This window comes from uncultured Clostridium sp. (genome assembly GCF_947039605.1).
Classification (GTDB): Bacteria; Bacillota; Clostridia; order Clostridiales; family Clostridiaceae; genus Sarcina.
Genome location: NZ_CAMQZG010000001.1, coordinates 115,343 through 230,685 on the forward strand (window position 1 = coordinate 115,343; position 115,343 = coordinate 230,685).

117 protein-coding genes, 1 other RNA gene and 1 riboswitch (1 of these 119 cut by a window edge) are annotated in these 115,343 nt (G+C 30.3%); of the genes, 6 read left to right on the forward strand and 112 right to left on the reverse strand.

Features of this window, described 5'->3' with window-relative positions:
• Positions 1–99: 99 nt before the first annotated feature.
• From rnpB to dnaG, 11 genes are all read right to left on the reverse strand, one after another.
• Positions 100–438: RNase P RNA component class A (rnpB, locus tag Q0V24_RS00540), an RNA gene on the reverse strand.
• A gap of 52 nt (positions 439–490) precedes the next feature.
• Positions 491–829: a hypothetical protein gene (locus tag Q0V24_RS00545; RefSeq protein WP_297517473.1), complete on the reverse strand. Its 339-nt coding sequence runs from the start codon at positions 827–829 to the stop codon at positions 491–493.
• 219 nt (positions 830–1,048) lie between these two features.
• Positions 1,049–1,909: an NAD(P)/FAD-dependent oxidoreductase gene (locus Q0V24_RS00550; RefSeq protein ID WP_297517475.1), complete on the reverse strand. Its 861-nt coding sequence runs from the start codon at positions 1,907–1,909 to the stop codon at positions 1,049–1,051.
• Positions 1,910–1,938: 29 nt separating this feature from the next.
• Complete coding sequence (gene trxA / locus Q0V24_RS00555; RefSeq protein WP_297517477.1) at positions 1,939–2,253, reverse strand: thioredoxin; 315 nt, start codon at positions 2,251–2,253, stop codon at positions 1,939–1,941.
• A 398-nt stretch (positions 2,254–2,651) separates the two neighbouring features.
• Positions 2,652–3,344 carry a radical SAM protein gene (locus tag Q0V24_RS00560; protein WP_297517479.1) on the reverse strand — a complete coding sequence of 231 codons (693 nt, stop codon included), beginning with the start codon at positions 3,342–3,344 and terminating at the stop codon, positions 2,652–2,654.
• Positions 3,345–3,358: 14 nt separating this feature from the next.
• Positions 3,359–3,913 carry an ECF transporter S component gene (locus Q0V24_RS00565; protein ID WP_297517481.1) on the reverse strand — a complete coding sequence of 185 codons (555 nt, stop codon included), beginning with the start codon at positions 3,911–3,913 and terminating at the stop codon, positions 3,359–3,361.
• 195 nt (positions 3,914–4,108) lie between these two features.
• Positions 4,109–4,153: riboswitch (PreQ1 riboswitch) on the reverse strand.
• A gap of 149 nt (positions 4,154–4,302) precedes the next feature.
• On the reverse strand, positions 4,303–5,103 hold the full coding sequence (locus Q0V24_RS00570; RefSeq protein ID WP_297517482.1) for a Nif3-like dinuclear metal center hexameric protein: 801 nt from the start codon (positions 5,101–5,103) through the stop codon (positions 4,303–4,305).
• A 30-nt stretch (positions 5,104–5,133) separates the two neighbouring features.
• Positions 5,134–5,829, reverse strand: a complete 696-nt coding sequence (locus Q0V24_RS00575) for a class I SAM-dependent methyltransferase (protein ID WP_297517484.1) — start codon at positions 5,827–5,829, stop codon at positions 5,134–5,136.
• A 14-nt stretch (positions 5,830–5,843) separates the two neighbouring features.
• Positions 5,844–6,728: a PH domain-containing protein gene (locus Q0V24_RS00580; RefSeq protein ID WP_297517486.1), complete on the reverse strand. Its 885-nt coding sequence runs from the start codon at positions 6,726–6,728 to the stop codon at positions 5,844–5,846.
• A 110-nt stretch (positions 6,729–6,838) separates the two neighbouring features.
• On the reverse strand, positions 6,839–7,942 hold the full coding sequence (gene rpoD, locus Q0V24_RS00585; protein ID WP_297517487.1) for an RNA polymerase sigma factor RpoD: 1,104 nt from the start codon (positions 7,940–7,942) through the stop codon (positions 6,839–6,841).
• Between the two features lie 30 nt (positions 7,943–7,972).
• Positions 7,973–9,760 (reverse strand): DNA primase, encoded by a 1,788-nt coding sequence (gene dnaG, locus Q0V24_RS00590; RefSeq protein ID WP_297517489.1) that lies wholly within the window; start codon positions 9,758–9,760, stop codon positions 7,973–7,975.
• A 429-nt stretch (positions 9,761–10,189) separates the two neighbouring features.
• Here dnaG and Q0V24_RS00595 point away from each other — a divergent pair, with 429 nt between their 5' ends.
• Positions 10,190–11,251 (forward strand): CotS family spore coat protein, encoded by a 1,062-nt coding sequence (locus Q0V24_RS00595; RefSeq protein ID WP_297517491.1) that lies wholly within the window; start codon positions 10,190–10,192, stop codon positions 11,249–11,251.
• Positions 11,252–11,288: 37 nt separating this feature from the next.
• On the opposite strand, the gene ppdK is transcribed toward Q0V24_RS00595, so the two are convergent.
• From ppdK to gpr, 27 genes are all read right to left on the reverse strand, one after another.
• Positions 11,289–13,919, reverse strand: a complete 2,631-nt coding sequence (gene ppdK / locus Q0V24_RS00600) for a pyruvate, phosphate dikinase (RefSeq protein WP_297517493.1) — start codon at positions 13,917–13,919, stop codon at positions 11,289–11,291.
• A 105-nt stretch (positions 13,920–14,024) separates the two neighbouring features.
• A complete protein-coding gene (locus Q0V24_RS00605; protein WP_297517495.1) occupies positions 14,025–14,657 on the reverse strand; it encodes a helix-turn-helix transcriptional regulator in 633 nt (210 codons plus the stop codon).
• A 116-nt stretch (positions 14,658–14,773) separates the two neighbouring features.
• A complete protein-coding gene (locus tag Q0V24_RS00610; protein ID WP_297517497.1) occupies positions 14,774–15,433 on the reverse strand; it encodes a DUF4342 domain-containing protein in 660 nt (219 codons plus the stop codon).
• 5 nt (positions 15,434–15,438) lie between these two features.
• Positions 15,439–16,179: a DNA repair protein RecO gene (recO, locus tag Q0V24_RS00615; protein WP_297517499.1), complete on the reverse strand. Its 741-nt coding sequence runs from the start codon at positions 16,177–16,179 to the stop codon at positions 15,439–15,441.
• 15 nt (positions 16,180–16,194) lie between these two features.
• A complete protein-coding gene (era, locus tag Q0V24_RS00620; protein WP_297517501.1) occupies positions 16,195–17,079 on the reverse strand; it encodes a GTPase Era in 885 nt (294 codons plus the stop codon).
• An 11-nt stretch (positions 17,080–17,090) separates the two neighbouring features.
• Positions 17,091–17,489 carry a cytidine deaminase gene (locus Q0V24_RS00625; RefSeq protein ID WP_297517503.1) on the reverse strand — a complete coding sequence of 133 codons (399 nt, stop codon included), beginning with the start codon at positions 17,487–17,489 and terminating at the stop codon, positions 17,091–17,093.
• Between the two features lie 98 nt (positions 17,490–17,587).
• Positions 17,588–18,280: a diacylglycerol kinase gene (locus tag Q0V24_RS00630; protein WP_297517504.1), complete on the reverse strand. Its 693-nt coding sequence runs from the start codon at positions 18,278–18,280 to the stop codon at positions 17,588–17,590.
• A 17-nt stretch (positions 18,281–18,297) separates the two neighbouring features.
• Positions 18,298–18,804, reverse strand: a complete 507-nt coding sequence (ybeY, locus tag Q0V24_RS00635; RefSeq protein WP_297517505.1) for an rRNA maturation RNase YbeY — start codon at positions 18,802–18,804, stop codon at positions 18,298–18,300.
• Positions 18,805–18,806: 2 nt separating this feature from the next.
• Positions 18,807–20,927 (reverse strand): HDIG domain-containing metalloprotein, encoded by a 2,121-nt coding sequence (locus tag Q0V24_RS00640; RefSeq protein ID WP_297517506.1) that lies wholly within the window; start codon positions 20,925–20,927, stop codon positions 18,807–18,809.
• Positions 20,928–20,984: 57 nt separating this feature from the next.
• A complete protein-coding gene (yqfD, locus tag Q0V24_RS00645) occupies positions 20,985–22,139 on the reverse strand; it encodes a sporulation protein YqfD (RefSeq protein WP_297517508.1) in 1,155 nt (384 codons plus the stop codon).
• 1 nt (position 22,140) lies between these two features.
• The gene (locus tag Q0V24_RS00650) at positions 22,141–22,401 is read right to left on the reverse strand and encodes a YabP/YqfC family sporulation protein (protein WP_297517510.1); all 261 of its coding nucleotides are present in this window, start codon (positions 22,399–22,401) and stop codon (positions 22,141–22,143) included.
• Between the two features lie 144 nt (positions 22,402–22,545).
• Positions 22,546–22,995 carry a GatB/YqeY domain-containing protein gene (locus tag Q0V24_RS00655; protein ID WP_297517512.1) on the reverse strand — a complete coding sequence of 150 codons (450 nt, stop codon included), beginning with the start codon at positions 22,993–22,995 and terminating at the stop codon, positions 22,546–22,548.
• Positions 22,996–23,041: 46 nt separating this feature from the next.
• Positions 23,042–23,218 carry a 30S ribosomal protein S21 gene (rpsU, locus tag Q0V24_RS00660; RefSeq protein WP_297517514.1) on the reverse strand — a complete coding sequence of 59 codons (177 nt, stop codon included), beginning with the start codon at positions 23,216–23,218 and terminating at the stop codon, positions 23,042–23,044.
• A 139-nt stretch (positions 23,219–23,357) separates the two neighbouring features.
• Positions 23,358–23,702 carry a histidine triad nucleotide-binding protein gene (locus Q0V24_RS00665; RefSeq protein WP_297517516.1) on the reverse strand — a complete coding sequence of 115 codons (345 nt, stop codon included), beginning with the start codon at positions 23,700–23,702 and terminating at the stop codon, positions 23,358–23,360.
• 169 nt (positions 23,703–23,871) lie between these two features.
• Entirely contained in the window at positions 23,872–25,167 is a 1,296-nt protein-coding gene (mtaB, locus tag Q0V24_RS00670) for a tRNA (N(6)-L-threonylcarbamoyladenosine(37)-C(2))-methylthiotransferase MtaB (protein WP_297517518.1), read from the reverse strand.
• A 2-nt stretch (positions 25,168–25,169) separates the two neighbouring features.
• Positions 25,170–25,916: a 16S rRNA (uracil(1498)-N(3))-methyltransferase gene (locus Q0V24_RS00675; protein WP_297517520.1), complete on the reverse strand. Its 747-nt coding sequence runs from the start codon at positions 25,914–25,916 to the stop codon at positions 25,170–25,172.
• Between the two features lie 20 nt (positions 25,917–25,936).
• Positions 25,937–26,878 (reverse strand): 50S ribosomal protein L11 methyltransferase, encoded by a 942-nt coding sequence (gene prmA, locus Q0V24_RS00680; RefSeq protein WP_297517522.1) that lies wholly within the window; start codon positions 26,876–26,878, stop codon positions 25,937–25,939.
• A gap of 243 nt (positions 26,879–27,121) precedes the next feature.
• Positions 27,122–28,282 (reverse strand): molecular chaperone DnaJ, encoded by a 1,161-nt coding sequence (dnaJ, locus tag Q0V24_RS00685; protein ID WP_297517524.1) that lies wholly within the window; start codon positions 28,280–28,282, stop codon positions 27,122–27,124.
• A 115-nt stretch (positions 28,283–28,397) separates the two neighbouring features.
• Positions 28,398–30,236 carry a molecular chaperone DnaK gene (dnaK, locus tag Q0V24_RS00690; protein WP_297517526.1) on the reverse strand — a complete coding sequence of 613 codons (1,839 nt, stop codon included), beginning with the start codon at positions 30,234–30,236 and terminating at the stop codon, positions 28,398–28,400.
• A gap of 85 nt (positions 30,237–30,321) precedes the next feature.
• On the reverse strand, positions 30,322–30,930 hold the full coding sequence (gene grpE / locus Q0V24_RS00695; protein WP_297517528.1) for a nucleotide exchange factor GrpE: 609 nt from the start codon (positions 30,928–30,930) through the stop codon (positions 30,322–30,324).
• 34 nt (positions 30,931–30,964) lie between these two features.
• On the reverse strand, positions 30,965–31,990 hold the full coding sequence (gene hrcA / locus Q0V24_RS00700) for a heat-inducible transcriptional repressor HrcA (RefSeq protein WP_297517529.1): 1,026 nt from the start codon (positions 31,988–31,990) through the stop codon (positions 30,965–30,967).
• A 183-nt stretch (positions 31,991–32,173) separates the two neighbouring features.
• Positions 32,174–33,298 carry a radical SAM family heme chaperone HemW gene (gene hemW / locus Q0V24_RS00705; RefSeq protein ID WP_297517532.1) on the reverse strand — a complete coding sequence of 375 codons (1,125 nt, stop codon included), beginning with the start codon at positions 33,296–33,298 and terminating at the stop codon, positions 32,174–32,176.
• Between the two features lie 184 nt (positions 33,299–33,482).
• Positions 33,483–33,749, reverse strand: a complete 267-nt coding sequence (locus Q0V24_RS00710; RefSeq protein WP_297517534.1) for a hypothetical protein — start codon at positions 33,747–33,749, stop codon at positions 33,483–33,485.
• A gap of 142 nt (positions 33,750–33,891) precedes the next feature.
• Complete coding sequence (lepA, locus tag Q0V24_RS00715; RefSeq protein WP_297517885.1) at positions 33,892–35,691, reverse strand: translation elongation factor 4; 1,800 nt, start codon at positions 35,689–35,691, stop codon at positions 33,892–33,894.
• 110 nt (positions 35,692–35,801) lie between these two features.
• Positions 35,802–36,155 (reverse strand): hypothetical protein, encoded by a 354-nt coding sequence (locus Q0V24_RS00720; RefSeq protein WP_297517536.1) that lies wholly within the window; start codon positions 36,153–36,155, stop codon positions 35,802–35,804.
• A 67-nt stretch (positions 36,156–36,222) separates the two neighbouring features.
• The gene (gene spoIIP, locus Q0V24_RS00725) at positions 36,223–37,308 is read right to left on the reverse strand and encodes a stage II sporulation protein P (RefSeq protein WP_297517538.1); all 1,086 of its coding nucleotides are present in this window, start codon (positions 37,306–37,308) and stop codon (positions 36,223–36,225) included.
• A gap of 57 nt (positions 37,309–37,365) precedes the next feature.
• Complete coding sequence (gpr, locus tag Q0V24_RS00730) at positions 37,366–38,337, reverse strand: GPR endopeptidase (protein ID WP_297517540.1); 972 nt, start codon at positions 38,335–38,337, stop codon at positions 37,366–37,368.
• A 198-nt stretch (positions 38,338–38,535) separates the two neighbouring features.
• Between gpr and rpsT the strand changes: the two genes are divergently transcribed.
• Complete coding sequence (gene rpsT / locus Q0V24_RS00735) at positions 38,536–38,799, forward strand: 30S ribosomal protein S20 (RefSeq protein ID WP_297517542.1); 264 nt, start codon at positions 38,536–38,538, stop codon at positions 38,797–38,799.
• A gap of 125 nt (positions 38,800–38,924) precedes the next feature.
• Here the strand turns inward: rpsT and holA are convergent, their stop codons facing one another.
• The 11 genes from holA to deoC form a co-directional block, all read right to left on the reverse strand.
• Positions 38,925–39,956 (reverse strand): DNA polymerase III subunit delta, encoded by a 1,032-nt coding sequence (gene holA / locus Q0V24_RS00740; protein WP_297517544.1) that lies wholly within the window; start codon positions 39,954–39,956, stop codon positions 38,925–38,927.
• A 1-nt stretch (position 39,957) separates the two neighbouring features.
• Positions 39,958–41,661, reverse strand: a complete 1,704-nt coding sequence (locus Q0V24_RS00745; protein WP_297517546.1) for a ComEC/Rec2 family competence protein — start codon at positions 41,659–41,661, stop codon at positions 39,958–39,960.
• A 9-nt stretch (positions 41,662–41,670) separates the two neighbouring features.
• On the reverse strand, positions 41,671–44,175 hold the full coding sequence (locus Q0V24_RS00750; protein ID WP_297517547.1) for a cation-transporting P-type ATPase: 2,505 nt from the start codon (positions 44,173–44,175) through the stop codon (positions 41,671–41,673).
• Positions 44,176–44,262: 87 nt separating this feature from the next.
• Complete coding sequence (gene spoVAE / locus Q0V24_RS00755; RefSeq protein ID WP_297517549.1) at positions 44,263–44,619, reverse strand: stage V sporulation protein AE; 357 nt, start codon at positions 44,617–44,619, stop codon at positions 44,263–44,265.
• Positions 44,619–45,647 (reverse strand): stage V sporulation protein AD, encoded by a 1,029-nt coding sequence (spoVAD, locus tag Q0V24_RS00760; RefSeq protein ID WP_297517551.1) that lies wholly within the window; start codon positions 45,645–45,647, stop codon positions 44,619–44,621. Before spoVAD ends, spoVAE begins: the two co-directional genes overlap by 1 nt.
• Positions 45,647–46,120 carry a stage V sporulation protein AC gene (spoVAC, locus tag Q0V24_RS00765; RefSeq protein ID WP_297517553.1) on the reverse strand — a complete coding sequence of 158 codons (474 nt, stop codon included), beginning with the start codon at positions 46,118–46,120 and terminating at the stop codon, positions 45,647–45,649. Before spoVAC ends, spoVAD begins: the two co-directional genes overlap by 1 nt.
• Positions 46,121–46,261: 141 nt before the next feature.
• The gene (gene sigF / locus Q0V24_RS00770; protein ID WP_297517554.1) at positions 46,262–47,035 is read right to left on the reverse strand and encodes an RNA polymerase sporulation sigma factor SigF; all 774 of its coding nucleotides are present in this window, start codon (positions 47,033–47,035) and stop codon (positions 46,262–46,264) included.
• 9 nt (positions 47,036–47,044) lie between these two features.
• Positions 47,045–47,473 carry an anti-sigma F factor gene (gene spoIIAB / locus Q0V24_RS00775; RefSeq protein WP_297517556.1) on the reverse strand — a complete coding sequence of 143 codons (429 nt, stop codon included), beginning with the start codon at positions 47,471–47,473 and terminating at the stop codon, positions 47,045–47,047.
• An 18-nt stretch (positions 47,474–47,491) separates the two neighbouring features.
• Positions 47,492–47,827 (reverse strand): anti-sigma F factor antagonist, encoded by a 336-nt coding sequence (spoIIAA, locus tag Q0V24_RS00780; protein ID WP_297517558.1) that lies wholly within the window; start codon positions 47,825–47,827, stop codon positions 47,492–47,494.
• Between the two features lie 161 nt (positions 47,828–47,988).
• Entirely contained in the window at positions 47,989–50,274 is a 2,286-nt protein-coding gene (locus Q0V24_RS00785) for an AAA family ATPase (protein WP_297517559.1), read from the reverse strand.
• 210 nt (positions 50,275–50,484) lie between these two features.
• Complete coding sequence (deoC, locus tag Q0V24_RS00790) at positions 50,485–51,159, reverse strand: deoxyribose-phosphate aldolase (protein WP_297517561.1); 675 nt, start codon at positions 51,157–51,159, stop codon at positions 50,485–50,487.
• Positions 51,160–51,423: 264 nt separating this feature from the next.
• On the opposite strand from deoC, the gene Q0V24_RS00795 reads away from it, so the two are divergent.
• Entirely contained in the window at positions 51,424–51,828 is a 405-nt protein-coding gene (locus tag Q0V24_RS00795) for a hypothetical protein (RefSeq protein WP_297517563.1), read from the forward strand.
• Between the two features lie 48 nt (positions 51,829–51,876).
• Here Q0V24_RS00795 and Q0V24_RS00800 read toward each other — a convergent pair whose 3' ends face one another.
• Positions 51,877–54,426, reverse strand: a complete 2,550-nt coding sequence (locus tag Q0V24_RS00800) for a calcium-translocating P-type ATPase, PMCA-type (RefSeq protein ID WP_297517565.1) — start codon at positions 54,424–54,426, stop codon at positions 51,877–51,879.
• Between the two features lie 188 nt (positions 54,427–54,614).
• On the opposite strand from Q0V24_RS00800, the gene Q0V24_RS00805 reads away from it, so the two are divergent.
• Entirely contained in the window at positions 54,615–56,255 is a 1,641-nt protein-coding gene (locus tag Q0V24_RS00805) for a putative manganese-dependent inorganic diphosphatase (RefSeq protein WP_297517567.1), read from the forward strand.
• Between the two features lie 83 nt (positions 56,256–56,338).
• Here Q0V24_RS00805 and Q0V24_RS00810 read toward each other — a convergent pair whose 3' ends face one another.
• The 50 genes from Q0V24_RS00810 to Q0V24_RS01055 all read right to left on the reverse strand — a co-directional run bounded on the left by Q0V24_RS00810 (position 56,339) and on the right by Q0V24_RS01055 (position 101,785).
• Complete coding sequence (locus Q0V24_RS00810; protein ID WP_297517569.1) at positions 56,339–57,124, reverse strand: flagellar hook-basal body complex protein; 786 nt, start codon at positions 57,122–57,124, stop codon at positions 56,339–56,341.
• Between the two features lie 15 nt (positions 57,125–57,139).
• A complete protein-coding gene (locus tag Q0V24_RS00815) occupies positions 57,140–57,865 on the reverse strand; it encodes a flagellar hook-basal body complex protein (protein WP_297517570.1) in 726 nt (241 codons plus the stop codon).
• A 200-nt stretch (positions 57,866–58,065) separates the two neighbouring features.
• On the reverse strand, positions 58,066–58,593 hold the full coding sequence (locus Q0V24_RS00820) for a hypothetical protein (protein WP_297517572.1): 528 nt from the start codon (positions 58,591–58,593) through the stop codon (positions 58,066–58,068).
• Between the two features lie 12 nt (positions 58,594–58,605).
• Positions 58,606–59,331, reverse strand: a complete 726-nt coding sequence (locus Q0V24_RS00825) for a FliA/WhiG family RNA polymerase sigma factor (RefSeq protein WP_297517573.1) — start codon at positions 59,329–59,331, stop codon at positions 58,606–58,608.
• A 13-nt stretch (positions 59,332–59,344) separates the two neighbouring features.
• The gene (locus tag Q0V24_RS00830) at positions 59,345–59,953 is read right to left on the reverse strand and encodes a PilZ domain-containing protein (protein ID WP_297517575.1); all 609 of its coding nucleotides are present in this window, start codon (positions 59,951–59,953) and stop codon (positions 59,345–59,347) included.
• Between the two features lie 14 nt (positions 59,954–59,967).
• Positions 59,968–60,837: a MinD/ParA family protein gene (locus Q0V24_RS00835; protein WP_297517577.1), complete on the reverse strand. Its 870-nt coding sequence runs from the start codon at positions 60,835–60,837 to the stop codon at positions 59,968–59,970.
• Positions 60,831–61,946 (reverse strand): flagellar biosynthesis protein FlhF, encoded by a 1,116-nt coding sequence (flhF, locus tag Q0V24_RS00840; protein ID WP_297517579.1) that lies wholly within the window; start codon positions 61,944–61,946, stop codon positions 60,831–60,833. The genes Q0V24_RS00835 and flhF overlap by 7 nt, the downstream gene beginning before the upstream one ends.
• Positions 61,947–64,007 carry a flagellar biosynthesis protein FlhA gene (flhA, locus tag Q0V24_RS00845; protein ID WP_297517581.1) on the reverse strand — a complete coding sequence of 687 codons (2,061 nt, stop codon included), beginning with the start codon at positions 64,005–64,007 and terminating at the stop codon, positions 61,947–61,949. It abuts the gene before it with no gap.
• A gap of 29 nt (positions 64,008–64,036) precedes the next feature.
• The gene (locus Q0V24_RS00850) at positions 64,037–65,860 is read right to left on the reverse strand and encodes a fused FliR family export protein/FlhB family type III secretion system protein (RefSeq protein WP_297517582.1); all 1,824 of its coding nucleotides are present in this window, start codon (positions 65,858–65,860) and stop codon (positions 64,037–64,039) included.
• Positions 65,861–65,870: 10 nt separating this feature from the next.
• Positions 65,871–66,140 (reverse strand): flagellar biosynthesis protein FliQ, encoded by a 270-nt coding sequence (gene fliQ, locus Q0V24_RS00855; RefSeq protein ID WP_297517583.1) that lies wholly within the window; start codon positions 66,138–66,140, stop codon positions 65,871–65,873.
• Positions 66,141–66,155: 15 nt separating this feature from the next.
• Positions 66,156–66,908, reverse strand: a complete 753-nt coding sequence (gene fliP, locus Q0V24_RS00860; RefSeq protein WP_297517888.1) for a flagellar type III secretion system pore protein FliP — start codon at positions 66,906–66,908, stop codon at positions 66,156–66,158.
• A gap of 4 nt (positions 66,909–66,912) precedes the next feature.
• Positions 66,913–67,293 carry a hypothetical protein gene (locus Q0V24_RS00865; protein WP_297517585.1) on the reverse strand — a complete coding sequence of 127 codons (381 nt, stop codon included), beginning with the start codon at positions 67,291–67,293 and terminating at the stop codon, positions 66,913–66,915.
• Between the two features lie 22 nt (positions 67,294–67,315).
• Complete coding sequence (locus Q0V24_RS00870) at positions 67,316–67,804, reverse strand: flagellar basal body-associated protein FliL (protein WP_297517587.1); 489 nt, start codon at positions 67,802–67,804, stop codon at positions 67,316–67,318.
• Between the two features lie 21 nt (positions 67,805–67,825).
• Positions 67,826–68,551: a flagellar motor protein MotB gene (locus Q0V24_RS00875; protein ID WP_297517589.1), complete on the reverse strand. Its 726-nt coding sequence runs from the start codon at positions 68,549–68,551 to the stop codon at positions 67,826–67,828.
• Positions 68,551–69,360, reverse strand: coding sequence for a motility protein A (locus Q0V24_RS00880; RefSeq protein WP_297517591.1), 810 nt, complete (start codon positions 69,358–69,360; stop codon positions 68,551–68,553). Before Q0V24_RS00880 ends, Q0V24_RS00875 begins: the two co-directional genes overlap by 1 nt.
• A 17-nt stretch (positions 69,361–69,377) precedes the next feature.
• The gene (locus Q0V24_RS00885) at positions 69,378–69,569 is read right to left on the reverse strand and encodes a flagellar FlbD family protein (RefSeq protein WP_297517593.1); all 192 of its coding nucleotides are present in this window, start codon (positions 69,567–69,569) and stop codon (positions 69,378–69,380) included.
• Positions 69,570–69,650: 81 nt separating this feature from the next.
• Positions 69,651–72,251, reverse strand: a complete 2,601-nt coding sequence (locus Q0V24_RS00890; RefSeq protein ID WP_297517594.1) for a flagellar hook-basal body complex protein — start codon at positions 72,249–72,251, stop codon at positions 69,651–69,653.
• An 85-nt stretch (positions 72,252–72,336) separates the two neighbouring features.
• Positions 72,337–72,738, reverse strand: coding sequence for a TIGR02530 family flagellar biosynthesis protein (locus Q0V24_RS00895; RefSeq protein ID WP_297517596.1), 402 nt, complete (start codon positions 72,736–72,738; stop codon positions 72,337–72,339).
• A 15-nt stretch (positions 72,739–72,753) separates the two neighbouring features.
• Entirely contained in the window at positions 72,754–73,512 is a 759-nt protein-coding gene (locus Q0V24_RS00900; protein WP_297517598.1) for a flagellar hook capping FlgD N-terminal domain-containing protein, read from the reverse strand.
• 9 nt (positions 73,513–73,521) lie between these two features.
• Positions 73,522–75,138, reverse strand: a complete 1,617-nt coding sequence (locus Q0V24_RS00905; protein WP_297517600.1) for a hypothetical protein — start codon at positions 75,136–75,138, stop codon at positions 73,522–73,524.
• A 5-nt stretch (positions 75,139–75,143) separates the two neighbouring features.
• Positions 75,144–75,584 carry a flagellar export protein FliJ gene (gene fliJ, locus Q0V24_RS00910; RefSeq protein ID WP_297517602.1) on the reverse strand — a complete coding sequence of 147 codons (441 nt, stop codon included), beginning with the start codon at positions 75,582–75,584 and terminating at the stop codon, positions 75,144–75,146.
• A gap of 5 nt (positions 75,585–75,589) precedes the next feature.
• Positions 75,590–76,900 carry a flagellar protein export ATPase FliI gene (gene fliI / locus Q0V24_RS00915; protein ID WP_297517604.1) on the reverse strand — a complete coding sequence of 437 codons (1,311 nt, stop codon included), beginning with the start codon at positions 76,898–76,900 and terminating at the stop codon, positions 75,590–75,592.
• Between the two features lie 16 nt (positions 76,901–76,916).
• The gene (locus Q0V24_RS00920) at positions 76,917–77,654 is read right to left on the reverse strand and encodes a FliH/SctL family protein (protein ID WP_297517605.1); all 738 of its coding nucleotides are present in this window, start codon (positions 77,652–77,654) and stop codon (positions 76,917–76,919) included.
• Entirely contained in the window at positions 77,638–78,654 is a 1,017-nt protein-coding gene (fliG, locus tag Q0V24_RS00925; RefSeq protein ID WP_297517608.1) for a flagellar motor switch protein FliG, read from the reverse strand. Before fliG ends, Q0V24_RS00920 begins: the two co-directional genes overlap by 17 nt.
• 5 nt (positions 78,655–78,659) lie before the next feature.
• A complete protein-coding gene (gene fliF, locus Q0V24_RS00930; RefSeq protein ID WP_297517610.1) occupies positions 78,660–80,210 on the reverse strand; it encodes a flagellar basal-body MS-ring/collar protein FliF in 1,551 nt (516 codons plus the stop codon).
• 22 nt (positions 80,211–80,232) lie between these two features.
• Positions 80,233–80,562: a flagellar hook-basal body complex protein FliE gene (fliE, locus tag Q0V24_RS00935; protein ID WP_297517611.1), complete on the reverse strand. Its 330-nt coding sequence runs from the start codon at positions 80,560–80,562 to the stop codon at positions 80,233–80,235.
• Between the two features lie 13 nt (positions 80,563–80,575).
• Entirely contained in the window at positions 80,576–80,989 is a 414-nt protein-coding gene (flgC, locus tag Q0V24_RS00940) for a flagellar basal body rod protein FlgC (protein WP_297517613.1), read from the reverse strand.
• A gap of 2 nt (positions 80,990–80,991) precedes the next feature.
• Positions 80,992–81,384, reverse strand: coding sequence for a flagellar basal body rod protein FlgB (flgB, locus tag Q0V24_RS00945; protein ID WP_297517615.1), 393 nt, complete (start codon positions 81,382–81,384; stop codon positions 80,992–80,994).
• Between the two features lie 435 nt (positions 81,385–81,819).
• Positions 81,820–82,674, reverse strand: coding sequence for a flagellin (locus Q0V24_RS00950; protein WP_297517617.1), 855 nt, complete (start codon positions 82,672–82,674; stop codon positions 81,820–81,822).
• A 143-nt stretch (positions 82,675–82,817) separates the two neighbouring features.
• Entirely contained in the window at positions 82,818–83,984 is a 1,167-nt protein-coding gene (gene fliB / locus Q0V24_RS00955) for a flagellin lysine-N-methylase (protein WP_297517619.1), read from the reverse strand.
• 163 nt (positions 83,985–84,147) lie between these two features.
• The gene (pseC, locus tag Q0V24_RS00960) at positions 84,148–85,329 is read right to left on the reverse strand and encodes a UDP-4-amino-4,6-dideoxy-N-acetyl-beta-L-altrosamine transaminase (protein WP_297517621.1); all 1,182 of its coding nucleotides are present in this window, start codon (positions 85,327–85,329) and stop codon (positions 84,148–84,150) included.
• A 14-nt stretch (positions 85,330–85,343) separates the two neighbouring features.
• Positions 85,344–86,348, reverse strand: a complete 1,005-nt coding sequence (locus Q0V24_RS00965) for an SDR family NAD(P)-dependent oxidoreductase (RefSeq protein WP_297517623.1) — start codon at positions 86,346–86,348, stop codon at positions 85,344–85,346.
• 1 nt (position 86,349) lies between these two features.
• Entirely contained in the window at positions 86,350–87,420 is a 1,071-nt protein-coding gene (gene pseI, locus Q0V24_RS00970; protein WP_297517625.1) for a pseudaminic acid synthase, read from the reverse strand.
• A 49-nt stretch (positions 87,421–87,469) separates the two neighbouring features.
• Positions 87,470–88,429, reverse strand: coding sequence for a UDP-2,4-diacetamido-2,4,6-trideoxy-beta-L-altropyranose hydrolase (gene pseG, locus Q0V24_RS00975; RefSeq protein ID WP_297517626.1), 960 nt, complete (start codon positions 88,427–88,429; stop codon positions 87,470–87,472).
• Positions 88,430–88,472: 43 nt separating this feature from the next.
• A complete protein-coding gene (locus tag Q0V24_RS00980; RefSeq protein WP_297517628.1) occupies positions 88,473–89,633 on the reverse strand; it encodes a GNAT family N-acetyltransferase in 1,161 nt (386 codons plus the stop codon).
• Between the two features lie 8 nt (positions 89,634–89,641).
• On the reverse strand, positions 89,642–89,989 hold the full coding sequence (locus Q0V24_RS00985; protein ID WP_297517630.1) for a hypothetical protein: 348 nt from the start codon (positions 89,987–89,989) through the stop codon (positions 89,642–89,644).
• A gap of 8 nt (positions 89,990–89,997) precedes the next feature.
• Positions 89,998–91,029: an SDR family NAD(P)-dependent oxidoreductase gene (locus Q0V24_RS00990; protein WP_297517632.1), complete on the reverse strand. Its 1,032-nt coding sequence runs from the start codon at positions 91,027–91,029 to the stop codon at positions 89,998–90,000.
• Positions 91,030–91,140: 111 nt separating this feature from the next.
• Positions 91,141–92,889, reverse strand: coding sequence for a 6-hydroxymethylpterin diphosphokinase MptE-like protein (locus Q0V24_RS00995; protein ID WP_297517633.1), 1,749 nt, complete (start codon positions 92,887–92,889; stop codon positions 91,141–91,143).
• Between the two features lie 106 nt (positions 92,890–92,995).
• A complete protein-coding gene (locus tag Q0V24_RS01000; protein ID WP_297517635.1) occupies positions 92,996–93,814 on the reverse strand; it encodes a flagellin in 819 nt (272 codons plus the stop codon).
• 154 nt (positions 93,815–93,968) lie between these two features.
• Positions 93,969–94,292, reverse strand: a complete 324-nt coding sequence (locus Q0V24_RS01005) for a hypothetical protein (protein ID WP_297517637.1) — start codon at positions 94,290–94,292, stop codon at positions 93,969–93,971.
• Between the two features lie 3 nt (positions 94,293–94,295).
• Positions 94,296–95,774 carry a flagellar filament capping protein FliD gene (gene fliD, locus Q0V24_RS01010; protein ID WP_297517639.1) on the reverse strand — a complete coding sequence of 493 codons (1,479 nt, stop codon included), beginning with the start codon at positions 95,772–95,774 and terminating at the stop codon, positions 94,296–94,298.
• 122 nt (positions 95,775–95,896) lie between these two features.
• Positions 95,897–96,283, reverse strand: coding sequence for a flagellar export chaperone FliS (gene fliS / locus Q0V24_RS01015; protein ID WP_297517641.1), 387 nt, complete (start codon positions 96,281–96,283; stop codon positions 95,897–95,899).
• Between the two features lie 22 nt (positions 96,284–96,305).
• Complete coding sequence (gene csrA, locus Q0V24_RS01020) at positions 96,306–96,518, reverse strand: carbon storage regulator CsrA (protein ID WP_297517643.1); 213 nt, start codon at positions 96,516–96,518, stop codon at positions 96,306–96,308.
• Between the two features lies 1 nt (position 96,519).
• On the reverse strand, positions 96,520–96,981 hold the full coding sequence (gene fliW / locus Q0V24_RS01025; RefSeq protein ID WP_297517645.1) for a flagellar assembly protein FliW: 462 nt from the start codon (positions 96,979–96,981) through the stop codon (positions 96,520–96,522).
• A gap of 23 nt (positions 96,982–97,004) precedes the next feature.
• Positions 97,005–97,994 (reverse strand): flagellar hook-associated protein FlgL, encoded by a 990-nt coding sequence (gene flgL / locus Q0V24_RS01030; protein ID WP_297517646.1) that lies wholly within the window; start codon positions 97,992–97,994, stop codon positions 97,005–97,007.
• Between the two features lie 18 nt (positions 97,995–98,012).
• Entirely contained in the window at positions 98,013–99,824 is a 1,812-nt protein-coding gene (gene flgK / locus Q0V24_RS01035) for a flagellar hook-associated protein FlgK (RefSeq protein WP_297517648.1), read from the reverse strand.
• A gap of 25 nt (positions 99,825–99,849) precedes the next feature.
• Positions 99,850–100,260, reverse strand: a complete 411-nt coding sequence (locus Q0V24_RS01040) for a flagellar protein FlgN (protein WP_297517650.1) — start codon at positions 100,258–100,260, stop codon at positions 99,850–99,852.
• 1 nt (position 100,261) lies between these two features.
• Positions 100,262–100,540, reverse strand: coding sequence for a flagellar biosynthesis anti-sigma factor FlgM (locus tag Q0V24_RS01045; RefSeq protein ID WP_297517653.1), 279 nt, complete (start codon positions 100,538–100,540; stop codon positions 100,262–100,264).
• Between the two features lie 259 nt (positions 100,541–100,799).
• Entirely contained in the window at positions 100,800–101,588 is a 789-nt protein-coding gene (locus Q0V24_RS01050) for a hypothetical protein (RefSeq protein ID WP_297517664.1), read from the reverse strand.
• Positions 101,585–101,785: a helix-turn-helix transcriptional regulator gene (locus Q0V24_RS01055; protein ID WP_297517666.1), complete on the reverse strand. Its 201-nt coding sequence runs from the start codon at positions 101,783–101,785 to the stop codon at positions 101,585–101,587. The genes Q0V24_RS01050 and Q0V24_RS01055 overlap by 4 nt, the downstream gene beginning before the upstream one ends.
• 311 nt (positions 101,786–102,096) lie before the next feature.
• Between Q0V24_RS01055 and Q0V24_RS01060 the strand changes: the two genes are divergently transcribed.
• Both Q0V24_RS01060 and Q0V24_RS01065 read left to right on the forward strand, forming a co-directional pair.
• On the forward strand, positions 102,097–102,882 hold the full coding sequence (locus tag Q0V24_RS01060) for an ABC transporter ATP-binding protein (protein ID WP_297517890.1): 786 nt from the start codon (positions 102,097–102,099) through the stop codon (positions 102,880–102,882).
• A gap of 3 nt (positions 102,883–102,885) precedes the next feature.
• Complete coding sequence (locus Q0V24_RS01065) at positions 102,886–104,583, forward strand: hypothetical protein (protein ID WP_297517669.1); 1,698 nt, start codon at positions 102,886–102,888, stop codon at positions 104,581–104,583.
• A 55-nt stretch (positions 104,584–104,638) separates the two neighbouring features.
• On the opposite strand, the gene fliY is transcribed toward Q0V24_RS01065, so the two are convergent.
• The 12 genes from fliY to nifJ all read right to left on the reverse strand — a co-directional run.
• On the reverse strand, positions 104,639–105,745 hold the full coding sequence (gene fliY, locus Q0V24_RS01070) for a flagellar motor switch phosphatase FliY (protein ID WP_297517672.1): 1,107 nt from the start codon (positions 105,743–105,745) through the stop codon (positions 104,639–104,641).
• Positions 105,745–106,734, reverse strand: a complete 990-nt coding sequence (gene fliM / locus Q0V24_RS01075; RefSeq protein ID WP_297517675.1) for a flagellar motor switch protein FliM — start codon at positions 106,732–106,734, stop codon at positions 105,745–105,747. Before fliM ends, fliY begins: the two co-directional genes overlap by 1 nt.
• Positions 106,735–106,753: 19 nt before the next feature.
• Entirely contained in the window at positions 106,754–107,155 is a 402-nt protein-coding gene (locus Q0V24_RS01080) for a chemotaxis protein CheW (RefSeq protein ID WP_297517677.1), read from the reverse strand.
• A gap of 11 nt (positions 107,156–107,166) precedes the next feature.
• Positions 107,167–107,529 (reverse strand): response regulator, encoded by a 363-nt coding sequence (locus Q0V24_RS01085; RefSeq protein WP_297517680.1) that lies wholly within the window; start codon positions 107,527–107,529, stop codon positions 107,167–107,169.
• Between the two features lie 12 nt (positions 107,530–107,541).
• The gene (locus Q0V24_RS01090) at positions 107,542–108,144 is read right to left on the reverse strand and encodes a chemotaxis protein CheC (protein ID WP_297517682.1); all 603 of its coding nucleotides are present in this window, start codon (positions 108,142–108,144) and stop codon (positions 107,542–107,544) included.
• A 12-nt stretch (positions 108,145–108,156) separates the two neighbouring features.
• Entirely contained in the window at positions 108,157–110,202 is a 2,046-nt protein-coding gene (locus Q0V24_RS01095) for a chemotaxis protein CheA (protein ID WP_297517685.1), read from the reverse strand.
• Positions 110,203–110,216: 14 nt separating this feature from the next.
• Complete coding sequence (locus Q0V24_RS01100) at positions 110,217–110,978, reverse strand: protein-glutamate O-methyltransferase CheR (RefSeq protein ID WP_297517688.1); 762 nt, start codon at positions 110,976–110,978, stop codon at positions 110,217–110,219.
• 43 nt (positions 110,979–111,021) lie between these two features.
• Entirely contained in the window at positions 111,022–111,444 is a 423-nt protein-coding gene (locus Q0V24_RS01105) for a chemotaxis protein CheD (protein ID WP_297517893.1), read from the reverse strand.
• An 86-nt stretch (positions 111,445–111,530) separates the two neighbouring features.
• Positions 111,531–111,959, reverse strand: a complete 429-nt coding sequence (locus Q0V24_RS01110) for a chemotaxis protein CheW (protein ID WP_297517691.1) — start codon at positions 111,957–111,959, stop codon at positions 111,531–111,533.
• An 11-nt stretch (positions 111,960–111,970) separates the two neighbouring features.
• Complete coding sequence (locus tag Q0V24_RS01115) at positions 111,971–113,737, reverse strand: flagellar assembly protein A (RefSeq protein ID WP_297517694.1); 1,767 nt, start codon at positions 113,735–113,737, stop codon at positions 111,971–111,973.
• Between the two features lie 216 nt (positions 113,738–113,953).
• Positions 113,954–114,322 carry a DUF1292 domain-containing protein gene (locus Q0V24_RS01120; RefSeq protein WP_297517697.1) on the reverse strand — a complete coding sequence of 123 codons (369 nt, stop codon included), beginning with the start codon at positions 114,320–114,322 and terminating at the stop codon, positions 113,954–113,956.
• Positions 114,323–114,560: 238 nt separating this feature from the next.
• Positions 114,561–115,343, reverse strand: the end of a protein-coding gene (nifJ, locus tag Q0V24_RS01125) for a pyruvate:ferredoxin (flavodoxin) oxidoreductase (RefSeq protein ID WP_297517700.1). Its footprint extends 2,754 nt past the window's final position; only the last 783 of its 3,537 coding nucleotides appear in the window; its start codon lies off the right edge, out of view; its stop codon occupies positions 114,561–114,563.

Genomic DNA, 115,343 nt, shown 5'->3' on the forward strand with positions numbered 1-115,343 from the left:
TTAATAAGTTTAGTTTAATCTAAATTTGTTAAATGCCTTTTTTTCTTTTTTAAATTTAATTATAAAAAAACCTAGTAGATAAATCTACTAGGTTTCTATGGTGCGACCAAGGCTATAAGCCGGGTCCTGTATTAGACAATCATCTATCTACGACTGCTGTTGCCAACAGCCTCTAGCGACACACCCGAGGACTGAGCGGGTCACTCTTAAATGCCCTCTTATCGGTCTTGCTTCAAGTAGGGTTTACATAGCTATAATGTCACCACTATACTGGTGCGCTCTTACCGCACCGTTCCATCCTTACCTAGTAAACTAGGCGGTCTATTTCTGTTGCACTTTCCTTAGGGTCACCCCCACTGGCCATTAACCAGTACCACGCCCTGTGAAGCCCGGACTTTCCTCCCCTTATTTCTAAGCGGCGATTGTCTGCCTTACTCGCAAGAATTATATTATCATAAAAATATCTAGTTAGCAAGTCCAAATTTTTACATTATTTATATGGATATAATAAAGCCCCCATTAAACAGACTAAAAGAGCAGCTGGAAAAGTAATTACTGCAGACATTAATATAAAACTTATAAGTCCTATACAAACTATCTTCATAGCATGTCCATCATTATGCTTATTCTGTACTTTAAATTTAGTTCCTGAACATTTTTTCTTTGCAAATATTTTTTTCGCATCACAAGAAAGTTTATAAATATCTTCTTTAATTTCATCATATCCGCTTATATTTCTTTTTTCTACTTTATACTTTTTCTTCTTACTTCCTCTATAATTATTGTCCGCCTTATAACTATAGTAAGTATATTTTGGTCTCCCAAACATACAAATCACCTTTTATATTACTTCTTCTTATCATATGATATCTAACTATTTTAAGTTTCTTTAATGTAGTACTAATAACTAAAATTTTCACATTTTTTTATTACTTATTTCAAATTAAAAAAATCCATTTATTAAGGAGATAATCCCCCCTTATAAATGGATTTTTAATATTTGTTATTTTATATACACAAAAATAGAGACTTATTTTTTGAAATTATTTTATTCTTTTCTAGCTAGGTAAGAAGCTGCACTAAGTGCTGCAATATTCCCCTCACCAGCTGATTTGATATATTGATATGGTTTTCCAACACAATCACCCGCTGCATAGCATCCTGCGATATTAGTTTTCATATTTCTATCAACATTTATATGTCCATCAACTATATCAAGACCTGGAACTAACTGTGCTGGTGATATTGAATCTTTTAAAATAAATATACCATCTGTATCAATTTCGCTAGTTTTTAATATAAGTTTATTAGCTTTAAGATTCCCTGTTATTTCAACCGGCGCATCATTAATTATTTCAACTTTATCATTTCCAATATATTCTGTTTTGTACATTGGAATATAATAAACTTTTGAAGCAAGTTCTGAAACAAAATCTACTTCTTCTTCTGCCGCTTTGTTATGACCGATTATTGTTACAATTTTCTCCTTATATAAAGGTGCATCACAAGTTGCACAATAACCAACACCACGCCCAAGGAATTTCTCCTCCCCATTTAGAGGTTTTCCATACTCAACACCAGTTGCTAAAATTATTGACTTAGCATTAACACTTTCATTATTAACTGTTATATCAAAATAATCTCCCATTGCATAAATAGCAGTTACCTTTTTTTCAGTGATTTCAATATCCATTGCAGTTAAATGTTCTTTGAATTTTTCACCAATTTCTTTGCCATTCATACCAGCAAATCCAAGGTAATTATTTATTTTAGGCGCCTTTAAAATTTTTGAGCTTAAATTTTTATTTCCAAATAAAATAAATTTTTTATTACGTATCTTTGCATTAAGAGCAGCTGAAAGTCCAGCTGGACCACTGCCTATTATTGCTATATCATATATATTTTCCATGTTAACTAACCCCTTTAATTTTTTATTTGTTAAAGTACTTTATTTATTAGTTCAATCATCGCAACTTTAGGTTTAAATCCAACAGTTTTTTCTTGTAAAACACCATCTTTAAAGATTAAAATAGCTGGAATATTTGTTATATCATACTCATCTGATAAGTCAGAACAATTATCAACATTAGCTTTAATAAATGTTACATTTTCCATTTCTGATTCTAGTTCCTCTAGTACTGGTCCAAGTTTTTGACATGATCCACACCAATCAGCATAGAAGTCTACAACTACTAGTCCTTTTTTATCAAGTACCTCTTGTTTAAATTCATTTTCATTTAAAGATTTCATCATTTTATTATTCCTCCTCAAGAATTTTTTTTAATTATTATATTTATACTCTACTTATGTAGACTAAATCTTTTAAAATATTATTTACTCGCTGTTTTTTTTTGTGGTGTTGCATTGTTAGTACTACTTTTATCCTTAGTACCCTTCATTATTGCACACATTTTTTTAATTAATTTCATCTTCATCCCTCCTAATGTTTAATCTAAATTTTGTTATCCGTTTGCCTTAAATTAAATATACTCCCTATTAGAACTTCTCACAATTAGGTACTTTTAAGTAACCTTATAAATATTTTTAGCAAGAATAAAGATATTTATACTAAAAAAACTCTATAGATGAGCACTTTTATTTAAGTATCTCTTCTATAGAGTCCATTTTTTATATTTTTATATTAAATTTATTCAATCACCAACACCAAAATCAGTATTTTCAAATAAAACTTCTATTTTTTCATTCTCTCTTAAATATGAGTATTCTTTTTCAAACCATTTAATAAGTTCTTCATCTCTTTTAAATTTTGTTGTATTCTCTGTCCAAATATTTATTGTAGCTCTCTCAAACTGAGTTTCTACAATCTCAATATCTCTTCTTATCATTTCTTTAGTTTGACCTTTTATTCCAACCATAAGACATATAGAATCATAATATTCCTTCACTTCATCTATACTCTTATACTTTACATTCTTAATTAAAATATCATTTCTAAATTCATCATCAAATGTTTCAATTCCTGTTTTAAACAGAACCTGAACACCCTCAAACAAATCTTTCATTTCCCCAAGTCTTTTTCTATAACACCAATGTGCTTCAAAATATAATTTCTTTATATTTTTTTCTTTTACAATTCTTTTAATTTCAGCTAAATCTTCTTTTGGAATTTCAAAAACACTTCCTGAGTTTATAACCTCAAGAACTCCTTTCTCACCAGTAATTTGGGCTAAAATAGGTTTATTAACACTTCTTACTTCACACTTATCCTCTGAATTATCTGAAATATAATCACAAAAACTACACTTTCCCCATACACATGGAAAACTTTTTAGTAAAACAATTTCTCTTTCATTTTTACCATTTATAATATTATATCTATCCAATTATGTCACACCCTTTACTTTAATCTCTTTTTCATTGAAATAGTCATTCTTGCCATTATTATTAGTGAAACTCCTGTACAAAATAACTGATTACCATAATCAGTAATCCCTTGCATCACAAGTGCTGCTGGTACTGGTGCCATCCCTAAAATTCTATTTAAGAATATATAGATATAAGTTGATGCTGATGGTGTAATCCCTCCATAAACATAAACTGTGATGATTGAACTAGTTGTGCTTACAAATAGTATAACTATAAGCATAGACCAAAACATCTTTTTCATATCTATCCAACCTTTTCTATAAAGCCATGCTATTACAAGTCCATTAAATATCTGAACCGGTGCATAATAGAATGATGATGGGTCAAATATAACCCCTGATAATAATGAACCTACTACCCCAACTATAACACCCTCTACAGGTCCCATAAGCATAGCAATTAGATTTGTGCCAATTGCATCTAAGTAAATAGGTATTCTAAATGTCATTGCAATAAATGGTGCTATTACATTTACTGCAATTGCGATAGCCATAAATGCCATCTTAAAGCTAGTCAGCTTTTTCAATTGTATCTCTCCCTTGGTAATATAATTAACCACTGAAGAACTGCAAGTTACTAGAGTGTCTATTGTTTTCTAGTATAGGTTTTAATATTCTGTTTTTTATTAATAAACCATAAGTTTAATTGCTAATAAAGTGTCTTTTATTATAATTTAACCTAAAAAAATACCGCAACAAGGAATAAGCCTTTGTTACAGCTACAGTTCCTAGTTTTTTATAGAAGGATGGTTACGAACTTCTACTAGATTAATTTAACCTAGATTCTATTTAAATATTAAAATATTCTTTTATATTATATCACCGTTCTAACTATATTTAAATACTTAATCTTTTAACAAATTTAAAATAATAAAGAGCAGTTTAAATATCTCTACTTAAACTACTCTTTAATAAATTACATTCTAAATTTAAATGGATCTTTTGCTTTTTGTGAAATAACAAATTCAAGATCTTCGCCCATATCTTTTAATTCTTTTTGAAGCTTTTTATTTACTTCAATTAATACCGGCCACTCTGACTTAAAGTGTCCTATATCAAGAATTGACATCCCCATCTCAGTATAATCTGATACAAAATGATAAGTTGTATCTCCTGTTATAACAAGGTCTGCCCCTCTTTGAACTGCACTTTCAAAGTAACTTTGTCCACTACCATTTACAATAGCAATTTTCTCTATTACTTTTTCTAGGTCTCCTGAATATCTAAGTCCTTTTAAATCAAAAGCTTTATAGCAAATATCCATAATAGCATCAAGTGTTAAAGGATTTTCAAGAGTTACAACCCTACCTATCCCTGCATTATTATCAGCCTTATGTCTATCTATAATTTCTTCTGATTTAAATCCAAGCATGTCTACAATAGTATCATTAATACCCTCTCTAACTGAATCCCAGTTAGTGTGTGCTGAGTATAGATTTATATCATTTTGAATAAGTTTTATAATTTTTCTACCTTGTAGTGTATCTGTTGTTATACTGCTTGGCTTTTTAAAGATTAATGGATGGTGAGTTAAAATAAGCTCTGCTCCAACCTCTTTTGCCTCTTCTATAACTAAATCAGTACAATCAAGTGCTAATAAAACTCTTTTAATATCTTTATTTCTATCACCAACCATAAGACCTACATTATCAAAATCTTCTTTTAAATGTGGTGGTGCTATTCTCTCCATAATTTCTATAAATCTGCTTAATAACATATTAATTACATCCCCTTTATATTTAATAACTTATTTTATCTTTAGTTGTTCTAAAATATTCACCTTATTTCTAAGTTCTTGTTTTTTTGCATTAGCCATTTGTGTATCTTCTTTTATATGAGTTATTACTTTCTCACATCTTGAAATTTTACTATCTAAATAGTCATTTATAAGTGGGTGTTTCTTCTTTAAAAGCACAGGACTTACCTCATAATATATTTCATCTTCAAATTTCAAACTTTCTGCTTCTTTATTATACTTAACCTTAAATAACTCATAATAAGTTCCTTCATCTAAAATTAAATCTTCATCAATAATCTCATATTCATTACTATATAAGAATTCTCTTAAAACTTCTGGATTTTGTGCTGGTTGTAAAATCATAAACTTATAATTTTGAACTTTTTTCATATCAGCAAGAAGTATATCTCTTGTAAGATTTCCACCCATACCAGCTATTACAATACCCTCAACTTCATTTACCTTTAAAGGTTTTAGTCCACCACCAAGATAACAATCAATTTTGCTACTTAGTCCTTCAAAACTTATATTCATCTTAGCCTTACTTATAGGTCCTTTATTAATATCTGATGCTATAGCTCTCTCACATATTCCTCTTTCCACAAGATATATTGGTACATATCCATGGTCAGTTCCTATATCTGCTACACTTTCACATTTATCAACACTGTCTGCTATTGTTTTTAATCTTATGCTTAATTCCATTTTCCATCCTCTTTCTATAAATAATTAATTAATATTTGCACCTGTATATACTCAAATAAACCACTAATAACAAGCGCTAAATACATATATCTTACTGCAACTTTTTTATCATACTTAGCAACAAAATACGATGCATAATACATACAAATTAATATCATAATATTACAAATACCTGATACCATTTGCTTTATAGCAAATTCTTTTCCCGTCCCCATTAAAACAGCATTAAATGTTGTATCAAAACTAAGTGGCATTTTACTTGATAAACCACCTATTAAATATAATATAAACGGGACTAGAATCATAATGCTTATTATAATTGTTGTTATTATAAACGGTATCAAAAATTTCTTATCCTTAAATAATTCTCTATTGTTAACTTTTGTTTCAAATTCTTGTATTGGTATATTTTCATCAAATAATATAGTTAATACTTTATCTATACTATCAGGTGATATTGCATATGAGAAATTCTCTGTATGTAAATATATTACCTTGCTAGATGATGTTATAAAAGCTCTAGTAGCACCTACACCCCTTATAACCATTCTACCAAAAGCATATCTATCCTTACCTACTCCTGCAAGTTTAAACCCATCAATATACTGATCTTTTACTAAAAGACCATTTATCTCTGAAAATTTCACTTCAATTTTTTTAACTCCACTAAAAGCTGTTATTAGAAGTTTATCTTCATAAAAAACATACTTCAATGTTAAATCTAAAAATATATAGTACAAGCACCATATTGAAAAGAAAACCATAATTATAATTACAATTTTGCTCTCTGTATATCCATTAATAAGGTCTAATATTATAAGCATCAAAATATCACATAAAACTAGATACCCAAATAACTCAATACTAGCCTTTCCCCTCTTAGCTTTAAAACAATTCATTATAATATTCCCCCTCTGATATTATAACATATATTGTATATTCTAAATCCCTAAATACCCTATAAGAAAAAGTCATATTTCCCATAAAATAGGTAATATGACTTTTTATATTAATCTAAGTAATCTTTAAGTTTTTTACTTCTACTAGGGTGTCTTAGCTTTCTTAGAGCCTTAGCTTCTATTTGTCTAATTCTTTCTCTAGTTACATTAAACTCTTTACCAACTTCTTCAAGAGTTCTAGCTCTTCCATCATCAAGACCAAATCTTAATCTTAATACTTTCTCTTCTCTTGGTGTAAGAGTATCAAGTACATTAATTAATTGCTCTTTTAATAATGTAAATGCAGCAGCTTCTGCTGGTGCTAATGCATCCTCATCTGGTATAAAATCACCAAGATGTGAATCTTCCTCTTCTCCGATAGGAGTTTCTAATGATACCGGCTCTTGAGCTATTTTTAATATCTCTCTAACCTTATCAACTGGCATATCCATTTGCTTAGATAATTCTTCTGGAAGTGGATCTCTACCAAGTTCTTGTATTAACTGTCTTTGAACTCTTATAAGTTTATTGATAGTTTCAACCATATGAACTGGTATTCTTATAGTTCTAGCTTGGTCTGCAATAGCTCTTGTTATCGCCTGTCTTATCCACCAAGTAGCATATGTTGAGAATTTATAACCTTTTCTATAATCAAACTTTTCAACAGCTTTTATAAGACCTAGGTTACCCTCTTGAATAAGGTCAAGGAATAACATACCTCTTCCTACATATCTTTTAGCTATACTTACAACAAGTCTAAGGTTAGCCTCTGCAAGTTTCTTTCTAGCATAAACACTACCTGCCTCAATTTTTTGTGCAAGATCAATTTCTTCCTCTGATGTAAGAAGTGGCACCTTACCAATTTCTTTAAGGTACATTCTAACAGGATCATCTATAGCAATTCCATCTGGAACTGCTAGAGTTGCTGAATCCTCTTCTTCCTCTTTTTCACCTTCATTTATAACCTCAACACCCATTGACTCAAGAACTTCATATATCTGTTCTATTTGTTCTGGTGTTAATTCTATCTCCTCAAGCTCTTCCATTATCTCTTTATAAGTTAACGAACCACTCTTCTTACCTTTATCAATTAGCTTCTTTACTATTACCATTCTGGCATTTTTGTCTTTAACTTCTACTTTAGTATTACCCTTTGCGTTTGCTTTATCTTTCATGGGTTTGCCTCCTTCCGATTTAAGAACCATCTACTTCTTCAAACTCCTTAGTTTACCCTGTACTTCCTTCGATTGCTTTAAATATGATAAGGATGCTTCTATATCTCCTAATCGTTCACTATCCTTAAGCTTTTTCATCACGAATTCTTGTTCTTTCTTTAACTTGTGAGTTTTAATTATAAATATATAATCTTTTATTAAATTTTCCGAATCTAAGTTTTTACCTATATCAGCTAACTCTCTTATTTTCAAAAGTTCTTTTATAAGATCTGCCTGATCACATCTAAGCTCTAAATTCTTATATATGTCCTCGAATCCTTTACTAGCTATAATTTCTTCAGCTAAAGAATATAAACTTTTATAAAGTTCATCTATACAGTCATCCCTTGAAAATCTTTCTTTTATAAATTCATAATTGCTTTCACTAAGCATTAAGCAAAAAAGATTTCTAATTGATTTAACATATGCAGGTTCTATATATAATTTTGTTCCATAATATTCCGTATTATTCATATTTCTATTATTTTTATTAAAACTACTTAATTTAGCCTTAAGTAAATCATATATTGCCTGTTCCTTAATTCCTGTTTCCTCAGATATTTTTTTAATATAAACATCTTTTTCTACCGGATTAATTTTTGCTAAAACTTCCGTAATTCTGTCTCCATACTTAACAAGGTCCTCTTGTACTTTAAGATTTAAGCCTTGCTTTGAAACAGTTAACTTATACTCAATTAACTTTTGAGCATTCTTTATAAGCTTTAAAAAAGCTTCTTTTCCATTAACTCTTACAAACTCGTCTGGATCCTTCCCTTTAGGTATAGTAAGAACTCTAACATCCAATCCAACCTCTGTTAATACATCTAATCCTCTAAGTGTAGCCATTTGACCTGCTAGATCAGCATCATAAGATATAATTACTGTATCGGCATATTTCCTCAAAAGTTTACCTTGCTTAACTGTAAGCGCAGTCCCAAGTGATGCCACAGCATTCATAATCCCATACTGATGAAGTGATATACAATCCATATAACCCTCAACCATTATCATAGTCCTATCTTTTATACCATTGTTTTTTATTACAAAATTTAAACCATAAAGATTTGTACCTTTATCAAATATTAATGTTTCTGGTGAATTAAGATATTTAGGTTTAGAATCATCTAATACTCTTCCACCAAATCCTATAACATTTCCATAGACATCAAACACCGGAAAAATTACTCTATTTCTAAATCTATCATAAGAAGAATTTTTCTCCTCATTAAAAATAACAAGCCCTGTTTCTTTCATTATGTCTTTATTAAGACCTAAACCAGTTAAAAAGCCTAAAGTTTCTCTCCAGCCATCTTTAGCATACCCTATGCCAAATGACCTTAAAGTCTGTTCTGTAAGACCTCTTCTAAAGAAATACTCCTTAATTTTCGGGTCTTTCTGAAGATTTGCAAAATAATATCTTGCAGTTTCTTTATTAATTTTTCTAAGGACTTTCTTTTTTTCATCTCTTGGATCTTTTTCGCCTCTTTTAAAATCAATATTAATATTAACTCTTTCTGCTAGATATTTTAAAGCATCAACAAAATTTAAGTTTCTGACCTTCATTATAAAGCTAATTACATTCCCTGCTTCACCACAACCAAAACACTTAAAAATTTGTTTGTCCTCAGAAACACTAAAAGATGGTGATTTCTCATTATGAAAAGGACATAACCCAGAAAAGTTTTTTCCTGACTTTTTAAGCGTAACATATTCTGATATTACATCTGCAATATCATTCTCTTCTTTTACTCTTTCTATTATTTCCTCTGGAATTTTCAAAAAACTCCCACCTTACCTTTTAAACTTTTCCCTGAACTATTATTAATTCGACATTAAACTTCAAAATCCTCTTTTTATTTTAAACTTTATTTATTTTTCTTCACCTTTTATATATTTTTGTCTAATTAATAAAATTTAAATCATTTTTTTAATCATTTTTCTTTCTTTTTTTTCTTATAATCTTTATAGTTTGTAATATTAAACTTTTATATGTATCCTTTATCAGTTAATTTAACAGCAAAATGAACTATAAAATAAATTCTCCATCTATAATATTCTATAAGAATTCTCAAAATCCTCTTATTTAGGCATTTAATTAGAATTTCTTTCTAATTACTCCATTATTCTAATTAAATCTTCTTAGTTTAGTATAATATTTTACTCAATATAATATGTATATAATAGGTAATTTTATCTAGGAGGATTTACATGAATGGTAACAAAAAATCTATCAGCAGTGAGAAAGAACTTTTAAAACTTGCAACTGATTATGTTTTACCAGAGTATCAGATTAAAGATGCTACTATAGAACAAATTAAAATTAAGAATACTGAAAAGCATAGAGCCGTTTATAAAGTTTCAAATGCGACTGAAAGCTATTGTCTCAAAAAAATATATTTTGATGAAAAGAAACTTCTATTTATGTACTCAGCAATGCAATGGCTTCACAAGTATGGTTTTAATGTGCCTATACTAATGAAAACTAAAACTGGAAGTAGATTTGTAAAGACAAACAACTTTATATTTATTCTTACTCCTTGGGTTCCTGGTGGCAAATGTGACTTTGACAATCTCGAACATCTTACTCTTGCTGCTAAAAATTTAGCTTTAGTTCATAAAGCTACAGTAAATTTTATTCCTATAAAAGGATGTCATGAAAAAAAGGGGTATGACAATCTATACATATCCATAAGTAAACATTTCAACAAACTATTAGCATGTTATAATCTTGCTAATAAAAAAAAGGATCGTTTTTCAAAAATATTTCTTGAACATTTTGATGATAATATAGAACTCGCAAAATTTGCACTTGAAATTTCATCATCTATAGATTTTGATAATCTTAGCAAATCCCTTTGTCATGGTGATTATGTAAATAAAAACTTATTAGTAGATATTGATAATATTTATATGATAGACTTTGATAAATGTTCATATGACTATTCTATGAGTGATTTATCCTACTTTTTAAGACGATTATTAAAAAGAAGTGATACTAACTGGGATTTTAAAATTGCTAAGAATATAATCATGTCTTATAACAGCAAAAAAGCTCTTACAGTAGATGATTTGAAATATCTTATGGTTTATCTATCTTTTCCTCAAAAGTATTGGAGAACTTCTCGAGACTACTTTGCAAGTATCTCTAAATGTAACAAAAAATCTTCTCGTGATTCTCTACTATCAACCGTTGCTAAAACACCAAATCAAAGACTTATGGTTGAGCAATTCAAAGTTTTCTTTTCTGAAGAATTCAATATAATATTTTAAAAAAGAGCTACGCATTTTACTGCGTAGCTCTTAATTTTCATCTTTTATTTTTAACTTGTGCATGTGCTGCTGCAAGTCTTGCAACTGGCACTCTAAATGGTGAACAACTTACATAGTTTAATCCAAGATTATGACAGAACTCTATTGAAGCCGGATCTCCACCATGCTCCCCACAAATTCCAAGCTTGATATCTTCTCTTGTAAGCTTACCTTTCTCTACAGCAATTTTCATAAGCGCACCTACACCTATTTGATCAAGTTTTGCAAATGGATCTTGCTCATAAATTGAATTTATATAATAATCATTTAAGAACTTAGCAGCATCATCTCTTGAAAATCCAAATGTCATTTGTGTTAAATCATTTGTTCCAAATGAGAAGAATTCTGCTTCTTTAGCTATTTCATCTGCTGTTATAGCAGCTCTTGGAATTTCTATCATAGTTCCCACTTTATAATCAAGAACTACATTATTTTCTTCCATAACTGTTTTTGCCGTTTGCACAACAATATTTTTTACATATGCAAGTTCCTTAATTTCTCCTACAAGAGGAATCATTATTTCTGGAACTACAACAAAAGTATTTTTTTGCTGAACTATTATGGCAGCTTCAATTACAGCTCTTGTTTGCATTTCTGCTATTTCTGGATATGAAACTGATAATCTACAGCCTCTATGTCCCATCATTGGGTTAAACTCATGCAAGCTATCTATAGTAGCCTTAACTTCCTCAACGCTTATATCCATTTGAGTAGCAAGATTTACTATATCGCCCTCATCAGTTGGTAAAAATTCATGTAAAGGTGGATCTAAGAATCTTATAGTAACTGGTTTTCCTTCTAAAGCCTCATAGATACCAATAAAATCTTCTCTTTGTATTGGAAGAAGTTTTTCAAGCGCAACTTTTCTTTGAGAAACATCTTTAGATAAAATCATTTCTCTCACAGCTGCAATTCTATCTTCTGCAAAGAACATATGCTCTGTTCTACAAAGACCAATTCCTTCTGCACCAAACTCAACAGCTTGTCTTGCATCTTTTGGAGTATCAGCATTACTTCTTATTTCTAATGATCTTATTTCATCTGCCCACCCCATAAATGTTGCAAAATAACCACTAATCTCTGGAGTTTCTGTTTCTAACTTTTCTCCATATACATTCCCTGTAGCACCATCTATTGAAATGAAATCATCTTTTGTTAAAACCACTCCATTAACTGTCACAGTTTTAGCTACTTCATTAACTTTTAGCTCACCACAACCTGCAACACAGCATGTCCCCATCCCTCTGGCAACAACGGCTGCATGAGATGTCATTCCACCTCTAACAGTTAAAATACCTTGTGCTGCAATCATACCTTCAATATCTTCTGGAGATGTTTCAAGTCTTACAAGCACTACATTCTCACCAGCTTCTTTTCTCTCTTTTGCTTCATTAGCAGTAAATGCAATTTTTCCACAAGCCGCACCAGGAGATGCAGGTAGACCTTTACATAAGGCCTTAGCCTCTTTTAAATTAGCAGCTGTAAATGTTGGATGAAGTAATGTATCAAGTTGTTTTGGTTCAACTTTTAAAATTGCCTGCTCTTTTGTAAGCATTTCTTCTTCAACTAAATTAACTGCTATTTTAAGAGCTGCCTGTGCTGTTCTTTTTCCATTTCTTGTTTGTAAGAAATATAACTTTCCTTCTTCAATAGTGAATTCCATATCCTGCATATCTCTATAATGCTCTTCAAGTCTATTAACAATATCCATAAACTCATCATAGATAACTTTATTTTGCTCTTCAAGTTCTGATATTGGATTCGGTGTTCTAATACCAGCAACAACATCCTCACCTTGTGCATTCATAAGATATTCTCCATAAATTCCAGTATCACCAGTAGCTGGATTTCTTGAGAATGCAACCCCTGTTCCAGAAGTTTCTCCCTTATTTCCAAATACCATTTGCTGAATATTTACTGCAGTTCCCCAAGCTTTTGGTATATCATTAAGTCTTCTATATACTACAGCTCTTGGGTTATCCCATGATCTAAATACAGCTTTTATAGATTCTATTAACTGCACTTTTGGATCTGCTGGAAATTCTTCACCTTTTTCTTTTTTATATAAAGCTTTATATCTTAAAACCAACTCTTTTAAATCATCTGCTATTAAATCTGTGTCATACTCAACATTCTTTTCTTCTTTCAATTCATCTATTAAATCTTCAAATAATCTCTTTTCAACATTCATAACAACATCTGAGAACATTTGAATGAATCTTCTATAAGAATCATACGCAAATCTTGGATTATTAGTAAGTATTGCCATAGCCTCTGTAGCCTCATCATTCAAACCAAGGTTTAAAACAGTATCCATCATACCTGGCATAGAAACTCTAGCACCTGATCTTACTGATAAAAGTAGTGGGTCTGTCATTGATCCAAATTTCTTCCCTGTAACTTCCTCAAGTTCTGCAAGCTTTGAATCAATTTGAGCAATAACTTCATCAGAAATAACTTTTCCATCCTCGTAATATTTATTACAAGCCTCTGTAGATACAGTAAATCCCTGAGGTACTGGAATTCCTAAGTTAACCATCTCTGATAAGTTAGCCCCCTTACCACCTAGTAAGTTTTTCATACTTGTATTACCCTCACTAAAAAGGTATACATATTGATTATTTTCCATTTAACCATTCCTCCATTTAATAAGAATTTGCATTACTAAAATGTATCTTTATACTCCTATATTATTATTAAAGATATAACACTTATTCTTAAAAGCGGAAAAATTTTATTCTTTTTTTCCTAGTTTAACTAGCAATTTTGTTATGTTAGTTTTAGATACTTTACCAATTATTTTATAGCCAATACTCTCTCCATCTATGACTTCTTCAACTACTGGTATAGAATCTATTTCATGTGAAATTATTTTTTTTGCTACTTCAAAAGCTGTATCATTAATAGTAGCTGTAATTATGTTTGGCATTCTTGTCATTATCACCCCAACAGGAACTTTATAAATATCAGTACCACCTATAGCAACTTTTAAAAAGTCTTTTCTTGATACCGCACCTGTAAGTATACCTTCATTTTCTACAAATATAGTACCTACATCTTTTAAAAACAAATAAACTATTGCATCATGTACCATAGTATTTTCTTGTATAACACTTGGTTTTGACATTATATCAGCAACTGTAATCCCACTTATTTTTTCAAATATAATACTATTAGAAGGTTTATCTGAACAAATATACCCGACTTTAGGCTTTGCACTAAGTATACCTAGCATTGTTAAAACAGCAAGATCTGGTCTTAAAGCTGCTCTTGTTACTCCTAGCTTAGATGCTAATTTTTCTGATGTTATAGGAGCTCCTGCTTTTACTAAGCTAACTATTTCTTCTTGTCTATTAGTTAGTTTCAATCATACTACCCTCTTTCATAAAATTTAAAAGGAATATTTATCTATAGTTCACTTAATTAAATCTTTCAAAATTAAATAATATATAAATAAAATATTCCTCTTGGTCTCATATTAAATTAATTTACGTCTTCAAAATTCACTGTGTAAGAAAAATTAGAACTATTATCTAAATCTTTGATTTTTGTAGTCTTCATAGATTTAATAGTATCTATAACACTAATTTTTTCTTCACTATCATGCTTTGACCTCAAATCTTGTGCTTTCAACTTCATGAATGCTGTTGCAATACCTGCAACATTTTTACTTTTATCCTTTAAATCCGATGCTGTGCTTTTAACTATTTTATTTACAATTTCTACAGATCCATCAGTTTTAGTTATTTCAATAGTAAGTTTTGCACCTACTACTGCAACCGCTGCCACCACAAGAACTGGAGGTAATAAAATTGCGATAACTCCTGCTGCTATCCCTGTATTTACAGGCACATCTGCAAGAACACTATCATCTTTTTTAATTTTAATTCTAGAAACAGTTCCTTTATTTACAAGATTCATTATAAATCCTTTAAATTCATCTACGGTTTCTTCTTTCTTGCACTTACTCTCTTTTTCCTTTTCACAGTGCTCTAAATATTCACCTTGCTGACTTTCTTCAATATTAATAATTGCACTCAGAACATCTCCATTTGCAATTTCTAAAGCAGCTTTTGCTTCTTTATAAGTAACACAAGTTCTTTCAAGTATTTGATCAACTTTTTCTAGTGTAATTTTTTCCACTATAATCACTCCTTTATAAACTTTAACATTTCTAAACTTTTGGGTCTTCTTGAATAATTATTTGAAATTATAGCTTCTGTAACTCTAAATATTTCTTTTTTCATATCATCATTTAGATTTACTTTATAAACCATATCTAAAGTAGCATTATTTAAGAATCTTAAAGCACTAAAAGATGCTCTACTTATATAAATTCCATGATCTTTCTCGCAATTTTCACAAACTCCACCAAAATACGATAAACTCATATAAGTTGAACTTTGTAGCTTTTTTTTGCACATAACGCAAGTATCAAAGTTTAGTCCATATCCTGTTGCCTTTAAAAGCTTTAGCTCAAAAGCTCTTGTTAAAAGTTCATAATTTAAAGCATCTGTATCTAAAAGATATATAGCTGTTACAAACTCTTTATAAAGTGTAAAATTCTTATCCTCGTCTTCAGTTGAAATATCTATAAGTTCACACAGGTATGTTGAATAAGTTAACTTTTCAAGATCATTTAAAAGTCCCTGAAATGAATTTCTTATTTTCCCCTCTGATAACCTACACATCCCTTTTCCTTTAAATAAAAGATAATCACCAAAACAAAGAGGCAAAGTGACTGAAAATAAATCACTTTTACTTCTTTTAGACCCTTTTGCTACTGCAGAAATTTTTCCATAGTTTTCTGTATAAAGCCATATTAGTTTATCATTATCTTTATAATCTAAGGTCTTAATAACAATTCCGCTTGTTTTTAAAAGTCCCAAACGAAATCCCCCTATCTACTTTTTGTAGCCAAGTTCTTTTAAGAATGTATTATTATCTCTCCACTCTTTTCTAACCTTAACCCAAACTTTTATATTAACCTTTTCTCTTAAGAATCTTTCAAGTTCAAATCTAGCTGCTGAACCTATCTTTTTAAGAGTTTGGCCTTCTTTACCTATAATAATTCCTTTATGTGAATCTTTTTCACATATTAAATCAACTTCTATCTCATATTTCCCATTTTTAGCTTGTTTCATCTGAATAACATCCACAGCTATTCCATGAGGTACTTCTTCACTTAAACATTTTAAAGCTTTTTCTCTTACGATTTCTGAAACAACAAATTTCTCTGAAACTTCTGTTATCATATCATCTGGATAATACTTTGGACCCTCTGGCATATAACCTACCATAAGTTCTATAAGTTTATCTGTATTTTTAGCTTTAATTGCTGATATTGGGATGATTTCTGCAAAATCATACTCTTTTGCATACTGCATTAATGTAGTAGCAACTTTTTCTGGTTTTACTTGATCTGTTTTATTTAAAACAAATATAACTGGTGCTTTTTGAACTTTAAGTTGTTCTAAAATAAACTTATCACCTCTTCCAAGCTCTCCGTCTGGTGTAGTTAAAAATAATACAAGATCTACTTCTTTTATAGATGATGTAGCACTATTAACCATATACTCTCCTAATTTATGCTTAGGCTTATGTATTCCTGGAGTATCAACGAATACTACTTGATAATCATCACCAGTTAATATTGTTTGTATATTATTTCTTGTTGTTTGAGGTTTATTTGAAACTATTGAAAGTTTCTCACCCATTAATAAATTTAATAATGTTGATTTTCCAACATTTGGTCTTCCTACTATTGTTACATATCCTGATTTGAACATTCAAATCCTCCTTAGTTATCTAAATCTTTTTTTGAAAACATCCCTGGGACAATTTCCCCTATAGTTGTTTCAATATACTCTTCTTCTGATTTTACAATATAAATTTTCATATTATCATCTTTAGCAAACTCTACCATTACCTGTCTACAAATTCCACATGGATAAGTAAAGTTTTTAGTATCTCCAATTAAAGCTATAGCCTCTAATGTTCTTGCACCAGTTGCCACCCCTGTAAATATCGCAGTTCTTTCAGCACAGTTTGTTGCACCATATGAAGCGTTTTCAACATTGCAACCTGTATAAATATTCCCATCTTCAAATAGTGCAGCCGCACCTACTTTAAAATCTGAATATGGACAATAAGCTTTTTCTCTTGCTTCAATAGCCATTTTAATTAACTTTTTCTTCATAATCACTGCCTCCAAACTTCTAAATATTATAAAATGTACCCTATTGAAACAATAGGGTACGTTAATTATAGCACTAATTTATTATTTTATAAATTTTTTTAGTTAAAAATCTTAAATATAACAACAGTTACAGAAATTCCTAAAATAGCACCTACTATAACTTCGTTTACAGTATGTACCTTAGAATCTACTCTGCTTTGTGCTGTTATTAATGCCATAAAGTAACTTAGCATATATACTATCGGCTCATTAGATATCATTGATATACATGTAGCAACTGAAAATGCTATTGCACTATGACCAGATGGCATCCCACCTTGAAGTGGTGTACCCTCTCCCCAAATTGCTTTTGCAATTACAGTTAATATAGCAACAATCATTATAACTATAAAAATTAAAAAATGATCTTTATCTTTAATTTTTGTTACAAGTTCATAGGTTATCTGTGTAATCTTATCTCCAAATACTATATAACCTACTAAGATTGCATTTAGTGCTGTTAAAAAGACTGCACCTGCTGCTGTATCTTTAGCTATTTTAGCAAGTGGATGGTAATGATTAGTACTAAGGTCTATAACACTCTCTATTGCAGTATTTATAAGTTCTGCAACAACCACTAATGTAATACAAATTGACAATGCAATAAACTCAAGCTTACTTATATTATAAAAGAATGTTGCAAAAAGCACTATTAGGGCAATCCCAAAATGTATTCGCATATTCCTTTGAGTTCTAAGTGCATATATTATTCCATTTATCGCAAAATTAAAGCTATCTAAAAGTTTTTTCACTGTTTACCCATTCACCTCTAATCGTTTCTAGTCATATTAAGTTTTGACAGAATCTCTTCCTCTCTAGCTCTCATTACCTTTTTCTCTTCATCTTCCATATGATCATATCCTAAAAGATGTAATACTGAATGAACCACAAGGTATGAACACTCTCTACTAAATGAATGATTAAATTCTGCTCTTTGTTCATCAGCTCTTTCAAAAGATAATACAATATCCCCAAGAATTAATTCGTCACCATCAAAATAGGTTCTACTTAATTCTTTACCAGTATATGCATCTTTATACACTTTTCTATCTGGATAATCAATCATTGGAAAAGATAATACATCTGTAGCTTTATCTATCCCTCTTATCTCATTATTTATCTCTTTAATTGTTTCATTATCTACAAAAACAAGAGAAACCTCACAAATATTATCAACTAGTTCTTCTTTTAAAGTGAATTCTATAGTACTTTTTAAAATATTTTCAAATTCTTCATCCACTTCGAATTTATCTTGTCTGTTATCTATATAAATCAAATTTATTTCTCCTTCTCATCTTTTGGGTACTCAATTCTTTGATGATAAATACCATTTAGAGCTTTAAGGAAACAATTTCTTATATCCTCTATATCCTTTAATGTTAAATCACAATTATTAAGCTGTCCTGACTCTAATTTATCCTTAATTATAAAATTAACCATCTTCTCTATACTCTCAGGTGTATGCTCTTTGATAGACCTTACAGAAGCTTCTACTGAATCTGATAGCATAACTATCCCTTGCTCTTTAGTAGTTGGCTTTGGACCTGGATATCTAAAATCATCTTCCTTAACATCATCTGGATTCTCAGCATTATTTCTAGTGTTTATATAGAAATATTTAACTAAAGTATCACCATGATGTGTTCCTATGAAACTTTCTATATCTTTTGGTAAATTATGTTCTCTTGCCATCTCAAGTCCATCTTTCACATGAGATATTATAATTTTTGCACTAAGTTTATCTGAAATCTTATTATGCGGGTTTTCTATCCCTATTTGATTTTCTTTAAAGAAATATGGTCTTTTTGTCTTACCAACATCATGATAATACGCTCCAATCCTAACCATAAGTGCATTAGCACCAATTGCCTCTGCTGCAAGTTCTGCAAGATTAGCAACTAAAACACTATGATGATAAGTCCCTGGGGCCTCCATAAGTAATTTCTTTAAAAGAGGACTATTAGGATTTGATAATTCTAATAATTTAACAGTTGTTACTATATCAAACGCAGCTTCAAAAAATGGTAATATCCCAACAGCTAATACCCCTGATAATATCCCACCAATAACTGTATATCCAGAATTAACAATAACTTCCATAAAATTATTAGTTGTAAGAGAGCCAATTGCAAGAGTTGTTACTCCTGTAATTATTGCTATTATAAGTGATGCAATTAATATATCATTTCTTTGTTGCATCCGTCTAAGTATCACCGCCCCTATAACAGAACTTATTACAGCTATTAAAATAATAACAGGATTAAAATTAGTCGCGCCTGCTATAATTAATACATTTAATCCACTAATAACTAATGATATCTTATAATTTGTAAGAAGCGTCATTAATATCGGTGCAAAAGCAAGTGGAATTAAAAATGGTGAAAAAATTGTTGTTACTCTTGCTATTAGTATTGCTATAACATTTAAAATACTTATAAGTAAAAGTTTTGATATATTATCAAAAACCTTTTTATGATATTTATAAAGATATATATATTGCATAAGCATAACTATTAAAATTAATGCCCCAAGCGATAAATATATTGGCCAATTTGTCTTTGATGTATTTAATAAACCAAGTTCACTAAGTAAAGCTATTTGATTCTGCGTAACAGGCTCTCCATCACTAACAATAATTTGACCTTTCTTTACAACTACAGGTGCAACATCTTTTTCAACATTATTTATTGCAGCCTCTGTCATTGTTTTATCATAGAAAAAGTTTGGTTGAATAGCTACCAAATCTATTTTATAAACTATTCCAGCTAGAACATCATTAATACCCTCTGACTCTGTTTGTTCTAACGCTCTAATTCTTGCATCTTTAACTGTATATGATTTAATATCACCAGTATTTTCTGCGGTATCATTTGGATCGCTTATAGGACTTGCATAAGCAGCCGTTAATGAACTTAAAGTTATTTTTTGAAGTCCTGTAAGTTCCTCTGGTGTTAATGCTAAAATCGCCTCATATTCACTATTACTAATATTAAAAGTCTTATACGTTGTAGAAAGAGTCTTAATCTCATTTGTTAAATCACTTTGTGCTGTTGTTTGGTTATTTGTAGCACTTTCTTTATTTAAAGCATTCTGCTTAATAATTTTATTAACATCTACAAAAAAATCATTAACATTGGTTTTTGCATTAGTAAAAACTGTATCACTTAAAGAATACTGTTTATTAACTTTTGCAAGTTCAGCCTTTCGAAGTGCTTGTGTTGCATTCTCATCAACAATCTCTCTACTAGCTTTTATATTAATATTAGCTATATCTCCACTTTTCAAATCATACTTTTTATTTACTAAACTCGTAGCAAGTATTAAATATATAGCAATAAATACACCTACGAATAGTAATATTTTATTTGTGTCACTTAATATACCTTTGGCTTTTGACAAGTATTTCTTCACTTTACCTCACCTTCTCCTCTTTGATATATTAAAAATTATATTGAACTAAAAAGAAACTATATCCTGTTCTACAACAAATAAAACTTTTAGATTTATGCTTCCATCTCCTAAATCTTCTGTTTCAACTATTGTATCTACAATTATTGCCTGTTTACTTATTTCCTTCTCAGTAGCTTTTTTAAGCCTTGAAACAGCCTCATCTATTATCTCTTGTTCAGTCTTTGCTATTTCTTTTTGTTCTTTTTCATAATATATATTTCTATTAACAAAACTTCCTGTCTTTTCTATTTTATCATAAGATGCAAAATCTTTATTAGCCTTTTTCAAATAAATTTTTTTCCCAAATAAATTCAAGTAAATTTCCTCAGTATTCCCCCCCGTTCTAACTTCCTCTATGCCCTTTACCTTTAGTTCAACAATCTTTTCATAAAAAGTATCTGCAACTATAGAACCATCTGGTTTAACTGGCTTTCTAATATCCTCTCCATCAATAATTTGATCCTTTATAACCTGCTCTCCTTTTATAAGAACATCACCTTTTTTAACTATGTCCCCCTCTTTTACAATTGCAGTACCTGATGATGTATAAACCCTTTTTACAGTACCGTTCATAGTTGCAACTTTATTGCTTCCTATCTCACTTCCCTCATCATCATTAACTAAGGTTGCTTTCTTCTCCTCAAATTTAACCTTCATTGTAGCACCTTCTATTCTTATGTTAATCCACATTATCTCATCAATATTGTTTTCTATTTTCTTTTCTAATTCGTAAACATCTATTGAACTTTTACTAACACCTGGTTTAATTCCCTGTGAAAACAAGTAATTCCTTATTTCATATGGAGGTAAATAATTTTTACTCTCTATCTCTATTCTCCAAATAAAACTAGACATAATATATAATCCTAGAAAAAAAACAAATATTCCTGCAAATAAGCAAATACTATTCTTAATTGCTATAAACATTTTTATTTGACTCCCCTTAGAAAATATTTTTATTTTGCCACCAAGCTTTTTAATTATTCTCTTTACCTGTCCATAATCCTTATAAAAAATATCAAACCTAATTGTAACAGCATCAATATTTATTATGTTCCTAACTATAATATCTTTATTCCTCATAACATTTAGAAGCCCCTCCCGTTTAAAGAGTTTGACTTCAATTGTTATAATTGCTTCCCCCATAAATGCATTTTTCATCCTAATCTTCCCCCTCATATTCTAAAGATTTAAACTTACCTTCAATAACAAGGGTTGGACCATTCATAAATAATAAATTAAATTTCTCACCATAAATATTTAAAGTTCCTATTTTAGTTTTGAGTCTTACAATATCAGTATCAAACATTAATATTCCTGAATGATTTTCTACAACTATTTCATTCCTACCCCTTAATTCTACTCTTGGAATATGTTTTAATATATCCCTTGTTTTATTTAAATTCTCATTATTCCTATTCATAGCTTACTCCTTATAAATTAGTACCATAATAACTTATGAATAAGAATAGATAATTAGTACCGATTACATAACATTTCCTAATTATCACAAATTTTCTTTTAAAAAAAGCAAAAAAAAAAAAGAATCCGCTTTACAGCGAATTCTCTACTTACTTAAATAATCTTTTACAAGTTGACTAACAACCTTACCATCTGCCTTACCGACAACTAGCGGTCTTACATTAGCCATCAATTTTCCCATGTCTTTAATGTTACTTGCCCCAACTTGAAGCGCTGATTCTTTAATTATGCTTTGTATTTCTTCTTTACTTAACTGCTGAGGAAGGTATTCTAACAAAATCTTGATTTCAGCATTATTCTGTTCAACTAAGTCTTGTCTGTTTCCCTTTTCAAAATCAAGCATAGCTTCTCGTCTTTGCTTAATCTCTCTTGCTAAGATTTCTATTACTCTTTCATCTTCAAGAACAATACCTTCATTTTTTTCAATCTGAAGAACTGCAGATTTTGTCATACTTAAAACTCCAGATCTAAAACGATCTTTTGCTCTCATAGCATCTTTCCAATCTCCTTGAAGCCTTTCTTTAATAGTTGGCATATATATACCCTCTTTCAAAAAAATTTATATTAATAATTACTAAAAACTACTTGAATTTTCTCTTTCTTGCAGCTTCTGATTTTTTCTTTCTCTTAACACTTGGCTTTTCATAGTGTTCTCTTTTTCTTACTTCTGAAAGCACTCCTGATCTTGCACATTGTCTTTTAAATCTTCTAAGTGCTTGCTCTAGTGATTCATTTTCTTTTACCTTTATTTCTGACATTCTTTTTCCCTCCCTCCGCTAGCGTAAATTATAAATTAATTCACAGCTATGGGTTAAATAACACATTGTATATTATACAATAGGTCCTTTATAAGTGTCAATATTCTTCTTAGAATTTTTTTACTTAGTCTGTTAATATTTAACCAGCAGGCCAAGTTAATTCTCTTCCAGCCATTATATGAAAATGTAGATGACCAACTGTTTGGCCTCCATCTTTTCCGCAGTTTGTAACAACTCTATAGCCACTTTGAGCTATATTTAATTCCTTTACTATTTTATTAATAGTCATAAAAACATGTGCAACAACTACTGAATTTTCTTCATTTAACTCATTAACACTCTGTATGTGCTCCTTAGGTATAACTAAGAAGTGTACAGGAGCTTCTGGTTGGATATCATGAAATGCTAGAACTTTATCATCTTCATAAATCTTCTTGCTGGGAATTTTCCCTGCTGCTATTTTACAAAAAATACAATCTGACATTTTTTCACCTCCTACCTAAAAACTCTAAAAGTATTATAACACTTTTTTTCTATTATTTTAACTAATTAACAATTTATTTATCATTTTTTTTATTTTTTTACCTATTTTTCATGAAAATTCTAAATTAAGTCAAAAAAATTGGTAGATTTTTCAATCTACCAACCTTTATTTATATTAATTCACCAATTGCGATTTCATTTTCGCTACCAATTATTTTAACCTTTTGAATTTGATTTACAATATTCTCATAACCTCTTACTTCAACTTTTAAATAGTTTTCTGCATAACCTGAGAATACATTTCCATCATTTTTTGATTCAAATAAAACTTCTACTTCTCTACCAATGTTTTCTTTTGCAAAATCAGCTTCATTTTGTGCATTTAATTCAATAAGTTTTTTACTTCTTTCTTCCTTAATGTTTCCATCAATCTGATTTTCCATTGTAGCAGCTTTTGTCCCTTTTCTTGGACTATATTTAAATATGTGCATCTTAGTTAATTTAATTCTCTTTAAGAACTCATATGTTTCATTAAATTCCGCATCTGTTTCTCCTGGGAATCCAACAATAACATCAGTTGTTATTGAGATAGTTGGAAATTTTTCTCTAAGCATATTAACAGTAGCCTCATATTCTGCCGCTGTATATCTTCTATTCATTCTTTTAAGTGTTTCTGTACATCCACTTTGAAGTGATAAATGGAAGTTTGGACAAAGTTTTTTAAGGTTTATCATTCTCTCTACATTTTCTTGTGAACAGAATCCTGGCTCTATAGAACCAATTCTAACCCTCTCCATACCATTTATACCTTCTATTTGCTCTAATATGTCTACAAGTGTAATACTCTGCTCTAAATCATGCCCATATGAAGCTGTATGTATCCCTGATATAACAACTTCCTTAAATCCATCCTCAGCAAGTTTTGTTATTTCTTGAATTACTCTCTTTGGATTTTTTGATGCAAGTGACCCTCTTGTATATGGAATTATACAATAAGTACAGAATCTATTACATCCATCTTGTATCTTAAGGAAAGCTCTTATCTTACCTTGATATTCTTTAACATCAAACTCTTCAAATACTTTATTTCTAAGAACAGCGCCAACTTTAACTTGTTGTTTGCCTTCATCCTTAGCTTTATTTACATAGTATATGATGTCTCCTTTATTTCTTGTTCCAAGAACAACATCTACACCTTCTATAGCCGCAACTTCTGTTGGTGCTATTTGTGAATAACACCCAACTGCTGCTATTATAGACTCCGGATTTTGTCTTCTAGCTTTACTTATAAGTTGTCTTGACTTTTTATCTCCCATATTTGTAACTGAACATGTATTTATAACATATACATCAGCAATATCTGAATATTCAACAACCTCATATCCCTCAATCACAAATTTTTCTATCATAGCATCTGATTCATATTTATTAACTCTACATCCTAAAGTTGAAAAAGCAACTTTCATTATTAAACTCCTCCTAAATCTCCAAACTCATATTGAAGTAAACTAGCACAAGTAAACCCAGCAGTTTCTGTTCTAAGAATCCTTGGTCCTAATGTAACTATATGAGCATTTATATCTTTTAACTTTTGTATTTCATCCTCTTCAAAACCACCCTCTGGTCCTATCATAATAGCAACTTTAGTGAATTTTTTATCACCTATTTCATTTGCCATTGTTCTAATACCATAACCTGTAGCATTCTCATAAGGAACAACAATTAAATCCATTTCTTCCATCTTTATTAAAGCCTCTTCAAATTCAATCGGCGCACTTACCTTTGCAATATGACTTCTTTTGCTTTGCTTAGAAGCCTCTAATGCAATTTTATTTAATCTATCAAGTTTTTTAAAATCACCTTTAAGTTTCACATCAACTCTATCCGTAATTACAGGTATAAACTGTGTCATACCAAGTTCTACACCTTTTTGAACTATTAAGTCCATTTTAGCAGCCTTTGGCATACCTTGAAATAGATATATTTCAAGATTACTTTCATTATTTATATCAAGCTTTTCTATGATTTTAATAGTAACTTCTTCTTTAGTTACATCTTCAACTTCACCTAAAAACTCTTCTCCACAAAGGTTGTTTATAGCAACCTTCTCACCTTTAGTAACTCTTAAAACTTTATAAATATGCTTTACATCGCCACCTTGTATAAAAGCATGTGTCTGTGTAAAAAGCTCCTTTGGAGTAAAAAACTTATGCATAATATTTCTCCTTATAAAACCTATTTAAATTTAGCGATTATACAATCCCACTCGCCTTCCTCTGTAGCTTCAATTATTTCAAAGCCTTGTTCTTCAAGCTTATCTAAAACCATTTGTTTTCTTTCATGTATTATTCCTGATGAAATAAATAACCCATCTTTCTTTAATACTTTTTTAACATCATCTGTTAATAAACAAACTATTTCCGCAAGGATATTAGCAACAACTATATCAGCTTTACCTTCAACAACCTCTACAAGGTCTCCATAAACAATTTCTATATTAGTAACATCATTAAGTTCTATGTTCTTTTTAGCAGACTCAACAGCTACTGGGTCAAGGTCTACCCCTAAAGCATACTTAGCTTTAAGTTTTGATGCTATAAGTGCAAGAATTCCTGAACCTGTTCCAATATCAAACACTGTAGAATCTTCTTTAACATACTTTTCAAGTGCCATAGCACATAATCTTGTTGTTTCATGAGTTCCTGTTCCAAAAGCCATACCTGGGTCCATCTCTATAACCATTTCATTATCTTTTTTCTCATAAACTTCCCATGTTGGTTTTATAACTATGTTAGGTCCTATATTAGTTGGCTTATAATATTGTTTCCAAGTATTAGCCCAATCTTCTTCTTTTTTCTCGGTAGTGCTAACTTCACCTCTACCAATATCAAATCCCCACTCTTTTATCTCTTCTACTTTTTCTTTAACAAAAGTAACGATTTCTTCTATGTTATCTGTTTCTGCAAAGTAAGCTTTAACTACAGCACACTCTCCATTATGTTCAAATATATTAAGGTCTGCAAAATCCCAAGTTAAAGGACCTTTTTCTCTTCCTGTAACATCTTCTGGGTCTTCTATAGCTACACCCTTACAATCTAAAGTATAAAATATACCTGATACTGGTTCTAGTGCCTCACTTGTAGTAATTACTTGTATCTCAATCCAATTTCCTTGCATATGTACACATTCCTTTCTTCTTTCATCTAATGTCTATTTTAAAAGTAACTTAACTATCATTAAAATAATTAAATTTATTTATAATTCCTTTAAATATCAATATTTCTATTATAACCGTAAACAATAAAATTTCAAACTAATCTATATATTTTACTATCAATATAAATTTCCCAATATTTTAGTGAATCATAATTTATTGTGACAAGCAAAAACCTTGGTTATCTCAAACCAAGGTTTTAAAATTTATTTCTTTTTAAACATATTTCCAAGCTCATCCATTAAGCCTTTTTTCTTTGCATTTAATTCCTCTGTAGACTCTCCTAAAGTTTCCATAAATGCTTTTAAAGCTTCTGTTTGTTCTTTATTAAGTGCTTTTGGAACTTCAACAATAATATCAACGAATTGATCTCCTCTTAGCGTTGAGTTAACTCTCTTTGCACCCTTACCTTTTAATCTAAATCTAGTACCTGGCTGTGTTCCTGCTGGAACTGTATATTTAACATTTCCATCTATTGTTGGAACTGTAATTTCCTCACCAAGAGTAGCTCTAGTCATAGAGATTTTGTAAGTATAATAAATATTAGATCCATCTCTCTTAAATACTGCTGATTGTTTTACTGAAATTCTTACATATAAATCTCCAGCTGGACCGCCATTAGCGCCATGCTCTCCTTGACCCCTTAATGTAAGAATATTTGCTGTATCAACACCTGCTGGTATGTTAACAGTAATTTTTCTTTGTTTTCTAACAGTCCCTTTACCTCTACAATCTGTACAAGGTGTCTCTATAATCTCACCTTTTCCCCCACAAGCATCACATGATGCTGTAGACATGAAACTGCCTAGAGGTGTTTGTCTTTGAACTCTAACTTGACCTGCACCATTACATTTTGTACAAGTTTTCTTAGATGTCCCAGCCTTAGCACCTGACCCTTTACATGTTTCACAGTTTTCAGTTCTTGTTATGTTGAATTCTTTCTCAACACCTGTCATAGCTTCTTCAAATGTAATTGTTAAACTATATTCAAGGTCACTACCTCTTCTTGGCCCATTTTTTCTTCTAGCTGATCCGCCGCCTCCGAATCCGCCACCTCCGCCACCGAAGAATGTTTCAAATATATCTCCAAATCCATTCATGTCATTCATGTCGAATCCACCAGCTCCGCCGCCGTATCCGCCATTCATTCCTTCATGACCATATTGATCATATTTAGCTTTTTCATCTGTGTCAGAAAGCACTTGATATGCTTCATTTATTTCTTTGAATTTTTCTTCTGCTTCTGCATTACCCTTGTTTTTATCTGGGTGATACTTAACTGCTAATTTCCTAAATGCCTTTTTTATTTCATCATCCGAAGCCCCTTTTTCTATTCCTAGAACCTCGTAAAAATCTCTTTTTGCCATTTTTACACCACCTAAAATCAAAATATATTACTTAGAAAAGGGAAGACAATTTAGCCTTCCCTTTGAAATTCTTTTTTAATTATACCAAAGCTTTTACCGTTTTGATAGTTTTTAATTATTTATCTTCATCAACTTTGAAGTCTGCATCTACAACATTATCATCGTGTGGAGCTTGCTCTTGTGCTTGCTCTGCACCAGGTTGTGCACCTTCTGGGTTTTCTTGATACAACTTAGCTGATATAGCATAGAATTCTTGTTGTAATTCTTCTATAGCTTTTTTGATTGCATCTACATCTTCACCATCTTTGATAGCTTTTAATGCTTCAAGTTTAGCATCAACTTTTGCTTTATCATCAGCTTCTATTTTTTCTTTTAATTCTTCTAATGTACTCTCTGTTTGATAAACCACTTGCTCTGCTTGGTTTTTAACTTCTATTGACTCTTTTCTTTTCTTATCTTCTTCAGCAAATTTCTCTGCTTCTTTAACAGCTTTATCTATTTCATCATCTGATAAATTTGTTGAAGCTGTTATTGTGATAGTAGCTTCTTTATTAGTAGCTTTATCAACTGCTGATACTTTAACGATTCCGTTAGAATCTATATCAAATGATACTTCAATTTGAGGAACTCCTCTTCTAGCTGGTGCAATTCCACCAAGAGTAAATCTTCCTAATGAATTGTTATCTCCAGCCATTTCTCTTTCACCTTGAACAATGTTAATTTCAACTGATGATTGATTATCTGCTGCTGTTGAGAATACTTGACTTTTTCTTGTAGGTATTGTTGTATTTCTTTCTATAAGTTTTGTAGCAACTCCACCTAAAGTTTCGATTCCAAGACTAAGTGGTGTAACATCTAATAATAAGATACCCTCAACACTTGAATCTCCTGCTAATACAGCTGCTTGAATTCCAGCTCCCATAGCAACAACCTCATCAGGGTTAACGCCTTTTGATGGTTCTTTTCCTGTGAATTTCTTAACTGCATCTTGAACTGCTGGTATTCTTGTAGATCCACCAACTAAGATTATTTTATCTATTTCATTTAAGTTTACGTTTCCGCTACTTAAAGCTGTTTTCATTATGCTTATTGTTTTTTCTACTAAATCTTTAGTCATATCATCAAATTTAGCTCTTGTTAATGTCATATCAACGTGCTTTGGACCTGTTGCATCAGCTGTTATGAATGGTAAGTTTATCATTGTTTGTGAAGCTGATGATAATTCTATCTTAGCTTTCTCTGATGCTTCTTTTAATCTTTGAAGAGCCATTTTGTCTTGTCTTAAATCAATTCCATACTGAGCTTTGAAATCATCAGCGATGTAATCCATTATTCTTTCATCAAAATCATCTCCACCAAGTCTTGCATCTCCATTAGTTGAAATAACTTCGAATACTCCATCTCCTAAATCAAGTATAGATACGTCGAATGTTCCACCACCTAAATCATATACTAAAATTTTGTGTGCATCATCCATTTTATCTAAACCATATGATAAAGCTGCTGCTGTTGGTTCATTTATGATTCTTAAAACTTTAAGTCCTGCTATTCTACCAGCATCTGTTGTTGCTTGTCTTTCAGCATCATTAAAGTAAGCTGGAACTGTTATAACCGCTTCTGTTACTGTCTCACCAAGGTAAGCTTCAGCATCAGCTTTTAACTTTTGAAGGATTATAGCTGATATTTCCTGAGGTGTATAATCTTTTCCATCTATATTTGTTTTATGATCTGTACCCATTTCTCTTTTGATTGAGATTATTGTTTTATCTGGGTTTGTGATTGCTTGTCTTTTAGCAATTTGTCCTACTAATCTTTCACCATTAGCTTGGAATGATACTACTGAAGGAGTAGTTCTAGCGCCTTCTGCGTTAGTGATAACTACTGGCTCTCCACCTTCCATAACTGATACACATGAATTTGTTGTTCCTAAATCGATTCCTATTATTTTACTCATATTGTAATTTCCTCCTAAATTTCAAAATAATTTATATCTTATTTTGTTTTTTTATTTTTATTTAAATCCTACGCACTGTAAGATACTAATTAGCTACTTTTACCATTGTAAATCTTATAACTTTATCGCCTTTTCTATATCCCTTTTGGAATACTTCAGCAATTGTGTTTGCATCAAAATTTTCATCTTGAACGTGCATAACTGCTTGATGAAGACTTGGATCAAAACCATTAGCTGTATCTATTTCATCTACACCTAATTTTTGAAGAGCTTCCATGAACTGCTTAATAGTCATATCAACACCAGTTTTTAATGCTTCTACTGAAGTATCCTTAACTGCTATCGCTCTTTCTAAATTATCAAGTACTGGTAACATATTTTTAAGAACATCTTCACATGAATCTGTATAGATTCTTTCTTTTTCTTTATCAGTTCTCTTTCTATAGTTTTCATACTCTGCAGCTATTCTTGTAAGTCTTTCTTTATAAGCTTCATTTTCATTTTCAAGTCTTTGTTGCTTATCTCTTAGAACCATAGCTTCTTTTCTTAGTTCTTTTAACTCTTCACTAATAACTTCTTCTGAAGTTTCAGTTTCAGTGGCACTCACTTCTTCTGCTTCTTCTGTTTCATCTATAATTTCTTCTTTTATAACTTCTTCAATATTGTCTTTTTTATCTTTTTTATTCTTTCCCATAGCTTTCCGACACCTCAAATCCTATTTATTATATTTAATCATCTTCATTCAAAGCTTCATTAAATTCTTTCATTACTTTTTCCATGATACTTAAAACCTTTGAGTAATTAATCCTTCTTGGTCCTATAAGAGCTATTGTTCCCAAATCTCTACCACCAATCGAATAGTTAGCTGATATAACTGAACAGTCCTTAGCTTCTGGAATGAAGTTCTCATCACCAATCTTTATAGTTATTCCTTTACTTGAATCCATAAGACTTGTCATATTCTCCTTATTATGAAGAAGTTCTAACATTTCTTTAGCCTTATTTATATCATTGTATTCTGGATAATTAAATATATTAGTTGCACCCTCCATTATGATATCATTGCTACCAACGTTCTTTAATGTTTCATAAAGAGCAGGAAGTATTGCATCAAAAATATATGAATAACTTTCTAAATACATTTTAACGTTAGCAATAACTTCTAAATTAATTTGACTAATAGATAAGTTTTTCAATGTTTCTGTAAGAACTATTGATACCTTATTAAGAATATCCATTTCTGGAACCTTCTCTTTAATTTTAACTAATTTATTTTTAATAATGCTTCCGTCCATAACTATAACACAAAGAATTGTATCATCTGCTACTTTCATAAGTTGAATAGAATTTATACAACTTTTATTTACTGATGGCGGATTAACCAAACAAGTAAGGTTTGTAAGTTCTGAAAGAAGTGTACTAACTTCATGAATTAAAGCATCAATTTCATTCTTATGTTTTTCAACAAGTTGTTTTTTGATTTTTAACTCATCTGCAATACTAACACTCTCATACTTCATTATTTTATCAACATATAGTCGATATCCTTTACTTGATGGCACTCTCCCAGCTGATGTATATGGTTGCTCTAAAAGCCCCATATCCTCTAAGTCTGCCATTTCGTTTCTTATAGTAGCTGGACTTATACCAAGATCATATTTTTTAGCGATAGTCCTTGAACCCACTGGCTCACCTGTGGCAATATAATCACTTATAATAGCTTGAAGAATTTTTAACTTTCTTGCATCTACCATATAACTATCACCTCTTTTTATTAGCACTCATTAAGTTCGAGTGCTAATGACTATGTTTATAATATATAACTTTAATGATTTATAGTCAATTATCGTATTTTTTCAAATTTTGCTTTTAATAGGCTTTAAACTAAAATAAAACTCTCTTTCTTCTATTTTCTCTTTATTTCTTCTATTTCTATTTTATAAAAGCATCTCTGACATAACCATATTCGAATATTCTATTCCTTTTTCAGTTAAATAAATTCTTCTATTCTCTCTTACAAGAAGATTTTGTGATACAAACTTTTTCATTATATCCTTATACATAGAGTCAACTGTCCTTTTGAATCTTATTTCAAATTCATCCTCACTGATTCCTTCTATGAGTCTTAATCCCATAAACATAAATTCTTCGATATTTTCTTCTATAGTATTTACAGTATCTTCTTCTCTTTGAGATTCTCCATTTTCTATTTTTTCTATATATGTTTCTATTTTAGAAAAATTAGTAAATCTTTCACCATTCATATAAGAACTTGCTGCACTTCCTACGCCAAGCCAATTTTCCATTTTCCAGTATGCAACATTATGTCTACACTCAAGATCTTTTTTACTATAATTTGATATTTCATACTGAGTAAAACCATTCCCTAAAAGAGTCCTTTTAGCTAAATGATACATTTCTCTTTCATCTTCTTCATTTGGAAGTTTAAGTTTATCAGCCTCATATAATTTATTAAACCTTGTACCTTCTTCTATGATAAGACTATATGCTGAAATATGCTCAGGACTTAACGTACAAATCATCTCTAAGCTTTCTTTCCATTCTGAAACTTTTTGTTTAGGTAATCCAAACATCAAGTCCACATTTATATTATTAAAACCACATTCTCTTGCAAGTTCAAAATTTTCTTTAAAAACTTCATAGCTATGAATTCTTCCAAGGTCTTTTAACAATGTATTTTGAACCGCCTGAAGTCCCATAGATAATCTATTAACTCCATATTTCTTCATAACCTCAAGTTTTTCCCTAGTGATACTTCCTGGGTTGCATTCAACAGTAAATTCTATATCACTTGCAAAATTAAAATTCTTTACATTACTAAGTAATCGCTCTAGCTGTTCTGCTGATAATGAACTTGGAGTACCTCCACCTACAAATATAGTATTTATTATGTATCCTTCTATATTTTGATTAATTTCTTTATTTAAAGCATCTATATATCTATCCTTTAAATCGCCCTTGCCTGCAAACGAAGGAAAATCACAGTAGTGACACTTTTGATCACAAAACGGTATATGTATGTATAATGATATGTTTTTCATCTTTCCCTCCATAGTAAATATTTTCTATATATTAACTATATATTATCTATATATATTTGTCACATTTATAGAGTCTATCTCAAGTCCTACTTAATAATCCATTTTTTAATAGCATGTCCATTTTGATATATTTCTAAACAAAAAAATGTCCCTTTTAAATTAGAGACATTTTAATATTCCCAAATTAGACTATAGCTTCAAAATCTATGTTTATAATATTGTGTGCTATAGGCTCTTTTTCTACCTTTACTACTTTAACTTCGATTTGATTTCCTTCAAACTCTAAAGTTATATTTTTTTTGATACCTGATTCTTTTGCATATTTATCAATATCTGAACCTTTTATTGATATCGGTATTACTTGTCCATCCTTTTTTAATGAACCTGTTGCAAGATTACTTTTTCTTAATCTTTTGCAATTAATTTTTACATCTCTTAATTCTAATTTCATACTACACCTCATTATTAAAATAAATACTTTTGAATTCTTCTCTATAATATATTTATTAAAAACGGAATTTATAACTACTTTACATATTTTTTATTTTTAAAATACAAAAAAAAGAGCCTAGCTTTCGCTGGCTCTTTTCTTATTAATCTATTTTTAGGATTGACATGAATGCCTCTTGTGGAACTTCTACACTTCCGACTTGTCTCATTCTCTTCTTTCCTTCTTTTTGCTTGTTTAAAAGCTTTTTCTTTCTTGAAATATCTCCACCATAACACTTAGCAAGAACATCTTTTCTCATAGCTTTAACAGTTTCTCTAGCTATGATTTTATTCCCGATAGCTGCTTGAATTGGAACTTCAAACATTTGTCTTGGGATAATTCCTTTAAGTTTCTCTGTGATAGCTTTACCTTTACTATATGAACTTGATTCTGGAACTATCATTGATAGAGCATCAACTATATCTCCATTAAGAAGTATATCAAGTTTTATAAGAACTGACTCTTCATAACCTTTAAGTTCATAATCAAGCGATGCATATCCTCTAGTTTTTGATTTAAGAGTATCAAAGAAATCATATACAATCTCATTAAGAGGCATATCATATTCTATAATAACTCTTGTTTCTTCGATATACCTCATATCGATATAGTTTCCTCTTTTAAGCTGACAAAGTTCCATAATAGCCCCTGTATAATCTGATGGTGCTATTATTGAGGCTTTAACCATAGGCTCTTCCATCTTAGCAATTTCTGCTGGGTCTGGAAGGTTTGCTGGATTTGTTAAATCAAAATGCTCTCCATTTGTTTTAGTTACTTTGTATATAACTGATGGTGCAGTTGTGATTATATCTAGGTTAAATTCTCTCTCAACTCTCTCTTGCATAATTTCCATATGTAAAAGACCAAGGAATCCACATCTAAATCCAAAACCTAAAGCAAGTGATGTTTCTGGCTCAAAAATAAGCGCAGCATCATTGATTTGAAGTTTTTCAAGTGCATCTCTAAGTTCATCATATTTAGAACCATCTACCGGGTATATACCTGAAAATACCATAGGCATTGCTGGTTTATATCCTTGAAGAGGCTCAGCTGTAGGATTATCTGCATCTGTTATAGTATCACCAACTCTGGCATCTTTAACATTTTTGATAGAACCTGTTATATATCCAACTTCTCCTGCTGAAAGTTCATTTACTGGGAACATCCCTGGTGTGAATACTCCAACTTCTGTTACTTCGTATTCTTTTTCAGTACCCATAAGTTTAATTCTTGTTCCAACTTTAACTTTTCCGTCTCTAACTCTTACATAGCATACAACACCTCTGTAACTATCATAGTATGAGTCAAATATTAAAGCTTTAAGTGGCGCATTTTCATCGCCCTCTGGTGCTGGAACTTTTGCTACTATCTCTTCTAAAACATCTTCTATGTTAAGACCTGTTTTAGCTGATATAAGTGGACAATTTTCTGCATCAATTCCGATTACATCTTCAATCTCAGCTCTAACCTCTTCTGCCCTAGAACCTGGTAAGTCTATTTTATTAATTACTGGTACAATTTCAAGGTCATTATCTAACGCAAGATAGCAGTTAGCAAGTGTTTGTGCTTGTATTCCTTGAGTTGCATCAACAACAAGTATTGCTCCCTCACAAGCTGCAAGACTTCTTGAAACTTCATATGTGAAGTCTACATGTCCTGGAGTATCTATAAGGTTTAATATATATTCTTCTCCATTTTCTCTCTTGTAGATAAGTCTAGCTGCCTGAGATTTGATAGTAATACCTCTCTCTTTTTCAAGCTCCATAGTATCAAGAACCTGTTGCTCCATCTCTCGCTTAGTTAGAGTTCCTGTCTTTTCAAGAAGTCTATCTGCAAGTGTTGATTTACCATGGTCAATATGTGCTACTATTGAAAAGTTTCTAATAAATTGCTTTTTATCCATATTCAAATCCTGTCCTTTATCCATTAATTTAGAACAGTGTTCACCCCCATTGTAAAATAAGTCAAGTTAGATTATACCATAACTTATATTATAAATGTTAGTATTATATTTTAATAAATGGTGTCGTAAACAAAGTCTTTAAAGTTATCAATCCCTAAACTTATTGTATCCATAAATTTTAGAAACACACACCCAATTGCAGTTTCACTCAAATTAATTTTATAATCTCCAAAAATAACAATAAAACCTTCTTGTGTATCATATGTTTTAAAAAAACTTTCATCTTTACTTAAATTTTCTATATCAAGCCCTATATCCTCTTTTATCTCTTCATAATCAATACTACTTCGTTCATATTTATCACTATTAAAAGCTTCAGTCGCCTCTATATTTATAGTAAAAAATCCACAAACAAAAATTACTCCAATCAAGCTCACTATAATTCCAGTTAAACTTTTTTTCAAAATTAAAACACCCCCTAGATTTTCAGTTATCTATAAGGGTGTCCATATATATTAGATTTTATACAATTTATGGATTATTTTCTTGATAATGAATTTCTTCTGCTATAAGTCTTGCAATATATTTTGCTGATGCTTGTGCTTCTGCTGGTGTATTAGGTTCTGCTCCAACTTCTATAAGAGTTGTATTTTTAAAAACTTCTTGATTGTATTTAGCAAGACCATAATCAGTTTTTCTTATATACCGTCCAAGCCCTGGAAATAATTTATTACAATTCTCCATCATCCTCTGATTTATAGCTGTTGTAGTTGCATAATTTTCTGGCCCACTATTTGTAGTTTCAACAAACATAAGCCTTGCTAAACTCTCACTATTTATAGTTTCTGTAACCACATGTTTTTTATCTCTTCCAACTCCATCTCTATGAATATCAACAACCATATTAAATTGGCCTTCTCCATACTGCTCTTTGTATTTATGAAGAGTTTCTTTTGACCTATCGTATGATACTTCATAAAAAGTATCATGTTTTGTCTTATCTAAAATTGTTGCTATACCATAATATTCTTCTAGCTCTTTAGCTATAAGCTCCCCTACTCCAATAACATTTTTAGTTGGATCATCGCTTCTATCTTTAGCTTGTCCAAAAGCTTCTGCTGTATGAGTTGTATAAAGAAGAACCTGTGGATTCGTCTGATCTATATTTTTTACTATATCAGGATTTCTAATTCCACTTGGATCTGCTTCTGGTTTTTCTGGCTTTTCTTCTTTTTTAATACTTTCATCATTTAACACAAATGAATTTATATCTTCACCTTTTTCTATCTCATTTTTCGCAAACTCATTAAAATTCCCAAAGCCTGGAATCTGTACTGCAAGTATTGTACTTGGATTTATTTTATCTAACCCTAAAGTTTCTTTTACTAAACTATCTATTGTAACTATAGATTCTTCATATGCTCTTTCATCATAATATGTCCCCTCAACAAGTGGCATTCCTAAGTTTAAAATCTGTATGTAAGCATGTGTTCCACCAAAATCATTATTAAGAGTAATTTTTACGAATCTAACCATAAACATTACAGTTACACCTAAAAATAAAAGCAACCCTACCGGAAAATCTTTCTTTCTATTAGCACTTTGTCTTTGTATCACAAATTATCCCTCCTCTACACTTTCATATATATGAGGAGGGATAAATTATTATGTTACCTAATTTAAAAATTCTAAAATATCTTGCGAATCCATATTAGGTTGTAATGCTATATTAATTCCATTAGCTACAACTTTAGAAACACATTCTATAACTTCATCAATTTCTTTTGGCGTTACCATCAAATCTCCAACATAAGGACTTAGTAACCTTCTAATTAAATTTGATTTTTCTGCCTTATCTATATTTTTAAGCATTGTATAAAATTCTTTATTATCTGATTGGGCTATCATTTCATCTATAACCAAATCAATTGCATCATTTGCTATGGTCCCTGCATCCACTACCGTTGGGACTCCTACTGCAATTACTGGAATCCCTAGATTTTCTTCATTAATTTGCATTCTTTTATTTGCTACTCCACCACCGGGTGCAATTCCTGTATTGGAAATTTGAATACTTCTTGAAACTCTTGATAAACTTCTTGAAGCAAGTGCATCAACACAAATTACAACTGCTGGTTTTATTTTATCAACTATAGATTTTATAATCTCTGCTGTTTCAATTCCTGTAGTTCCAAGAACGCCTGGGCTTATTGCACAAACTGACCTTAAATCCCCCTCTATCTCTTCTGGCATAAGTGCATTTAAATGTCTTGTTATCATAATTTTTTCTACAACTTTTGGACCAAGAGCATCTGGGGTTACTCCTGCATTTCCAAGCCCTACGACAAGCGCTACATCATCATCATTTAAATTTATTATTCTTTCAAGGCTTCCCGCAAGTATATGAGATACAGACTCTCTAAGGATAGTATCATAGCTCGTACATATCGGCATCTCAATAGTAATATATCTACCAATACCTTTCCCCATTTTTTTTGCACCATCCTCATTTATTATATCTACTGTGGTAACTTTAACTTCATCTATATTTTCTTCCTCTATTACAATTCCATCAATTTCTTTTTTAAAGCGTTTTTCATATAGTTCTCTCTTTTCAACTGCTAAATCTGTTCTAACATTAAACATATAAACACCTACTTTAAAGTATTTTTATTAGTTTCATACTTATCTTGTCCAATTTGTTAATTATTTATGTTTTTTTAATTTTGAAAACCACTTGAACTTATAATCTTAAAATGCTATAATTACCTTTGTTAAATAATGAACTCGTGTGTAGTTTCCCCAAATTGCACATATGTTAAAATTTGAAGGGGGTGAAATAGAATGGCAAATATTAAATCAGCTAAAAAAAGAATCAAAGTAACTGCTACAAAAACTTTAAGAAATAAGATGCTTAAATCAGCTCTTAAAACTGCTATAAAGAAATTTGAAGTGGCTATTGATACTAAAAATACAGAAGAAGCTAAAGTTCTTTACACTTCTGCTGCTAGAACATTAGATATGTCAGTAAGCAAAGGTATAGTACATAAGAACATGGCTGCTAGAAAGAAATCAAGATTAGCAAGCAAGTTATCTGCTATGGCTTAATAGTGATGGTGTTAGATATCTAACACCTTTCTTTTTTAGATAGACTGTTTTTAACGTTCTTCTAATAGAAAAAGAAGTGCTCGTTTTTTTAAACGACACTTCTTTTTTTATAATTTCTATTAAATTTAAACTAATATATTTATAATCATAACTTCCATTTCAGTTCTTTTATTAAGATGTGATTTACTCTTTAATCTCTTTTCTGTTTCAAGAGTTAGACTAAGAGCCTTCTTTATGATAACATCACTAAATCCTCTACCTTGCTTTGAAAGCTTATCTACTATAAAGTTTGGCAATCCCATATCTCTAGAAATTTCATCAGTTCTCATCCCAGCGTTTGATGCTACCTTGATAGTATATAATTTTTGAAATTGTCCCTGAACAAGTCTTAAAACTGATAAAGGTTCATCACCTTTATTAAAAAGTTCATTCATAAGATCAATAGCTTTACTAGGCTTTTTCATAGATATTAAATCAATTAAATCAAAGATATCATCTTCACTATTTGACTGTTTCATTATATCTATATCAGCTTTTGTTATAGCTCTCCCATCTGTATAATTAACAAGTTTATCAACTTCTCTTTCAATTATATCAAAGTTGCTATGTACAAGTTCACTAAAGTATTTAAGCTCTATCTTTCCTATTTCTTTGCCTTTTACTTTAAATATTGACTCTATTCTATTATAAAGTTTTACACCTTTAAGCTTTTCTACCGCAATTACTGTGCATCCTTTTTTCTCAAGTGCTGCAAGTTTTCTTACTTTATTTGCTCTATCTCTCTTATCATTTAAAAGGAAATATGCAATAAGAAGTGTACTTTCTGGTGGATTTTCAAAATATGTCTTCGCTTTTTCATAAAAGTTTTTGGATTCATTGTCACATTTATCCTTCAAAAAGTTTGCTCTAGAAATAACTACAGCTCTTTTCTCTGCCATAAATGGTAATGTTTCACAAGCATTCATAAACATATTAAAATTCAAATCAATTGCATCATACTTAACAAAGTTTAAATCTTTGAATGTAGGGTCAATTGACTTTGCTATAATTTTATCTATAGCTTCTTTGATAAGTATTTCATCTAATCCACAAAATACATATGCATTTTTAAGCTTACCTGCTTTTAGCTCCTCTTCTAATCTATCTAACTCTATCACTTTACTTTCCTCTTTCATCTATATAAATTCTATTTTTTATCAAAACTAGATTTTCATCCTTATTTAGCAAATCAATTATACCATAATTATTCCCTCTTAACATTATAAAAGACTCATCTATCTTAGGTTTTATCAAAATCTCTCTTTTATACCCTATATCTAGTTTCATATTCTTCTCAACTTTTTTTATATTGTTCACTTTACACTCTTTCCCAAGACTATTTATAAAGTAATCAGACTTACTATTTGTATATGCTATTTTAGAAAATCCATACTCAACTATAATTGCCCTACTAAAACTTTTTTCATAAACTGAAATAACTGGTACTATATTGAAAATTGTAACAACAATTCCAATTACTAAGAGATATGATAACTTATAATATCTTTTATCTATATATCCTTTATATATAAAGTAAAAATTCATTAATATAAGTATATATACCACTGCAAATATCTCATGGCCATAATAACTAGGTGCTGCATAATACTTTAGATACTCCATCACTAAATTAAACATTCCAAATCCTACTGACATTAAATTATCTAAAATCGTAATACTAACTCCTAGCAAAAATATTATAAGTGATACAAGTCCTATTGGTAGTAATAAATATATTATCGGTGTAAGTATAAGTGAACCTAATATAAAATTAAGTGAAAATTCTCCAAAGCAAATTATCATTATTGGATATATAAAAACTTGTGCACATAAACTAAGGCTTATAGATGTTACTAGAAAATTTGGCATAAAATACAAAAGCCTTTGAATTTTATCATTAAATAAAAGTATCCCAAGCGTTGCAAAATAACTTAGATAGAATCCTACATCTACTATAAAATCAGGATTAAATATCAAAAGTAATACCGCTGAAAGTGCAAGTCCATTACGAGAATTATAATTTCTTTTCACTAAAAGACTAAATTCTAGAACAACTAACATTATATAAGCCCTCATCCCTGATGCGGTAAGTCCTGTGATTAAAACATATAAAAATGTAAGAGGTATAACTACTGACTTTGGTAAAAACTTTCTAAGTATGCTATAAATAAAAACTATATGAAACCCTGATATACAAACAAGATGCAATACGCCTGTATCCTTTAAATCTTCTTTTGCATCCATCTCTAAATAATCTTTATTTCCAAAAACAAGCGCCGTTGCAATAGCTGACTTCTCTTCTCCTATTTTCTCTTTCAAATCCTCATAATACCTACTACTCAAATTTCTAATTTTATATAGCAAATCTTTTTCAGTTTTTATTATATTTTTCACAAACAAATGACCTACATATGCTCTATCTATATCAATTTCCTTTTTAAACTTCCCTCTAAAAGTAACTTTTTCATGTAGTTCTAACTTTTTATCTGAATAAAGATAAAACTCTCTACCTTTTGAAGTAGCCATATAGTAATCTTTATATTGTTTTTCTATCCTAGCTGAAAAAATACCTTCTCTATTTTCTCCAAAGCTATAATAATAACTTGTACTAAGAAATCCTAAAACCATAAAACTTACTACTATCAAAAAACATTTTCTATCATATAGAAAAAATAAAAACACAAGGATAGGTATAGCAAATAAAACTACACCTTCTTGCGTTAATTCAAATATTATAAAAGTAATTATTCCAATTATAACTGCAATTAATATATCTAATATTGGATTTCTAAACTCTAATTTATCTTTAAATAACTCTCTCACTAAATCACCCTAGCTAGATTTTTGCCATTTTTTCAAAATAAATTCACTAATTGTATAAATAATGATTATAAATATGAAAATTAATCCTTCTCTAACCTTAAATGCATCCATGAAATATATATAAGCTGAATTTATTAATACAAATGCACCTATATTTATTCCTATAACTTTTTTAATATCATCCTTATAATCATTAATACTTACTATAGATGATACTAATAATATTGAATATAATACTATAAAGTTTGCAAACTCTATTCTAATATTTTCTTTTAAGAAAGTTACAATTAATAAATAACTTATAGCTTTTAAAAGACCTGAAAATATCACACAAGTAATACTCGTTGTTTTTTCCTCTTCTTTTTTATAAAAACAACTAAGCATTATAAGTGGTACTACTATTAAATTAAAAATTAATACCATTGAAGTTGTAAATGTATTTTGTTTTAAGAAATTTGCATTATAAAAAATCACAAGAAGCTCAACCATAAATATTGTTCTACACATATCCAAAGCTTGTCCTATTCCATTTGATAATTGCTTTCCTTCTTTTATCAATATAAGAAACTTCTCTAAAATATTATCTTTTATATTTATATTTGCCATCTTCTTTAAAAGCTTCGCCGTCTTATCACCTGTGCTAATTCCTATATCTGCAAGGATTACACTTGGAATATCCGATAAATTTTCTCCTGTAGAAACTACTGAATACTCCTCTGTTGTAAATAATGAAACTATCTTGCTTTTAATTGCTGGTGTTATTCTACAAAGAACTCTTACTCTTGATAGAACTTCTATAAACTCATCTTTTTCTAAAGACAATAACTCAACACCAGATATAACCTCTTCCATGCCTTTAGCAATTCCAAGTTCTATTGCATGTCTTGTTGCAACAATTTTATTATCATCAGTTATCATAATAGGTAAAACATTTTGTTCCTTTAGCTCTTGCACCATAATTTTTGCATTTTCTTTTTTAGGATTTTCAAAACCTACAATTCCGACAAAAACAAGATTACTCTCTATATTCTCCTCCTCACTAGGCTCATAGTTAAAACTTCTATATGCAAACCCAACAGTTTCATAAGCTTTATTAGCTATATTAAAATCTATCATTCTAATTGTCTCTATATCTTCCTCACTTATATCTCTCTCCATTCCATCTATCATTATATATTTGCACTTCTCTAAAATTTCATCTACATGACCTTTTATATTCGCCCTATAATTTCTTTTAGCTCTATTAACACTTGTACTGATACCTTTTTCTTGATCATATGGAACTAAGAATACACTTGGATTCTTAGCAAGTGCTGCACTTTTAAACATCCCTTTTTCAGTACAATATTTTGATAACCCAGCATCAATAATATTACCTGTAAATCTATTTTCTTTTCTGCTAAACACAGAATTATTATTAAGAATACCTATATCTAGAATCCTTGCAATATTAACATCTTTTGCATCAATACTATTTACATCCTCAAAAAGATTTTCTGATGTATAAATAATTTTTACATTCATCTGTTCCTCAGTTAATGCACAAAGTTTTGGTATAAAGAATATATCTGTATTCTCAAACCTTTCTAACATATGCATATCAGAAACTTCTATCCCATTCTCTTTAAGACTTTTACTTTTCTTATAACTATAAATAAACTCACTTATAAATATATTAGCTGTTCCTGCTAAAAACCAAATTGCTATTATATTATTTTGGTATCCTTCATACTTAAAACTATAAATATTTAAACTATTAAATACTGAAAATAGAAAAATGCTATTATTTATATTTCTTGAATCTGCCCCTAAAGTTTTACCTATAATCTTACTTCTTAGGTCTGAAACTTTCAAATAATTTAAAAGCCTACCAATTTGAGTATCATTACCAATTCCAACAACTACTCCTACAGCTCTGCCCCCAGTAACTCTAGTTCCTCTAAATACCATATTATTGATTTCTGATAAAGTTTTCACCCTATCAATTCTTGTATTATATTTTCTAACATCTAAGTCATTTGATGTTATATTTCTCTCATTAACAGTTAAATTATTAGATTCTATAATTCTTATATCAGCCGATATTATATTTCCTTTTTCTAAAAAAACAATATCTCCAACTGTCAAAATTTCTGCCCTAACACTATCTCTAACTCCAGCTCTTAAAATATTTACATCTGTATAATTTAACGCTGAGAGTTGTTGTGTCTTTTTCTTTTTATCTAAGTACTTTTTATAATTAAATAAAAGCACTCCTGCTATTAGACATACCAAAGCTACTGTGTAAATATAACTTTCAAAAGCTATTGATACTATCAGTCCTATTACTAAAAGATATAACTCCCTAAAATTGAAAATTTCTTTTAAAAAACCACTTTCAATTTCTATATGTATTGTATTTTCCCCATATGTATCTGTGTTCTCCTGAAGTTGTTTATATGACAACCCTTTATGCTTATCAGTATTAAGTTCTCTTATAACTTCATCAACAGTAGAACTATAAAATGTTTTCACCTTTTAAATTCCCCCTTAATTTTACACAGTTAATTATATTACTTTTTTTACCTTTTTTATGTTTTTCTATGAATTTTTACAAATTATTCACTTTGGTTTAGGATTAAATATTAATGCCATCAAATAAGCAACCACTATCGCAGCTGTAATTCCAGCTGATGTTCCTTTAATCCCACCTGTAAATATCCCAATAATCCCCTCTTCTCTAACAGCTTTCATAACCCCATTTGCAAGTGCCATTCCAAAACTAGGCAAAGGTATGCTAGCCCCTGCACCTCCAAACTCAATAATTTTTTGATATATCCCAAAAGCTCCTAAAACCAATCCTACTAGCATAAAAGTAACTAATATTTTTCCAGGGCTTATTTTAGTCATATCTTTTACAATTTGTCCTATAACGCAAATAATTCCACCAACTATAAAAGCAGAAATATAATTCCACATCACCTTACACCATCCTTTTTATACTCCACTGCAACAGCGTGTGCTATACCAGGTATACTTTCTCCCTGCATAGTACAAATGGGGCTTAAAAGAGCTCCTGTTGATACTATAAGCACCCTTTTGAACTTACCATTCAAAAGTTCTTTATAAATATAAGAACAACTCATAACAGCAGAACAACCACAACCACTTCCACCAGAAAAAACGCCTTGCTTTTCTTTATCAAATATCAAATCTCCACAATCAATATAAATACCACGAATATCATAACCATATTCTAAAAGTAATTTTTCAGTCATCTCTTTTCCAAGATGCCCTAAATCCCCCGTTGCTATAACATCATAATCTTTCGCACTTCTATTAGTATCAATAAAATGCTTATAAATAGTATCAACAGCAGCAGGTGCCATTGCAACTCCCATGTTTTCTGGGTCTTTTACCCCATAATCTTTAACCACCCCGGTAGTAATATGAGTAATATATGGGTAATCACCCTCACTACTCAAAAGCATTGCCCCTGACCCTGTAACAGTCCACTGAGATGTTTCTTTTCTTTGACCTCCATACTCTAAAGGAAATCTAAACTGCCTTTCAGCAGATGAAAAATGAGATGAAGTTGCTATAGCTACATACTTTGCATACCCAGCATTTACAGTCATAGCTCCGAGTGATAAAGATTCTGACATTGTTGAACATGCACCATAAAGCCCAAAGAATGGAATATTAAGCTCTCTTGCCGCAAAATTTGAAGCTGCTGTTTGATTAAGTAAATCGCCTGCAAATAAATAATCTATATCCTCTTCTTGTAAATTTTTCTTTTTAAGAGTTTCTTTTATCACAGTATAAATAAAACTACTCTCAGCCTTTTCATAACTTTTCTCACCATTATTTTCATCACTTAAAATAATATCAAAATAATCTTTATACGGACCTTCACCCTCTTTTGGACCAACAAGGCTAGTCGCCTCTATAATTCTAGGCTTATTTTTTAAAAATAATGTTTGCTTTCCTCTCTTTGCATCAAGCATTAAATAACAACTCCTAGCTTTAATAAAATATAATATATAATCCCTAAAATAAATGACCCTACAATCCCATACACAAGAACTGGTCCTGCAATGCTAAACATCTTTGTTCCAACTCCAATAACATAACCTTCTTTTTTAGACTCTATAGCTGGTGCAGTCATTGCATTAGAAAAGCCTGTAATAGGTACTAAAGTACCAGCACCACCAATTACAGCTATCTTGTCATAAACTCCAAGCCCTGTAAGAAGTCCCCCTAAAAATATCATTATGACTGGTAAATAAATACCTATTTCTATCTCTGAAATCCCAATATAAATCATTATATTTTTTATAACTTCTCCGATAATACAAATACTTCCCCCTACCCAAAAAGCATTAAAACAATTTTTCAGAAGTTTAGGTTTAGGTTCTATCATATTACTTAACTCATCAAACTTTTTTTTAATATTCTCATCACTTTCATATAAACTCATAAGCATCATCCTTTATATAGATCTAATTACCCTTATTATTTATCTTATTTCCACTATTATTCATTTAAATGCAAAAAAAAAGAAAAAGCATACCTATATCTACATAGATAACTTCTTCTTACTTAAATCTGTCCATCATTTCTAGTCCTCTCTGAGCTTTTCCTTTATAATAACAAGTATCTTTTTCTCTATCCTTGATACTTGTACCTGACTTATACCTAAAAGTTTTGCAACTTCGCTTTGTGTCTTATCTTTAAAGTACCTAAGTACTATAATTCTCCGAGCTTTTTCATCAAGACTTCTAATAGCTTCTTTTAAAGCTAAACGTTCTATCATGTCTGTATTTTCCTGCATATTCTCGCTAAGCTTATCTATAAATAATATTGGTGCACCTTCACTTTGATGTATTGTATCATGTAAGTAATGCATATTATTTGCTGATTCTAATGCATATAGAACATCCTCTTGATTCATCTTTGCATAATCTGCAAGTTCCGAAATAGTAGGTTCTCTCCCCATTTCTTTTGCTAATCGCTCTTTATCAAAGTATAATTTTTGTGCAGTTATCTTTACATTTCTACTTACCTTTATAATTCCATCATCTCTTATGAATCTTTTAATCTCACCAAGAATCATAGGAACAGCATAAGTAGAAAACTTAACATCATAAGATGTATCAAAATTTTGAATAGCTTTTATAAGACCCATAGCTCCAAGTTGAAAAATATCATCATATTCATAGCCTCTATTAAGAAATTTCTTACAAAGAGAAGATACAAGTGGTGTGTTAATCTCTATAAGCTGATTCATAGCTTCCTTATCACCAGTTTTAGCTAGAACAACTAACTCTCTGTTTCTTTCATAATTAGGTTTTGGATTAGTAGTGACGTTAATATTCACATTAGACGTTTCCATATTCATCACCTATACTACTTTTTTTATTTTTTTCTTCATTATTAATTTAGTACCACAATCTTTATCACTTTCAACAACTAGCGAATCCATAAAACTTTCCATAACAGTAAACCCCATACCTGAGCGTTCTAAATCTGGTCTTGATGTATATAAAGCTTCTTTAGCTTGTTCAACATCTTCAATCCCAATACCTCTATCAAATACAACTACCTCAACTTCATCATCCTGAATACTTATATCTATATAAACTGTTTTTGTTTCATCATTTTGATATCCATGAATTATAGAATTTGTTACAGCCTCTGAAACTGCTGTTTTTATATCTGCAAGTTCATCTATTGTTGGATCAAGCTGTGCTACAAGTCCTGCAACTGCTATTCTAGCAAAAGATTCATTTTCAGATTTTGCTAGAAACTCTATTTTGACTTTATTATTCATACTACATTCCTCCATAATTTATATATTCTTTAATGCCTCATCAACACTTGAATATACCTTAATAACTTTAAATATACCTGATAAATCAAATATTCTTTTAATACTACCCGAAACACCTGCAATTACAACTCTGCCTTCTCTTACAGAAAGCTTCTTATATCTACCTATTATAACTCCTATTCCTGAACTATCCATAAAAGTAACCTCTGAAAAATCAAAAATTAATTTTTTTACATTAAACCTATCAAGCCTATCATCAACCTTAACTCTTACCTCTTGCGCGCTATGATGATCAAGCTCACCACTTAGCTCAACAACTAAAAGATTTCCTTTAGATTTAAAATCTAAATACATAAGAAAACACCTCCTAAAACTAAGTAATTACTTTTACATATTTTACCATATTTATTTTTATGGGTCAACATAATATTAAATATTTCTGCATATATTATACGTGAAGATAAAAAAGACACCTAAATTTTATGTGATTAAAATTTAGGTGTCTTTTTAAATATTTACTTATACTTCTCTAGTTCTGAAGTTATAGCACCTGCCACATCCTCTAAAGTTTTATCCCCTGCTATCATAAGTGCATCAATGGCATCATTTATATTTTTCATAGTATAAATATGGAACTCACCATTTGTAATAGCAGTTTCAACCTCCTTGCTTAAAATAAGTTCATTCTTATTACTATCAGGAATTATAACTCCCTTCCCAATATGAGTGTCCATTATATCGCAAGTTTTAAAGAAACCTTCTATCTTCTCATTCACACCACCAATAGCTTGAACTTCTCCAAACTGATTTAAAGAGCCAGTTACAGCCATAGTTTGCTTTATAGGAATTTTACTAAGTGAAGAAATCATTGCAATCACCTCTGCAACTGATGCACTATCTCCATCAAGACCGCCATAAAGTTGTTCAAAGCTCAAATGAAAATCAACAGGTGTAGCTTTATAACTATCCAAATAATTATTTAAAAAGCCTTTTAAAATATTTATAGACTTGCTATGAATAGCACCACTCATATTACTTTCTCTTTGAGTATCAATTATTTTTCCCGTTCCTTTATATGCAACGCAAGTAATTCTTATAGGCTTTCCAAAACTTAAATAGCCAGCATCTATTACTGATAAAGCATTTATACTTCCAATAATCTCATCTTTTACATTTATAAGAATTTTATTATCCTTATACATTTTTTGATATTCTATCTCTAATGTTGATGGTTTATATGCAACATCAATTATATCCTGTGCTTTTATAAGTTTTCTCTTTAATCTTTTTGCATTATTATTTGCAAGTATCAATATTTTTTCGACTTCATCTATATCCCACAAAATTCTATTTCTACACCCTGATTTTCTTGCAAGATATTTTCCAAGTTCATTTATAGCTTTATCTGTAAGTTCAAAAATCTCACCTGAATATACTAAACTTTTTACATGCTTAAAAAATTCAATTTTTGCTGATTCTTCTATATCAATAATTGATTGAACCTCTGCTCTTACTCCAAAAATATTTGCAAAATCTTCATCATTATTATATAAAAGATCATAACTAGAGTAATCACCAATTAAAATAACCTTGAGATTTATAGGAATTGGCTCTGGTTTTAAACCATTTAAAGATAAAAGGTCAAGATATGCCCCTCTATCATAATCTAAGCTCACCTTGTTATTAAGAAGTGCTCTTCTTAGATAATAATATCCATTAGGGTGTAAAAGAAGTGAATTTAATCTCATTATAATGCACCCTTCATTTGCCTCTAAAAGCGAACCTGCTTTTATAAGTGAAACATTTGTTGAATATGCACCATTTACACTTTCATACTCTATCACACCAAAAAGATTACTAATTGATGGATCTTCCTCAAATAAAACTTTAGGTCTATTTACTTTACTATTATCAACTAAGACATTAACAACATATCTACCTAAGATTTCTGCAAACTTTTCCTCATCATCCTCATATGACATAGAATATATTTCAATAAAATTATCTTCAATATTCTCACAAACATCTAAAAGATATTCTTTTGCCTTTATTATTCCCTCATCGTTTTTCTTATCAAACTCTTCTATTATATCTTCTTTGATATGCTCACTTTCTTCAACTAAATAAGTTCTTAAAAGTACTCTTAACTTATCAATTGAATCCTCTTCCATATCTTTTAGTTTTTCTAATATTTCTTCTGCACTATCTCTTAGTTTTGTTATTTTCTCTGTCATTTCTGGATCTTCTAACAACTCCTCTTTCTCTTCATCTGCATCCTCTATTGGAATAAAAGTTATCCCAACTGTGGTTACCTTAAGTTCAAATCCTTCTTCTTTTGCTGCTTCGATTATCTCTTCAATATAATCATTTCTAAGCCTACCTACAGTTGTTATTATTTGTTCTTTTTCATCATTAATATCAGAATTATAAAACGCATAAATTTTTTCTGTATAAAGAGCTATTATTTTTTCTAAGTAACTTTTAATTTTTACGCCATATGAATTTTTAATCACAAGAGCTTTAGGTTCTCTATGATCATCTAAAGTAACATAGCAAATATCTTTTGGTTTTTCCTTATCCTTCATAAACTCATCTATCTGTGTAACTACTTCTTTTAATTTTTTATTTGAGAAACTATCAACTAGATAAATATGAAATCCATCTTTATCTATGCTAAGAGCCTCCTCAATAGTTTGATAAACTTTATTATTCTCAAATGAAGACTTTGTTCCCATAACAGATTCATCTACTACAAAACTATTATTATAAATTATTTCCCTTGGAGTTAACTCTCTTTTCATAAAAATTCTACTCGACAAATTAATCCTATTATTAATAAGTTAATTTATTAGAGCAGCTCCCTCCTCTAAAGTAATATATTATATTAATATTCTTATACCTGTAATTTAGCTATTCTTTTATAGAAACTTTTCTAAATTTTCTTTTCGACATTTTTTACACACAAAAAAAGAACCTCCCTAGAATTCTAAGGAAGTTCTCTATTATTTATTTTAGTAGTTTGAAGTTGAAACTCCACCCTCACATATTATTATTGATGCTGAAGCTCCTATTCTTGTAGCTCCATTAGCTATTACAGCCTCTGCATCCTTGAAACATCTAACCCCACCTGAAGCTTTAACTCCAAGATTTGGCCCTACTGTTTCTCTCATTAATTTAATATCTTCTGGTGTAGCCCCACCTGTTGAGAACCCTGTTGAAGTTTTAACAAAATCAGCTCCTGCTTCTTTTGCAAGCTCGCAAGCTTTAACTTTTTCCTCATCAGTTAATAAGCATGTTTCTATTATAACTTTTGTTAAAGCTTTATCTTTTGCTGCTTCAACAACTGCTTTTATATCATTTCTTACATATTCATAATCTTTATCTTTTAATCTTCCAATATTTATTACCATATCTACTTCATGAGCACCTTTAGCTATTGCATCTTTAGTTTCAAATGCTTTAACTTCACTTGTGCTAGCTCCTAAAGGGAATCCTATTACTGTACAAACCTTAACGTCGCTACCTTCTAATAACTTAGCTGCTAGCTCTACATTGCCTGGATTTATGCAAACTGAAGCAAATTTGTATTCTGCTGCCTCGCTACATATTTTCTCCACATCACCTCTTGTTGCGTCTGCTTTTAAGACTGTGTGGTCTATCATTGATGCTAATTGTTGTTTATCCATTGTTTATTCCTCCTACTTGGTAAAAACTCTATCTCCATTATAAAATAGATAATGTAAATCGTCTACACTTTGCGAAGTTTATGTGGATTTGTTCGTTTCTTCTTATATTTCTGTACATTTTATTAATAAAATATATACCTTTGTAGCCTGATTACTTATGTAAAAGCAGTTTTATAAATTTTCTCCTTATGTTATAATAATCTATATATAATTTATAAAAAAATGGAATCATAATTTTTATTGTATTGAAAAGGAGTATTATATATGGGATTTAAAGACAAAATATCTAAATATTACACAGATTCTTACTTAAAAAAGTATGGAGATAGATTAACTCAATTCCAAGGAAATGTTTTATCTGCTAAAGTAGAAGAAAAAACTATCTTAGGAATATTCAACAAGATAACTGTTACTCTAATGGTTAGACCTGAAAGAAGTAAAGTTGTTTCTAAATGTATTTATAAAAAGAATAGATGGTTCAAAAAACCTACATTCTTATCAATAAGACAAGGTAATAATGTTGTAGTACAAGGTTTAAAGTCAGTGAAAGATAATAAGGAATATATAGAAATAAGTAACTTACTTAACTTAACAACTAAGCAAGACTTAATTCCTGTAGATCATTCTCAAATGAAAAAGCAAAGACAACAAACACCAAGAATGAGATAATTCAAAAGCCGCTTCTATTAATTTAGAAACGGCTTTTTTCATCTTATATTATTTTTTTACTTTAATTAATAAGAACACACTATTTACTAAAGCTATTATAGATGAGAAGAATACTACAAATAACCAATGCTTTATTCCAAGAGGTACTGTATGGAATATACCCGCAAAGAATGGAATATATAAAATCCCACAAAGCATTAGCATTGAAATAGCTACTGCCCCAACTAAGTATGGATTAGTAAATAATTTTATTTCAAATATAGAATGTCTCTCAGATCTACACTCAAATACATGAATAAGCTGTGACATTACAAGCGTTGATAAAGCCATTGTTCTGCAAGTGTCTATATCAAATCCATAGTACATACCAACTAAGAATGATAAAAGTGTGCAAAGACCTATTAAAGCTCCTCTTACCATTATCTTTTCTTTAAGCCCTCTAGCAAATATACTCTCATTTTTCTCTCTAGGCTTTTGACTCATTATATCAGGGTCACCTGGGTCAACTCCAAGTGCAATAGCTGGAAGTCCATCAGTTGCAAGATTTACAAATAATATCTGTATAGGTAGCATTGGTGATGGAAGTGCAAATAAAGTTGCTAAGAACATAGTTAAAACTTCCCCAAGGTTACAAGATAAAAGATATCTTATAAACTTTCTGATATTATCATAAATAGTTCTTCCCTCTTCCACTGCTGAAACTATTGTTTCAAAGTTATCATCCATAAGAATCATAGATGATGCCTCTTTTGTAACATCAGTTCCTGAAATCCCCATAGCAATTCCAATATCAGCTTCCTTTATAGCAGGAGCATCATTAACCCCGTCCCCAGTCATGGCAACTATATTACCTTTTTTCTTAAATGCCTTAACAATTCTAAGTTTATGTGCAGGGCTAACTCTTGCAAATATTCTTACATTATCAATTTGTTTTCTAAGGTCTGAATCACTTAACCTTTCAAGTTCTTCCCCTGTTAAAACTTGATTTTCTGTATTAACAATACCAAGGCTTTTTCCTATCGCATAAGCTGTATTTCTGTGATCTCCAGTTATCATAACTGGCTTAATCCCTGCCATTTTGCATCTTAGAACTGCATCTTTAACTTCTGGTCTTGGTGGGTCTATAATCCCTACAAGTCCAACAAATATAAGATTTTCTTCTACACTTTCATCTCTTTTAACTCCATTTTCTTTATAAGCACCTGCAATGCATCTTAAAGCTCTTTTACTCATATTATCCATAGAATCAATTATTGTTTGCTTCTTTTGAGGTGTAAGTTCTCTTACTCCACCATTCTCTAAAATATGCGTACACTTATTTACAACTCTCTCAGGTGCACCTTTTACATATGCGATTTCTTTACCAGACTCTCTTATAATTACAGACATCATTTTTCTTCCTGAATCAAACGGAATATCAAAAACTCTTTGAACATTTGACATTGTTGCTTCAAGAAGAGGTACATCTTTAAAATATAATTTGATAAGTGCTGTTTCTGTTGGGTCACCATGCAATGCTTTTTCTATATCTTTTTTAGAAAAATCATAATTACAATCATTACAATATACAAAACTTTTTAAAAGCTTCCCATTCTTTGGCACTTCCATTTCATCTATTTTATAAAACTTTCCATCAACAAATACTTCTTTAACAGTCATCTTATTTTGAGTTAATGTACCAGTTTTATCACTACAAATAACCGAAGTACAACCTAAAGTTTCTACAGCTGGAAGTTTTCTAACAAGTGCTTTTCTTTTAAGCATTCTTGAAACTCCAAGTGCTAATGCTACGGTAACTATTGCTGTAAGCCCCTCTGGAATAGCTGCTACTGCAAGACTCACTCCAAGAAGAAACATATCTCCAATAGGATTTCCTCTTAAAACTCCAATAAGCGTAACTAAAGCACAAACTGCTAAACATATTACTACAAGTACTTTTCCAAGCCCTTCAAGTCTTTCCTTTAAAGGTGACTTTTCTGACTCTATGTTATCAAGCATATTTGCTATTTTACCCATCTCTGTATCCATAGCAATAGAATTAACTCTCAAAGTTGCTTTTCCTTTTAAAATAGTTGTTCCCATGAAAAGTGTGTTATTTCCTCTAGCATCACTTTTATTGACTCCAACTGACTCTCCTGTAAGCAATGACTCGTCAATCATTAAATTAGTAGCCTCAATAATTTCACCATCAGCTGGAATTCTATCACCTGACTCTAAAACAACTAAATCACCTAAAGTAATTTCACTTGTAGCAATTACTTTTACATTTCCATCTCTAATAACTTTACAAGTTGGTGCTGCCATAGCTTTTAGTGCATCTAATGATTTTTCTGTTCTAAACTCTTGTATGAATCCTAAAACTGCATTAAGAACTACTATCACACATATTGTTATAGCATCTGCTATATCCCCCATAAGCCCTGATATTATAGTAGCTCCTATAAGTACCCATGTTATAAAATCATTAAATTGTGCAAAAAATATTTTAAATGCTGATATTTTATTAGTCCTTGTTATTTCATTTAATCCATACTGTTCTTGTCTTTTTCTTGCCTCTGAACTTGATAACCCTCTTGAAACTAGTTTTTCTGCCTCCAAATCTTCCCCTCCTATATTTTTAAAACTTCATTCAAATATATGTTATGTATACTAATATTTAGAACTGCTAATATTAAGTTATTCCCCTTAAAACTTTACATTTTATGCTACAACCATTAAAATATAATTTAGAAATAAATTTGATAAAACCAAAAATTTATATAGATAGTATTAAAGGAGATTTTTTTATGAAAGATGTAATTTATATTTCAGGACATAGAAATCCTGATAGTGACTCAATCTGTTCAGCACTTTCATATGCTGAGTTTAAAAATAAAACTCAAAGCATACCTGCTGTACCAGTAAGACTTGGAAATGTAAGCCCAGAAACTCAATATGCGCTTGACTACTTTAATGTAGAAGCACCTATGTTTATAGATACTGTTAGACTTAAAGTTGAAGATTTAGATATCGATGCAATAAGCCCAATAGATCCTCAAACTTCAATAAGAAAAGCTTGGACACTAATGAAAGAAAAAAATACAAAAACAATGCCTATATCAAACGGTGATAGTAAACTTGCTGGTATTGTAGCTACATCAAATATCACAGCTACTTACATGGATATATGGGATAGCCAAATAATTGCTAAAAGTAAAACTACTCTTGCAAATATAGTTGAAACACTTTCAGCTGAAATTTTAACAGAGTCAGAAACTAAAGTATTTACTGGTAAAATAACAGTTGCTGCAATGCAAGCTGAATCACTTGCTTCATTTATTGAAGAAGGCGATATTGCTATATCAGGTGATAGAATTGATGCTGTTGAAGCTCTTATAGCTCAAAAAGCATCATTAATAATTATTGCTGGTGGTCATAAGATTTCTGAAGAACTTATTGAACTTGCTAAAAAAAGCAATATCACAGTAATTTCTACAAACTATGATTCATTCACAACAAGCAGACTTATTGTTCAAAGTATACCTGTAGAGTATGTTATGACAAAAGAAAATATAATAACAATAGCTAGTGATGAGTTAGTTGATGAAGCTAAAAATATCATGAGTCAATCAAGACACAGTAGTTACCCAGTAATCAATAATGATGGGGAACTTATTGGAATGGTTGCTAGATATCACTTAATTTCAAACAAAAAGAAAAAGCTTATCCAAGTTGACCACAATGAGAGAGGTCAGGCTGTTGATGGTATCGAAGAAGCTGATATTCTTGAGATTCTTGATCACCACAGAGTTGCTGATATACAAACAAGTTCTCCTCTATACTTTAGATCAGAACCTGTTGGATGTACTTCAACTATCGTAGCTAAAAGATTCTTTGAAAATGGAATTAAGCCTTCAAAACAAGCTGCTGGATTAATGTGTTCTGCAATACTTTCAGATACATTAATATTTAAATCACCAACTTGTACACCTGAAGATAAAGTTATAGCTTTAAGACTTGCTGAAATGGCTGGAATTGATGCTTATACTTACGGAAAAGATTTACTTAAAGCTGGTACTTCATTAAAAGGTAAATCAGTAGAAGAAATCTTTAGCCAAGATTTTAAACCATTCGTAATTCATGGTAAAAAAGTTGGAGTTGCACAGGTTAACACAATGGATATCGAAGGATTTATGAATACATTAAAAGAAGAAATGCTTGATCACATGACAGACAAAGCTAGTGATCTTGGTGCTGAAATGATGATGATTCTTCTTACAGATATAATCGAAGAAGGTTCACAAATGTTAGTTGCTGGTGTAGACCCTGCAATCGCTGAAGAAGCATTTGGAGTTAAACTTTTAGAAAATACTGCTTTCCTTCCTGGAGTATTATCAAGAAAGAAACAAGTTGTACCAAACCTTACAAACGCAATTTCAAAAAGATAATATTTAAAGGATGCACAAAATAGTGCATCCTTTTTTTATTATATAATTTTGCAATCAAGAAAAAAGAAGCACTATGCGTACTTCTACTTCGATCTAAGATTATTAACCATTCCCCACATTTCATCAGCAGTTGTTATGCTTTTTGAACCTAGTTGGAATGCTCTTTGTGTCATTATCATATCTGAAAATTCCTGTCCTATATCTACATTTGAAGCCTCTAAAAGTCCTTGATGCATAATAGTATCTCTAGTTTCCATCATTACTGCTCCAGCCTTTGGCACAAACATATTTGAACCTACTGAAATATATGGGTCTGTTCCTTCTGCTGAATATAATGGAATCTTTCCTACATTTATAGTTTTTTTATCATTTAGAAGCTGAATTTCACCATCCTGTGTTATTTGAAAATTTCCTTTTTGCAAACTTAAACTTCCATTTCTTTTTAAGTCTAAATACTCATCTGTATATTCAACTTCTAGCATATTTCCCGCTGAGTCTACTATATCACCCTCTAAATTAAGAGTAAATGAACCAGCTCTTGTATATAATTCTTGTCCATTACTTCCTACTACCTTAAACATACTTCGCCCTTCTAAAGCTAAATCTGTTGCAAGACCTGTTTCCATTAAAACACCTTGATAAAATTCTTTTGAAGTACCACCTGCAATAACTCCTGTCCCTATATGAGCTACTCTTTCCGTTTTTGGCATTCCTCTTCTATCTAAATTTTCACTCATTGCTTCATTAAATTTAATATCTACTCTTTTATACCCTGTTGTTGCCATATTAGCTATATTATTTGATATTGCATCAAGCCTTATTTGATTGGCATTCATAGCACTCTGTCCATTCCATAATATCCTATTCATAAAACTTCCTCCTTACTATCTTACTGCCCCAATTTCGTTTGCTGCTTTTCCAAGAACCTCATCCATAGTCTGAACAATTTTTTGATTAGTTTCAAAAGCTCTCATTACACCTATCATATTTGCCATTTCATCAACTAAATTTACATTTGATTTTTCTGTATTTCCCTGCGCTATATAAACTCTTTCATCAAAATTTGGCTGCTTATCCTCATCAAACTTTGCTGTTAAAATTCTATATTCCGCTGGCTTTCCATTAACGCTAATTTCATTATTAGTATTCATTCTAAAATCATCATTACCAACAAATATAGGTTCAAATTCTCCAGTTCTTATATTCTCCCCCATAACCCTTTGACCATTTGAATTAAACATATATCCATTTGTCCCAACTTTAAAGTTTCCATTTCTTGAATAATTATATTCATTCATACCTTCAAATACAAAATACCCTTCACCATCAATTGCAAAATCTGTTGTATTATCTGTTGTACTCATAATCCCTTGGTCTTTTCTTTTATAAGTCCCATCTATTTCTACACCAAGACTAATTCCACCAATATCTCTCTTTTGATTTTGCTTATTATCTTTATTTTGCAGCATAACCTCATCAAATGACTTTAATATAAGTTCTTCTGCCTTATACCCTGTAGTATTTATATTTGCAAGATTATTTGTTATAGAAGCCTGTTTTGCCTCTAAAGTTACCATCCCTGAAACAGCTGTATATAATCCTCTTATCATCTACTTCACATCCCCACTAAAAATAACTTTACACTCATCATCATAATGCATACCATAAACCTTAGCCTCTTGTTCTATCTTTCCTTTAGATATCTGACTTTCATACCCACTAAAAAGCATAGATATTGAGCCAATTAGAATTCCTATTCCAATCCCAAGAAGTAATTTTCTATCTGATAAAGCATCTATTATTTTTTTTCCTAGTTGTATAATCCTTTTATTAATAGTAATTCCCCCTTACCAATACTAAGTTTTTTGCATATATCATCATCTGATAAACCATTGCTTATTAAATTTTTTATTTCTTCAATTTTGAGTAAATTTTCATTTTCTTTCTTATTATCGGTATTATGTTTTTCTACTTCAGATTTTTCTTTATTTTCTTTATTTAAATTTTTATTATAAGCATTTTTTTCACTCTCAGATGCTTTCACATATTGATTTGTAGCTAAAGTATTTATGCTAAATTTTGCTACTTCCTCTTTATCTTCTTTCATTTTAAACTTTAAATAATTTACCTCTTCCTTTAAATCTACTATCTCTCTTTGAAGTTCTACAATTGTCTCACTTAAATCTTTTCTAATCTTTAACATTTCTACCGTTGTATCTGTAACTGTTTCTTCCTGATTCTTCAAGATAGCAGAAAAGCCATCTGGCTTTTCTTTCTGTCTTGCTCTTATATTAAAAATTATTAAAATTGCTGAAATTACAACTAAATATATAATCATATGTCCACCTACTTAAATGTATTTTTCTTCTTTCATAACTTTTCTTAAATTAACAATAGCCCTTGCATGTAACTGACAAACTCTTGATTCTGAAACAATTAAAATTTGTCCTATTGATTTTAATGTAAGCTCTTCATAATAATATAAATTTAAAACAAGTTTGTCTTTTTCATTTAACTTATCTAAACACTTAGCTAAAATATCTATTTCTTCATTTGCTTCCACAATAATCTCTGGTCTAGGGCTTGATTCATCCTCTAAAATATGTGTAATAGAAAAATCATCATCTGAATAAATCATACTATCAAGTGACATCATTGATATATAATTTATATATCTCTCTATTTCTGAAACACCTTTATTATTAATCCCAAGTTCTATTCCTATTTCTTGTGTTGTTGGTTCTCTTAGTAACCTTCTTTGCAACGCATCCATAGCCTGATTATATTTATTAAGCTTATCCATAGCACCTTTAGATATCGGACTACTTCTTCTCATCTCATCAATCATTGAACCTTTTATCCTTATAGATGCGTAAGTTGAAAACTTCATACCTTTCTCTGGCTTAAATTTTTTATATGCATCCATAAGCCCAAGCATCCCATACCCAACTAAATCCTCATACTCTATGTATTTACTTTTCCCAAGTATAACTTTTCCTGCTATATGTTTTACTAACGGAATATATTTTTCTACAATAACAACCTCATTATTTACCACTTCAACCTGTGCAATCATCTAATTTCCCCCCTTAGATAAGTTCCATCTGCTTTCTCATAATCTCAAATACTATTTTTATAATAGCTTCTCTCTCTTTATTGTGAATATCTACAAACTGTACCCCTATAACATTAAACTTAGAATTTGTACTATCCTCAATCCTAATAACTTTACCTTTTGCCTTAACTATCTTCTCATTATTTCTTATACTAACAATTATCTCATCGCCTACTTTTAGCTCTTTTGAGCTTTTAAGCCTAACTCCACCACCACTTAAATCTAAAAGAAGTGCATCAAAATTAGAATTTTCACTCTCACATTTTATAACTCTAGTAATATTTACTCTTACATAATCTCTTCTTTGTATCTTCTTAACCTCATAAGCTTCACCAAGTTCATAAACTTTTACGTTACCATCTTTTCCACGCCCAAGTACCCTAGATGATAATTCATATACAACAAGTTCTTTTGCATATGTCATTATTTTTATATCATCCCCCTCGTGTAAAACAAGGTACTCATTATTATGTAATGGTATATCTATGTATATTTTATTATCATCTAAACTTTGAATTTTACTTTTATAAATTACTCCATCTATTTCTACTTCAACCCTATCATTGACCCTTAACTTATCCACTTTATAAATCCCCCTTAAGAAAATATCTTAAATAACTTTTTGAAGAACCCTTCTGCCCCAATTGAGTTATCTATCTTTTCACCTATTATTAAATCCGAAATTTTTCTAAGACATTTAGCCGAATCAGAATTTGGATATGCTATCGCCACCGGCTTTTGCTTCCTTACAGACTCTACAAGCTTTCTGTCATCAAATATAAACCCTATATATTCTAAATCAAATGAAATAAACTTATCAGCAACATTTTTAAATTTATTATAAGTCTCCTTTGCTTCCTCTTCTGTAAAACTTCTATTTATTATCACTTTTGCTTTTTCTTTAAGATCAAAATGCTTTACCGCCTTTATTAGACTATAAGCATCAGTTAAAGATGTTGGTTCTGGTGTAGTCACTAAAAGAACTTCATCACTTGCAGCTATAAATCCTAGGACAGTTCTACTAACCCCCGCTCCTGTATCCATCAAAATATAATCATAATCTGATAACCCTGTAAGTGCATTTATAAATCTATCTCTTTTTCCCTGTGATAATTCATCAATTTTGTTAAGTCCTGAACCTGCTGATAAAAGACTAACTCCCTGCCCTGTATCAATTATCGCATCCTTTATTGTTACAGTTCCTTGAATTACATCATAAACATTATATTTTGGATAAACTCCAAGTATTATATCATCATTTCCCATCCCTATATCTGCATCAAATATAAGAACCTTTTTTCCTTGTTTCCCAAGTGTTATACCTAAATTAACAACTATATTACTTTTTCCAACTCCACCTTTTCCAGAAGTAATTGTTATTACCCTTGCTTTTCTTATCTCTGAAATATCAGATGTTTTTTCCTTTGCCCTAACTAAATTCCTAAGTGCCTGTGCCTGATCTAACATACCGATGTCTCCCCTAAAATCTCACTTATAATTTTTTTGCTTGAACAATTTTCTATATCATTTGGAACTCCTTGACCAGTAGTTATATACCTAATAGCCTTCTCACTAAGATGAGCTATATTAAGTATTGTTCCATTTGAAGCTGTTTCATCAATTTTAGTTACGATAATATCCTTGTACTTTAACTGCTTATAGGCATCTATTATTAATTTCAAATCCTTATTTTTAGTTGTAGCTGAAACAACCAAACTTATATTATCCGCATTTGCTTTTTCAACAAATGCTCGAAGCTCTGAAATTTGCATTATATTCTTACTACTTCTACCCGTTGTATCAATAAGAATTACATCACAATCTTTCATATTTTTAATAGCCACTTCCATTTCTTGAATATTAATAACAACCTCAAAAGGTATATTCATTATTTGAGCATATGTTTTAAGCTGCTCTACAGCACCTATTCTATAAGTATCTACTGTTATAAGCCCAACTTTTTTATTTTCAATAAGTGATAACCTACCTGCAAGTTTTGCTATAGTAGTAGTTTTTCCAACCCCTGTTGGTCCTACTAAAACTGTTATCCCCTCAAAACCTGAGTTTTCCTCTTTTATAATTTTAGAAATCCTCTCTTTTGCAACCTCATCACTTGATGTCCCATCAAATACTTTTTCTATAATCTCATCTAGAACATCTTCATCCCTCAAACTTTTCTTTAACCCTTCATCCTGATTCTTTGCAATCTTATTTAAAATTGCTTTCATTTCTCTAACCTCATCATGAAGTTCACTACTTACTTCCTCTCTTTTAGGAGGTTCATATATTTTACTAATTTCTTCCGACTTAGTATCAATCATATTTTTTGACATTGCAGCTTTAAGAACTGACAAAACTGCATCTTCTGATTTAGTTTCTTTAAATTTACTTACTTCTTTCTTTTTTTTATTATCCCTCGCTGCTGTAACTTCTATCATTTTTTTTCCAAAAAGCCCTTTTATGCCTACCTGTCTAACTTTTCTCTCTGATATTATTATTGCTTCTACTCCAAGGTCCTGTCTTATTCTTCTCATAGCCTCATTCATATTAGAAACTAAATATTTTTTAATAACCATCTAGACACCAACAACCCCTTCTGCCTTAATTTGAACGTCATTTGGTATTTCATTAAGTGAAATAACCATCACATGCGGGAAAATCATCTCTATAAATCTTCTAAATGAAGCTCTTATATTTGGAGAAACTAACACTACCGGTTGATTATTATGGAAGTACACTGTTTCTACCTTTTCTTTTAATGCATTATATATTTGTGTACTTGTATCTGGATCTATAGCTGGGAATGAACCCTGTGTAGATTTTTGAGTTTTAGAAGCTACTAGCTCTTCTATTTGCCCATCTAAAGTAACCACTGTTATAGCTCTTTCTTCATCAACTATCTGATTACAAATAGTTCTTGATAATGCAAACCTAACATACTCAGTTAAAACTTCTATATCTCTTGTATTTCTTGCATTATCTGCAAGAGATTCCATTATAGTAACCATATCTTTAATTGGTACTTTCTCTCTTAGAAGATTCTGTAGAACTTTTTGAAGCTCCCCTATACTCAGAAGGTCAGGTACAAGTTCTTCTACAACCGCACTATATTTCTCCCTAGTATTATCAACTATTAATTTAACTTCCTGTCTTCCTAAAAGCTCATATGAATGTGACTTAATAGTTTCTGTAAGATGAGTAACCATAACAGTCGTTGGGTCAACTACTGTAAGCCCTCTTATTTCTGCATCTTCTCTTTGACTATTATTTATCCAAAATGCTGGAAGTCCAAAAGTAGGTTCTATAGTTTTAATCCCCTCTATAGGTCCACCTTCACCTGTTGGATCCATGCATAAAATCATCCCTGGCATAATCTCTGAACTAGAAATTACAGTACCTCTCAGCTTTATAACATACTCATTAGTTTTAAGTTGAAGATTATCTCTTATTCTTATAGGTTGAACTACAATCCCCATTTCAATTGCACACTGCCGTCTAACAGATGCAATTCTTTGAAGTAAATCTCCACCTGATGAATCATCAGCTAATGGAATTAAACCATATCCTATTTCAACTTCTAATGCCTCTACTGCTATAAGATTCATAACATTCTCAGGCTCTTTTCTTTCTTCTTGCTGACTTTCTTCAACTTCTTTAACTATCTCATCTTCTTCTTTTTTAACCTCATCCTTATGAACAAAATAAGCACAAGCCCCTGTTGCAACTCCAAGAATTAAAAATGGCATTTTTGGCATCCCTGGAACAATCGCTAATGCAAACATTAAAAATGATGCTATCGCAAGTGCAATTGGAAAAGCTGTAAGTTGTTTTGTTAAAACTGTACCAAAATTTTCTGATGAACCTGACCTTGTAACTAAAATACCAGATGCTGTTGAAATTAAAAGTGCTGGTATCTGACTTACAAGACCATCCCCAACTGTTAAATTCACATATGTACTCGCTGCTTGTCCAAATTCCATTCCAAGCATCGAAACTCCAATTATTATTCCTGCAACAATATTAATTACCGTTACTATAATACCTGCAACCGCATCTCCTTTTACAAACTTCGATGCACCATCCATAGCCCCATAAAAATCTGCTTCAAGTTGTAAATCTCGTCTTCTTGTTTTTGCATCATCCTCATTAATCAGACCTGAGTTTAAATCTGCATCTATACTCATCTGCTTACCTGGCATAGCATCAAGCGTAAATCTTGCTGCAACCTCTGAAACTCTTCCCGCCCCAGCTGTAATAACCATAAACTGAATAATTACTATAATTAAAAATATAATTATTCCGACTACATAATTTCCACCTATAACAAAATCTCCAAAGGCTGCTATAATACTACCAGCTTCTCCTTCACTTAAAATAAGTCTTGTTGATGATATATTAAGACCAAGTCTAAATAATGTCGTTATAAGTAATAACGTTGGAAATACTGATAATTGTAAAACATTTGTTGTAAACATAGTAATAAGTGCTATAACCACTGAAATTGTTATGTTAAGTGCTAACATAACATCAAGCAAGGCTGGTGGTAATGGAATAATAATCATAAGAACTATTCCTATAACTCCAAACGCAATTATTACATCAAGATTAGCCTTAAAACTAAATTTTTTTAAATCCAAAGTTTTCCCTCTCCTTTCCCTTAGTGATTTTATTTATCAAGTTTATATATTACTGCAAGTATTTCTGCTACTGCCTTATACATATCTGGTGGAATCTCTTGATCTACCTCAACAGTCTCATACATAAGTCTTGCAAGTGGTCTATCTTCTATAATTGGAATTTTATTTTCTTTTGCAATTTCTTTTATTTTAAGAGCAATATTATCTGCACCCTTTGCTATAATCTTTGGTGCCTTTGCATTTTCACCTTGCTCATATTTTATTGCAAGCGCTAAATGTGTTGGGTTTGTTATAATCACAGTAGCATCTGGAACCGCTTGCATCATTCTATTCATTGCCATTTCTCTTTGCTTTTGCTTTCTTTTCCCTTTTACATGAGGGTCACCCTCTGATTGTTTTGATTCCTCTTTAACCTCTTGCTTAGACATTTTCATATCTTTATTGTGCATTTTCCACTGCATAAAATAATCAGCAGCAGCCACAACTACAAGAACCAAAAGAATCTTTGAGAAAATACCAACCAAAAGTGATTGAAACTCTACTCCAAAACTTGGAAAATATAATCCCCCAAGTTTCATTATTCGCTCATAATTTTCTGATACAAAACCAAAACCTACATATCCAAGACATCCTACAAGAACAAGATTTTTAACTAAATCAACAAGTTTCTTGCCTGAAAACATATTCTTCATTCCCTTTATAGGATTTATTTTGCTAAGTGATGGCTTTAATCCCTCTGTGCTATTTATAAATCCAGTCTGCATAATACTTGCTGCAACCCCCACAATCATTATTGGAATTGCTATTGGTAGAAATACCTCAGCAAATTTCATAGCAGATGTTACAAATATATTATTTATTTCATTTTCAGTTAAAGTTATTTGAAAATCAGTCGAAAAATAATGTATCAATACACTTTTTAAATTATTTACTATATATGATCCAAGCGATATTATAATTAATAATATTGTCCCAAGACTAAGTACTGTACCAATTTCCTTACTTCTAGGAACTTGTCCTTTTTTCTTAGAATCAGACTTTTTCTTTGGAGTTGCCTCCTCAGTCTTTTCTTCTGAAAAAATAAATAATACTGGTATAAGTGTAAATAATTTTTCTATAACCTCTGGAATTACATTAAAACCAGAAACTATAAGCTTTATGATAATCGGTAATGATATTATAAAACTTGCAAGTCCAACCATAATCTTAATTGGCATCCCAAGAATCATAATATTAAGTTGTGGTACACTTCTAGATATTAATCCCATAACAACATCAGATATTATTATAAGTAATACTAGAGGAATTGATATTCTTAAACCTAGTACAAAATAATTTATAAAAGCTTCTATCATCACACCCATAGTATCTTGGCTTAATATATTATGACCAAGTGGGATAATTTCAACACTTTTGCTAAACATTCTTATTAGCATATGATGTCCATCTACTATAAAGAAAATAATAATAGCTACCCAGTGACTTATATTTGCAAGCATTGTAGAATTACTTTTAGTATTAGGATCAAACATACTTAGCATAGCAAGACCCATTTGCATATCTAAAAAACTACCTGCCATTTTTATAAAGTAAAACCACATCCCTACTGCAAGACCTAGCATCACACCTGAAAAAGCTTCATTAAATATTGATAAAACTAAAGTTAAATCATTTGGCATTTCTGTAACTGGCACATTCTCCATATTTATAGCTAAAAATAATGCTACTATTATAGAAAAACCAGCCTTAACTTGCTTTGGCACTGATGGTGGAAAAAATATTGGTGTTACCATGATAAATGCTGATATTCTTACAAGTATAAAAATAAGAGCTATGATAATTGAAACATCCATCTTTCTCCCCCTAGTTTGCTATAGTTGATATAATTGTAAATATTTCCTGAGTAAAATTAACTACTGTATGAAGCATCCAAGTTCCAAGAAAGAGTCCTATTGCTCCCATTCCTAAAAGTTTTGGAACAAAAGTTAATGTCTGTTCTTGAATTTGTGTTGTTGCTTGGAAAATGCTTATTATAAGGCCTATAATAAGTCCTACTGCTAAAAATGGACCTGCAACTTTTAATGCAACTATCATTGCTTCTTTTATAATCCCTATAAGCATAGTATCTGTCATTTTTCCTACCTCCTATCATATAAAACTTAAAACTAAAGATTTTATTAATAAATGCCATCCATCTACCATTACAAATAAAAGCAACTTAAAAGGCAGTGATATCATAACTGGAGGTAACATCATCATCCCCATAGACATCAGAACACTTGCTACAACCATATCTATAACTAAGAATGGAAGATAAATTAAAAATCCTATTTCAAATGCTGTTTTAAGTTCACTTATAATAAAAGCTGGAACTACAACAGTTAACGGAACATTTTCTCTTGTTAAATTTGTTTTATCCATTTTTGACATATCTACAAAAAGTTCTAAATCTTTTTTTCTTGTTTCTTTAAGCATGAAACTTCTTATAGGTGCTGTCCCTTTTTCTATCGCAACTTCCTGTGTAATCTCATTATTCATATAAGGCTTTAACGCATTTTCATTTATATCTGTGACAACTGGTGCCATTACAAATATAGTTGTAAAAAGTGCAAGTCCTACTAAAACCTGACTAGGTATTGCTTGTTGTGCCCCTATTGCACTTTTAAAGAATGATAAAACAACTGCTATTCTTGTGAAACAACTCATCATTATTAAGAATGATGGAAGTAAAGTAAGCATTGTTAATACCATCATAAGTTTAAGGCTTCCAACATATTCTTTTGGGCTATCCCCTAAAGAAATATTTATACTAGCCTCCTGTGCTGATACCCTTTGGCTATTAAATAAAATAATAGCTAATAAACTAAATGCTAAAACCATAAAATACTTTTTCTTCTTCATCATTCTACCTCTTAAATTTCACTAAAAATTTTCCTGTACTCTTTTTAAGCCCATCAATTCCGTTATTACATTTTACTGTCATCTCTTCATTGAACTTTTCTTTTTGATTCTCTATCTCTAGAATTTCTTCCTTTGATAAATCTTTTACTTTTTCCATACCTTTAACAGATGAGAGAACAACACTTCCTTCTTCCCCCATTTTAAAAACATAAATAGCCTCTGTTTTGCTTATTTGTGTTTTTTCAATTATCTTTACATACTTTCCACTTGATAACTTATCCATTTTCTCTTTAGTTTTTCTTAGCAAAACTACTAATATTAATAGTAGCCCTGCTGAAAAAAATACTAACTTAAATATAAAAAAGAAGTATTCTGTAAATCCCATGCTGCCTCTCCTCTTGTGTATATTATTGAATTAAAAAGCTTTGGAAGTAAGCATCTACTATTGTAGAGTCTACCTTTAACTGTTTGTTAAGCTCTTTTACAAGCTCATTTTTTAGTCCATCTAAATCTTTTAATTGTTCTTCTGTTCTTCCTTTTAAATAAGTTATAGTTGCATCCCTTAACACAACTATATTTTTATCTAATTCTTCTATAAACTTTTCATCTTCAATATTATAAGCAACTGTTACATTTGCTTTTATATATCGCTTAGTACCAACCTCAGCAAGATTTACTATAAAATCCTCACCAAGTGGAAGATGTTCTGTTTCTATAATTTTTTCAGCTTCCTTAACTACTTTATCTCCTGCTTTATCACTATTTTTATTCATCATAAATGATACACTCATAAAAGTAATCACAAATGTTAAAATAAGAAATACACTACCTATAAGCATCATTTTTTTAGTAGTCATTCCGCTTGATTTTTTATCTCCATTTTTATCTTTAGCCAAATTAATCCCTCCCTCAAAAAATTAATCATCTGAAGATACAAATAATACCGATACTCGTCGGTTAGCACCTCTGCCCTGTGGTGTACTATTATCAGCTATTGGCTTATACTCTCCATAACCTACTGCTGATAATCTACTAGCTTCTACTTTCTTACCCTCTATAAAATATCTAACAACATTTACTGACCTCTCTACTGAAAGTTCCCAGTTACTTTGTCCATTTCTATTTAAAGGAATATTATCTGTATGACCTTCAATTTCAACATCCCCTGTTGTTTTTAATATTACTTCCGAAATTTTATCTAATATTGCTGTATTACTAAATTTTGATTCACCAGACTTAAATAAGACATTTTCTCCAAGTTGTAACATTATCCCATCTTTTGTTCTTTCAAGCGTAATACTACTCTCTAATTTATTTTCTTCTATATATCGCTTTAACTCTTCATATGTATAATCTTCTTCTGACTCATTTGGAATTGTTGGAGTTTCTAATTCAGTTTCTCCACCTACAATAGGCACTTCTCCATCATGCAAATCAAATTCATGTATAGAATCTGCACTTTGCCCTTGAAACACTTCTTGAAATGCTACTGACATTTGCTTAATCTTTTCAGAATCAACCTCTGCCATTGAATATAGAAGTACAAAAAAAGTCATAAGAAGGGTCATAGTATCTGCAAAACTTGCAAGCCACCCACCACTTGCTTGAGGCTCTTCACTTTTTTTTCTTCTCTTTCTAGCCATTAATCAATATCCCCTTCTTCCACTTTCTTACTTCTATTTAAATAAGCAAGCTTCTCTGTTGGTGTAAGATATGTAATTAATTTTTCTTCAACAACTCTTGGGTTAACTCCTGCTTGTATTGAAAGTATCCCCTCTAGCATCATTTCTCTTCCTGAAACTTCTTTTTTACTTTTTAAGTCTAGGTTATTTGCTATTGGCAAAAATACTAAGTTAGCAAAAACTGAACCATAAAATGTTGTTATAAGCGAAATAGACATCCCTTCTGCTATTGCAGATGCATCTCCACCAAGGTTTGAAAGCATTTTTATAAGACCTAAAAGGGTACCTACCATACCAAAAGCTGGTGCATACTCTCCCCAAGTTCTAAAAAGGGCAACTCCTTTTTTATGTCTTGCTTCCATTTGCTCTATTTCTAGTTCTAATATTTCTTGAATTGTTTCCCCATCAACTCCATCTACAACCATTTGAAGTCCTTTTTTCATATATAAATCTTCCAAAGAATTTACTTCTTCTTCTAATGATAAAAGTCCTTCTTTTCTAGCTTTTGTTGATATAATAGAAAACTTAGCAATAAGTTCTTCCCCTGAAGTTGTAATCTCTTTTGTACTTTGCCCAAATAATTTACCTATTGATTTAATATCATTAATTGAATAAGTAATTAAAAGTGCTGCAAATGATCCCCCTATAGTTATTGCTAGAGATTGCATGTCCCAGAATATTCCCAGACCAGACTCTCCCATCATCCCCCAAACTATCATTCCTACACCAAGTATTACACCGACAAAGGTAAGTGCATCTGATTTTTTCATCTGATACTCCTCCTAAATTAAAAATCACCCTTAAAAATTCTTTTCTTGAACCTAACAATTAAATCAATTACTTCATCAATTGATTCTGTAACTATATATTTCTTACCATTACTAAGAGTTAACACAGTTTCTGGCACCGATTCCATCTTCTCTATATGGTCTGGATTTAAATAAAATTCTTTATTATTTAAAGCTGTTAATATAATCATCCTTTTCCCTCTCTTTATACTACTAGGGAGTTTTAAACTCCCTATAGCAAAATTAAAAATTATCTGATAATAAGATATTAATTATCTTTTAAGGTTTATTATATCCTGTAGTATCTCATCACCTGTATTAATTATCTTTCCACTTGCTTGGAAAGCTCTAGTAGTTGTTATCATATCTGTGAATTGCTCTGCTAAATCAACATTTGACATCTCTACCATTCCTTGAATAGTCGATGCATATCCCTTTGAGTTATCCTCACCTGTTGTCCCAACTCCACTTCTAATAGTAGCATCACCTGAGTTAGCTGATTGTGAATAAAGATTTCCACCCATTTTTGAAAGACCCTCTGGGTTTTTAAAGTTAGCTATAGCAAGTTGACCTACTGCTGCAACTGAACCATCTTCTAAAATACAATTTATAACACCTTGTTGGTCAATATTAAATGATTTAACTCTAAGTTCTACATCACTTCCTGGCATTCTAACTGTATCTGGAATTTTTAAAGTTTTAAGACCTTCATCATAAGCTTTAACATTTTGTGTACCATCAACAAAATTAATAATTCCATCTTCTGTTAAACTTTGTACTGGTGTCCCACCTATTATGTCTTCAGTGTCCGTAACTCCCATATTTTGTGGTTCTCCTGAAACTGTAACTCCTTGATTTATACCTTTTGCCTCTAAAGCTTTGTTTATAACATTAGTTACCGATCTTGCTGCATTATTACCTACATTCGTAAAATCTCCACTTAGCACAATAGTTTTATCTGTTTCAGATATTTTTGCATCTATTGCTGTGTTCTGAGAAATATCTCCCATCACTACTTTGTATCCATTTAAAGCTGCACCTTCGTCAAAAGCAAAATCGAATCCAAATACTGATTGATTTTCTGGTGATCTAAACTCTGCTCCACCATCAATCATTTCTGACTCAGAATCCATATCAATCTTAGCTCTACCTGAGATAGTAACACCTTCAAAATTCGGATTATTTAATTCTGTTTTTAATAAATCATTTATTTTATTTTCTAATGTATCTGAGTCTAACATTCCACTATCAAGGAAGTTTCCAGATATTCTAATAGTTTCTATTTTTCCATTTTTCGAAATTATTTCTGTATCATCTACACTACCTTCAATATCTACGATCTCAAAGTTAATTCCATTTAATTCTTCACCTTTAGGGAACTTTATGCTAAATCCACCAACTTCTATTTGCTCTGGTGCAGTCTTATTAGCTCCCTCTTTTACACTGTAAGTTTTCCCACCAAAACCATCTAAATTAATTTCATTTACAGCTACATCTGGGAACCACTTTTTTATATTCTCAAGAACCTGAGCTTCATCTGTTGCTGCATCTTTATAATCAATCGTAATAGTTTTTTCATTTCTATTTATATCAGTTTCAAATTTATCACCTTTACTCACTACAAACTTATAACCATTTAATGCTCCCATATTTTCTGATAAAATATCCTTATCAAATCCTATCAAAACTTTATCATTATCATCTACAACATTAGATGGTTGCTTTCCATTTTCTCCACCATCAACTTCACTTTTAATCCCTGGAATTTGTGCTGGGTTTCCTATAACTTCTACAGTTTGATTAAAACTTTTTGGAAGTGCTGCATTTACTGCATCTAGTATCATATTTTTATCTATTGCAGATGCATCTAAGAAGTTAGCATTTATAGTAACAACTTTTTGATCTTCATCAAAATCTGCACTTGCTTTATCTGCTTGAATATCTCCTATTTTAAATGTATATCCATTAAAATCAGAACCCTCTGTGAATGTAAATGTCATTCCCATAAGTGATACTGAATTTGGTGAGGTTGCATCTGAACCCCCTTCAACTCTATCGCTTCCTAAATTATTAAACTCTGGAATTTTGCCAAAAACATTCATTCTTTGTGATATTCCAGCAGTTGAAAGTGCTTTATTTGCAGCATTTTCAATGGCATCTACTTCTATAGTAGAACCTTTTGAAAAATCACCACTAATTTTTATTACTTTGCTTTCTTTATCAACAATCGCATCCGTCACAGTCCCAGGCCCTACAGCTCCAAGCTCTACTTTATATCCATTAAGTTGTGACCCTGGGCCAAATCTTATGTCAAGTTCTCTTAGTTTTACTGCCTCTGGAGAATTCCCTGTTGGCGCCACTGCATTATCATCATTTGTTACAGGGTATCCCATTACTCTATAACCATCAGATGTTAAAAGATTTCCAGCTTGGTCTAAAATAAATGTACCAGCTCTTGTATACATCATTTCACTTCCACTATCATTTGAAGAAAGTGTATGTGAACCTGGCTTATGACTTACTTGTAAATCATCATTTTCAAAAACTTCTGGTCCTTTACTTACCATAAAGAATCCACCGCCATCTAGTGCTAAGTCAAGATTTCTCCCTGTAGGTTGAAGCATTCCTTGAGTCATAACTGTATCAATACTTGCAAGCTGAACTCCTAGACCTACTTGCTGTGAGTTTACTCCCCCTTGACTTGCAGTTGGTGCTGTGGCATCTGCCATATTCTGTGATAGCATATCTTGAAACTTAACTGTTGATGCCTTGAACCCTGTAGTTCCAAGGTTAGCAATATTATTACCTATAACATCTAATTTTGTTTGATTGACCTTCATACCTGATATTCCTGAATACATTGACCTTAACATTTAAAAATCCCCCTAAAATTGATTTGCATTAATTAACTTTATTTCAATCATTCCATAAAGTTTTAAGCCTCCATATTGGTCCAGCTTATAAAATTACTGCACTATCTATATTTGTAAATACATTATCATCTGCCCTATTCTTGTGAACTGCTGTTATTATTATATTATTTTCTATACTTGCAACAATCGCAGAATCTCTATAAACAATAACTGTATTTTTCGACCCTTTTTTCTTAGCTTTTTCCATAGCATTTTCTATATTTTTATAATCTCTATCTGTAAACCCAAGCTCTCTAAGCCTTTCACTTGCATGCTTTGAAACTTTAAAGCTATAACCATTGTTGTCAGTAAGCTTGCCATTTAATATTTCAGAAAAACTACTTTCCTCTTTATTAATCTGAATTTTATTTTGACTTAAATTATCTGAATTTAAATTATCAATATTGTATGCTCCATATGGCCTTCCATTAATAATTCTATAATTCAACTATCTCACCTATACTTATTCTTGATTTTCGTCTGGCTTTATTTCTGTCGTTTCATCTTTGTCTTCTTCTGGCTTAGTTTCTGTGTTTGCTTCTGTATTTACATCCCCAACACTCACTACTTTATCAATAGTTACTGCAATTACTTCCTCACTATCTTCAAGTTTTACATTTACTTTTATTACCCCATTATCCTTAAAAGCACCTATAACACTACCCACATAATTTTCATCACTACTATTTTTCTCACTAAGTTTTACCTCTTTTCCAATAAATGAACTTGCAAGTAAAAATGATGTATTACCATTAACATTATTTATAGCTGGCAGCGAGAAGTTTGGAACTTCTAAAATTGAAACTATTGATTCTACTGGAAACTCTTTGTATACATTTTTTCCATTCTCACTAACTTCCATAGATATGCTAGTTGAACTTCCCTCTGTATTTACAGACTTAACTATCCCTGTGTAAGGCTTTCCATTTGAATCTAGGACATCTACTGTTACCCCTTTTCCAACTAAGTTTTGCTCTGAATAATCTGTCATAGTTTTATTTAAATTTTGCATTTGCTCCATTGTTGAAAACTGTGCCATTTGTGTAACATACTGAGTAGAATCTTGATCCCCTGCCATAGGGTCTTGATTTCTAAGCTGCGCTGATAATATAGTAAGAAAAGCATCCTTATCCATATCCTCACCAGGCTTAACTATTGGTGTTCCTCTATCAGTAGTATTATAATTTGCATTATTTTTTGCTATTGCTCTACTAAAATCCATCTTATCCCCCTAAATTATGATATCAAGTGATGATAGACTAATTTCTTCCTCTACCTCATCCTCAAACTCCATAAACTCATTTTTTGATGACCCATTGTAATTTCTTTTTGACTCATCCCTACCCATAAACTCGTTTGATTCATTAAAGAATGTTGTATCATCTTTATAAAGTTCTATTTCAACATTTGAAATCTTTATGCTTTCATTTCCAAGATATTGCTTTATATCTTGTCCACTTATAAGTGCATAAGTTTCTCTTGAACTTACTTTTATAACTGCCTTCATACTGTCAGCCTCTGCAATAAGTTTTATAGATATTTCTCCAAGATTACCTGGGTTAACTTTTACAATAAGCTCTTTCATATTAACTTTTGTCATATGCACCATAGTATTTTTAATATCGGCATTTATACTTTCTTTATTTATAGTAAGTTTTGAATCAGTTTTTTGAACACTAGATAAATCTTTCACTCTTTGCAAGTTCATATCAAAGTTTGATTTATCACCTGCTAAAAGTTTTGATAAAAAATCATCTTCTTTACTTGATTCTTGTTTTCCAAGTTGACTTTCTTTAGTATTCGAATCCTGCAAATTTCCATTGCTTTGTTTGCTACTATCTACCTTTGTTTTTATATCTAAAACTGTATTCCCTTCTTCATTTGAAATTACTTTAGCTAATACTTCTGGCTTTTTTGTAGCTTTAGAAACTTCTAAGCCTTTTAAACTAATATTAAATTCTTTTATGTCCTCATTACTTAATCCTTTTTCATTTAAAGCTTTAATTATCATCTCTTTAAACTCATTATCTTTAGGATTTATACTTTTCAGACTTTCTTTTATATCTTTACTACTTAAATCCATTTTATTTAAAACTTCGATTATCTCTTCTTTAAATTCAGGATTTTTAGGATTTATATTTTCTAAACTTTCCTTTATATCCTGACTACTTAAATTCATAGTATTTAAAACTTTGATTATCTCTTCTTTAAATTCACTATTTTTAGATATTTCATTTTTAAAAGATTCCTTTATATTAGTTAAATTCATTTTGCCTAATATATTTTCTAAGAAACCTTTTACATCATTTAGTTCATCCAAATTCAAATCTATTCCTTCTAAAGAATTATTTGGAAGTTTATTTCCTAAAAAAAATTGATTCATTGTTTCTTTTACTGAATCTATTATTTCTTTATTATTCTGTAAATCTGGAACAGCAATACTTTCGTTATTACTCACTAAAAACAACATGCTTAAAAGAGATACCATATCTACATCTTCTAACTGATTATTAGCATTTTCTATTGTTTCATACTCTGGAATTCCTATGACATTATCTATCCCAAGGATATCCATTATAGAATCAACTGTTAATTCATCAGTTTCCTGTATTATCTCTTCACTTTCTATATTATTTTCTTTTTTAAGATTTTTTGAACTTACCTTTTTATCAAAATTATCTTTGCTACCTTTTGAATCTTTAATTTCTCTATCATTTTTTGATGCATTTCTTTTAGCTAACATATCTTCAAATGATGTTTCATCTACAGCCCCATCATATTTTTTATCACTGGCTTTATTATTTTTTGAAAAGTCTACTTTTATAACATTAACCGTATTAAGTCTCATATTTCTCACCTCCTTTCAAGATTTCTAAAATGTGCAAATAATGCAAACTCATCATTTGCAACATTCTCTAACCTGTTTCTTTCCTCAATAAAATTTTTGTACTGCTTCTCTTTAAGTTTTTCTACAGTCTTTCTCTCTATCTGCTTATTTAGAACATCAACTCTTTTTTCTTCTACAACCTTATGTTTTTGCTCTAACTCTTTTTTAGTAATCTCAATCGCTTTACTAACATTTTGCATATAGATTCTTTTTATCTTTTGGTAAACAACAGTATCTGAACTTGAAAGTTTATTATGCTTATTAAAATCACCTTCTAATGAATCAAGTTTATCTTTTACTACTTGCTTTGCTCTTTGTGCATTTTTAAAAACAATTGCACTTTCTTCTTCTTTCTTTAATCTCATATCAAGAATTTTTTCTAGTTTAAATTTAAATCCTGCTTCCATTTAAATTATCTCCTACCTAATACATCTAATGAATTCATTGTGTTATCAAATTCTGCTTTTTCATCTATCTTTTGTCTTAAGAAAGTTATAATATGTTGATTTAAATCAACTGCTTTATCAAGTTTTCTATTAGCTCCTCTTGCATAAGCACCTATATTTATCAAATCTTCCGATTCCTTATATGTAGCAAGCATATCTCTAAGATTTGAAGCTATATCTTTATGTTTATTTGTTGCAATACTTGGCATAAGTCTTGAAACTGAATTTAAAACATCAATAGCTGGATAGTGGTTTTTTTGAGCTAAACTTCTTGATAAAACTATATGTCCATCAAGGATACCTCTAACAGTATCAGCTATAGGCTCATTAAAATCATCTCCATCAACTAAAACTGTATAAAAAGCAGTTATCGAACCTTTTTCTGAAGTTCCTGCCCTCTCCATAAGCTTTGGAAGCATTGCAAAAACTGAAGGTGTATACCCCTTTGTAGCTGGTGGCTCACCAATAGCAAGTCCTATCTCTCTTTGAGCCATTGCAAATCTTGTAACTGAGTCCATCATAAGAATTACCTTCTTATCTTTATCTCTAAAATATTCTGCAATCGCTGTGGCAGTTAGTGCACCTTTAAGTCTTTGAAGTGGAGATTTATCTGATGTAACACATACTACAACCGATTTTTTCATACCCTCTGGTCCTAAATCTTTTTCTATAAATTCTAGAACCTCTCTACCTCTCTCTCCTATAAGTGCAATTACATTTACATCTGCTTTTGCTTCTCTTGCAATCATCCCAAGAGTTGTACTTTTACCAACTCCACTTCCCGCAAATATTCCAATCCTTTGACCCTCTCCACAAGTTAAAAAGCCATCAATAGCTCTAACACCTGTTGGAAGAATATCTTTTATTCTTTTTCTTTTCATTGGATCTGGTGGAAGTCTATCTAATGGATAATAATCTCCATTTTCAATTCCCTTACCATCAAAAGGTTCTCCAACTCCATCAAGTATTTTCCCAAGAAGTTCATCACTGCATCTTACACTAAGCGGCTTTCCCTCTGGTACAACCTTACAACCTGGGGCTATTCCTTGAAGTTCACCTATGGGCATTAATAAAAGTTCCTTCTCCCTAAAACCAACAACCTCAGCTTTTATTTCATTACCATTATCAGTGAAAATTGTGCAAAGTTCTCCCATAGCAGCCCTTATGCCCTCTACCTCGATAGTAAGTCCTATAAGTTTAGTGACTTTTCCCTCATAACTATATGCTGTTGTTTCTTTTATCTTCTTACTCATTAAAGAAAAATCAATATCTAACATACTTCCTCCTATCAAGCTAAAATACTTCTTTTTTTATACTCTCAAGTGCATTGTCTATTCCAACCTCTACACTTCCATTTCCTAGTTGAATAGATGCATTTCCCATTGTAATATTTTCATCTGCTCCAAAAAATACTTCTGTGCTAATTCCAAGTGCTAATTTTTCTTTATTAATTCTCTCCTTAACAGACTCTATCTGCTCTGGGTTACACCTTATAGCAAAACTTTTACTACTCTTAGAACTTATAAAAATTTTTGCTACAAAATCATTTATACCATCTTCCTTTTTAAGTTCTTTCTCTAAAATATGCTCTGTAACCTGATATGCAAAATCTATAACTTCTGCTTTCTTTGCTTCAAGATATTTTTCATATTCAATATTCGTATTATCTAATATTTCTTTAGCATCTTTTATAAGTTGTTCTGCAATTTTTATATTTTCTTCGTAAGCTTCCTTATATCCATCTTCCCTGCCATTAGCAAGACCTTCCTTATAAGCTTTTTGATAAGTTTCTTTCTCTATAGCCTCTGCTTTTTCATAAGCAGTTTTTACTATTTCTTCTTTTTCCCTATTAACACTACCTAGAATTAATTTTCTCATTGATTCAAGACTTTCTTTTGCTCTTACAACATCTTCATCTGTATCCATAGCTATATTCTGAGGTTTATACCCATTAGTATATGATGTCTTTATATCTATGTTTTCCTTAACCTCAACCGCTGGACTTTTTATAACACTATAAGATGATTGCATCTTCTCCACCTCTTGCTAATATAATTTCGTTTGCCTCTTCAAGTCTTCTTATAATTGAAACAATACCTTGTTGTGCTTTCTCAACATCCATAAGTCTAACCGGTCCAAGGAATTCCATATCTTCTTTAAGCGACGCAGCAGCTCTTTTGGATTGATTCTTAAATATAGTTTCTGCAACCTCACCTGATGAGCCTTTAAGTGCAAGTGCAAGTTCTTTAACATCAACCTCTCTAAGAATTCTTTGAATATAAACATCATCAATACTAATAATATCTTCAAATACAAACATGCTACTTTTAACCTTGTCAGCAAGTTCTGAATCTTCAATCTCTAGTGACTCTGTAATATTCTTTTCTGTTGTTCTATCAACTTGGTTAAGCATTCCTACAAGAGTTTCAATTCCACCAATTTCTGTGACTTCTGTACTTACAACTGATGATAATTTACTCTCTAATACTTTTTCAATTTCTTTAATAACATCTGGTGATGTATTTCTCATTGTTGCAATTCTATATGCTACATCACTTTGCAAACTCTCTGGAAGTTCTGCAAGTATTTGTGCTGCTTTATCTTGCTGCAAATAACAAAGTATTAATGCTATTGTCTGCGGATGCTCTCCTGAAATCACATTAAGTATCTGTCCTGCATCTACTTTTCTTGCAATTCCAAATGGTCTATTTTTTTGAGTTATTTCTGTTATAGTAGAAATAATTTCATTTGCTTTTTGATTTCCAAGAGCTTGAGATAAGACTGTTCTTGCATAGTCTACCCCACCCTCCTTAACATAATCTCTAGCCTGATTCATCTGTAAAAACTCACCCATAATTACTTCTCTTTGAGCTGAACTTACAGAATTTATATTCGCAATTTCATATGTTATTTTTTGAATCTCATGTTCTGGTAACTTTTTTATGATTTTAGCTGAGGCATCTGGTCCGAGTGTTATAAATAAAATTGCAGCCTTTTGTATGCCTGTTAACTTTTTACTTTCCTTAGCCAAAGCTATCACCTCTCCTCTTCATTTAGCCATGACTTAATAACATCTGCTACTTGTTCTGGCTTTTTGTTTGCATAGTTTTTAATTTCACTCTCTACATGAGTTTTCTCATCTTTTATATCAAAATCAATTGGATCAAAGTTCTTCATAGAATCATCATCTATAACAACATTAAGTCTTCTTGAATCTTCTTCCTCTTCATTTTCATCTTTCTTTCTTTTTACTCTACTAACTAAGAATGCTAATAAGATTATTGCTATAACAAGAATTACTCCTATCACAATTGCTTTTGTAATCTTTTCTGTTTTAGCTTGTCCTGCCATAAGATCAAGTTGCTCTTTTGCAGCTTCTTTTTCCTCTTGGTCAAAAGTCATACTAAGCACAGAAATCTGATCTCCTCTACCTTGCTTATAACCAATAGCAGTTCCAACTAATTCTTTTATTGCCTCAATAGTGTTTTTATCAAGTTTTCCATCAATAACTACTGATGCTGTTACTCTTTTAACTTCCCCTGGAGCACTTATATTTTTAACTTCTGTTTTACCAATTTCATACTCTGTACTTTGCTCTTCTCTATTAGAACCAGTCCCATCAGTATCTTCTATATTATTACTCATATTATCATCAACTGGCCCTGTACTTATTGCCCCTGAACCATTTGACTCTTTTATAGTAGTTTGGTTTTTTATAACCTTATTAGGGTCTACTGTAACCTCTGTTTTTTGCTTTGAATCAAAATCTAACTCAACACTTATTTGTGTTTTTATTTTACTTGAACCAATAACAGGATTTAATAAATCATAAACACTACTCTCAAGTTCTTTTTCATAATCAGCCTCAAGTTTTCTTTGATTTGAAATAGCCTCGCCTGATGCTATTGTCCCCTCACCCTCTTCACTAAATATCCCCTCTGATAGAAGCTTCATATTCTGGTCAACTACTTCTATATTCTCTTTTGGAATATTAGATACTGATGATGATATAAGTGCTACTATTGACTTAACTTGTGATGGTTCTAAACTCTCACCATATTTAAGTTCTATATAAGCAGCCGCTTTTCCATCTTCTGTTTCATCCACAAAAACGGTTTCTTTTGGAAGTGTTATATGGACTCTAGCATTTTCTATCTGAGGAAAACTTTTAATTGTTTTCTCTATTTCACCTTGAGTCATTCTAAGCTTTTTAAGTGCAAACTCTTCTGATGTTATACCAAAAGAACTACCCTCATCCATTAATTCATAACCTATACTTCCTCCACTTAGGCTTGGAGCAAGTTCTAACCTTAAACTATCCACTTCTTTTTTTGGAACAAGTATAGTATCATCTTTTACCTTTAAGTCTACTTTTAATTCCTTAAGTTTTTCTGTTACCATCTTTGCATCTTTACCTTCAAGACCTGTAAATAAAACTTGATATTTACTATTCACTGAATATGCAACTGCTAAAATAATACCTATTATTATAGAAATTAAAGCAACTATAATGGAAATCCTAGCTACTCTTCCCATTGCCTTAAACTTCTCTAGAATACTATTAAGGAATCCTTTAACCTTTTCCATTATCTCTTACCCCTTACCAAAGCTAAATTTGAGTTCTGTTTATCTCTTGGAATGCTTCAACTAATTTGTTTCTAACCTGCATAGCAAGTTGTAATGAAACCTTTGCCTCTTCTCCCGCAAGCATAACATCATGTATAGCTATGTCCTCACCTTGAATCATTTTTTGTGTAGCAATATCTGCCTCTATCTGTTTATTATTTACAACATCTAATTGTTCTTTTAAAGCCTGTGAAAAACTAATTGCTCCACTTCCATCTTGTTCTTCTACTTCATTTGTTTGTTGTAAAAACAAGTTATTATTTATATCTGAAACTTTATTATATTGATTTGCTAAAATATTATTTACTTCCATATTACTCTATCCCCTATTTCCCAATTTCTAATGCTTTCATAAACATTGATTTTGAAGCATTCATTGTATCAACATTTGCCTCATAACTCCTTGAAGCTGCTATAACATCTGCCATTTCATTTAAAACATTAACATTTGGCATTGCTACGTACCCTGTTTTGGGGTCTGCATCTGGATGACCTGGGTCATACTTAAGTTTAAGATCTGAATCATCATTTATAACTCCAACTGCCTTAACACCATTCATTCCCATAGCATTATCTAAATTTTCTTGGAAGACAGCTATTTTTCTAACATAAGGTTTCCCATCTTCACCCCTAGTAACTGTATGATTCGCCACATTAGATGCTATAACATCCATTCGAAGCTTCTCTGCTGCAAGTCCACTAGCACTAATTCGCATTGCTGCAAACATACCATTTGTCATACCTATCTACCTCCACTTATTATGTACTTCTTAGTTGAAAGCTTTGAATTAGCTTTTCCTATTAAAGCATTATATAAAAGCGTATTTGCTGCCTGATTTGTTTTTTCTACCTCAAGGTCAACATTATTACCATTAGCGCTCATTGATGTTGTTGTATCTTTCTTCATTTCTATACTTCCAATTTCTTTTTTACTAAGTTCTACTCTTCCATTCCTACGAAGTTCAGAGCTTACATCAGTTAATGTATCTTCAAAACTAATATTATATTTTTTATAGTCTTTAGTATTTGCATTAGTAATATTATTAGCTATCGCCTTTGTTCTCATATTAGCTGTATCTAGCCCTTGTTTAATTAATTCGTACGTATAAGAACCTGAATCCATATATACAGACATTTTCTCACCCCATATGTGTATTTTGTAGTTTTTTCCCTTTTTATAGACATAATTCCATTAATATTTTCTTATTGCTATTATACCCTTAAAAGGTATAGTTTTCTATACATAGACGTTTAAAAATTTGTATACTTTTTTGTCTATACTCTAAATTTATTCTCAATTTATTAATCATTTATTAATTATTAGGCTTATTTTTTACCATTTGTTTAATTCTCTTCAAGCTACTATTTAACTTTTTTTACCATTAATTTATTTGTATATACTTTTTTAAAGATATAAAAAAAATTCCGACAAATTTCTTACGAATTTTATCAGAATTTTTAATTTAATAAACTTTTCAATAATACATTTTTTTACAAAAATTACACTTTGTTCACACATAATTTCCCTAATTTCGCTAAAGATTTGTATAAATTAAATTACAATCTAATTTTATATTCTTTCTATAGCTCTTAAAGCTTCATTTGGAAGTTCATTAGTCTGTGCCATCATATAATTACTAGCCTCTATTAAAATATTAGTTCTTGAGAATTCTATCATCTCTTTTGCCACATCAGCACTTGTTATATTAGAATCTGCTCTCTCAAGCATCAAACTATTACTCTCATGCATAGCACCAAGATTTTCAAATCTATTCTCAAGTGCACCATACTTACTTCTAATATCACTAACTGTTTGCATTGCTACATCAATAGTTTCTAATGCCTTATCAGTATCTTCATTCACCACATCAACATCAGATAACTTATTTCCATTTTTATCAGTAAGCACACTACAATTTAAATTAAAACTTGGAATAAATATATCATCACCAGAATTAATACCTGCTGCCATTGAATGTGATGATGGATTCTCATTATTTGTAACACCCTCATCACCTAAAAGTTTAACTCCATTAAACTCTGTATTAGTTGCAAGGTCATTAATACCCTCTTTTAACTGTTCTATTTCATTTTGAATAACTTTCTTATCATCTAAACTTAAAGTATCATTTCCAGCCTTAACTGTAAGCTCCCTCATTCTTATAAGAGATTCTGACATACCAGATAAACCTCCATCAGCAGTCTGCATCATAGAAACTCCATCCTGAACATTCTTCTTAGCTGCCTGAAGTCCTCTAAGCTGTAATTTAAAGTTTTCACTTTGCCCAAGCTTCCCTGGGTTATCCTTTGCACTCATAATCTTACTTCCTGAAGATACCCTTTTAAGTGCTGCTGCATTATCAACTAAATTATTTTGGTAGTTCTTAAAAACATTAAGTGACATCATATTATTATGTAATCTCATAATTAACCTCCATATATATATCAAATTTTAATTTCGTATTTTCCTAATATCTATATCGTCACTTATCTACCTTATCTTTAATTTCTCCTAAAAAATGCATCAAAAAAAAGAGAGCTGAACATTCAACTCTCTCATATAAATAATTATCTTATCAAATTAACTAAAACACCAACTACATCTCCACTAATCTTAGATAAAATTTGTAGTTCTGATATAAGAACATCCACACCCATTTTATTATGGTCAAATGATCTACTACTAAGAGCTACTATATCCACAAAATTTTCATCTGTAATTATATCTTCCTTAACAGCTTTCATATAAGTTTTAAATATCATATACTTAATTACTAATAAAGTATAACTATCCATAACCTCATAACTTGTAAATGGAGTTCCTGAAGAGTAAACTGCATTTACTAAATAGTTCTGAATATAAACACTATTATTCTTTTCATACAAATCATACTTCTCTTTAAACTTACCATCTATTCCATTAGCACTCTCATCTAAAACATTTAATAAGTTTACTAAGATTTCTTCTAACTTGCCCTCTAAATTAAACTTTGAAATTTCATCTAAAACTACTGTTTTTATCTCATTATGCATACTTGTAGCTTCCATCTGTGGTATTATACTAGAATCCTCTATCATCTCTGTATAAATAGCTATAAGTCTTCTAACCTCTTCAAACTCTCTATTAGTCATAAGTGGATCAAAATTACTATAAGCAAGACCTATCACTATAAACTTTTCCTCAAAACTTATATAGTCACTTTGAAGTGCTTCTATTGTAAACCCTCTTATCTCTTTAAATAATTGTTCCTCAATCTCTGACTCAAACTCAATAGTCTTATCAATCTCTTCCTTATCATAATCATTCTCTAACATCTCAAAAGTAAGCTTATCATTATTTAATAAAAAGCCCTCAACCATAGCAGGACAAGAAGAATATAAATGCTTCTCTATAACCTTTCCAACAACATTAATTCCCCTTGGGTAAATTCTACATGTATCACATAAAAAATCCTCACCACACTTAGAATGAAGCTCGCACAGAAAATCCTTCTGTAAAAAAGTACAAAAACCATCCTTAGTAAGCTTCATAGAAATAATATCGCCCTCTTCTTCATTTCTACCCTTAATAAAATTCAAACTCATATCCTTCTTTAAATATGTAGAATCCTCATACTTCTTATAAGTCTTATCATCTATATTTATCTGCCATCCCATACAACAAGTGTGTCTGCACTTATCTGCTGTACACTTAAAATCATTATATCCTCTATACTGTATTGTTTCTTGTTTCAAATTTCTTTTCCTCCAAATAGTTACTTCTTAATATAACTTTATTAACTCTTAAAACTATAACACATACAGATTAAAACTTTGTAACTTTCAATACTTTTTAACAGATATTTTTTCAAACAAAAGATTCTTTCCACTATTGTTTGTGAAAAGAATCTATATTTTCTTATTTTAAAATTTTTCTTAATGCTGTTATAACATCTTCTATATCTTTCTTTTTCATTTTTGGATATAACGGAAGTGTTATTATTTTTTCATAAAACTCTTCTGTATTTTCACACAAACCTTTTTTATATCCTAAATCTTTATAATAAGGATGATAATAAACTGGTATATAATGAACATTAACACCTATATTTTCTGCTCTCAGTTCTTTAAATATCTGATTTCTTGATTTTTTAATCTTATCAAGTTTTAATTTAATTACATATATATGATAACCTGATTTTGAATAATCTTTTTCAATAGGTGTTTCTATACAATCAAATTCTTTTAAAAGCTCGTTATACTTTTCAACTATACTTCTTCTCTTTTTTATAAAGTAATCTATTTTTGTTAATTGACTAATTCCAAGTGCACAATTTATATCTGGAATTCTATAATTATAACCTAAAGATTGTTGCTCATAGTAAAAAGCTTCCTCTTCTTGATTTTCTAATATACCACTATCTCTAGTTATTCCATGAGTTCTATACAATGATAGTTTTTTATATAACTCTTCAGAATTGGTAACTACCATACCACCTTCACCTGTAGTTATAGGCTTTACTGGATGAAACGAAAATGTAGTCATATCTGCTTTATTACCAACTTTTATTCCATTATATTCACTACCAAGTGCATGAGCTGCATCTTCAACTACTATAAGATTATGCTTTTTTGCAATCTTCATTATTGAATCTATATCAACTGCATGCCCCGCAAAATCTACTGCTATTATAGCTTTTGTTTTACTTGTTATCTTTTCTTCTATTTTACTTACATCAATATTTCCTGTATCTTTTTCTATATCAATAAAAACTGGAGTTCCACCACAATATAAAATACAATTTACTGATGCTGCAAAAGTCATAGGCGTTACTAAAACTTCATCACCTTCTTTTATATTTGATGCAAGCATTGCTATATGAAGTGCTGCAGTCCCATTTGTAACTGCGACTGCATATTTGCAACCTACATACTTTGCAACTTCATTTTCAAACTTTGCTACCATAGGTCCTGTTGTAAGATATCCACTTTTTAATACCTTTATAACTTCCTCTATATCACAACCACTTATGCTTTGTTTCCCATAGTCTAAATATGTGTCCCTTACCGGAATCCCTCCATTTATAGCTAAATCACTCATTTAACTCACCTACTTTACATATTTGATTGTATCCAAATTTCTGTTTCCTTAATTCCCTCTTCAAGAGTATAGTTTGGTTCCCAACCAAGTATTTCTGTTGCTTTTCTTGAATCACATAAAAGTTTCATTATCTCTGCCTGAGGATGTATGTGTTTTACATGATTAACTCTAACTCTATTTTTACTAATAATATCTGCAAGTTCATTTATATTCACATCTCTACCTGTCCCTGCATTTACTATCTCTCCATCTATTTTGCTATTTAATCCTGACATTTTTATGAATTTAGCACAGTCTTTTACATATAATAAATCTCTTGTTTGTTCCCCTGTTCCATAGATATTAATATCATTATTCTTTAAAGCTGAGTTTATAAATATTGCAACAACTCCACCTTCTCCACCAGTTTTTTGATGTGGACCATAAGTGTTAAATGGTCTTATAACAACTGTTGGAAGTTTATATGATAAGTAATATGAAACAACTAAATTTTCTGCTCCTATTTTACTTGCCCCATATGGCGAAACTGGCTTTGTTGGGTGTAATTCATTTATTCCATCTGGGTTATCACACTTATCAAATACCATACATGTACTCATAAATACCACTTTACAAGGATAGGTTTTTACTTCATCTTTTATAAGCCACTCTTCTCCATCCATATGAGAATCCTTTCCAAACATTTGCCACTTAGCTCTTTCTAGTATATTAAAAGTTCCAACTGTATCATTATAGAAAGTAGTCTTTGGATCATCTATTGAATCTTGAACATTTATAGATGCTGCAAGGTGATATACTATATCAAACTTTTCTTCAAAAACTTTATCTAGTAAAACTTCATTTTGAATATCTCCCTCTACAAAGTTAAAGTTCTCATTATTTTTAAACTCTTCTATATTCTCTAAGCTTCCATTAGATAAATTATCAAAAGCTAAAACTTTGTAACCATCCTCTAAAAGATTTTTAACAAGCCATCTCCCTATAAATCCGGCTCCACCTGTAACTAAAACATTTTTCATGTTATTTATCCTCCTCAGTTATATCTACTAAATTCCATTTTACTGGAGTTCCTTTTTCTATATTCCTTGTAGATTTTTTTCCTAAAATATCATTTATATATTTTGTTGCTATTCCAAAGCCAGGTCTTATACTTTTTACATTTTCATTTGTAAAAACTTCACCTGCTTTTATATCTTTTACAACAAATAAACTTCTTGAATGTTCTCGTGAATTTTTCTGCTTTTCACTTAAATCATAAGTTACTTTTCCCATTGCCCTCTCAGTCATTCTTATAGCATCAACCATTTCTTTAAACTCTTCTGGTTCCATCGAAAACTGACTATCAGCACCACCATCTTCTCGTCTCAAAGTAAGATGCTTTTCAACTATTTTTGCTCCCATTGCTACTGAAGCAATTGAAACTGTAGTTCCCATTGTGTGATCTGACAAACCTGTTATTAAATTAAATGTTTCTTTCATATTCACCATTGTTTTTAAGTTAATCTCATCAACTGGTGCTGGATATGCTGAAGTGCATTTTAGAATAGCAATTTCTCTATTCCCCATTCTATAGCAAGCGTCTATAGCATCTTGAATATCTCCAAGTCTAGCTATTCCTGCAGACATAATAACTGGCTTTCCTTTTGCTGCTATATATTCTATGAATGGTATATCAGTAATTTCAAATGATGCTACCTTATAAGCAGGAATATCTATACTTTCTAAGAAATCTACTGATGTAAAATCAAAAGGTGATGAGAAAAATACTAATCCTTCTTCCTCTGCTATTTCTTTTAGCTTTCCTTGCCACTCCCAAGGTGTATATGCTGTTTGATATAGCTTATGTAACGTAGTTCCATCCCATATAGTTCCTTGCTTAATTTGAAAATACTCATTATCACAATCAAGTGTAATTGTATCTGGTGTGTAAGTCTGTAACTTAATAGCATCAGCACCTGCCCACTTTGCTTTTTTTATAATTTCAACTGCCCTATCAAAATTTTGCATATGATTCGCTGACATCTCTGCTATGATAAAACATTTTTCATTTCCACCTATTTTAACTCCATCAATTTCAAATAAATTACTCATATTGTCCCCCATTTCATACTATCTCTAATTGAATTATCGAAAATACTCTTTATTCCTTAATAGACTTTAGAATTTCATTTGCAACTCTATATTTTCCTTGTCCGTCAATTGATTTCTTCATATTCTCACTTAAATTTTTTCTAAGCTCATAATTCATAGATTTAATATTTTTATTTATGTCCTCAATTTTTGAAATAATAGCTATATTATTCTCTGATATATACTGCCCAAGCTTTTCTTGATTATCTACTATAACTATTCCAATTGAAGGAACTCCTAAAAATGAAAGTTCATATATAGTAGACCCACAAGCTGATATTGCTAAATCTGATTTTTTCATAAGTTCTGTCATATTAGCATTTTCATGAAATATTATATTTTGATAATCTTTAAAGTCACCCATTAAAATTTCTTTATCATTAAAAGCTGGACCAATAACTACATTAATTGTACTACTAAAGTGTTTAATTTCTTTTAATATTCTATGAGTGAAGTTTAAATTATCACTTCCACCAACAGTTAATATTATATTATTTATATCTTTTTTAATTTCTATTGGTTTGTTATCTAAAAATTCATCTCTTAAAAGTGAATACTCTCCACCTACTAGAATTTTTGTATTACTATTAGCCTTATAATTCAAATTAACTCCATGTAAATTTTGATTTAGAATTATATCTACATCATAATAAGGTAGTAAATTATTATCATCAAAAACCATAAGTAACTTAACTTTAGACTTATAAAAAACTAAATCATTTTCTGTTAAATCATATCTATCAATAATTAGAATATCTTCTTTTGATATTTCATTTAAAATATCTTCTTCATATATATAATTAAACTTTTCATCTATGACCTTTTTAATTGCTGGTTTAAACTCTTCTTTATTTGTTATTACATATATAACTGGTATTTCATTTTTAAGTTCTTTACCTAAAACTAAAGTTCTCATTATATGTCCCATCCCAATCTTAGTCCCACCATTAGCCAAAACAAATACTTTCATAAAATAGCCTTTTCTATAGAAATAAAGATATAAAATCAAAACCTCATACCTCTATTTCTTTAATATATATATTACAACCTTTTTCACTAAATTTAGTGTATCCCAGTTCTATAAAAATCTTATTTGATATATAATTTTCTTTTTTTACTTTTGCAATTATCTTTTCACTTCCCAACTCTTTTTCAGCTAAAGTAATAATTAATTTACCATACCCCATCCCTCTAAAGTCTCTATGAATTGCGTAATTTATATTGTAACCATTATCATCTTTTATTAAATAAATGCTTCCTATCACATAAACTCCATCAGTTAAAATATAATACTTATTATTCTGTAAATCTCTATCCTCAAACCATTGTTTATGACTTTCCTTAGATATAACCTCACTGTTAAATGAATTTTTTCTCACCTCTGAATCATTTCTCACCTCTAAAAGTAAATCTATATTTCTCTCCTCAACGCACCTTAATAATATTTTTTCTTGAACTTTCTTTTGTTCTATCTCATAATTACCTACATTCTCGCCTAATTCCTTCAGATATTCAATTACTTCTTCGATATTTATATCATTTAATTTATAAAATTTACTATAAATATCTTTTATCACCTCAAAGTCCTCAATAGTATCCAATGTAATTCTTATATTGCTATTATCACTATCTGATAAATAATCTCCTATCTTAAACATATTTTTTCTTTTCCAAATATATGGTGTTACATGTTCCTTCTCAAAACTTAAATTTGCTTTTTTATATGCTACTTTTAAAGCTTTAAAACTAAATACTTCAACATCCAGTCCTCGTGGAAAACTTCTTTTTATTGTATTGCTATAATAATCAAATTCATTTTCCTTATATATTTCTACCATTTTGTCTATTACTCTATAATCTATAAGAGGACAGTCACTTGTCACTCTGATAATTATATCTGCATTAAATTTTCTAGCTGCTAAATAATACCTTTCAAGTACATTTTCCTCACTTCCTCTATAATAATCTACTCCTTTTTCACTGAGTAGATTACTAATTACATCATCATGGTTTTTATTCGTTGTTGCAATAACTATCCGATTTATTGATTTAGCTTTTGATACTCTATCTATTACATGTTCTAAAACTGTTTTCCCTTTTATACATTTCATAATCTTATTAGGTAGCCTTGTTGATCCAACTCTAGCTTGAATTATACATACAACATTACTCATAAACTCTCCTAGTTTAAAACTTTTGTTTTAATAACTTCATGCAAATTTTCTAAAACAGGTAAAACTTCATAATTAAATAAGTCTGAAACTAATATATAATCCTCATTTTCTAAAGCTTCAACTATTTCCGAAAGAAAATTATCCATCTCGTCTATACCTTCAGCTTCACCAATAATGTCTGAAGTCAATCTAGCAACATCTAGTATCCATCCAATCCCCTCTGCAACTTCTGATATGATGCTACATCCTTGTTGCTCTTTTTCTTCATTCATAAGCAACACTAAATTCTCTATTCCACCTTTTAAATTAACTAAATACTCATTCGCTGTATTTAAAACTTCTATTTTTTCATTCATAATATCACCTATAATATCCCTTCACTAATAATTAAATTTCTCACTTCTTGTTTTTCTATATCTTTAATAAATTCTGCTGAATAACTTTTAAACTCACACTTATCATATTCTTTATAATAATTTTTATAATAATCATTGTTATATGATGTAGGCATAACTGCTATCATATCCCCTAAATCTTTAGCGTAGTGTGATTCATCTACTGTCATCAATTCTTCATGATACTTTTCTCCAGCTTTTGAACCAATATAATCTATTTTTACCATTTTTTTGTCTATATCATACTTTTTACTTACCTCTTCAACTATGACTTCTGACATAATACCTATATTCACAACTGGCATTTTCAAAATAAATAACTCTCCACCAATTGAAACTTCACAAGCTTTCATCATAAGATTTACTGCATTACTGAGACTCATCATAAATCTATTCATAGTTGGATCTGTTACTGTAATTCTTTTTTGCTCTAAAATCTGTTTTTTAAATAAAGGAATTACTGAACCTCTTGATCCCATCACATTTCCAAATCTAACTGCAATAAATTTAGTTTGAATTTTCCCTTTACTATAATTAGCTGCCTGTACTAATTTTTCTGCAAGCATCTTAGTTGCTCCATATGTATTAACAGGATTTATAGCTTTATCTGATGATGTAAATAAAACACATTCAATATTATGTTTTATAGCTGCCTTTATAACATTATTCATTCCATCAACATTAGTTTTTATAGCTTCTGTTGGATTATACTCACAAGATCCTACATGTTTCATAGCTGCAAGATTAAATACTATATCTATACCTTCCATAGCTCTTTCAACTCTCTCATAATCCCTAACATCACCTATTAAAAATCTAAAATCTTTATAATCACTAACAAAATCAGAATGATTCTGTATTTCAAATTGTTTATATTCATCTCTACTAAAAATTCTAATAACACTAGGATTTTGTTTTATTAATTCCTTAATAAGACCTTTCCCAATAGTACCTGTACCACCTATTATTAAAATTGCTTTTCCACTAAAGAATTTTTTCATAAAGTTACCTCTTTTTTTAATTTTCACTATAAATTTCATTTGAATTTGTATATAAAACTATACCATACTAAACCTTTTGAGCTACCAAAACTTTACAAAATTCATTTTTTTTTAACTATTATTAATATTCTGATTCGTATTTTCATCAATTAATGTTTTTTCTACTTCAGTTTTCACACAAGCTAAATTTTCTTTTATTATTGAATAGATTTTTAAATTTTTTTCATATATTTTTGTAAATTGTATTTGTTTTGATTCATCTGCTTTCAATAAGTATTTCTCTTCTCTTTCTAGCTTATAAATTTCTTCATATGTCAAGTTATCTAAAAGACTTATTTCTCTAATATTCTTTTTCATTTTCAAATCTAATAAATCTAGTCTTTCTAAATTTTTTTCAATATCTATTTTTTTAATATATTTAATTTTCATTCTTTTTAATTCTAAAATGCTTTCATTGCACAATTCATTACAATCATCAATTTTTTTTAAAATACCTTTTAACACTATACCTATTTCTTTACTAGCCTGCTTAATATCTACTTTTCTTTTTATATTCCCTTTAATATCTATCTCCCTAAACTCACTAATAACATCAACTAATTTTCTATTTTCAGCTCCTTTTATATTAGCTCCACCCTCTGTCGCATTTATAAACTTTATTTCACTATTTCTTTCTATTAGCTCTTCAAATGATAGTTTGAAAGCTTGAAATACTTTGTTAGTTCTTATCAACTCGCCATTTATATCCTCTGTATATACAGCATCTGATTTTTTAATATTTTTTATTCTTTCCAGTTCCCCTTCTAAATCACTTTCATTGTATGCAATTTCAGCATGATTTTTTTCATTTGTATAAGCCAAATCTTGACCGATAAATATAATAGGGTTACACCCTAAATATATAGCTAAAGATGTCATACTATGAGCAACAGATCCTCCTGATACCAGTCTTGGTAACTCAACGCCCCAAATATCATCCACTATTTTATTACCCGAAAATATGACTTTAGGTCCTTTATGTTCCTCAACTATTTTACAATTGGTATTTTCATTAAAAACTAACGGAATATTTATTTGAGATATTCTATTTTTAACAAGTTCATATGATGTTTCACCTGAATCAATAATACATAATAAATCTGCCTCTATATCTTTTTCTTGCAATGCCCTTAATGTTCTCCCACCCGATATAATTAAACCTTTATCAAAGCCTTTTAAATAGTCTATATTATTTGAAAGTGAGGGACCCGCCGAAACTATAATTGCTGGAACATCAGAAAATTTTTCTTTATAATGATTAAGTTCTATAGCATTTTTTCCATTCTTTATATTTTGTAAAAGTGTCTTAAACCACTCTTCTCCAAACCTTAAACTTGTATTCCTATTTACTATAATTCTTCCTACAATTTCTTTCATAAAATCAAATGTAGCCTTAACTTCACTATTATATACCTTACTATAATTTAGATAATGATGAATTTTAATATTATCTACTAAGTGACTTTTTATGCTTTCAAGGAAATTTTTAATTTTAATGAAATCACTTGTTATAAAAATTTCATTAAAATCAATTTCTTTTTCCACCTTAAAAAAATTCAACATTAAATCTTCATTGTATTCTATAATTAAAATTCTATTTTTACTTTTCTTTTTCTTTATCAATTCTCTTATATATCCACCATCTGCCAAACCAAAAATTATATAAATATCATTATTAAAATATTCTATTTCCATTAAAAACTTATCGATTTCTCTTTTCTGATTATACTTACTACCAATATAAATATTTTTATTATTTTTGGTAACCTTTAATATATTTAAACCATCTTTTGATTTTTCAAGTATCCATTCACTAGTCATATTCATATCTCCTATCTACTTTTCATTCTTTTTATTATCGTTTTCTTTTAAATAAACTAAAATAAGAGTAAGGTTTCCCCTACTCTTATAATAAAAAATTTATAAATTATCTTAATAATGATAATACTTGGTTTGGTTGTTGATTCGCTTGACCAAGCATTGATTGAGCTGCTTGAACAAGAACGTTATTCTTTGATAAATTCATCATTTCTTTAGCCATATCAACATCTCTAATTCTTGATTCTGCTGATTGTAGGTTTTCAGCTGAGTTATCTGTTTGAGCTATTGTATGCTCTAATCTATTTTGAACTGACCCTAAATCTGATCTGAATCCTGAAACATTTTCAATAGCTGAATCTAAAGCTGTTATTGCCGCCTGTGCATTTGTAGCTGTATCAACTGATATTTCTTTAGCCCCTGATAATCCTAATGCACTAGCACTCATATCTTTTAAATCAACACTTATTTGTTGACCTTCATTGGCACCAACTTGGAAGTTTACAGTTTTATCACCTGATAATAAATCTTGTTTATTAAATTGTGTTTGAGATGCAATTCTATCTATTTCTGATTTTAATTGAGTAAACTCTTTATTAATTTGACCTCTATCATCATCTGTATTTGTTCCATTTGCTGATTGAACTGATAATTCTCTCATTCTTTGCAGAATAGCTTGACTTTCATTTGCAGCTCCCTCAGCTGTTTGAATCATTGAGATACCATCTTGAGCGTTGCTTGAACCTTGCTCTAATCCTCTGATTTGTCCTCTCATTTTCTCTGAGATTGCAAGACCAGCTGCATCATCTCCCGCTCTGTTGATTCTTTGTCCTGAACTTAACTTCTCGATTGACTTACCTTGGTTACCTGTGTTGATACCCATTTGTCTATGTGCTGACATAGCGTTCATATTGTGATTAATAATCATTATAAAATCCTCCTTGATTTTGAACCTTGACATCCTTGTCTTAGTTTTCTTTTTTATTTTAAGAAGTTTCCTTCTTGTACTTATATTATCGGTTGTTTTATATTTTCTTTAGTCTTTTTTGAAAGTTTTTTTTATTTTTTTCAAAAAAGTTTTTTTATATCTTAGAATTTACAAATTGCATTCTATTTCCAACATTAGCATACGCATTATTAGTCGCTTTTCTAGCCTTTACTTCACTTATTTTAAATTTAACTTCATTTTTTTTCACACTAATTTTTTCTATAATTTTTTTATCCAAACCAATAATATCTAATTTGCATAAAACTTCTTTTACTTTATCAGTATCAAACTTCATTACTTCACTTTGAATATTCTCTTTTAATTCTAAAAGTTCCTCAAGTCTTGGAAATCCATCTTTATCTAATTCCTCTAGTATTTCTACTGATAGCTGTCTATATTCTTTTAAAAGTCTTTCCATTTGCTACATTCCACCCATACTCATAAATTGTCCCATCATTGCATTAGCTTTATTCATAGAAACCTCTAATCTTGCAAATTCTGAATAATATCTATCTTCTCTTATTTTAAGAGTTCTTATTGCTTTAGTATATTCTTTCTGTTGTAATTCTATCTTTTTACTTATTTCATTATTAAATGCACTTACTCCATCAGTTGCCCCTGCTCTTTTGGCAATTTTTGATGTAGAGCTTATAGCTGTTTCATTCAATGTATCTTTTATTTTATTAAATGTGCCTGTTAAAAGCTTTCTTGTTTCTTCTCCATTATTTTCAAATGCAGTTGCTAACTTTTCTGGATCAAGAGTTATTTTCCCCTTTTGAGTTCTATAATCTGCATTAGGCGTTATACCTATATCTCTAAGATTTAATTCTGACCCACTTCCACTTGTTATGTGTCCTAAAAGTTCATTTGCTGCCCCATAAAGAATATCATCATTTCTCAAAAGACCTTTTTTAGTTTTTTCTTCCCAAAGTTTAATTTCAGACTCTGACATATCTTTCTTCTGTTCTTCTGTAAGAGGCATAAAGCTTTTATCTCTCTTTTCTCCCATAAGCCCATTCATCTTATCTATTAACTTATTATAATCTTCTACAAATCCAGTTACATTTTCTACTATTTTACTGGCATCAGCTTTCCCTGAAAGTTTTGTTGTTTTAACTGTCCCATCAGTATTTTTTTCAGATACTCCATTAACTGAGTACTCCACATTATCTATAACAAACTTATTATTCGCAAACTCTTTTGTAGCTTTATTTCCATAAGCATCCATTATAGTAACTTTAGCATCTTGTCCTTTGTCTTCTGGTTTTTGCTCTATAATTTTATTTGTTGAATTAGTAGCTTTCATTACTAAGTCATTTTCTTTTCCTGTTTTTTTGCCTTCTATTCTTATATTTCCACCAAGCTCTGAACTTGTTACATTAACATCAATTTTAGTAGCTCCATCAACTTTATTATGGTCTTCAATTGCCTTATTAATATTTTTTACTATTGCATTTGAATCTCCATTTGTATCTTTTAATGAAACTGATACTTTTTGCCCACCAACTTCTAGTTCAAAACTATCACCTGTTAAATCTGCTTTATCTATACTAAGTGAAGCTGCTTGTGCCTTTTGTTCTACTGACACTTCATAATTTCCTGTTTTAGCTCCAGCAAGTCCTCTAGCTGAAATTACACTTTCATCACTACTAGAAAATTTAACAGTATCATAATTCCCACTCATTATAAGGTTTGTATCTTTATTAGCTGTTGATGTTATATCAAAATACTTAGTATACATACCTTTCATATCTTTCATAACATCTCTGTAAATATTCTGTTTATACTCTAAAAGCATTTTATCTTGCTTAACCCTGTCCGCCTTCATTTGATATGGCATCATAAGTTGCTTTACCATTGAATCTGTATCAAGTCCTGATGCTAGTCCACCTAATCTCATATATTTATCCCCCTTAAATTTTAAGCCTAGACTTTTTAAAATCTAGGCTCATTTTTTTGCATTTAATTATATATCAGTCATTACCCTTTTAAATTATGCTAAACAGGCAACTCCTGTTTATTTTATTTACCTTGTATTTTGCTAAGTCTGTATGCTTCATGCCACATATCTCTTACTTCTACAATAAGTTCTATAGCTTCATCCACTTTTTTAATATCTTTTTTCATATTAGCCTCTGCAAGTGTTTTATTTATAAATCTGTATATTTCTAATATCTCTGTTGTCCATGCCCCTGCATCTGGATCAAGAGTTACCATTAACTCTGTGAATATATCTTGTACTCTTACAAGACTTTCATGTGCCATCTTGATGTTTTTTTCTTCTATTCCAAGTCTTCCTCTTTTGGCAAATTTAACTGCTCCATCTACTAGCATTAATAGTAATTGCTCTTTTGACGCACAGTTAACACTGTTGTTTTTATAAATATTGTGTGCATTTTGCTGATACATTTATTTACCCCTTTAAATAACCCTACTTTAAATTTTTTAGTACATCTAAATTTAAACTTATAGCTTCTTTATTTTCTGATTTAACTTCTTCTACAAGCTCTTTTCTTATTATCGAAATATTTCTTGGTGCATTTATAGCAAGTTTGACACTTCCATCCTCAAGTTTTACAACTGTGATTTCAATATCATCCCCAATAAGTATTCCCTCATTTTTTCTTCTAGTTAAAACTAACATATTACGCCTCCATTAATGAATGTTTTATCTTGAACTCCTCTGTCTTTAAGATAACCTGTTCTGCTTTTTTATTCAATACATTTATAACGATTGGCGCTCTAAGATTTGTTGTAATCTTAGATGGGTCGTTATGAAGTGTTACTGTATTGAAAAGCATAACGTCACTTTCATTTTGTATGTTTAGTCTTTCTATTACCTCTTCTTCTATATCAATTTCATAGCTATCTTTAAACTCAAATGGGTTTATAACTACAAAAGCAATTTTACTATCTTCTACTGAATGTAAAAGTCTAAAACTTTTATTTTCTTCTATTTCTCTTATAATAAACTTTTTTAAATCTTCAAAACCTAAAAGTCCTTTTTCAAACTTTATAAGTTCACTTTTATCATAAGCTATTTTTCCATAATGATAACTTTCTAATATCAACTTATTTTCTTTAACTAAATTACTATCTAACTTCATAATTTTCTCCCCCACTTATCTATCTAAATATAATCTAATAGTGTTTGCTGTATTACCTTTGATGCTGTTTGAAGTGATGCCATGTATACAGTCTGCATTGTTGCTGACTCCATTCTTTTTTCAGTAAAGTTTATGTCTTCATTTCCTGATAAAACTTCTGTTAAGTTAAAGTTTTCTTCTTCATTTTTAGATTGTGCTGATTCCATTCTATTTTGCTTTGCTCCAACCTCTGCTCTTAGAGTTAAAAGGTTATCTATTGTTCTAGTCATATTTTCAAGATTCTCACCAGTAACTTTTGATGATTCCTCTTCATTTTCTGAACCAATATTTCTTGTAATATTACTTAAAAGATCCATAACATTTTGGCTATTGCCCTTTGAATCTTCAAATTCTAAAACATCTTTAGCATTTACATTGTATTCTATTGTAACTCCTTGTGAAATTTCTACTGATAAATCTTTCCCAATCATATCAAGCTGTGCTTGTTCTAGATGATTGCTAGTATTAAGAGGTATTTTACTACCATCTTTACCTGCATAAGATATATTAATATTTCCATCAGCATCTTTTTCAGTAGTTACAGGTCTTGATGTTCCCTTAGTCCCACCAAATATATATTTTCCATCAAAGCTTGTGTTAAGTATTGTTCCTACTTCTTCAATTCTTTGATTTATCTCATCTTTAATAGCATTTTTTTCATCAGTCCCATAGGCTGCATTTCCTGCTGTAACCATAAGTTCTCTAACTCTTTGAAGAGTATCTGTAACTTGCCCAAGGGCTGTATCTGTAGCATCTAGCCAGTTAGTTGTATCTTTAATATTAGTGTTATACTGCTCATTAGCTGAAATATCACTATAAAGTTGCATACTTCTAGCAACTACAAAAGGGTTATCAGAAGGCTTATTTACAAGTTTTCCTGTTGTAAGTTGCCCTTGAACTTTTTGCATATTATTAAGATTTCTGTTCATATCATTTAAAAAACTAGAACTCATCATTCTATTTGTAACTCTCATTTAACTTTACCCCCTAATCTATATTAGACCATTAACTACCACATCTAAAAGTTCATTTACAGTCGAAATAACTTTTGCATTTGCATTATAAGCATGTTGGAATTGAACAAGATTTACAGTTTCCTCATCTTGTGAAACTCCTGAAACACTTTCTCTTTGCATTGATATATCAAATACTAAGCTACTTTGGTTTTCAAGCATTCTTTGAGATTCTTGACTTTGAACCCCTAGTCTATCTATACCATCTTTATAATAACTCTCAAGACTCATTCCGCTTGTATTATTCTCTATTGTCATTCCGTTATTTACAAGTCTATTTCCACCCTTACTTAAATCAAACATATCTGCTCTAGTATGTATACTTGTGCCTATATCTTGGAATTTAAGCATTGAATCTCTAAGTCTTGCAATGGCAAGTGCTCTTTCTCCATCAGTTTCACCATCAATGTAGTTTTCTGATGCATAAGCAAACTCATTATCATTACTTCTAGTTTTAAGTTTCATTGGGTCTTCTAGGATACCTGTATTAATTGTAATATTTGCTGCTGTAATCTCTGACTCAGCCTCAAGAATATTATCTATATTTATAATTTCTCCACTACTTGTATACTCAGCTACTGAGCTATTGACAAATAAAGGCATAAAGTCTTTTTCTGGTTGTCCATTTTCTCTACTTATACCTTCCATACCTGAATGTATAGCATTAACTGCAAAAGCAAGTCCTTTAGCCATTTTATCAAGTTGACCTTTATGCTCTGCAATATCTGCTTGTATAGAAATTGCTCCTGCAAGTTCACCATTTTCGGGAGTAAACATTCTTATCTCACTAGCTGAAGCTGTTGCTCCATCTCTTAATGGCGCTCCATCACCTTTAACTGCCATTCCATTTGAATCAGATAAAATTACTCTTGAATTTTGAATCTTTTCAAGTTGCTCTGGGCTTACATCTCTTAGTGTTAGAGTTTTCATATTACTCTCGTCATTTGTATCACCAAGCTGATAATAACTTATTTTATATGTCCCACCTGATGGGTCAGTCTTATCTCTTTCAATTCCACTTACATAAGAAAGTCTTGTAAACTCTCCATTAGGGTCAGAATTTACAAATGGAGGCATAGAACCCATTCCATCAGAACTTTTAATATCAAGCCCATTATAATCTTGCATTTCTGCACTTACTCCAAACTTTCTACTAATATCATCTAAAAGTAAATCTCTTCTATCCATTAAATCATTTGGGGCATCTCCTGATACAGTTATAGTTGTAATCTCTTTATTTAAACTATCAAGCTGATTTAGCATTGAATTTATATCATTAACAGAATTTCTTATCTCACCTTGCGCATTTTTTCCAAGCTCATCAAGTCTTGTTGCTGTATGATTTAGTGCATCTGTTAATGCAAGAGTTTGCTGAACAACTACAGTTCTATTATTAGAACTTTGAGGTTGCTTTGAAAGTTCTTGCCATGAATCAAAAAACTTACCCATAAGACTTGCAATCCCAGTATCAGAAGGTTCATTATAAACACCTTCCATTTGAAGTAAATATGAACTTCTCATATCATATGTTCCAAATACTGAACTTTCATTTCTTACCTGATAATCTAAAAAGTTATTTCTAACTCTCTCTATAGCTTCAACCTGTGCACCAGTTCCAATTTGCCCTTCAACCCCTGCAACTGACTGTGCTCTACTTGTCTGGATTTTAGCTCTTTGTTTTGTATAACCTACAGTGTTAATATTAGAAATATTATGTGATGTTGTACTTAAACTTTGTTGTGCTGCAAACATTCCACTTTTACTAACATTTAAAACTGAAAATAAACTCATTTTAATTTCCTCCTTTGCTTTTGCTTTATCTTCTTATATTTCCATAAGAATTATAAACTTTCGCTTCTCTATTTGGATTTAATATTGTAAGCATTCTATTTGTATATGAAAGCTGTTGTTTTATAAGAATGCTATTAGTTTCATTTTGAAGTCTTAAAAGATCTACTGTTTTTCTCATCTCTCTAAATAACTCTTCAAGTTCTTTGTCCTTTGACTGAAAAACTGTTTCTTTAAAGTTTCTTCCATTTAAAAGTTGTCTTTTAGCAACTTCAAACTCTGCTATATCTTTATTAGCATTCTTAATCTCTTCTACAACAAGCTCTAATTTCATTGCGTCATTTTTCATTATTAAACTATTTTGCTTATCTAGTAAAGCTAGCTGTTTTTCAACAGCTACCTTTTCCTTTTTTATGATCACCTTTAGTTGCTCTAACATGTTAGTCCCCCATATTCCTTATACTGCCTAGCATAGCTTTCGCTAATTTTTTACTGTCTACTTGATAATTTTCATTTTTAATGAGCTCCTTGATTCTCTCAACCTTTGCTGATTCATCAATTTCTATACTATCCATACCTACAAGACTTCTGCCTGCACTTGATATTTCAATTCTATCTTTTGGCACTTCATTAACCTTCTTACTTTCAACTTTATTAATTTTATTCTTGTTATATATACTAGCTACTTCAATTGATGAATTAATACTATTAATTCTCATTATTTAACCCTCCTGCTTATGCTATCTAGATTTATTATCGTTAATTTTAATAATAGATTTATAGCATTATAAAAATTTTTACTAAAAAAATATAAAACTCTATATTAATTACCTATTTTATCTCTAATTTAATTCTATACCCATTCGATATTTAAATACAAAAAAGAAATGCTAAAACTTTTGTAAATGTTTTAGCATTTCTTTTCCTACTTTTTACTTTTTTTAAATAGATTCTTTGATATTTAATTTTTATATAGGCTTACTTATCTAAATGATTATGCTCATCAGCCCTCTTATCTGCTGACTTTCCTGATATTTTTATCATGCCCATCATTAAAAAGTAAAATAATAATCCCCATATACCACCTGACACAACAACTACTTTAAGAAACTTCCAAATTTCAAAGTGCCCTGGTCTAACAAGCCCCATGAACACCCCAAAGAAAATTGCTCCCTTTAAACATCTTATTCTAAATTTTTTCGGATTAAATTCTTTTTTCTTTAGTTTGCCATCCTCATCTTTATAACCATTATTCATAGGAACCATAAGACCTTTTTTAACTGTTAAAACTGTTATATACAATGATGATATTATTATAATTAAAAAGCTATAAGAATAATTAGCAATAAAGCTCATTACATTTTTTGAGTTAATTCCAACTCTTGCTTGCACAACTATCATTATTATAACTAGAAGATCTGCAAGGAATATAAAGTAAAATCCTAAAAAATATCCCTCTTTAAAAATCTTATTTCTAATTGTAATAATGCACTCATCTGTACCTTTTATAATATCTTTAAATCCAAGTTCATAGCTTTTCATTTTTACAAATAAATATCCATTAGTCATAACTAAATATCCTATAGGAACTACTAAATTCACAACTGATAACTTTGCAATTAAAGTATATATAAGTACTAATACAGCTGCTATTTGAGCTATTATATATCCACCAACTAAAACGCTATTGCTCTCTTTTTCTATTCTCTCATCAGAAGATGTTATTCTAACATTTCTTTTAAAAAATCTTATTAATAATGTAATCATATTTCTTCCTCCCAAAATAAATCATCAAGTGTTTTACCAAGTTCTTTGCATATTGAAATACAAAGATTTATTGTAGGATTATACTTTCCAGACTCTATCATGCTTATTGTCTGTCGTGTTACTCCAACCTTTTTTGCTAGTTCTTCCTGAGAAACGTCTTTCTCTACTCTAGCCATTTTCATTTTTATGTTTTTCATTATTGCAGCTCCTAAAATTTCAAAATATACTTTATACCCTAATTATATTTTTTTGACGCCTTATGTCAACTATATCCGACATTTAGTAAATTATAAATGACTATTTTTATTATGACTTTAGTTATTTGAGGTCTTTTTTTTAACTTTTTATAATATTTTGATTACCTAAGCATATTAACTTTCTAAAATATGGTATTTAAATTTGCCAATATATTATTTTTGGAAGTTTGAAAATTTATCCAATACAAATTATGATAATGAAAACGTTACGTAAATTATAAATAAGCAAAGGATGATTTGAAATGGAAACTATGAATATTGAAAATAATAATTTAGCCCTAAAAATCACAGACCTTAGAAAATCTTATTCTGGTAAAGAAGTTTTAAAAGGAATTAACCTTGAGATTAAAAAAGGGGAAATTATTGGTTACATAGGTAGTAATGGTGCTGGTAAATCTACTACTATAAAAACTATTCTTGGGATGATGGATGACTATTCTGGAAGTATAGAAGTTCTTGGAGAGAATATTAGAAATAACTATGACTATAAAAAGAAAATTGGATATGTTCCTGAGGTTGCAGACCTTTATGATGCTCTGAGCCCTCGTGAGTATTTTAGATTTCTTGGAAAGTTATATGATATAGACGAGGAAACTATTGATAAAAGAGCACTTATTATGCTAGATGTTTTTAATATCAAGGATATTTATGATTCAAAAATATCTTCATTTTCAAAGGGTATGAAACAAAAAACTATAATTGTATCAAGTCTTTTACACAACCCTGATGTCATATTCTTTGATGAGCCTTTAAGTGGTCTTGATGCTAATGCTGTTATGATTTTTAAAGATGTTTTAAAATCTTTAGCATCTAGAGGGAAAACTGTTTTCTACTCTTCTCATATCATGGAGGTTGTAGAAAAAATCAGTGATAGAATTGTTTTATTAGATGAGGGAACCGTTAGAGCTAATGGCACATTTAATGAACTTCAATCAATGTCAGAACAAGGTTCTCTTGAAGATATTTTCAATAAACTTACTGGCTTTACTGACCACAAAGAACGTTCAGATGATTTCTTATCTGCATTGGAGGATTAGACTATGAAGAATTATTTATTCCTTAGATTTTTAGATTTATTTAAAAAGCTTTTCCCAAAAGATATTGATTATATAGCACTTAGAAATATTATAGGACTTAAAATTCTTCTTGATTCTAGAACTAGTTCAAATATTAGTTTTCAAAGCCTTAATGGAAGAAAACAAAATTCTTCTATAGGGTCTAAAATTCTTAAACTTTTTAGAAAAAATGGAACTACAAAAGATGTAAATAGGAACTTAACTACTTTGATTTTATATCTTTTTATAGGGTCTATGAGTTCATTTTTATTTGCACTACCTCTTCCTGCACAAGATATTCTTGGTGTTGTAATAACCTTTTTTATGATTTTTATTGGAACTAGAATTATAAGTGTTTTTTCTACTGTTTTAATTGATACAAAGGATAGTTCTATTCTTTTACCAAAACCAGTAAACAAAAAAACTCTTTCAATGGCTAGATTTCTTTATGCTATCTACTATATAGGTATTATGTCATTTGCCTTTATAATTGTCCCAGCCATAATTGCTGGAATAGCTTTTGCACCAAGCTTTGGTATAGTGCTTTTAGTAGAAATTATATTTGTTGATTTATTTTTAGTAGCTATAGTAGCACTACTTTACTACTATGTTCTAAAATTCTTTGATGGTGAAAAGCTTAAAGATGTTGTAAATGGCATTCAAATTATACTAGCAATTATAATCTTTGTTTTAAGTCATGCTATGTATATAATTCAACCAATTGCTATGAGATTAAAAGATATGTCATTTCATATTTGGTTTTTCTTTACTCCAACATTTTGGTTTACATCACCATATGTACTGCTTCAAGGAAATATAAATATTATTAGCATAATAGGCAGTGTATGTGCTATTTTTATTCCACTTATATTTATAGGCGTTTACTTATCAGTACTTGAAAACTTTGAAATTTACCTACAAAAACTTGACCAAGTAAGTAAAAGTAAGAAAAGAGCTAAATTTAGTTTGATGAATAGTATTGGTAAAATGCTTTGTACTGGAAAACAAGAACTTGCTTTCTTTGATTTCTCAATTGAGATGTTAAAAAGTGAAAGAGAATTTAAAACTAAACTTTATCCTCAAATAGTATCAAGTATTCTATCTCCAGTAGTTATTATACTTGCATTCTCTCAAAATCTTACTTATAAAGAACTTAAAATAGAGCCTTGGTATCTTGCTTTTTATCTTGGAACTGCTGGTATAGCTAGTCTTGTATACATGATAAAATATTCAAATGCTTATAAAGGTGCTTGGATTTATCAAGTTGTCCCACTTAGAGATGAAAGTATTGCATTTACTGGCGCTTTAAAAGCTTTCTTTGTAAGAGTTATACTTCCAACTTTAATTATTATTGCAATTGCCATGGTAATTGTTTGGGGTAATTCTGTAATTCCACAAGCTATCACAATAATTTTTGCCACAGCACTTGCTGTTGCTGTAAGTTATAAATATACAACTACATCTCTTCCTTTCTCTGTATCATTTAGAGATAGACCAAGAGGAAATAAAGGGAAAGGGTATACTGTTACTATCATACTTGCACTTGCTGCTGGTCTTCAATTTGTATTTGATAGATATTTACCTTACGGAAACTTTATTCTAATGTTTATTATGATAATAGCTTGTATTTTTACTTGGAAATTTATTTTTAGTGCTCCAAGAAAAAAACTTATTCAAATATAATAAGAACTGTATTAGATTGCTTAGTATCTAATACAGTTCTTATTTTTATTTATTTCTATTTTAAACTTTTGATTCTTTCTGAACCATCTATAATATTTGTTATTCTTATACCAAAGCTTTCATCTATAACTACAACTTCACCATAAGCAATTCTTTTTCCATTAACTAATATTTCAAGTGGCTCATCTGCAAGTTTATCAAGTTCTATTACAGAACCAACTCCAAGTGCTAAAACATCTTTTATGCTCTTTTTTGTTTTACCAAGAACAACTGAAACATCAAGTGGCACATCAAGGATTAAATCCATATTATTATATGATGCACCTTGTTTATTTTGATCTAAACTTTCAAACTGAGCTTTACTCACTTCTATTGGTTTATAATCAATTTCTTCAACATATGGAATCTGAACTGTAGCCTGTCTTTGCTCTGGCTTTACCATATCAATAGTCTTTTCTTCAATCATAGGCTCTGGAGTTTTAGTTTCATCATCCTCACCCATCATTATTTTAATTATCTTTTTCCCTGTTTCTAATGGAAGCACTTGCATGATTGTACTATCAACTAATTCTCCAATTTTTAAATTAAATGATATATTTACAATTTCTTGCTCATCATCAAATCCTGTTGATATAGTTTCAGTTAAGTTTTCCCATATCTTTGATTTAGGCGGTGATATATTTACCTCTCTTGCAAACATTGTTGCCATAGATGTTGCAGCAGAACCTATCATTTGATTCATAGCTTCTTGAACTGCACTAATTTCTATTTCTGAAAGTTCTGTTGAAATTGCACTTCCATCTCCACCCATCATAAGGTTGGCAATAACAGCCGCATCTGGTATTTTCATTATTAAAATGTTTTTCCCAACAATTCCACTAGTATATTGAACCTCTAATAATATATTTGGAACTGCAAACTGTCTTTTTAACTCCCCTATAGTTGTAAGACTTACAACCGGAGTTGTTATATTAACACTTTGATTTATAACTTGTGAAAGAGCTGTTGAGGCAGACCCCATTGATATATTACCTATTTCTCCAAGTAAATCATTATCTTGTTCTGAAAAAAGAGGTTCTTTTTGTCCATCGTTATCATTGCTACTACTATCCCCATTTAATAGGGCATCTATTTCTTCTTGTGATAAAAATCCATCAGCCATTACCTTTCCCCCTCCTCTTGAATTATATCTAAAATCTCTATTCCTCTACTATCTCCAACCATTCCTGGCTTTGCATAGTAGCATTCTTTATCTTCTATCTTAACTTTAACTGGGTCTGTAATAAGCTTATCAAGTCTTATAACATCTCCAATTGTTAGCTTTAAGAAATCACTAATCATAATTTCACTCGAACCAAGTTCTACACTAAGGTCTACATCAACACCCTGAATTTTAGCTCCAATTTTATCTTTATATTCATTTTTTGTGCTCTTTTGGTCATGTTCAAACCAATATTCTACAAGTAACCTATCCATTATTTCCTCAACACTCACATAAGGAATACAAAGATTAACCATACTTGTACTATTACCCATTTCTATTGAAAATGTAAGTAATGCTATTGGTTCATTTGGTGCTAAAGTTTGATTTAAAGCTGGATTATTTTCCATACCATCATATTCTGGTGTTACTTCTATAATATCCTGCCATGCAACTTTCAAATTTTCTATCAGCTCTTTTGCAACACTCTTCATTACACCTTTATTTATTTCTGTAAATTCCTTTGCAACATACCTTTTTTCACCATTACCTCCAAATAAAATATCTATTACTTGGAATGCAAAATCTGGATTAAGTTCAAATGTTAAAAGTCCATTAAGTGGTGCAAATTTAAAGTTTATAAGAACTGTTGGATTTGAAACAGAGTGAATAAATTCCTCATAAGTTATTTGTTCTACTGATACAAGCTTAACCTTAGTATTCTTTCGAGTTTTACCTGTTAAATAATTAGAACATAATCGCGAAAAATCGTTGTGTACAAGTTCTAAGGTTCTGATATGTTCTTTAGAAAACTTCTGCGGTCTTCTAAAATCATAAACCTTAACTCGCTGCTTTTCCTCTTCCTTTTGAATATCTTCTGTTGCAAGTTCTCCAGAGGACAAGGCAGAAAGCAAGCTGTCAATTTCACTCTGAGATAACACATCTGCCATATAATCTACCTCTTTTCACTTAATTCCCTAATAGTATATTTAAATCTATTAAAGTTATAATATTGCCATTTAAATTTATAATTCCTTTTACATAATCCCTAGCTTCTTCTGCATCAAGTTTTTGAATCATTTTTTCATCAATATCTAAAACTTCCCTAACCTTATCAACAGAAATTGCTATCTCTTCATCATCAATATTAATGATTATTATGTTTCCTTTTTCATTAAACTCATTATTAGTTCTAAGTAAAAGATTAATATCCACAAGAGATATTATGCTACCACGAAGATTTATAAGTCCTCTAATATGTCTATCAGACTTTGGAACCTTTGTTACAAGCATATTATTACTTATATTTTGAACTTTTAATGTTTCAACTGCAAACTCTTCATCACCTAAACTAAACATTACTATTTGCATAACCTAGCTCCTTACTGTCCTAAAACTTTATTTATAGCCTCTAAAACTCTATCTGCTTGGAATGGCTTAACTATAAAATCTCTAGCTCCAGCTTTAATAGCATCCATAACCATACTTTGTTGTCCCATAGCACTACACATAATTACTTTTGCAGTAGGGTCAAATTTTTTAATTTCCTTAACAGCTTCAATTCCATCCATTTCTGGCATTGTAATATCCATTGTTACTACATCTGGTCTCTCCTGCTTATACATTTCTACTGCTTTTAAGCCATTGCATGCTTCCCCTATTACTTCAAATCCATTCTTTGTTAAGATATCCTTAACCATCATTCTCATAAATGCTGCATCGTCAACTATTAATACTTTTGCCATTTTATATTCCCCCTAAATTAATCCTATTGATTTAAATATTTTTTCTAATGAATCAGGCTTCGGTAAGTAGTAAAAATCTGCTCCTATTTCCTCACCATCATAATCTTTTAAAATAATTTTTATTTCTAATATTTTATCTGCATCTTCTAATGATGCAATAAACATTGTAGGTATCATTGCACCTGCAATATCATGTGCAATAGCTGGAACTCCTGCTATCATTGATAAGCCAGTAAATTCTGAAACTGCATTCATGTAAGTACTTGATATAATATTTCCAAACTCACATATAACAGACTCTCCAAATTCACCAAATACCTCATCAGTTTTTTCTACAAACTTATTTATAATATCAAAGGCTACATCTTCTTTTAATAAAAATAATATGTTACCTTGAAGCTCACCCTTAGCTTCAATTGAAACTCCTACAACCATTTTTTCTAGGTCTATATTGTCATAAATTTCTTCTATACCAATCACCTTGATAAGAGGAACTTTCATATCAACACTTCTACCTAAAAGTGTTGAAAGTGCAGTAACTGCATTTCCAGCACCTATATTAGATATTTCCCTAAGGGCATCTAACTGCATTTCTGTTAAATCTAAAAAATCCATAAACTCTCACTCCTATACTAAGGCAGCTACATCTAAAATAAGCGTAACTAGTCCATTTCCAAGTATAGTAGCCCCTATATACTCTTTTATATTAGAAAGACTATTTCCTAAATGTTTAATAACAACTTCTTGCTGACCTAATAGAGAATCAACTAAAAGTCCAATTTCTTTATTTGAAACTTTCACGATTATAACAAACTTTTCGTTAGTATCCTTAGCTTCTTCAATGCCAAAGTAATCATTAAGCCTAAGTAGTGGTATAACTCTATCTCTATAAAGAATAACTTCTTTTGAATTACTCTTCTTTATATTTATAGCATTAAAATCTACAACTCTCTCTATAAAACCTAGAGATATTGCAAAGTTTTCTTCTCCAACTTTAACTAAAAGTGCTTGTATTATTTGAAGTGTTAATGGAAGTTTTATTATAAATGTTGACCCCATTCCCTCTTCACTAATAACATCTACAGTTCCTCCAAGTCCTGATATTTTTGTCTTAACAACATCCATACCAACTCCTCTTCCAGAAATATCTGTAACCTGTTCATTAGTACTAAATCCACTTGAGAAAATAAGGTTTTTCAGTTCATCATCACTCATGCCCTCAGTATCTATACCAACTCTCTCAGCTTTAGCTTTTACTTTCTCAACATTAATTCCAGCACCATCATCTTGAACCTTTATTACCGCCTTTGTTCCCTCTTGGTATGCTGTAAGAATTATCTTACCAACTGGAGGTTTTCCTGTTCTAATTCTTTCTTCTTTAGACTCAACACCATGGTCTATAGCATTTCTTAGAAGATGAATAAGAGGTTCTCCAATCTCATCAATAACAGTTCTATCAAGTTCTGTATCTTGTCCCTCAACAATGAAATTAACTTCTTTGCCAAGTTCTAAAGCAACATCCCTTATCATTCTTGGGAATCTATTAAATACTACATCTAAAGGTAACATTCTTATCTTCATAACAAGGTCTTGTAAATCTGATGTTGTTCTTGCAACTTGCTCTAAAGTTTCAGTAAGTTCCTGACACTTTTGATCTGCTGCTATTTGCTCAAGTCTTGTCCTATTAATAACAAGCTCTGAAACCATATTAATAAGTTTATCTAATCTTTCTAAATCAACTCTAACTGATTGATGAGTAGACTTACCACCTGTTTTTGATTTCTTTGTAGTAGTAGGTTTTTTAGCATCTTTCTTTATTTCAACTTTTTTCCCCTTAACTTTAGTTATAACCCCATCCTCTTTAGAGGTTATAACTTCTTCTAATATATTCTCTGTAATTTCTTTACTTATAATTGTCTTGCTAAGCATCAAGTTAACTTCTTCTACTGAAAACTCTTCAATTTCTGATGCCCTAGATATTATTGATTTTATATCATCCTTACTTGATTGAGTTATAATAATAGCCTCTATATTTAAATCAAAATTTTCCTCTTCAATATCCTCAGTTGTTGGAAATGATTTTATTATCTCCCCAATCTCTTCTAAGTCTTTAAATATAAGAAATACTCTAGCTGATTTAAGAAGTGTACTTTCCACTAACTTTATCTTAACGCTAAATGCATTAAATCCTGTTTCTATAGCTTGCTTTACAACACTACTCTCATATTCATTAAGTTCTAAATCACCTAACTCATTTGACTTTGTATCTTCTAAAATCATTTCTTCCTTATCTACCATTATCGATGATTCTTCTAAAAGCTTTATCATTTCTTTAATATCAAAAACTTCTTCCTCACCATTCTCAACTCCATCAACCATTCTTTCTAAGGTATCAAGACATTTAAATAAAATTGTAACTACTTTTGCTGTTATTTTCAGTTCGCCATCTCTAAACTTAGATAAAACATCTTCCATTTTATGAGTAAGCTCTGCAATATCAGTAAATCCCATAGTTGCTGCCATACCCTTTATTGTGTGAGCAACCCTAAAAATTTGTGCTATGCCATCTAAATCATCTGGCTCTTGCTCTAAATCTAATAAAGCATCATTTAGTGTTCTAAGATTGTCCCTTGACTCCTCAAGAAACATAGATAAATATTGACTTGTATCCAAAACTAAAACCCTCCCTATATTTTTCTATACATAAAAGTAGAACACTTTTTGAAACCAATTTTTTCTGAGGTGTATATGCTCTCAGTTGCTCCCACAAATAGTATCCCATTTTTATTTAAAGCTGTACTAAACTTTTTGTAAATTTTTTCTTTAATATCACTATTAAAATAAATAACTACGTTTCTACATAATATTAAATCAAAGTTTTTTCCATAATTATCAATTATCAAATCGTTTTTTCTAAAATTAACCATAGATTTTATCTCTTCTGAAATTCTATATTCATCATTAACCATAGTAAAATACTTTAAATATTTTTTATCCATATTTTTCACTTCTGTTACCGAATATATTCCTTCTTTAGCCTTTTTTAAAGCAGTATCATCTATATCCGTTGCAATTATATTATAATGCCTAACCCTATGCTCTTTTAAAATCATAGCTATCGAATATGGTTCACATCCAATAGAACATGCAGCACTCCATATATTTACCATTTTTTTCTCATCAAAATATTCTTTTTTTAATAGCTCTTCTAACTCCTCAAAAAGGTTTTTGTTTCTAAAAAACTCTGTAACATTTATTGTTATAAAATCTAAAAACTTTTCCCTCTCAGCTTTATTTATCTCTAAAAGCATTTTATATTCTGATAATGTTTTAACTCCTGACCTTTGCATAATACTCTCTATACGTCTAGTCATTTGCGCTTGTTTATATGCACTTAAATCAACCCCTAGATTCCTTAAAACCCACACATAAAAATCATCAAAAACCATATTAACACCTACCCCTCAAACTAAGTTTTAATATATTTCAATATTAGAACTCAAGAACATTTTTCCCCATAGACTTTATAACAACCATACCGGTACTAGAATCAACAAGCATAGTTCTCCCCTTATTCCCACCAACATCTTTTCCATCAATAGTAATTCTGCACTCACTTAATACCTTTTCAACTGCTGCAATATTTCTATTTCCTATATCATTTGAAAATTTATAATCTTGTGATTTAAACATTTGTGCTCCACCAGCAATTTTTGCTTTTATCCTAAACCTCAAAGCTCCTCTTTTGACCATTTCATCTAAAACTAAAGGGATTGCTGTATCTGCAAATTTATATGGATTAGATTTATTAGAAAAACACTCACTATCAGGTAACATAATATGTATCAGTCCAGTAATATTTTTTCCTCTATCATAAAGCGCTATTCCAACACATGACCCAAGTCCTATTGTCATTATATTTATTGGTGCACTTACTATATCAAAAGCTGCAATTCCAACAATTATATTTTTTTTCACTTAATCACCTTCGTTATTTAAAACTACTCAAAGTTTAAAATTTTCTTTGCATCTAATAATATTTTAATAACACCATTTGACTTTATAAGTCCTTTAACTTTAGTATTCTTATTACTATCTGCTATTCTTGGTAGTTCCTCTACCTCTGCTAAACTAAGCTGTGTAACTTCTTTAACTGAATCAACTTTCACACCTAACCTTTGATTACCATCAATAATTACTATTATTCTGCTATCCTCATTATTTTCATCTACAGAACTATATCCAAATAGCTCTAAAAGATTTATTATAGTTAAAGTTTCATCCCCATAATCAATTATGCCCTCAATAAATTTTTGTGACTGAGGAACATTTTCAATATTTAAGTGTCCAAGTATTCTCTCAACATAATCTAACTCTACTGCATAGTCCTTTCCATTCAAACTAAATATTAAGATTTTACAGTAATCCATTGTTCTGCTCCTTACACTTTTAAGCCTTCTAAAGTAATTCTATTATCATCACTTTTAAACACCTTTAAGTCCTTGTAATTTTCTTCTAATGTTATTATTCTATTTCCTACCTTAAACTTAGTATTATAATAAGCTTTTTCACACTCAATAACTCCATCATCATCTACCTCAAGCTGTGTTATAACGCCTGACATTGTTCCAACTACACCTGCTTTTATTTTATTTTTAGCCTTAATATTTCCACCTCTTAAAACACTTCTTTCAGTTAAAAATATTATGCTATCATCTGAAATAAAATCTGATACATAAACACCCTCTGAATGTACATATATATTACCCTTACTAAAAACAGTTGAAGCCTGACAATATCCAAGATTAATATTGCTATCTAAATCGAATATAACATCTATTTCATATAAATATTTTTTTATAACATTTAAGATATCGTCTACTTCCTCTAAAGACTTAATATTTAAACTTGCAAGTCTTAAAATTTTACTATCGTAAATATCTGAAAGTTGTGTTACTTCACCAAATAAACTCTCAATATCATTTTTAATAAAATCATATGCCTTTTCTATTTTTGTATACTTGCTATCAAGCAATACTTTAACAAAACTACCAAGCTTTCTATTTTCTAAAAGATTATTCTTAATAATTGCTGCTACATCATTTCTAAGCCCTGTAAACTCTTTCTCTAAAACTTTCATGCTAAGTAATTTCATTTTAAACTCACCCTCTAAAAATCCACTTCTAACTCTGCTTTGAAGTAACTTTCCCTCTACACTTATATCTCCAAGTGAGCTAATTTTTGCACTACTAACATTTCCTTTGATGGTTATTCCACAAGAACCATATACACTTAGATTTTCTTCTACATCCCCATTTATTAAAACTTCACCATTAAAATTAATATTTCCTGTTTTCAAATCAACATTTAAAGGAACTTTATAAGTTTTCTTTACCTCAAACCTCTTTCCATTCTTAGAATACATAGGCATTCCATCCACAGTTGCTATAATATTATCTCCAACCCTTTTACATCCTGCTGCTATGTTAATTTCAACTTCCTTTATTTCTTTAGCTCCTATATTAGCACCTCTTATATCTTTTCCATCTGCCCCAAGCTTTCCTTTAACTATAGTAGCTAAAATATCACCAATTTTAACACTACTTATTTTATTAGTATTAAGGTAATCTACCGTATCCTTTTCCACTTCTTTCTTCTCACCTAAAAACTTTATATCTAACAAATCATTTATCGTAGGTGTTCCCTCTTTTCCTACTGCAATAATTGCCTCATGCCCCTGAATAATATCCTCAAAAGATTTATACTGTATCCCAAAAATTATTGAATTTTCTTTTAAGCATTTCATTATGTCGCTTGCACTCAAAAGGTCAGATTGTACTATTTCCATACTTTCCTTCTCTATCAAAAGTTCATCATTAAAATCTTTATCAACAAGTTTAAAAATCTCCCCTTCTCTATAAGCACATTCTAAGCATGCATTCATATAATTATCATCTATCTTAAACTTAAATTTCTTTGTTGGTTGTATGCTATTTAACCCAATTTCAATCAAATCATCCTTACTTATCTCTCCACTTCTTTTAAAAGAACCATTTATTTTAAGCAATATTCCTTCACTTACTTTTAAATGGAATTTCTTGACCCCTTTATTCAAATATATATATTTATCCTCTATATAATTTCGAGTGTCTTTACTATCTAAAATCTCAATTTTTTCAAAAGCATTAAATGTTGTATTATTCACCATTGTAAACTCCCCCTCAAAACCTTTAGTTAAATAATACCAAATCAATTGAGTTTTTTCTACAAAATTATGGATTTTTTTCATTTATTTGTTTGTAATTTGTATAAACAAATCTTTATTTTATACATCTTCTTAATTCCCTTTAAAGATTCTACTCAAGTTCTTTTTTAGACAAAAAAAAAGAATGTACTCAAATGAGTACATTCTATATTTTACAAATTATTCAGCTATGTTTTCTTCGTAGTATTTAGTAACTTCTTCAAATTCAGCTTCTTCAGGAACTACTAGTTCTCCCTCTTCGCCTTCTTCTTTGAATAAGTACATACCTTCTTCTTCTGGGTTGAATACTAAAGCATATCCATTTCCTTTATATTCGAAAGTATCAACGATTTCACAACTTACGATTGATCCATCTTCTTTTTCTAAATCTACAACCATTGTTTCATAATGCTCACCTGAACATCCACAATCGTCTCCACATTCATGCTCTTTTTCGTGATCGTGTCCACATCCACAATTATCTCCACATCCGTGATTATCATCGTGATTGTTTCCTCCACAACATTCTTTTACTTCTTTATCTGACATATTAAATTCCTCCTTATAGGACTGTTATATTCTTATTTTAACCTGTATTGATATATATTAAAAGTGTTTTAGTAAAATTTATTAATTTTATTTACACTCTTGCCCTACATTAAACCTATATGGAATTAATAGGATATCTATCTTCAACTAGATTATGTTCATATAATAATTGATTTATTCACTTAATACTCAAAATAAGGAGCTAAGATAATTCTTAGCTCCCCACCTTTATTTCATCTTAATATTCTTGATTTGCAAGTCTTTTATATCCTGCATATCTTTCTAATGCATCTTTTTCTGTCTTCTCAAATAATTCTTCTGCGTGATCTGGGAATGCCTTAAGAAGTGAAGCATATCTTACTTCTCCTAATAAGAATTCTCTAAAATCACCTTTTGGTTCTTTTGAGTCAAGTGTAAATGGATTTTTACCTTGCTCTCTAAGTGTTGGATTGAATCTATATAGTGCCCAGTATCCACAATCAACTGCTGCTTTTCCTTCTACATATATATTACTCATACCAGCTTTAATTCCATGACTGATACATGGTGAGTAAGCAATTATTAGTGATGGTCCTTTATATGCTTCTGCTTCTGCGATAGCTTTAAGAACTTGGTTCTTATCCCCACCCATAGAAATTTGTGCTACATAAACATAACCATAACTCATTGCCATCATACCAAGATCTTTTTTCTTAGTTCTTTTCCCTGATGATGCAAACTTAGCGATTGCAGCTGTAGGTGTTGACTTAGAACTTTGACCACCTGTATTTGAGTAAATTTCTGTATCAAATACAAATATATTTACATCTTCTCCTGAAGCAAGAACATGATCTACTCCACCGTATCCGATGTCATAAGCCCATCCATCTCCACCAAAGATCCATTGTGATCTCTTAGTAAGATAATCTTTTTCTGCTAATATTTTTTTCGCAAGTTCACTGTTATTAGCTTCTAATACTGCAACAACATTGTCTGCTCTATCTCTAGTAGCATCTCCGTTATATATATTATCAACCCAGTC

Excerpts from the sequence above, each read along its gene's own strand:
- Q0V24_RS00865 (WP_297517585.1), bottom strand. The coding sequence starts at position 67,293 with ATGGGATTTACAGAATACTTCTTTTTTATATTTAAGTTAGTATTTTTT.
- Q0V24_RS00550 (WP_297517475.1), bottom strand. The coding sequence starts at position 1,909 with ATGGAAAATATATATGATATAGCAATAATAGGCAGTGGTCCAGCTGGA.
- hemW (WP_297517532.1), bottom strand. The coding sequence starts at position 33,298 with ATGAAAAACATATCATTATACATACATATACCGTTTTGTGATCAAAAG.
- fliJ (WP_297517602.1), bottom strand. The coding sequence starts at position 75,584 with ATGGAAGCAGGATTTAAATTTAAACTAGAAAAAATTCTTGATATGAGA.
- Q0V24_RS00810 (WP_297517569.1), bottom strand. The coding sequence starts at position 57,124 with ATGAATAGGATATTATGGAATGGACAGAGTGCTATGAATGCCAATCAA.
- fliQ (WP_297517583.1), bottom strand. The coding sequence starts at position 66,140 with ATGACAGATACTATGCTTATAGGGATTATAAAAGAAGCAATGATAGTT.
- Q0V24_RS00710 (WP_297517534.1), bottom strand. The coding sequence starts at position 33,749 with ATGAAATTAGAATTAAGAGATGTAAAAATTAATTGCAAAAGATTAAGA.
- Q0V24_RS00570 (WP_297517482.1), bottom strand. The coding sequence starts at position 5,103 with ATGTTATTAAGCAGATTTATAGAAATTATGGAGAGAATAGCACCACCA.
- Q0V24_RS01115 (WP_297517694.1), bottom strand. The coding sequence starts at position 113,737 with ATGGTGAATAATACAACATTTAATGCTTTTGAAAAAATTGAGATTTTA.
- Q0V24_RS01090 (WP_297517682.1), bottom strand. The coding sequence starts at position 108,144 with ATGGATTTTTTAGATTTAACAGAAATGCAGTTAGATGCCCTTAGGGAA.
- Q0V24_RS01005 (WP_297517637.1), bottom strand. The coding sequence starts at position 94,292 with ATGGAAAGACTTTTAAAAGAATATAGACAGCTATCAGTAGAAATACTA.
- Q0V24_RS00580 (WP_297517486.1), bottom strand. The coding sequence starts at position 6,728 with ATGAATTGTTTTAAAGCTAAGAGGGGAAAGGCTAGTATTGAGTTATTT.
- Q0V24_RS00665 (WP_297517516.1), bottom strand. The coding sequence starts at position 23,702 with ATGTCAGATTGTATTTTTTGTAAAATAGCAGCAGGGAAAATTCCCAGC.
- dnaJ (WP_297517524.1), bottom strand. The coding sequence starts at position 28,282 with ATGGCAAAAAGAGATTTTTACGAGGTTCTAGGAATAGAAAAAGGGGCT.
- lepA (WP_297517885.1), bottom strand. The coding sequence starts at position 35,691 with ATGGATAAAAAGCAATTTATTAGAAACTTTTCAATAGTAGCACATATT.
- pseG (WP_297517626.1), bottom strand. The coding sequence starts at position 88,429 with ATGAAAGTATTTGTTTTGGCTAATGGTGGGACTAAGATTGGGATGGGA.
- Q0V24_RS00785 (WP_297517559.1), bottom strand. The coding sequence starts at position 50,274 with ATGAAAAGAGAGTTAACTCCAAGGGAAATAATTTATAATAATAGTTTT.
- fliM (WP_297517675.1), bottom strand. The coding sequence starts at position 106,734 with ATGGCAGATGTGTTATCTCAGAGTGAAATTGACAGCTTGCTTTCTGCC.
- fliY (WP_297517672.1), bottom strand. The coding sequence starts at position 105,745 with ATGGCTGATGGATTTTTATCACAAGAAGAAATAGATGCCCTATTAAAT.
- fliE (WP_297517611.1), bottom strand. The coding sequence starts at position 80,562 with ATGGAAGTAAATAATATTTTAGCAAATCAATATAATAAAGTTTCAGAT.
- Q0V24_RS00805 (WP_297517567.1), top strand. The coding sequence starts at position 54,615 with ATGAAAGATGTAATTTATATTTCAGGACATAGAAATCCTGATAGTGAC.
- Q0V24_RS01065 (WP_297517669.1), top strand. The coding sequence starts at position 102,886 with ATGAAGAATTATTTATTCCTTAGATTTTTAGATTTATTTAAAAAGCTT.
- Q0V24_RS00980 (WP_297517628.1), bottom strand. The coding sequence starts at position 89,633 with ATGAGTAATGTTGTATGTATAATTCAAGCTAGAGTTGGATCAACAAGG.
- Q0V24_RS00905 (WP_297517600.1), bottom strand. The coding sequence starts at position 75,138 with ATGAGACTTAATACGGTTAATGTTATAAAAGTAGACTTTTCAAAAAAT.
- Q0V24_RS01045 (WP_297517653.1), bottom strand. The coding sequence starts at position 100,540 with ATGAGAATTAATAGTATTAATTCATCAATTGAAGTAGCTAGTATATAT.
- sigF (WP_297517554.1), bottom strand. The coding sequence starts at position 47,035 with ATGGAAACGTCTAATGTGAATATTAACGTCACTACTAATCCAAAACCT.
- fliI (WP_297517604.1), bottom strand. The coding sequence starts at position 76,900 with ATGTTAGATATTGATTTTTCTTTAATGAGTAAGAAGATAAAAGAAACA.
- fliF (WP_297517610.1), bottom strand. The coding sequence starts at position 80,210 with ATGGAAAAGGTTAAAGGATTCCTTAATAGTATTCTAGAGAAGTTTAAG.
- gpr (WP_297517540.1), bottom strand. The coding sequence starts at position 38,337 with ATGTTTAATGTTAGAACAGATTTAGCAGTTGAAAAGAGAGAACTATAT.
- Q0V24_RS00625 (WP_297517503.1), bottom strand. The coding sequence starts at position 17,489 with ATGAAGAAAAAGTTAATTAAAATGGCTATTGAAGCAAGAGAAAAAGCT.
- fliW (WP_297517645.1), bottom strand. The coding sequence starts at position 96,981 with ATGAAGTTAGATAGTAATTTAGTTAAAGAAAATAAGTTGATATTAGAA.
- Q0V24_RS00965 (WP_297517623.1), bottom strand. The coding sequence starts at position 86,348 with ATGAAAAATGTTTTAGTTACAGGTGGAGCCGGATTTATAGGGAGATGG.
- Q0V24_RS01060 (WP_297517890.1), top strand. The coding sequence starts at position 102,097 with ATGAATATTGAAAATAATAATTTAGCCCTAAAAATCACAGACCTTAGA.
- Q0V24_RS00835 (WP_297517577.1), bottom strand. The coding sequence starts at position 60,837 with ATGTTAGATCAGGCACAGGCACTTAGGAATTTAGTTAGGGCAAAGGAA.
- spoIIAB (WP_297517556.1), bottom strand. The coding sequence starts at position 47,473 with ATGAATAATAAAGTCAAAATAGAGTTTCTAGCAAAATCTGAAAATGAA.
- Q0V24_RS00850 (WP_297517582.1), bottom strand. The coding sequence starts at position 65,860 with ATGGATGTTTCAATTATCATAGCTCTTATTTTTATACTTGTAAGAATA.
- Q0V24_RS00900 (WP_297517598.1), bottom strand. The coding sequence starts at position 73,512 with ATGGATTTTAGTAGAGCAATAGCAAAAAATAATGCAAATTATAATACT.
- Q0V24_RS00875 (WP_297517589.1), bottom strand. The coding sequence starts at position 68,551 with ATGGCTAGAAAGAGAAGAAAAAAAAGTGAAGAGCCTCAAGCAAGTGGT.
- Q0V24_RS00950 (WP_297517617.1), bottom strand. The coding sequence starts at position 82,674 with ATGAGATTACATAATAATATGATGTCACTTAATGTTTTTAAGAACTAC.
- csrA (WP_297517643.1), bottom strand. The coding sequence starts at position 96,518 with ATGTTAGTTTTAACTAGAAGAAAAAATGAGGGAATACTTATTGGGGAT.
- mtaB (WP_297517518.1), bottom strand. The coding sequence starts at position 25,167 with ATGAAAGTTGCTTTTTCAACTTTAGGATGTAGAGTTAATAAATATGAA.
- spoVAD (WP_297517551.1), bottom strand. The coding sequence starts at position 45,647 with ATGCTTGATGCAAAGAGAGGAAAGCAAACATTATTTTTAAAAAATAAG.
- fliD (WP_297517639.1), bottom strand. The coding sequence starts at position 95,774 with ATGAGATTAGGTGGACTAGCATCAGGACTTGATACAGATTCAATGGTA.
- Q0V24_RS00880 (WP_297517591.1), bottom strand. The coding sequence starts at position 69,360 with ATGAAAAAATCAGATGCACTTACCTTTGTCGGTGTAATACTTGGTGTA.
- deoC (WP_297517561.1), bottom strand. The coding sequence starts at position 51,159 with ATGGATAAACAACAATTAGCATCAATGATAGACCACACAGTCTTAAAA.
- grpE (WP_297517528.1), bottom strand. The coding sequence starts at position 30,930 with ATGGGAAAGAATAAAAAAGATAAAAAAGACAATATTGAAGAAGTTATA.
- Q0V24_RS01040 (WP_297517650.1), bottom strand. The coding sequence starts at position 100,260 with ATGTTAGAGCAACTAAAGGTGATCATAAAAAAGGAAAAGGTAGCTGTT.
- pseC (WP_297517621.1), bottom strand. The coding sequence starts at position 85,329 with ATGAGTGATTTAGCTATAAATGGAGGGATTCCGGTAAGGGACACATAT.
- Q0V24_RS00545 (WP_297517473.1), bottom strand. The coding sequence starts at position 829 with ATGTTTGGGAGACCAAAATATACTTACTATAGTTATAAGGCGGACAAT.
- flgC (WP_297517613.1), bottom strand. The coding sequence starts at position 80,989 with ATGACAAATGGTATGTTTGCAGCAATGCGAATTAGTGCTAGTGGACTT.
- Q0V24_RS00650 (WP_297517510.1), bottom strand. The coding sequence starts at position 22,401 with ATGAATAGGAATAATGAGAATTTAAATAAAACAAGGGATATATTAAAA.
- Q0V24_RS00820 (WP_297517572.1), bottom strand. The coding sequence starts at position 58,593 with ATGATTATATATTTAGTTGTAATTTCAGCAATTTTAATAATTTTTAAT.
- spoVAC (WP_297517553.1), bottom strand. The coding sequence starts at position 46,120 with ATGAGTTTATATGAAAGTGATGAGAATATTAAAAAAAAGTTTGATGAG.
- Q0V24_RS00885 (WP_297517593.1), bottom strand. The coding sequence starts at position 69,569 with ATGATTATATTAACAGCTTTAAATAATAAAGAATTTTATTTAAATCCA.
- dnaK (WP_297517526.1), bottom strand. The coding sequence starts at position 30,236 with ATGAGTAAAATAATAGGAATCGATTTAGGAACAACAAATTCATGTGTA.
- pseI (WP_297517625.1), bottom strand. The coding sequence starts at position 87,420 with ATGAGTAATTTATTTGAAATTGATGGAGTTAAAATAGGTGGAAATGAA.
- hrcA (WP_297517529.1), bottom strand. The coding sequence starts at position 31,990 with ATGGTAGATGCAAGAAAGTTAAAAATTCTTCAAGCTATTATAAGTGAT.
- fliS (WP_297517641.1), bottom strand. The coding sequence starts at position 96,283 with ATGTATCAGCAAAATGCACACAATATTTATAAAAACAACAGTGTTAAC.
- fliP (WP_297517888.1), bottom strand. The coding sequence starts at position 66,908 with ATGAAGAAGAAAAAGTATTTTATGGTTTTAGCATTTAGTTTATTAGCT.
- ppdK (WP_297517493.1), bottom strand. The coding sequence starts at position 13,919 with ATGGAAAATAATCAATATGTATACCTTTTTAGTGAGGGTAATACAAGT.
- era (WP_297517501.1), bottom strand. The coding sequence starts at position 17,079 with ATGTTCAAATCAGGATATGTAACAATAGTAGGAAGACCAAATGTTGGA.
- Q0V24_RS00920 (WP_297517605.1), bottom strand. The coding sequence starts at position 77,654 with ATGCAATCATCTTATAGTGTTATAAAAAGTCCAGCGGTTGAGGTTAAG.
- trxA (WP_297517477.1), bottom strand. The coding sequence starts at position 2,253 with ATGATGAAATCTTTAAATGAAAATGAATTTAAACAAGAGGTACTTGAT.
- Q0V24_RS00815 (WP_297517570.1), bottom strand. The coding sequence starts at position 57,865 with ATGATAAGAGGATTATATACAGCTGTTTCAGGGATGGTAACTTTAGAG.
- rpoD (WP_297517487.1), bottom strand. The coding sequence starts at position 7,942 with ATGAAAGATAAAGCAAACGCAAAGGGTAATACTAAAGTAGAAGTTAAA.
- Q0V24_RS01000 (WP_297517635.1), bottom strand. The coding sequence starts at position 93,814 with ATGATTATTAATCACAATATGAACGCTATGTCAGCACATAGACAAATG.
- Q0V24_RS00675 (WP_297517520.1), bottom strand. The coding sequence starts at position 25,916 with ATGCATAAGTTTTTTACTCCAAAGGAGCTTTTTACACAGACACATGCT.
- Q0V24_RS01055 (WP_297517666.1), bottom strand. The coding sequence starts at position 101,785 with ATGAAAAACATAAAAATGAAAATGGCTAGAGTAGAGAAAGACGTTTCT.
- flhF (WP_297517579.1), bottom strand. The coding sequence starts at position 61,946 with ATGGTTATTAAAAAATATTTAGTTTCTAATATGAATGAGGCTATGAGA.
- Q0V24_RS00795 (WP_297517563.1), top strand. The coding sequence starts at position 51,424 with ATGGGATTTAAAGACAAAATATCTAAATATTACACAGATTCTTACTTA.
- Q0V24_RS00890 (WP_297517594.1), bottom strand. The coding sequence starts at position 72,251 with ATGTTAAGGTCAATGTATTCAGGAATATCAGGTATGAAGGTCAATCAA.
- Q0V24_RS00985 (WP_297517630.1), bottom strand. The coding sequence starts at position 89,989 with ATGAATGAAAAAATAGAAGTTTTAAATACAGCGAATGAGTATTTAGTT.
- rpsU (WP_297517514.1), bottom strand. The coding sequence starts at position 23,218 with ATGTCAGAAATAAAGGTAAAAGAAAATGAATCACTAGAGCAAGCACTT.
- Q0V24_RS00995 (WP_297517633.1), bottom strand. The coding sequence starts at position 92,889 with ATGACTAGTGAATGGATACTTGAAAAATCAAAAGATGGTTTAAATATA.
- Q0V24_RS00575 (WP_297517484.1), bottom strand. The coding sequence starts at position 5,829 with ATGGAATTAAGCATAAGATTAAAAACAATAGCAGACAGTGTTGATAAA.
- Q0V24_RS00595 (WP_297517491.1), top strand. The coding sequence starts at position 10,190 with ATGAATGGTAACAAAAAATCTATCAGCAGTGAGAAAGAACTTTTAAAA.
- spoVAE (WP_297517549.1), bottom strand. The coding sequence starts at position 44,619 with ATGTGGAATTATATTTCTGCTTTTATAGTTGGTGGAATTATTTGCGTT.
- Q0V24_RS01050 (WP_297517664.1), bottom strand. The coding sequence starts at position 101,588 with ATGATTACATTATTAATAAGATTTTTTAAAAGAAATGTTAGAATAACA.
- Q0V24_RS01105 (WP_297517893.1), bottom strand. The coding sequence starts at position 111,444 with ATGACAATAGGACTTGGGTCATGTGTTGGAATAGCGCTTTATGATAGA.
- spoIIAA (WP_297517558.1), bottom strand. The coding sequence starts at position 47,827 with ATGTATTTAGATTTTAAATCTAAAGGAAATCTTTTAGTTGTTGAGCTA.
- yqfD (WP_297517508.1), bottom strand. The coding sequence starts at position 22,139 with ATGAAAAATGCATTTATGGGGGAAGCAATTATAACAATTGAAGTCAAA.
- Q0V24_RS00990 (WP_297517632.1), bottom strand. The coding sequence starts at position 91,029 with ATGAAAAAATTCTTTAGTGGAAAAGCAATTTTAATAATAGGTGGTACA.
- flgL (WP_297517646.1), bottom strand. The coding sequence starts at position 97,994 with ATGAGAGTTACAAATAGAATGATGAGTTCTAGTTTTTTAAATGATATG.
- prmA (WP_297517522.1), bottom strand. The coding sequence starts at position 26,878 with ATGCAAGGAAATTGGATTGAGATACAAGTAATTACTACAAGTGAGGCA.
- Q0V24_RS01085 (WP_297517680.1), bottom strand. The coding sequence starts at position 107,529 with ATGGCAAAAGTATTAATAGTTGACGATGCAGCATTTATGAGAATGATG.
- flgB (WP_297517615.1), bottom strand. The coding sequence starts at position 81,384 with ATGTCTGTATATATGGATTCAGGTTCTTATACGTACGAATTAATTAAA.
- rpsT (WP_297517542.1), top strand. The coding sequence starts at position 38,536 with ATGGCAAATATTAAATCAGCTAAAAAAAGAATCAAAGTAACTGCTACA.
- Q0V24_RS01120 (WP_297517697.1), bottom strand. The coding sequence starts at position 114,322 with ATGTCAGATAAAGAAGTAAAAGAATGTTGTGGAGGAAACAATCACGAT.
- Q0V24_RS00825 (WP_297517573.1), bottom strand. The coding sequence starts at position 59,331 with ATGATTGCACAGGTTGAAGTGGTAAATAATGAGGTTGTTATTGTAGAA.
- Q0V24_RS01100 (WP_297517688.1), bottom strand. The coding sequence starts at position 110,978 with ATGGTTTTTGATGATTTTTATGTGTGGGTTTTAAGGAATCTAGGGGTT.
- Q0V24_RS01110 (WP_297517691.1), bottom strand. The coding sequence starts at position 111,959 with ATGGATTACTGTAAAATCTTAATATTTAGTTTGAATGGAAAGGACTAT.
- Q0V24_RS01080 (WP_297517677.1), bottom strand. The coding sequence starts at position 107,155 with ATGCAAATAGTAATGTTTAGTTTAGGTGATGAAGAGTTTGCAGTTGAA.
- Q0V24_RS00655 (WP_297517512.1), bottom strand. The coding sequence starts at position 22,995 with ATGCCAACTATTAAAGAAAGGCTTCAAGGAGATTGGAAAGATGCTATG.
- flgK (WP_297517648.1), bottom strand. The coding sequence starts at position 99,824 with ATGAGTTTATTTTCAGTTTTAAATGTTAGTAAAAGTGGAATGTTTGCA.